This is a genomic window from Streptomyces sp. NPDC031554 (assembly GCF_055580685.1).
Window position 1 is genome coordinate 1 of the sequence record NZ_JBVIKX010000020.1, and the last position, 108,305, is coordinate 108,305.

General features: G+C 73.5%; 90 protein-coding genes and 2 pseudogenes. 53 read left to right on the top strand and 39 right to left on the bottom strand.

What is annotated here, in order from left to right:
* Positions 1-94 precede the first annotated feature (94 nt).
* From ACZ5FU_RS33455 to ACZ5FU_RS33485, 7 genes and pseudogenes are all read right to left on the bottom strand, one after another.
* Positions 95-418 carry a putative quinol monooxygenase gene (locus ACZ5FU_RS33455; RefSeq protein WP_087788960.1) on the bottom strand — a complete coding sequence of 108 codons (324 nt, stop codon included), beginning with the start codon at positions 416-418 and terminating at the stop codon, positions 95-97.
* Between the two features lie 61 nt (positions 419-479).
* Entirely contained in the window at positions 480-1,304 is an 825-nt protein-coding gene (locus tag ACZ5FU_RS33460; protein WP_451528547.1) for an alpha/beta fold hydrolase, read from the bottom strand.
* Positions 1,305-1,464: 160 nt separating this feature from the next.
* The gene (locus tag ACZ5FU_RS33465; RefSeq protein WP_469047717.1) at positions 1,465-4,224 is read right to left on the bottom strand and encodes an ATP-binding protein; all 2,760 of its coding nucleotides are present in this window, start codon (positions 4,222-4,224) and stop codon (positions 1,465-1,467) included.
* 349 nt (positions 4,225-4,573) lie between these two features.
* Positions 4,574-4,780, bottom strand: a pseudogene (locus ACZ5FU_RS33470) (low temperature requirement protein A); the annotation flags it as partial.
* Positions 4,777-5,070 carry a putative antibiotic biosynthesis monooxygenase gene (locus ACZ5FU_RS33475; protein WP_469047719.1) on the bottom strand — a complete coding sequence of 98 codons (294 nt, stop codon included), beginning with the start codon at positions 5,068-5,070 and terminating at the stop codon, positions 4,777-4,779. The gene ACZ5FU_RS33475 and the pseudogene ACZ5FU_RS33470, both read right to left, overlap by 4 nt.
* A 395-nt stretch (positions 5,071-5,465) precedes the next feature.
* Complete coding sequence (locus tag ACZ5FU_RS33480) at positions 5,466-6,923, bottom strand: aldehyde dehydrogenase family protein (protein WP_469047720.1); 1,458 nt, start codon at positions 6,921-6,923, stop codon at positions 5,466-5,468.
* 837 nt (positions 6,924-7,760) lie between these two features.
* Positions 7,761-8,741, bottom strand: coding sequence for a phosphotransferase family protein (locus ACZ5FU_RS33485; protein ID WP_468646306.1), 981 nt, complete (start codon positions 8,739-8,741; stop codon positions 7,761-7,763).
* Positions 8,742-8,991: 250 nt separating this feature from the next.
* Here ACZ5FU_RS33485 and ACZ5FU_RS33490 point away from each other — a divergent pair.
* Positions 8,992-9,486, top strand: a pseudogene (locus ACZ5FU_RS33490) (LLM class flavin-dependent oxidoreductase); the annotation flags it as partial.
* 46 nt (positions 9,487-9,532) lie between these two features.
* Here the strand turns inward: ACZ5FU_RS33490 and ACZ5FU_RS33495 are convergent.
* Genes ACZ5FU_RS33495 through ACZ5FU_RS33505 form a run of 3 tightly spaced genes read right to left on the bottom strand, consistent with a single transcriptional unit; the run spans position 9,533 to position 11,280 of the window.
* Positions 9,533-9,724 (bottom strand): hypothetical protein, encoded by a 192-nt coding sequence (locus ACZ5FU_RS33495; protein WP_469047722.1) that lies wholly within the window; start codon positions 9,722-9,724, stop codon positions 9,533-9,535.
* Positions 9,721-10,032, bottom strand: a complete 312-nt coding sequence (locus ACZ5FU_RS33500) for a protealysin inhibitor emfourin (RefSeq protein WP_451528540.1) — start codon at positions 10,030-10,032, stop codon at positions 9,721-9,723. The genes ACZ5FU_RS33495 and ACZ5FU_RS33500 overlap by 4 nt, the downstream gene beginning before the upstream one ends.
* Positions 10,033-10,083: 51 nt before the next feature.
* Positions 10,084-11,280: a M4 family metallopeptidase gene (locus ACZ5FU_RS33505; protein WP_451780404.1), complete on the bottom strand. Its 1,197-nt coding sequence runs from the start codon at positions 11,278-11,280 to the stop codon at positions 10,084-10,086.
* A 612-nt stretch (positions 11,281-11,892) separates the two neighbouring features.
* Between ACZ5FU_RS33505 and ACZ5FU_RS33510 the strand changes: the two genes are divergently transcribed.
* From ACZ5FU_RS33510 to ACZ5FU_RS33630, 25 genes are all read left to right on the top strand, one after another.
* On the top strand, positions 11,893-12,465 hold the full coding sequence (locus ACZ5FU_RS33510) for a glycoside hydrolase family 25 protein (protein WP_451528538.1): 573 nt from the start codon (positions 11,893-11,895) through the stop codon (positions 12,463-12,465).
* Between the two features lie 163 nt (positions 12,466-12,628).
* Positions 12,629-12,919: a peptidoglycan DD-metalloendopeptidase family protein gene (locus ACZ5FU_RS33515; protein ID WP_451528537.1), complete on the top strand. Its 291-nt coding sequence runs from the start codon at positions 12,629-12,631 to the stop codon at positions 12,917-12,919.
* On the top strand, positions 12,885-13,613 hold the full coding sequence (locus ACZ5FU_RS33520; RefSeq protein ID WP_451780408.1) for a hypothetical protein: 729 nt from the start codon (positions 12,885-12,887) through the stop codon (positions 13,611-13,613). Before ACZ5FU_RS33515 ends, ACZ5FU_RS33520 begins: the two co-directional genes overlap by 35 nt.
* Positions 13,614-14,166: 553 nt before the next feature.
* The gene (locus ACZ5FU_RS33525; RefSeq protein ID WP_469047724.1) at positions 14,167-14,922 is read left to right on the top strand and encodes a hypothetical protein; all 756 of its coding nucleotides are present in this window, start codon (positions 14,167-14,169) and stop codon (positions 14,920-14,922) included.
* 1,077 nt (positions 14,923-15,999) lie between these two features.
* Positions 16,000-17,478, top strand: a complete 1,479-nt coding sequence (locus ACZ5FU_RS33530) for a sugar transferase (protein ID WP_451528551.1) — start codon at positions 16,000-16,002, stop codon at positions 17,476-17,478.
* 73 nt (positions 17,479-17,551) lie between these two features.
* Entirely contained in the window at positions 17,552-18,868 is a 1,317-nt protein-coding gene (locus ACZ5FU_RS33535; protein ID WP_451528534.1) for a nucleotide sugar dehydrogenase, read from the top strand.
* On the top strand, positions 18,858-20,138 hold the full coding sequence (locus tag ACZ5FU_RS33540) for a glycosyltransferase family 4 protein (protein ID WP_451780411.1): 1,281 nt from the start codon (positions 18,858-18,860) through the stop codon (positions 20,136-20,138). Before ACZ5FU_RS33535 ends, ACZ5FU_RS33540 begins: the two co-directional genes overlap by 11 nt.
* Entirely contained in the window at positions 20,135-21,493 is a 1,359-nt protein-coding gene (locus tag ACZ5FU_RS33545) for a Wzz/FepE/Etk N-terminal domain-containing protein (protein ID WP_469047726.1), read from the top strand. Before ACZ5FU_RS33540 ends, ACZ5FU_RS33545 begins: the two co-directional genes overlap by 4 nt.
* On the top strand, positions 21,490-23,022 hold the full coding sequence (locus tag ACZ5FU_RS33550) for a Wzz/FepE/Etk N-terminal domain-containing protein (RefSeq protein WP_451528531.1): 1,533 nt from the start codon (positions 21,490-21,492) through the stop codon (positions 23,020-23,022). Before ACZ5FU_RS33545 ends, ACZ5FU_RS33550 begins: the two co-directional genes overlap by 4 nt.
* Positions 23,023-23,025: 3 nt before the next feature.
* The gene (gene asnB, locus ACZ5FU_RS33555; RefSeq protein ID WP_451528530.1) at positions 23,026-24,993 is read left to right on the top strand and encodes an asparagine synthase (glutamine-hydrolyzing); all 1,968 of its coding nucleotides are present in this window, start codon (positions 23,026-23,028) and stop codon (positions 24,991-24,993) included.
* Positions 24,990-27,182, top strand: coding sequence for a bi-domain-containing oxidoreductase (locus tag ACZ5FU_RS33560; protein WP_451528529.1), 2,193 nt, complete (start codon positions 24,990-24,992; stop codon positions 27,180-27,182). Before asnB ends, ACZ5FU_RS33560 begins: the two co-directional genes overlap by 4 nt.
* Positions 27,179-29,158, top strand: a complete 1,980-nt coding sequence (locus tag ACZ5FU_RS33565) for a heparinase II/III family protein (RefSeq protein WP_451528528.1) — start codon at positions 27,179-27,181, stop codon at positions 29,156-29,158. Before ACZ5FU_RS33560 ends, ACZ5FU_RS33565 begins: the two co-directional genes overlap by 4 nt.
* An 8-nt stretch (positions 29,159-29,166) precedes the next feature.
* Positions 29,167-30,699, top strand: a complete 1,533-nt coding sequence (locus ACZ5FU_RS33570; RefSeq protein WP_468645337.1) for a right-handed parallel beta-helix repeat-containing protein — start codon at positions 29,167-29,169, stop codon at positions 30,697-30,699.
* 1 nt (position 30,700) lies between these two features.
* The gene (locus tag ACZ5FU_RS33575; protein ID WP_468839587.1) at positions 30,701-32,059 is read left to right on the top strand and encodes an O-antigen ligase domain-containing protein; all 1,359 of its coding nucleotides are present in this window, start codon (positions 30,701-30,703) and stop codon (positions 32,057-32,059) included.
* Between the two features lie 2 nt (positions 32,060-32,061).
* Entirely contained in the window at positions 32,062-33,303 is a 1,242-nt protein-coding gene (locus ACZ5FU_RS33580) for a glycosyltransferase (protein ID WP_451528525.1), read from the top strand.
* Positions 33,300-34,535, top strand: a complete 1,236-nt coding sequence (locus ACZ5FU_RS33585; protein WP_451528524.1) for a class I SAM-dependent methyltransferase — start codon at positions 33,300-33,302, stop codon at positions 34,533-34,535. The genes ACZ5FU_RS33580 and ACZ5FU_RS33585 overlap by 4 nt, the downstream gene beginning before the upstream one ends.
* Complete coding sequence (locus ACZ5FU_RS33590; RefSeq protein WP_451780423.1) at positions 34,532-35,329, top strand: glycosyltransferase family protein; 798 nt, start codon at positions 34,532-34,534, stop codon at positions 35,327-35,329. Before ACZ5FU_RS33585 ends, ACZ5FU_RS33590 begins: the two co-directional genes overlap by 4 nt.
* Entirely contained in the window at positions 35,326-35,973 is a 648-nt protein-coding gene (locus ACZ5FU_RS33595; RefSeq protein ID WP_451780425.1) for a PIG-L deacetylase family protein, read from the top strand. The genes ACZ5FU_RS33590 and ACZ5FU_RS33595 overlap by 4 nt, the downstream gene beginning before the upstream one ends.
* A gap of 3 nt (positions 35,974-35,976) precedes the next feature.
* Positions 35,977-37,002, top strand: a complete 1,026-nt coding sequence (locus ACZ5FU_RS33600; protein WP_468839533.1) for an NAD-dependent epimerase/dehydratase family protein — start codon at positions 35,977-35,979, stop codon at positions 37,000-37,002.
* On the top strand, positions 36,999-38,273 hold the full coding sequence (locus tag ACZ5FU_RS33605; protein ID WP_451528520.1) for a DUF4910 domain-containing protein: 1,275 nt from the start codon (positions 36,999-37,001) through the stop codon (positions 38,271-38,273). The genes ACZ5FU_RS33600 and ACZ5FU_RS33605 overlap by 4 nt, the downstream gene beginning before the upstream one ends.
* A 5-nt stretch (positions 38,274-38,278) precedes the next feature.
* A complete protein-coding gene (locus ACZ5FU_RS33610) occupies positions 38,279-39,568 on the top strand; it encodes an MATE family efflux transporter (RefSeq protein WP_451528519.1) in 1,290 nt (429 codons plus the stop codon).
* Positions 39,565-40,512 carry a glycosyltransferase family 2 protein gene (locus ACZ5FU_RS33615; RefSeq protein WP_468839536.1) on the top strand — a complete coding sequence of 316 codons (948 nt, stop codon included), beginning with the start codon at positions 39,565-39,567 and terminating at the stop codon, positions 40,510-40,512. The genes ACZ5FU_RS33610 and ACZ5FU_RS33615 overlap by 4 nt, the downstream gene beginning before the upstream one ends.
* A complete protein-coding gene (locus ACZ5FU_RS33620; protein ID WP_451528517.1) occupies positions 40,509-41,726 on the top strand; it encodes a polysaccharide pyruvyl transferase family protein in 1,218 nt (405 codons plus the stop codon). Before ACZ5FU_RS33615 ends, ACZ5FU_RS33620 begins: the two co-directional genes overlap by 4 nt.
* The gene (gene rfbC, locus ACZ5FU_RS33625; RefSeq protein WP_451780431.1) at positions 41,723-42,274 is read left to right on the top strand and encodes a dTDP-4-dehydrorhamnose 3,5-epimerase; all 552 of its coding nucleotides are present in this window, start codon (positions 41,723-41,725) and stop codon (positions 42,272-42,274) included. Before ACZ5FU_RS33620 ends, rfbC begins: the two co-directional genes overlap by 4 nt.
* Before the next feature lie 7 nt (positions 42,275-42,281).
* On the top strand, positions 42,282-43,607 hold the full coding sequence (locus tag ACZ5FU_RS33630) for a glutamate-1-semialdehyde 2,1-aminomutase (protein ID WP_451528515.1): 1,326 nt from the start codon (positions 42,282-42,284) through the stop codon (positions 43,605-43,607).
* Between the two features lie 12 nt (positions 43,608-43,619).
* Here the strand turns inward: ACZ5FU_RS33630 and ACZ5FU_RS33635 are convergent, their stop codons facing one another.
* From ACZ5FU_RS33635 to ACZ5FU_RS33660, 6 genes are all read right to left on the bottom strand, one after another.
* Positions 43,620-44,345: a phosphatase PAP2 family protein gene (locus tag ACZ5FU_RS33635; RefSeq protein WP_469047730.1), complete on the bottom strand. Its 726-nt coding sequence runs from the start codon at positions 44,343-44,345 to the stop codon at positions 43,620-43,622.
* A gap of 71 nt (positions 44,346-44,416) precedes the next feature.
* Positions 44,417-44,701, bottom strand: a complete 285-nt coding sequence (locus tag ACZ5FU_RS33640; protein WP_451528513.1) for a hypothetical protein — start codon at positions 44,699-44,701, stop codon at positions 44,417-44,419.
* 126 nt (positions 44,702-44,827) lie between these two features.
* Positions 44,828-45,832 (bottom strand): porin PorA family protein, encoded by a 1,005-nt coding sequence (locus ACZ5FU_RS33645; RefSeq protein ID WP_468645352.1) that lies wholly within the window; start codon positions 45,830-45,832, stop codon positions 44,828-44,830.
* 22 nt (positions 45,833-45,854) lie between these two features.
* A complete protein-coding gene (locus ACZ5FU_RS33650) occupies positions 45,855-46,331 on the bottom strand; it encodes a (2Fe-2S)-binding protein (RefSeq protein ID WP_451528511.1) in 477 nt (158 codons plus the stop codon).
* Positions 46,332-46,370: 39 nt separating this feature from the next.
* Positions 46,371-48,707, bottom strand: a complete 2,337-nt coding sequence (locus tag ACZ5FU_RS33655; protein ID WP_451780435.1) for a molybdopterin cofactor-binding domain-containing protein — start codon at positions 48,705-48,707, stop codon at positions 46,371-46,373.
* Between the two features lie 237 nt (positions 48,708-48,944).
* Positions 48,945-50,168: an oxygenase MpaB family protein gene (locus ACZ5FU_RS33660; RefSeq protein ID WP_451780436.1), complete on the bottom strand. Its 1,224-nt coding sequence runs from the start codon at positions 50,166-50,168 to the stop codon at positions 48,945-48,947.
* 435 nt (positions 50,169-50,603) lie between these two features.
* Between ACZ5FU_RS33660 and ACZ5FU_RS33665 the strand changes: the two genes are divergently transcribed.
* Positions 50,604-51,083 (top strand): ribosomal maturation YjgA family protein, encoded by a 480-nt coding sequence (locus ACZ5FU_RS33665; protein ID WP_468645355.1) that lies wholly within the window; start codon positions 50,604-50,606, stop codon positions 51,081-51,083.
* Positions 51,084-51,134: 51 nt separating this feature from the next.
* Here the strand turns inward: ACZ5FU_RS33665 and ACZ5FU_RS33670 are convergent, their stop codons facing one another.
* Entirely contained in the window at positions 51,135-53,051 is a 1,917-nt protein-coding gene (locus tag ACZ5FU_RS33670) for a glycoside hydrolase family 5 protein (RefSeq protein WP_469047731.1), read from the bottom strand.
* A gap of 369 nt (positions 53,052-53,420) precedes the next feature.
* Here ACZ5FU_RS33670 and ACZ5FU_RS33675 point away from each other — a divergent pair, with 369 nt between their 5' ends.
* On the top strand, positions 53,421-53,735 hold the full coding sequence (locus ACZ5FU_RS33675; RefSeq protein ID WP_469047733.1) for a DUF3040 domain-containing protein: 315 nt from the start codon (positions 53,421-53,423) through the stop codon (positions 53,733-53,735).
* Positions 53,736-54,024: 289 nt separating this feature from the next.
* Here ACZ5FU_RS33675 and ACZ5FU_RS33680 read toward each other — a convergent pair whose 3' ends face one another.
* From ACZ5FU_RS33680 to ACZ5FU_RS33690, 3 genes are all read right to left on the bottom strand, one after another.
* Positions 54,025-55,503: a glutamate-cysteine ligase family protein gene (locus ACZ5FU_RS33680; protein WP_451528505.1), complete on the bottom strand. Its 1,479-nt coding sequence runs from the start codon at positions 55,501-55,503 to the stop codon at positions 54,025-54,027.
* A gap of 98 nt (positions 55,504-55,601) precedes the next feature.
* The gene (locus ACZ5FU_RS33685; protein ID WP_451528504.1) at positions 55,602-55,856 is read right to left on the bottom strand and encodes an EF-hand domain-containing protein; all 255 of its coding nucleotides are present in this window, start codon (positions 55,854-55,856) and stop codon (positions 55,602-55,604) included.
* A 172-nt stretch (positions 55,857-56,028) separates the two neighbouring features.
* Entirely contained in the window at positions 56,029-56,844 is an 816-nt protein-coding gene (locus tag ACZ5FU_RS33690; protein ID WP_451528503.1) for an SAM-dependent methyltransferase, read from the bottom strand.
* 573 nt (positions 56,845-57,417) lie between these two features.
* Between ACZ5FU_RS33690 and gndA the strand changes: the two genes are divergently transcribed.
* Positions 57,418-58,860 (top strand): NADP-dependent phosphogluconate dehydrogenase, encoded by a 1,443-nt coding sequence (gene gndA, locus ACZ5FU_RS33695; RefSeq protein ID WP_468839554.1) that lies wholly within the window; start codon positions 57,418-57,420, stop codon positions 58,858-58,860.
* Positions 58,861-58,984: 124 nt separating this feature from the next.
* Here the strand turns inward: gndA and ACZ5FU_RS33700 are convergent, their stop codons facing one another.
* Positions 58,985-60,430, bottom strand: coding sequence for a glyceraldehyde-3-phosphate dehydrogenase (locus ACZ5FU_RS33700; protein ID WP_451528501.1), 1,446 nt, complete (start codon positions 60,428-60,430; stop codon positions 58,985-58,987).
* Positions 60,431-60,792: 362 nt separating this feature from the next.
* On the opposite strand from ACZ5FU_RS33700, the gene ACZ5FU_RS33705 reads away from it, so the two are divergent.
* The 9 genes from ACZ5FU_RS33705 to fxsT (ACZ5FU_RS33745) all read left to right on the top strand — a co-directional run bounded on the left by ACZ5FU_RS33705 (position 60,793) and on the right by fxsT (ACZ5FU_RS33745) (position 76,758).
* Positions 60,793-60,996: a hypothetical protein gene (locus tag ACZ5FU_RS33705; RefSeq protein WP_451528500.1), complete on the top strand. Its 204-nt coding sequence runs from the start codon at positions 60,793-60,795 to the stop codon at positions 60,994-60,996.
* Position 60,997: 1 nt separating this feature from the next.
* Entirely contained in the window at positions 60,998-62,263 is a 1,266-nt protein-coding gene (locus ACZ5FU_RS33710) for an FxsB family cyclophane-forming radical SAM/SPASM peptide maturase (RefSeq protein WP_468645363.1), read from the top strand.
* Positions 62,264-62,309: 46 nt separating this feature from the next.
* Positions 62,310-63,197, top strand: a complete 888-nt coding sequence (locus ACZ5FU_RS33715) for a DUF4231 domain-containing protein (RefSeq protein ID WP_451528498.1) — start codon at positions 62,310-62,312, stop codon at positions 63,195-63,197.
* Between the two features lie 22 nt (positions 63,198-63,219).
* The gene (locus ACZ5FU_RS33720) at positions 63,220-64,464 is read left to right on the top strand and encodes a toll/interleukin-1 receptor domain-containing protein (RefSeq protein WP_468645365.1); all 1,245 of its coding nucleotides are present in this window, start codon (positions 63,220-63,222) and stop codon (positions 64,462-64,464) included.
* Positions 64,458-65,576 (top strand): AAA family ATPase, encoded by a 1,119-nt coding sequence (locus ACZ5FU_RS33725; RefSeq protein WP_451780443.1) that lies wholly within the window; start codon positions 64,458-64,460, stop codon positions 65,574-65,576. Before ACZ5FU_RS33720 ends, ACZ5FU_RS33725 begins: the two co-directional genes overlap by 7 nt.
* Positions 65,573-66,736, top strand: coding sequence for a hypothetical protein (locus ACZ5FU_RS33730; RefSeq protein ID WP_451528495.1), 1,164 nt, complete (start codon positions 65,573-65,575; stop codon positions 66,734-66,736). Before ACZ5FU_RS33725 ends, ACZ5FU_RS33730 begins: the two co-directional genes overlap by 4 nt.
* Positions 66,733-70,632 carry an FxSxx-COOH system tetratricopeptide repeat protein gene (gene fxsT, locus ACZ5FU_RS33735; RefSeq protein ID WP_469047735.1) on the top strand — a complete coding sequence of 1,300 codons (3,900 nt, stop codon included), beginning with the start codon at positions 66,733-66,735 and terminating at the stop codon, positions 70,630-70,632. Before ACZ5FU_RS33730 ends, fxsT (ACZ5FU_RS33735) begins: the two co-directional genes overlap by 4 nt.
* 26 nt (positions 70,633-70,658) lie before the next feature.
* A complete protein-coding gene (fxsT, locus tag ACZ5FU_RS33740) occupies positions 70,659-73,640 on the top strand; it encodes an FxSxx-COOH system tetratricopeptide repeat protein (protein ID WP_468645370.1) in 2,982 nt (993 codons plus the stop codon).
* Positions 73,641-73,776: 136 nt separating this feature from the next.
* The gene (gene fxsT, locus ACZ5FU_RS33745) at positions 73,777-76,758 is read left to right on the top strand and encodes an FxSxx-COOH system tetratricopeptide repeat protein (protein ID WP_451528492.1); all 2,982 of its coding nucleotides are present in this window, start codon (positions 73,777-73,779) and stop codon (positions 76,756-76,758) included.
* Here the strand turns inward: fxsT (ACZ5FU_RS33745) and ACZ5FU_RS33750 are convergent.
* Together ACZ5FU_RS33750 and ACZ5FU_RS33755 are read right to left on the bottom strand one after the other, a co-directional pair.
* Positions 76,728-78,212 carry an MFS transporter gene (locus ACZ5FU_RS33750; protein WP_469047736.1) on the bottom strand — a complete coding sequence of 495 codons (1,485 nt, stop codon included), beginning with the start codon at positions 78,210-78,212 and terminating at the stop codon, positions 76,728-76,730. The two genes, fxsT (ACZ5FU_RS33745) and ACZ5FU_RS33750, sit on opposite strands and share 31 nt — an antisense overlap.
* Positions 78,213-78,294: 82 nt before the next feature.
* Positions 78,295-78,696 carry a DUF3291 domain-containing protein gene (locus ACZ5FU_RS33755; protein ID WP_468645373.1) on the bottom strand — a complete coding sequence of 134 codons (402 nt, stop codon included), beginning with the start codon at positions 78,694-78,696 and terminating at the stop codon, positions 78,295-78,297.
* A 121-nt stretch (positions 78,697-78,817) separates the two neighbouring features.
* Here ACZ5FU_RS33755 and ACZ5FU_RS33760 point away from each other — a divergent pair, with 121 nt between their 5' ends.
* Both ACZ5FU_RS33760 and ACZ5FU_RS33765 read left to right on the top strand, forming a co-directional pair.
* Positions 78,818-79,435 (top strand): MerR family transcriptional regulator, encoded by a 618-nt coding sequence (locus ACZ5FU_RS33760; protein ID WP_451780453.1) that lies wholly within the window; start codon positions 78,818-78,820, stop codon positions 79,433-79,435.
* A 211-nt stretch (positions 79,436-79,646) separates the two neighbouring features.
* Positions 79,647-80,036 (top strand): SseB family protein, encoded by a 390-nt coding sequence (locus tag ACZ5FU_RS33765; RefSeq protein ID WP_451528488.1) that lies wholly within the window; start codon positions 79,647-79,649, stop codon positions 80,034-80,036.
* Positions 80,037-80,095: 59 nt separating this feature from the next.
* Here the strand turns inward: ACZ5FU_RS33765 and ACZ5FU_RS33770 are convergent, their stop codons facing one another.
* The 6 genes from ACZ5FU_RS33770 to ACZ5FU_RS33795 form a co-directional block, all read right to left on the bottom strand.
* Positions 80,096-80,485: a MarR family winged helix-turn-helix transcriptional regulator gene (locus tag ACZ5FU_RS33770; protein ID WP_451528487.1), complete on the bottom strand. Its 390-nt coding sequence runs from the start codon at positions 80,483-80,485 to the stop codon at positions 80,096-80,098.
* A 132-nt stretch (positions 80,486-80,617) separates the two neighbouring features.
* Complete coding sequence (locus ACZ5FU_RS33775; protein WP_451528486.1) at positions 80,618-80,971, bottom strand: VOC family protein; 354 nt, start codon at positions 80,969-80,971, stop codon at positions 80,618-80,620.
* A 133-nt stretch (positions 80,972-81,104) separates the two neighbouring features.
* A complete protein-coding gene (locus ACZ5FU_RS33780) occupies positions 81,105-82,136 on the bottom strand; it encodes a LacI family DNA-binding transcriptional regulator (RefSeq protein ID WP_451528485.1) in 1,032 nt (343 codons plus the stop codon).
* Positions 82,133-83,038, bottom strand: a complete 906-nt coding sequence (locus tag ACZ5FU_RS33785) for a carbohydrate ABC transporter permease (protein WP_451780455.1) — start codon at positions 83,036-83,038, stop codon at positions 82,133-82,135. The genes ACZ5FU_RS33780 and ACZ5FU_RS33785 overlap by 4 nt, the downstream gene beginning before the upstream one ends.
* Positions 83,035-83,958, bottom strand: a complete 924-nt coding sequence (locus tag ACZ5FU_RS33790; RefSeq protein WP_451528483.1) for a carbohydrate ABC transporter permease — start codon at positions 83,956-83,958, stop codon at positions 83,035-83,037. Before ACZ5FU_RS33790 ends, ACZ5FU_RS33785 begins: the two co-directional genes overlap by 4 nt.
* Positions 83,955-85,277 (bottom strand): extracellular solute-binding protein, encoded by a 1,323-nt coding sequence (locus ACZ5FU_RS33795; RefSeq protein WP_468839564.1) that lies wholly within the window; start codon positions 85,275-85,277, stop codon positions 83,955-83,957. Before ACZ5FU_RS33795 ends, ACZ5FU_RS33790 begins: the two co-directional genes overlap by 4 nt.
* A 227-nt stretch (positions 85,278-85,504) precedes the next feature.
* On the opposite strand from ACZ5FU_RS33795, the gene ACZ5FU_RS33800 reads away from it, so the two are divergent.
* From ACZ5FU_RS33800 to ACZ5FU_RS33835, 8 genes are all read left to right on the top strand, one after another.
* Positions 85,505-87,526, top strand: coding sequence for a beta-galactosidase (locus tag ACZ5FU_RS33800; protein WP_451528481.1), 2,022 nt, complete (start codon positions 85,505-85,507; stop codon positions 87,524-87,526).
* A 103-nt stretch (positions 87,527-87,629) separates the two neighbouring features.
* Complete coding sequence (locus tag ACZ5FU_RS33805) at positions 87,630-89,189, top strand: glycoside hydrolase family 53 protein (protein ID WP_469047737.1); 1,560 nt, start codon at positions 87,630-87,632, stop codon at positions 89,187-89,189.
* A 223-nt stretch (positions 89,190-89,412) separates the two neighbouring features.
* Positions 89,413-89,694 carry an ArsR family transcriptional regulator gene (locus ACZ5FU_RS33810; protein WP_469047738.1) on the top strand — a complete coding sequence of 94 codons (282 nt, stop codon included), beginning with the start codon at positions 89,413-89,415 and terminating at the stop codon, positions 89,692-89,694.
* 143 nt (positions 89,695-89,837) lie between these two features.
* Positions 89,838-90,293, top strand: coding sequence for a fluoride efflux transporter CrcB (crcB, locus tag ACZ5FU_RS33815; RefSeq protein WP_451528550.1), 456 nt, complete (start codon positions 89,838-89,840; stop codon positions 90,291-90,293).
* Positions 90,290-90,664, top strand: coding sequence for a DUF190 domain-containing protein (locus ACZ5FU_RS33820; protein WP_468645384.1), 375 nt, complete (start codon positions 90,290-90,292; stop codon positions 90,662-90,664). The genes crcB (ACZ5FU_RS33815) and ACZ5FU_RS33820 overlap by 4 nt, the downstream gene beginning before the upstream one ends.
* Positions 90,661-91,035: a fluoride efflux transporter CrcB gene (gene crcB, locus ACZ5FU_RS33825; RefSeq protein WP_451528479.1), complete on the top strand. Its 375-nt coding sequence runs from the start codon at positions 90,661-90,663 to the stop codon at positions 91,033-91,035. The genes ACZ5FU_RS33820 and crcB (ACZ5FU_RS33825) overlap by 4 nt, the downstream gene beginning before the upstream one ends.
* Before the next feature lie 202 nt (positions 91,036-91,237).
* The gene (locus ACZ5FU_RS33830; RefSeq protein WP_451528549.1) at positions 91,238-91,933 is read left to right on the top strand and encodes a FadR/GntR family transcriptional regulator; all 696 of its coding nucleotides are present in this window, start codon (positions 91,238-91,240) and stop codon (positions 91,931-91,933) included.
* A 242-nt stretch (positions 91,934-92,175) separates the two neighbouring features.
* Complete coding sequence (locus ACZ5FU_RS33835) at positions 92,176-93,192, top strand: asparaginase (protein ID WP_451528478.1); 1,017 nt, start codon at positions 92,176-92,178, stop codon at positions 93,190-93,192.
* 115 nt (positions 93,193-93,307) lie between these two features.
* Here ACZ5FU_RS33835 and ACZ5FU_RS33840 read toward each other — a convergent pair whose 3' ends face one another.
* Positions 93,308-94,507 (bottom strand): D-alanyl-D-alanine carboxypeptidase family protein, encoded by a 1,200-nt coding sequence (locus ACZ5FU_RS33840; RefSeq protein WP_469047739.1) that lies wholly within the window; start codon positions 94,505-94,507, stop codon positions 93,308-93,310.
* Positions 94,508-94,883: 376 nt separating this feature from the next.
* Here ACZ5FU_RS33840 and ACZ5FU_RS33845 point away from each other — a divergent pair, with 376 nt between their 5' ends.
* Positions 94,884-95,807: a hypothetical protein gene (locus ACZ5FU_RS33845; protein ID WP_468645387.1), complete on the top strand. Its 924-nt coding sequence runs from the start codon at positions 94,884-94,886 to the stop codon at positions 95,805-95,807.
* 61 nt (positions 95,808-95,868) lie between these two features.
* Here ACZ5FU_RS33845 and ACZ5FU_RS33850 read toward each other — a convergent pair whose 3' ends face one another.
* Complete coding sequence (locus ACZ5FU_RS33850) at positions 95,869-96,267, bottom strand: nuclear transport factor 2 family protein (RefSeq protein WP_451528475.1); 399 nt, start codon at positions 96,265-96,267, stop codon at positions 95,869-95,871.
* 70 nt (positions 96,268-96,337) lie between these two features.
* On the opposite strand from ACZ5FU_RS33850, the gene ACZ5FU_RS33855 reads away from it, so the two are divergent.
* Complete coding sequence (locus ACZ5FU_RS33855; protein ID WP_451528474.1) at positions 96,338-96,907, top strand: PadR family transcriptional regulator; 570 nt, start codon at positions 96,338-96,340, stop codon at positions 96,905-96,907.
* Between the two features lie 5 nt (positions 96,908-96,912).
* Entirely contained in the window at positions 96,913-97,638 is a 726-nt protein-coding gene (locus ACZ5FU_RS33860) for a class I SAM-dependent methyltransferase (protein WP_451528473.1), read from the top strand.
* 31 nt (positions 97,639-97,669) lie between these two features.
* On the opposite strand, the gene ACZ5FU_RS33865 is transcribed toward ACZ5FU_RS33860, so the two are convergent.
* From ACZ5FU_RS33865 to ACZ5FU_RS33890, 6 genes are all read right to left on the bottom strand, one after another.
* Positions 97,670-98,398 (bottom strand): GntR family transcriptional regulator, encoded by a 729-nt coding sequence (locus tag ACZ5FU_RS33865; protein WP_469047740.1) that lies wholly within the window; start codon positions 98,396-98,398, stop codon positions 97,670-97,672.
* A 123-nt stretch (positions 98,399-98,521) separates the two neighbouring features.
* Entirely contained in the window at positions 98,522-99,685 is a 1,164-nt protein-coding gene (locus ACZ5FU_RS33870; RefSeq protein ID WP_451528471.1) for a serine hydrolase domain-containing protein, read from the bottom strand.
* Positions 99,686-99,789: 104 nt separating this feature from the next.
* A complete protein-coding gene (locus ACZ5FU_RS33875) occupies positions 99,790-100,758 on the bottom strand; it encodes an acetylxylan esterase (protein ID WP_451528470.1) in 969 nt (322 codons plus the stop codon).
* A gap of 110 nt (positions 100,759-100,868) precedes the next feature.
* The gene (locus tag ACZ5FU_RS33880) at positions 100,869-101,453 is read right to left on the bottom strand and encodes an Rv1733c family protein (protein WP_451528469.1); all 585 of its coding nucleotides are present in this window, start codon (positions 101,451-101,453) and stop codon (positions 100,869-100,871) included.
* A gap of 245 nt (positions 101,454-101,698) precedes the next feature.
* Positions 101,699-102,454 carry a ferredoxin reductase gene (locus ACZ5FU_RS33885; protein ID WP_451528468.1) on the bottom strand — a complete coding sequence of 252 codons (756 nt, stop codon included), beginning with the start codon at positions 102,452-102,454 and terminating at the stop codon, positions 101,699-101,701.
* Complete coding sequence (locus tag ACZ5FU_RS33890) at positions 102,447-103,052, bottom strand: sulfite oxidase-like oxidoreductase (RefSeq protein WP_451528467.1); 606 nt, start codon at positions 103,050-103,052, stop codon at positions 102,447-102,449. The genes ACZ5FU_RS33885 and ACZ5FU_RS33890 overlap by 8 nt, the downstream gene beginning before the upstream one ends.
* Positions 103,053-103,438: 386 nt before the next feature.
* Between ACZ5FU_RS33890 and ACZ5FU_RS33895 the strand changes: the two genes are divergently transcribed.
* Positions 103,439-104,149 carry a GNAT family N-acetyltransferase gene (locus ACZ5FU_RS33895; protein ID WP_451528466.1) on the top strand — a complete coding sequence of 237 codons (711 nt, stop codon included), beginning with the start codon at positions 103,439-103,441 and terminating at the stop codon, positions 104,147-104,149.
* A 45-nt stretch (positions 104,150-104,194) separates the two neighbouring features.
* Here the strand turns inward: ACZ5FU_RS33895 and ACZ5FU_RS33900 are convergent, their stop codons facing one another.
* Together ACZ5FU_RS33900 and ACZ5FU_RS33905 are read right to left on the bottom strand one after the other, a co-directional pair.
* Positions 104,195-104,611, bottom strand: a complete 417-nt coding sequence (locus tag ACZ5FU_RS33900; RefSeq protein ID WP_451780486.1) for a MarR family winged helix-turn-helix transcriptional regulator — start codon at positions 104,609-104,611, stop codon at positions 104,195-104,197.
* A gap of 272 nt (positions 104,612-104,883) precedes the next feature.
* Positions 104,884-106,947, bottom strand: coding sequence for a SpoIIE family protein phosphatase (locus ACZ5FU_RS33905; protein ID WP_451780483.1), 2,064 nt, complete (start codon positions 106,945-106,947; stop codon positions 104,884-104,886).
* A 233-nt stretch (positions 106,948-107,180) separates the two neighbouring features.
* Here ACZ5FU_RS33905 and ACZ5FU_RS33910 point away from each other — a divergent pair, with 233 nt between their 5' ends.
* Entirely contained in the window at positions 107,181-108,062 is an 882-nt protein-coding gene (locus ACZ5FU_RS33910) for a hypothetical protein (RefSeq protein ID WP_451528464.1), read from the top strand.
* Positions 108,063-108,305 lie beyond the last annotated feature (243 nt).

Here is a 108,305-nt window from a genome sequence, read left to right on the forward strand (position 1 = left end):
GGTCGCCAGGGCTCCGCCCTGACTCCCTCCTCCGCCTCGCGAGGCACGGCACCGGACCCCGCTCCCCGATCCGGCCCGATCCAAACGAAAGACCCTAGTGGGCGGGGCGGAACGGACGCAGCAGGCGGATGCCGTCCTCGATGGATCCGTCGATCAGTTCGAGCATCTGCGGGACGAGTTCCCGCATCCGGGGCGCGGCGAGGTGTGCGTCGAGGTGGGCGCGTGTCTCCCAGCGTTCGTAGATGACGAACTCGCCGGGTCGGCCCTCGACTTCGTGGGACTCGTAGTCGATGTTGCCGGGGTCGTTGCGCGAGGGGGTGACGGCGGCGGTGATGAACGCCTTGAGGTCGTCCTCCCTGCCCGCCTTCGCCTTCGCGTCCCAGACGACGGTCACGTAGCCGGTGGGTGTTGCGGTCATGGTGATTCCTTTTCCGTTCCGTGTTCCGTGCTGACGGGCTGTGTGTCGGCACCGAGCCGGGTCAGCTCTTGATGAAGTCGAGGAGGTCTGCGTTGACGGTGTCGGCATTGACGGTGCACATGCCGTGCGACAGGCCCGGGTAGACCTTCAGGTCCGCGTGCTCGACCAACGTGACCGCCGACCGGGCGGAGTTGGCGATCGGGACGATCTGGTCGTCGTCGCCGTGCAGGAGGAGCGTGGGCACGTCGATCGCCCGGAGGTCGTCGGTGAAGTCCGTCTCCGAGAACGCTCCGATCCCCTCGTGGTGCGCCTGCGCGCTGCCGGCCATCCCCTGGCGCCACCAGTTCTGGAGGATGCCCCGGGAGACGTCCGCGCCCGGACGGTTGAACCCGTAGAACGGCCCGGAGGCGATGTCGAGGTAGAACTGGGAGCGGTCGGTGGCCACGCCCTCGCGGAAGCCGTCGAAGACCTCCACCGGCAGCCCTGCGGGGTTGGATCTCGTTCGGACCATGAGCGGCGGGACCGCTGCGATGAGGACGGCCTTGGCAACCCGGCCGGCACCGTGCCGGGCGACGTACCGGGCGACTTCTCCGTCACCGGCGCCGTGGCCGACGTGGACGACGTCGCGCAGGCCGAGGTGTGCCACCACGGCGGCGGCGTCCGCCGCGTAGCGGTCCATGTCGTGCCCGTGGCCGATCTGGGCGGAGCGCCCGTGCCCGCGGCGGTCGTGGGCGACGACGCGGTAACCCCGCCGGACGAGGAACAGCAACTGGGCGTCCCAGTCGTCCGAGCTCAGCGGCCAGCCGTGGTGGAACATGACCGGCCGGCCCGAGCCCCAGTCCTTGGAGAAGATCTCGGCTCCGTCGCCGGTGGTGACGAACGGCATGGTCCGCTCCTCGTGGTCTCGCCCGGGTACCGGGCGGATTCGATGTCTCCACGAGAATGGCTCGGCCACCGTGCCGACAGCCTCCGTCAGCTGACTGACATCCTGCCGACGACTCGCTTATGTCAGTACCGGGGCAGTGCTGGGACCCGACCGGTGGCTCTCACAGCCGGGTGGCCGGAGGCTCGGGAGGCAGCGCCTCCAGAGCGTCGCGGAGCCCGGCCCGCGACGTGATCCCCAGCTTCGGGAACACACGGTAGAGATGCGACGACACGGTCCGCGGCGAAAGGAACAGGCGCGACGCGATCTGCGGGTTCGACAGCCCCGTCGCCGCTAGCCTGGCGACCTCCAGCTCCTGCGGGGTGAGGGCCTCACCAGCCTTGTTCCGGCCGGTCCGCGTCATCCCGGTGGCGCGGAGCTCCGCCGCGGCCCGGGCCTCCCACGAACGGGCCCCGAGCTCCTCGAAGCGGCCGCGGGCGGCGGCCAGCTGCAGCCGGGCCTCGCGGTTGAGCCCCTGACGGCGCAGCCTCTCGCCGTACGCCAGATGAGCACGGCCGGCCTCGAAGGGCCACTGCTCGACGCCCGGCAGTCCGAGCGCCTCCTCGAAGCACCGGACCATGTCCTCGGCGGCCGATGTCATCGCCGTGACCGTGGCCGTGCTCAGCGCGAACCGCGACGAGAGGTGACCGACACCGGCGTCGCGCAGCGCGTCCGCGTGCCGTCGCGCCTCCGCGTGCCGCCCGGTGCGCACGGCGGCCTCGACGAGGTCCGGCGCGGACCACACGGCCTCGGGGTTGAACGGCGGCAGCACACCCGGGGCGCAGACCGCCGTGGCGTGCCGGAACGCCGTCTCGAAGTCGGCGGCGCCGAGGGCCGCCCGGGCCGCCGCCTGGTGGGCGCAGTTCTCCAACCGCCGCAGGCCCCTGGGACCCGACCACCCCCAGATGTCCTCGCAGTGCTCCCGGCACGCGTCGAGGGCGCCGCGCTGGGCCGCGGCCATCGCAGCGACGTAGTGCCCCACCTGGGCGAACAGGTGGTACCCCGTCTCCTCGGACAGTGCGATGAGCTCGTCCGCTGCGCCGGCCGACGCCTGCCACCGGCCGGCGTACAAGTCGTCCAGGGCGACGAACATCAGGGCCGGCATGCTCGATCCCACCGCGCCGCCGTCGCGTATGACCCGGGACACGGCCTCGCGACAGCCCGGAAGCCGGTCGAGGTACGAGGCGGTCAGGGCGGTGCGGATGACCACGTCGGCGTCACTCCGGTCCCTCAGCCGCGCGATCTCCTCGTCCAGGCGGCGCAGCATGCCGTCGGTGACGGAGCCGAGGTCGTGGTGGACGCGCCCCAGCGACGCCGCGGCGGCGGGCGCCGCCTCGGGGAACCGGGCGAGCACGTCGACCAGAGGCTGCCAGTGCTCGGGCCGGCCCGAGTACTGGCTGGCGAGGGTGAGGGTGAACAGCGCGGTCTCCAGCTCCTCGTGCGGCGGTCCGGGCATCACCGGAGCCTGCTCGACCGCCTCCGTCAGGAGTGCGTGGGCCGTATCGGCGTCGCCTTCCGTGACGAGCACCAGGAAGCCGGCCGTCGCGGCCGCCGAGAGCGACCGGGCCGCCGGATTGCCCTCGACCTCACGCATGATCTCGTGGCTGACCTCCAGATGGCCTGCGACCCAGGCGGCGGCATAGGCGGCCTGCGACAGGCGGCGCCTGCGGTCCGCTCGGTCGGGGCTCAGCTCGGCCGCGCGCCGCAGTCTCGCTATCGCGCCGTCGGCGTCACCGCGCCGCAGGCTGCTCCGGGCCGCCGACTCCACGACGGCGGCGACCGCCTCGTCGGGCGCCGTCGTGGCTCTCGCGAGGTGATCACCGCGCCGCTCGGGCTGGCCGGCCAGCGCGTCGGCCAGCCGGCGGTGGGCGCCGCGCCGCTGTTCACCGGTGGAACCGTCGACCACCGCGGACCTGACCAACGGATGCCTGAAGCGCACCGCGCGGCCGTTCTCCGTGACCATGACGAGGTGGTCACGCTCCGCGGGAGCGAGTTCCTCGAGGCTGCCCGGCCCGCCGGCCGCCTCGAGGACGCCGATGTCGCCGGAGCCCTCAAGAGCCGCGAGCAGCAGCACCTCACGCGTTCCCCGCGGCAGTCGTCCGACGCGGGCGCCGTACAGAGCGCGGACATCCCGCCCCGGGCCGCTCGCCCACCCCGCCCCTTGGCCGTGTCGGTCGCCGGACACCCCGGTGGACCCGGCAAACTCGAGCAGCGCCAGGGGATTTCCCTGCGCCTCGTGGGCCACGGTCGAAAGAACCCGGCGGGGAAGATGAGCAAAGCGTCGGGACAGCAGCCGCAGGGCGTCCGCGTCACCCAGCGGCGCGACCTCGAGCTCCGGCAGACCGGTGGACCGGAAGGATCCGCCGGACTCCGCCCGCTGCGCTCCGAGCAGCCCGATGCGGCGGCCCCCCAGTCTTCTGGCGACGAAACCCACCGCGGCCCGGCTCGCCTGGTCGACGACATGAAGGTCATCGACCACGAGGAGCAACGGCCGCTCCTTCGCGGCCTCGTCGAACAGGGACAGTGCCGCGTTCAGGACGGCGATCCGGCTCGGCGCGGGACCGGCGCCGAGACCGAGGGCGACCTCGAGGGCCTCCCGCAGGGAACGCGGCAGACGACCGAGCTCGTCCGGCAGCGAGCCGACGAGCTGATGGAGCCCCGCGAAGCTGATGTCCGTCTCGTACTCGACACCGCTCCCGCGGACGACCCGCACTCCCTTCGCCACCGCCAGCTCGGCGGTCGCGTCCAGGAGTGCCGTCTTCCCCACGCCCGGATCACCGGTGAGCAGCAGGACAGCTCCGTCCATCCCGGCCATGTCCAGGAACGCCGCAAGCTCGGCGAGCTCGCCCTCCCGGCCGACCAGCCCGGTCGGGCCGACGCCCATGCCTGTCCCTGACTTCGCCCACATCCGCCGCGTCCCTCGTCCTGCCTCGCGAAGCAGTCGAAACACCAGCCACGCACCTGACCAGGAAGTATTGCACCCACCGGCAAACGGAGCCTGAAGCCGTCTGCTTCGCCGACGTCCGCAGCTCCCGAACGAAGATCATGCAGAACACCCGTCGGGCGCTGCAGCCCCACCGCAACGACAGCACCAAGGACAGTCAGCCTTCCCGGGAAGCCCTTCGAGTCGGCTGATGACGGTGATGTGGGTGGCGTCGGCGTCGGCGGCCTGAGCGGCGTTGAGGACCTTGGTGGTCTCGGCTCCGTCGATGAGTGCGCGACCCGCTCGGCGGTTCGCCCGTGTGCCCCTCGACCATGGCGTGCACCGACCGGGCGCCTGCCTGGGCTATGGCCACGATGAAACACAGGTCGAAGAAGAGCTCCGGCGAGGAGACGCCGCGGTGGCTCTCGTCGCGGCCTCGCGCCGTGAGCCCGCGCAGTGGTCTGTGGTGTGCTGGTGCCGCGGAGCACACCGGCGGCGGAGCCGGGCTGCTTGTCATCTGGTGAGCCAAGCTCCGAAGTACCGCTGCGGTCGGGGAGTGATCTGCCAGACCATCGCCGCTGCCGCCGCCGGGACGAGTACAGCGAGTCGCACCGGCAGGTACAGATCCTCCAGAACAGGGTTCGTGGCCGGGCCCAGCAGGACGATGGCGGGGTAGACACCGCACACGGTGAGGAGCCACAGCTTCCAACGCCGGACGGCGGCCGGAACAGCGGGGCCGAGCCGGGGTTCGGCGTTCGCGAACGCGTTCCGGCTCTGCTCCCGGAGCGTGTGCCGGATGTCTGTCACTGCCGATGGGATGGGCAGTCCAGGACCGTCGGCACCGTAGGCGCTGACGTGCTTCGGCTGGTGCCGTTCCAGGTGAAGCCCACACCCGCGTTGTCGACCAGCACGTCGAGGCGATCGTGCCGTGCCGCCACTTCGGCCGCGAGTCACTGGGTCGCGGTCAGAGCGGACCGGCCGGCGATGTAATGCTCGGCCCCGAAACACTGCGCGATCGGCACCGGTCGCTGCGGGGCACGACCGTGCGGAAGCAACTGGTGCACGGCTTCCGTAAGTTCCTCCGCCGGAGCGAGACCAAGACCGTCCGTCGCTCCGGTGATCAGAATCGACGCCTGGCGCGGCCTTCCCGTGCAGGGGACGGCCCGGTGCCCGGGCGGGCGCCGGGCCAAGTCACGATCTGATCAGTGAGCGGACCGGGTGTGGTCCTGCTCCACGTACACCTTGAGGGCCTGGAACTCCTCGATCGCGCGCGGGCCGCACAGGTAGCCGTAACCGCTTCCCTTGACGCCGCCCTCCTCGAAGTCCTCGCTGATGGCTCCCCAGGTGTTGATCCATACCGTGCCGGTGCGGATGCGCCGGGCGATCCGGCGGGCCTTCATCGAGTCCGCGCTGAACACCGAGGCGGCCAGACCGTAGATGGTGGCGTTCGCCTTGGCCACGGCGTCGTCCTCGTCGTCGAAGATCTCGAACGTCTGGACCGGACCGAAGACCTCTTCCTGCACGATCCGGACGTCGGTGCGGTCCACCTCGATCAGGCTCGGCCGGTAGAACGCGCCGGCGGCCAGCGGGCCGTCGGTGACCACACCGCCGCGCAGCAGTACCGTGCCGTACGAGGTGGCTTCCTCGACGATCGCGTCCACCCGCTGGGCGGACGCCCGGTCGATCACCGGGCCGAGCTGGGCCTTCTCGTCGTCGCCCGACCCGAGCCGCACCTGCGCGAGCGCGGCGGTGAGCCGAGTGCGCACCTGGTCGGCGATGTCCCGGTGAACCAGTACACGGGAGCCGGTGCAGCAGAACTGCCCGTTCATCAGCACCAGCGACTGCACCACGGTGGGGATCACCATGTCCAGATCGGCGTCGGGAAAGATCACCATGGGCGCCTTGCCGCCCAGTTCCAGACCGAGCCGCTTGAGTGTGGTGGAGGCCGCGGCCGCGATACGGCGCCCGACCGGCGTACTGCCGGTGTAGTTGATCACGTCGACCTTGTCCGAGGAGACCAGGAACGGGGCCCCGGTGTTGCCGGACTCGGTGAACACGCTGACCACGCCCGCCGGGATCTCCGGGACCGAGGCCAGGACCTGCGCGAAAAGCTCATTGGTCAGTGCCGTCTGAGCCGGAAGTTTGACCACGGCGGTGCAGCCGGCGGCCAGCGCCGGGCCCAGTGCCCGCACGGTCAGCATGATGGGGGAGTTCCAGGGAGAAATGATCCCGGCGACACCGAGCGGCTCGGGCACCGAGTGGGTGTACTGGCCGGGTGCCGTCTCGGCGGCGCGCCCGGCGGTCTGGGTGCGCACAGAGGCCGCCGCGTACCGCAGCCACCCGACCGCACCGCTGACCTCCCACGTGGTCTCACCCAGCAGCTTGCCGTTCTCCCGGGACAACATGGCCGCAACCTCCGGTACCCGGGCCTCGAGGGCGTCGGCCAGCCGGCTGAGCGCGGTCGCCCGGAGCGGGGGAGTGCGCGCCCATTCGGTGGTCTCGAACGCGGCGGCGGCTGCGTCCACGGCGGCCGAGGCCTCTGCCTCGCCACCGTCGTGGAACGAGCCGACGACGGTGCCGTCGGCCGGGTCGATCGATTCCAGAACCGAGCCGGAGCCGGTCCACTGTCCGTTGATCCAGTGCTGCGCGATGGTGTTCATGGTCCGCTCCTCGTGGTCTCGCCCGGGTACCGGGCGGATTCGATGTCTCCACGAGAATGGCTCGGCCACCGTGCCGACAGCCTCCGTCAGCTGACTGACATCCTGCCGACGACTCGCTCACGTCAGTACCGGGGCAGTGCTGGGACTCGACCGGTGGCTCTCAGCGGACGTCAAGTCCGCTTCTGGTGGCGGCCTCGTCCGGGTTGAGTGAGGAAGCCGTGGCGGGTGAGGCGTCCGAGGCGGCTGCGGGTGATGCCGACGGATGCCTCGTCTGTCCCTGTCCGCTCATGCTGTGGTGACACCGAGCAACCATGTGCGATGGAAAGGCGGTTCAGGCGACGATCTTCCGCGTTTCCTACCTGACGGATCTCGGCTTCCGACTGCCGCGGATCCTGAGCCCCGCACGACGGGATCCCCGACGTCCGGTCACCGCCGACGTCATGGCCGACACCGCGCTGCTGACCCGACTCGCCGAACTCGGTGAGACGGGCGCGCGGCGCTGGCCCCACGGGGTGTCCGCCGCGGAGGAGGAGCCGGCCTCCGCGACCGGGCTGCCGCTCGCCGGCGCGGGGGCCGCGGGCTGCAAGAAGGTCGACAGCGAGATCCACAGCCGTCTGCTCGCGGACCGCGTGGGCCTGCGTCAGCCGGACGGCCGGGTCCGCCGCGATGTGACGGAGCTGACCGAGGCGGGTGGACCGGCCGGGTACGCCCGACCGGGAAGGGTGACGGCCCGCGGACGGTCTTCGCGGCATTCCCTGTCGCCGCGCTTCCTCGTCGGGCTCCGCGGGGTTCCCGCACTCCCTGGCCGCGCGGCGCCGAGGAGACCGTCTCCGTTCCTTACTCGCCGAGCAGGGCCACGGTCTCCTGCAGGCGCTCGCACGCCCAGTCGTACTGCTCGGTGCCGGGGTGTGCCCGGAAGTCCGTCTCGATGATCTGGATGAGGGCGAGGTGAAGGTTGTACAGCCGTCGACGGGTCCGCTCGGCGGTGGTCAGCGGCGGGTGGCCGTAGCCGCGGAGGAAAGCCGTGGCGTCCCCGAACGCGTCCGACTCACTCGCGGTGAAGCCGAACTCCATCAGCGGATCACCGTAGAACGCCCGCTCGTGGTCGACGATCGCCACGACCTGGCCGTCACGCACCATGCAGTTGCCCGGCCACAGGTCCCACTCGACGAACCGGGGTTCTGTCACCTCGTCCAGCGAATCGGCGTGGGCGGCCACGATTCGGCGGATCACGTCGTAGCCGTGCGGGAGGACGACATCGCGTCGCTCGCCGTCGCCCAGCAGCTCCTCGACCATCCGCAGGAAGGCCGCACGCCACGTGCTTTCGCCCGGTCCGGCCAGCGGGCCGAACGCGGTGCCGGGGATGGTGTTGAGCTCGCGGGTGATCGCACCGAGCGCCTCGTCGTACGCGTTCATCTGCGTCTGGGTCAGGTTGTCCCTGACGGAGTGGAGGTTGTCCGCATCGATGTACGTCATGAAGAAGTAGTCGGCGTCGCACACCTCATGGGTCCGATCGGCGAACTCGACCTCCGGCACGGGAACCTTCGTGTGCTCCCGGATCAGCCGCAGAGCCTGTAGTTCGGTGGCCATGGCGCCGCGCTCGTAGGTCATGACCTCGACATCCGGTGGTGGCGCGATCTTGAGGACGACCCGCGTGCCGGATCGCAGCCGGATCCGGTAGGCCACGTTGAACCAGCCGTCGCTCAGTTCGCCGACCCAGTCCTCGCCCGCGTCGCACAGCTCCTCCGGGCCGTAGGCGCGGGCGACCATGGTGCGAAGCACCTCAACGGGCTGCCGGTTCTTCGTGATGCTCTCCATCAGTCCTCCACCCCAAGCACGATCGGACGGTAGCACCAGGGCGCGGTTGTGCACCCTCGAGCCTCCTCGGGCGCTTGCCGCCGCTGGTCTCTCGACGTCGTCGATCGCTGACGTGGCGATGACGCGGGCGCACATCATGCGTGATGTGTCCGAGCCTTGGCGTCGGACCACTGCCGGGGGAAACCGTGGACTCCAGCCTGTTCCGCTTCGCCGACGAGGGGAAGCCGAAGGCGGTCGCCACCGGCTGCCGATGGAGGGTGCCCATTTCGCGGACGAGCACGGGCTCGTCGCCGTCCGGACACCCGAGTGGCCCTTCCACCGCTTCGGCGGCCCGTACCCGAACCCGTCCGTGACGGCCGCGGCGGTGGCGGCCGTGACCTCGAGGGTGCGGGTGCGGGCGGGCAGCGTGGTGCTGCCGCTGCACCATCCGGTGCGGGTGGCCGAGGAGTGGGCCACGGTGGACGACCTTTCCCACGGCCGGGCCGGCGTCGCGCTCGCCTCCAGGTGGAACTCCCGGGACTTTCTCTTCGATCCGGACGCCTATGCCTACGCCTACGCCGACCGCCGGGAACGCACCGTGTCCGCCGTCAAGACCCTTCGTCAGCTCCGGCGGGGCGAGGTATTCGGCGCCGAACCGGAGCACCGGGTCTGCCCGCCGCCGGTGCGGACGGAGATTTTGCTGTGGCTCACCAGCAGCGGCGATCCGGGCACGTTCGAGACCGCCGGGCACGTCGGTGTCGGTGTGCTGACGAACCTGCTCACGCAGAGCAGGGAGTCGTCGGCGGAGAACGTCACGGCGTATCGGGTGCCAGGACCTCGGCGGCGAGCAGGTTCTCCAGCGCGGCAAGCGCTGAGACGGCGTTGGCCGACGCAATCCGCGTGTCGTCGCAGACCACTTGAAGGATCAGCTCGTCGCCGTCGCCGTCGCCGTCGCCGTCGCCGTCGTTGCCGAGATCGGCGAAGAGGGTGGCGTCGGCCCTCACCGTCGCGCGGTGTGCTCCTCGATCCGTCGCAGCAGCGCCGCGAACTCCGCGGACATGGTCGTGTCCGACTGGACCAGGACGGAGGTGTGGCCGCCCTCCTCGACCGTGATCGAGTAGCTCATGGCGTCCCTCGCGAGGCTGGAGGGCTCCTCGGTCCCTTCCGTCACCGACCGGGCCGCCGCGGACACCAGTCGGTGCAACTCGGCAGCGGCTCCTTCGGACAGGGCGTCCGTGTCCAGGACCTGCGGCGGAAGGTCGGCGAGAACGGTGGCGGCCAGCCCGCCGTCCGTCGCCAAGGTGATTCTCATGGCGCCTCACAGCCATGCGACGCCCCCGCCGCGACGACGGAGGGCGCAGCGTCAACGACCGCTGGGCACAAGTCCCTTCAGCATGGCGACGTCGTCGCCCAGCTCCCGCACCCGGTCCGTCAGCGCCTGAACCTGACGGGCCACCGCCGCCGCGGAATCCTCCCGGCCGGCGTCACTGCTCCCGTCGACCATGCGGCCCTGTTCCTGCGCGATCCCGGCCGGAACCCCGGTGACGACGATGCCCACCTGCTGCCACGCGCCCAGTACGGCCTGTTGCCGGGTGCCGCCGACTCCGTAGAGGTCCCCTGCCTTCTGGTGGGTGGTGTCGGCGAATTCCTGGAACCGCGTCTCGCTGTTGGAGGCCTTGAGCGATTCGTACCAGATCATTCCCGGAGCCTCCCATGCGTGCCCGCCGATGGCGGACGCCGTCAGGTAGAAGGCCTTGTTCGGGATTCCGGAATTGTAGTGCACCCCACCGTGGTCCCTCGACGTGTGGACGTAATGCGACATGTGGTCGGGCTGGGGGTCCCGTGCCCAGGCGTGCCCCGGGGCCTTCATCGAACGGAGAGCGTCTTTCTGGACCTCGGGCGTGAAGACCTCGCGTCCGATCAGCCAGTCCGCCTGCTCGGCCGTCTGGTTCAGTGTCCATTGCTCGACCAACGTCCCGAACACGTCGGACATGGACTCGTTCAGAGCCCCGGACTGGTCGCGGTATTCGAGTCCCGCCGTGTGCTCCGTCACTCCGTGCGCCAATTCGTGGGAGATCACGGAAATCGATTTCGTGAGATCGGAGAAGATGATTCCGTCACCGTCGCCGAAGCACATTTCGCGCCCGTCCCAGAAGGCGTTGTTGTACTTCTCGTCGTAGTGGACGTAGCCGTCCAGGCGCATCCCTCTGCCATCGATGGAGTTCCGGGCGAACACTTGCTGGAAGAAGTCTCGAGTCCTGCCGAGGGCGTCGAACGCCCGGTTGGCCGCGCTGTCCGAGGACGGCCGGCCGTCCTCGGACCGGGCCAGTACCGCGAGGGCGAGTGCCGTGCCGTTTCGGCAGTCGAAGACCGTCCTGCGTCCGTTCCCGGGCGTGGCCGCGCCGGGGAAGGCCGCGAGGGCCGTCCGCTCGCCCCTCAGGCGGGCAGTGGTGAGCAGGGTGTTCAGGGCCGCCTGCCGCACCTCGCGGTCATCGCTTTCCAGGAGGTCCTCGAGGATGTACGGGGGGATCGCGCAGTGCACTCGACGTTCGCTTGTCATGGGAGGGCTCCGTGGTCCGAAGGCGAAGATTTGTCACTGATTCGCCCATCGCCGTCCATCGGGACCGCCCATGGTGAAGGAATCGTTCGCTTTGTCGGGGCGTCCGGACGGGCTGGGCCGTGAGGCGTGGCCGATCAAAGCAGCCGGACCGCCGGCCGCGTCTCATGTGTCACCTTGTGGATTTTCTCTCGATATCAGCATTGCAGGGTTTCGGGTGCGTCGCCACATTTTACCGGCCAATTGCATGGGGGTGTTGAATTTTCGATTTCACATAACTCCCCGCATGTACTCCGCCTCTTTGGGTGGCGGCGTGTGTCACGTCAAGCGCCGAGCGTCGCCATCGGTCTTCCGGAGGGTGTCGGCGGGAAGAGGATTCGCGCGCTTGCCGAGTTGCGGGGGGATTGCCGTCGGCGGACAGTGGAAATATCAGGTATGGGCGAGGCGTGGCGCCATACTGAGCGCGCATATGGGGTGGGGCGGTTGTGATTTCGCTGGAGAGTGGCTGCTGACGAGGACATCCGGGCCGATGCGCTGTACGTGAGGATCGGTCGGTTTTCCCAGGGGGACGGCAACAGTCCGAGCCGTGTCTGTGCACTGTTCCGAGGAGGACGGATGACCGTCAAGGGTATCGACGTCTCGGGCCACCAGGGCGAGACGTACGCGACTTCCGGTATGGACTTCGTCTTCGTCAAGGGCACCGAGGGGAGGACCTACGTCAATGCGAAGCAGGCGTCCCAGGCAAGGCACGGTCGGGAGGCCGGGCTGATCCTGGGCTTCTATCACTTCCTCCACCCGGGGAACATCCAGGCGCAGGCCGAGAGCTTCGTGACCGAGTGCGCCTCGCGGGCAGGCGACATCCTGGCCTGCGACTGGGAGTCCACCAGTACGGGCAGTGCCTCCTGCGAGGAGAAGGACGCCTTCATCAAGGCGGTCAAGCGGCTCCGCCCCGACCACCAGGTGATCCTGTACTGCCCGACTTCGTACTGGAAGACGCGGGACACGACATCCTACTGCGGGGACGGCCTGTGGATCGCGGAGTACGGCGTCGGCGCGGGGAAGCCCCGCATCCAGGCGGACTGGCTCTTCCACCAGTACACGTCGAAACCCATCGACACCTCGGTGGGCCGGTTCGCCGACAAGGCCGCGCTGAAGGCGTGGGCCACCAGGCAACTCGCTCCCGCGTAGGCGGCGGTCCCGGAGCCCGGCTTCGGCCTGTGCCGTACGGCGGGACGGCATGGGACCCCGTCCGGGAAGGCACGACCCGACGGCGCCCGCCCGGACCACGCCGGCGGCGACCGGCGAGTGAGGGAAGGAAGGCGAACCGACATGCCGAAGGCCGTGCCGTCCCGTGCGGGAAGGGGGCGCCTACGGCGAGTCGGCCGGTCCCGGTGCCGACGACGGCCACGTCTGCACGTACTGCCCTTCGCCCCGTCGCCAGGTGAAGGCCGGGGCGCGCGTCACCGCGGGCCGGCGGTTCGGCGGGGCCGGAAAGACCGGCGACTCCACCGGGCCGCACCCGCACTTCGAGATGCCCGAGGGCGACGGGGGCGTACGACCGAGGGGCGGAACCGAAGCGGTGAGAACCCCGAAGGAATTGATGGGCCATGACTCAGCACAATCCCCACCGCGTCCCCGATGACCCGAACGTGTTCGTACCGGTCTCGGCCAGGGCCTGGCAGGACGGTTACGACGCCGGCGTCAGCTCGCCTCCGGACGTACCGCCCACTCCGCTCGTCCGTGATCCGGACTACGCCGACGCCTGGGCCGAGGGGGCTCTGGCGGGCAACGCCGACGGCCGGGCGGAGGGCTGGCGGTGGGCGTACTTCGCCACCGGCCGCCCCGCCGAGGGGCGGCCCGACCACCGTGCGCGCTGGTACACCCCGCGCGACAGCGGCGTGCCGGAGCGGCAGGGCCGAGCGGCACTGCCACGGAGCTGGCCGTGCGTGGGCGGCAAGCCCCTGCGGGTGATGCTGACCCGGTTCGCGCCCGAGGCGCCGTTCCGGGAGGGGCTCACCGGCAGATCGCTGGCGCGCGCCTGCGAGCGGAAGAACGTCGAACGGCTCTACATGCCCGTCGCCCTCTCGGCCTCGGCCCCGGTCGGCGCCTCGGGTGATCCCCTTCGCGACCACGGGTACGGACACGGAGAGGTCACCACGTCGGAGGACGAGGCCATGGACGTGCTGGCCGGGCCGGCGGACGACACCGTCCGCTTCCCCGGGCTCATCAGATACAGCCCCGCGGCCGAACACGACTTCTTCGAGCTGCTGCCGGTGGGCGGAGAACTCCCCGCCGAGCGCCCCACCCGGTCGGCCGGAACCGCCTTCGATGCCTAGGCGGTGTCCGACCCTTCCCGTTGGGCGCGCGGCGTCCGGCACGGCTCCCTCCCGCCCGGCTCCGCTCGCGCGGGAGGGACCCCCACCGCCGCGTCGTCGGACCACCCCGGTGCATCCGGTGCATCCGGTGCACGGGCGGTCCTCCGCCGTGCGACGCTCCCCCACTGCCCGAACGGCGTGGGAGGTGCCCCCGGCACCGGACGCCGCGCGCCGACCCGACGCGAGTGGTCGGACACGCCCTGGAGGCGGGTACGCCGGGTCTTCCGACGGCACTGCGTCACCTTCGGAGAAGAACCACCATGGCGACTCGGCCGTCGTCGGCGTCCGCCGAGCGGGTCCGTCCGACGGGGCCGGACCACCGTCGATTCCGCCGCGGCGGTTCGGGCGGCCGGACCGGGAAGCGCTCGCTGACGGCGGCCGCCGCCCGTGTTCCTCCGCATCCGTGCGACCCCGCCACTCCGGCGCGAGGGCGCCCGCCGCCCGTGACGGGGAGAAGGCGCCTCGTCCACGGCGGGCAAGCGCACGCCGTCGAGAGGTGAACAGGAGCGAAGCGATGAACCTGCTGCCGGTCGAGATCAAGGTCAACGCGGAGGGCGACGTGGCCGCGGCGCTGTCGGCCCTCGGGGGGCCCGGGGGCGCGATGGCGACGCGTCTCATCTGGTTCGCCGAAGAGGCCGAAGGAGTGGCCGAGGGGCGGCTTCCGCTTCTGGACAACGGCGGGATCGTACGGTTCAGGATCGGTGCCGCTGCGGACGACCTGACCGTCAAGCTGCGCCCGTGCACCGTTGAGCAACTGGTCGGCCGGTTCTCCGCCGCCTTCAAGGAGGAGGCCCTCACCTACAGGATCGAGGAGGACTGGTCGCCGGCCGGCCGAGTGCTCGCGGCCTCGGCGGTGCGTACGTGGCCGCCGGGGACCCTGTCGGACGCCGTGGAGCCCGGAGCCGATCCCGCCGCTCCGATCGACGGGACGCAGAAGCGTTTCCTGCACGCCTGCGGGCCCGCCGTTGCGCTCGACGGGCTGGTCGCGCTGGGGCCGGTCCTCTCGGCGAAGGCCGAGGATGTCCGGCTCGACGACCTGGAGGTGGACCTGGAGACGTGGTCGGCCGCCGGTCTCGAGTTCCTGGAGGTGTCCCTGCGGGTGAAGCCCAAGGACGAGGACGACGCCGAGAAGCTGACGGGCCGTGCGGAGCGCAGACAGCGGAAGCTGGAGGACGCGGTGCGCGAGCACGGAGTGGCCCTCTCCGAGAACCCGGAGAACAAGACTCGCCGCATTCTCGCTGCCTTGGCGCAGGCGGAACGAACCGGCTGAGACGCTGCGTGGGGCGGAGCTCGCGACAGGGGCGTGGAGTTCACACGACACCGGTCGGCGGTCTCCACGGAAGGAGACCCTCCGTCCGGACGTGTCGTCCGGACGTGCTTCGTGTCCCGCGCGAAACGCTGCGCGAAGCCGCGTCCACCGCCCCCGCGAAGGCGTCCGGCCCGGACGATTTCCTCACCGCTCACCGCTCACCGCTCACCGCTCACCGCGACGCCGGCGTCCTCCGGTCGATGGGCGAGGCCGGCGGCAGCGCGGACGACGCGGCCTGCGAAAGCTTCCCCACGGGCCCTTGCGGCCGACAGCGGGTGGGCCCTGGCGGCGCCGTGGGCGCCCTGGCCACCCGAGCAGACGGGTCCGCCCCGGCGGGACACCACCGGCCGGGGCGGCTCGAACCACGTGGTGCGGCAGCGCCGTCGAGCCGCTGTCGGCCCGGTTTTGGCCATCCTCCGTTGAATTCCGGCGACTTGGAGTGATCGGCCGCGGGCCGGGGGAGGACTGACACGGCGTTCGACCGTAGCGCGCGGTCCGGTGGGCGGTGCGGTGATGTCCGGGGGAGGGCTGCCGGTGGCGGCGTTCCGGAGAACTCTCGACATCACAGGTCAGGCGGTGTTTTCGGCATCAGGGCGCCCGCAAAGGATGGCCGGTTCGTGTGATCAGCTTCAAATCTTACGTACAAAAAGCACACATCCCTCTCTCCAGATGGGTCTTGGTGGTCTAGATTGACCCTGCTTCACATGCGGGGACACGGGACGACAAAAGATGATCTATGGGTCGGGTGCTGAGGGCGGCGGGCAGCCGCGTCCTCGGCACCGGACGTGTGGGTGATCGGTTCCCGCAGCCCGGAGAGGGGCCTCGGGTGAGGGAACACCCGTGGTCCCGGCGGGTCACCGCCCGCCTCGAGCGGGCCGGGACGTGAAGTGCGGGGGGCGGGGGCCTCCCGGGGGGAGGAACGGCGAGGGGGGCGGGGGCCTCCCGGGGGGAGGAAGTGCGCGGGGGGCGGGGGCCTCCCGAGGGGCGGCAACAGTGTTGGGCGAATACGTCGAACCACTGGGAACCTTGGGGGGTTCTGTGCGGCAGGGGGGATTAGTCGGCCCTTTTCCGGCGACGCGCGAGCGTCTGGCGGACGAGGCGATCAGCCGGCCGGCGAGCGACTGGGAACAGCGGTACCGCCGTACCGTGATCACCACCGACACGGTGGCCACCGCTTCGGTGGTGGCGGCGATAGGCAACTTCTTCGGGGCCCGGGACGCGGCCAACTGGCACGAGAAATGGGGCATCCTCGCGTTCGGCACCGAGCTGCTGGTGCTGGGGGCGCTCGCGGTGAGCCGGTCGTGGGCTCCGGCCGTGCTCGGTCAGGGGGCCGAGGAGTTCCGCCGGCTGGGACGCTCGCTGTTCACGGCGACCGTCGTACTGGCGCTCGGCGGGATCGCCCTGACGTCACGCAACATCAAGCTCTGGATCTTCGTCGCGATCCCCGCGATCGCCCTCGTCACCATGACCGCGCGGTACCTGCTCCGCCTCCGGCTGCACCGGCGGCGCAAGGAAGGACGGTGCCTGCGGCCGGTGCTCGCCGCCGGGAGCCCGGCCACCGTGCGCGACCTGATCACCCGGACCCGCAGGTTCCCGCACCTCGGCTGGCGGGTGGACGCGGTCTGCACCACCGACGGTCTCGTCCTCGCCGGCGACCAGCTGGACGGGGTGCCGGTCGTCGGCCGGCTGACGGACGTCGCGGGCCACGTCCGCCGCGACGGCTACCGGGTCGTCGCGATCACACCGGACCCGCACTGGTCACCGGACCGGCTGCAGCGGCTCGCCTGGAACCTCGAGGGCAGCGACGCCGAGATGGTCGTGGCCCCCGTGCTGATGGAAGTGGCCGGCCCGCGGCTGCACGTCGACGCGGTGCTCGGGATCCCGCTGCTGCGGGTCAGCATGCCCACCTTCACGGGGGGCCGCCGGGCGGTCAAAGAGGTCGTCGACCGGCTGGGCGCGGCGCTCCTGCTGCTGCTGTTCGCGCCGCTGATGGTGCTCGTCGGGCTGCTCGTCCTGGTGGACAGCCGGGGCGGGGCGTTCTACCGCCAGCGCAGGGTCGGCAAGGACGGCCGCGAGTTCACCATCCTCAAGTTCCGCACCATGGTCACCGGGGCCGACGGGGCACGTGCCGCACTGGCCGACCGCAACGAGGGCGCCGGCCCGCTGTTCAAGCTCCGCCGGGACCCGCGGGTGACCCGGGTGGGGAGCGTGCTGCGGCGGTACTCCCTCGACGAACTGCCGCAGCTCTTCAACGTGCTCACCGGATCGATGTCGCTCGTCGGTCCGCGGCCTCCGCTGCCCGAGGAGTCCGCCGCCTACGGCCCGGACATCCGGCGGCGGCTGCTGGTCAAACCCGGCCTCACCGGCCTGTGGCAGATCAGCGGACGCAGCGACCTGCCGTGGGAGGAGGCGGTCCGGCTGGACCTGCGGTACGTCGAGGACTGGTCGCTCGCCCTGGACACGGTGATCTTGTGGAAGACGCTGCGTGCGGTGCTCTACGGGCAGGGGGCCTACTGATGGGCGGGGGGCGTCGCCCGGCCGGCGCGCGGACCGCAGGCCGCACAGGCCTGCCTGGGGGGAGGAACGGGTCATGAGAGTCAGCGTTTTCGGGCTCGGCTACGTGGGCTGCGTGTCGGCCGCGTGCCTGGCCAGCATGGGCCACGAGGTCATCGGGGTGGACGTCAACCGGACGAAGGTCGATCTGGTCAACGACGGCAGGGCCCCGGTGGTCGAGGAACGCATCGGCGAGCTCATCGCCGAGGTCGTGGGGACCGGAGCACTGCGGGCCACCCACGACGTCCGCGAGGCGATCGCGCGGAGCGAGGTGTCACTGGTCTGCGTGGGCACGCCGTCGGAACCCAACGGCAGCCTGTGCACCACCTACCTGGAACGGGTCACCGAGGAGATGGGCGCCGCGCTGGCCGAGCGCGGCGGGCGGCACACCGTCGTGTTCCGCAGCACCATGCTCCCGGGCACCTGCCTGAACCTGCTGGTGCCGATCCTGGAGAAGGCCGTCGGCGGCACGGCCGGAGTGGACGTGGGGGTCGCGGTCAACCCGGAGTTCCTGCGCGAGGGGACGAGCGTGCGGGACTTCTTCGACCCGCCCAAGACCGTCATCGGCGAGCTCGACCCGGCGAGCGGCGACGTGGTGGCGGCGCTGTACGACGGCCTGCCCGGCGAGGTGTTCCGGGTGCCGGTGCCGACGGCCGAGGCCATCAAGTACGCGGACAATGCGTTCCACGGCCTCAAGATCGGCTTCGCGAACGAGCTGGGCGCGGTGTGCCGGGCGCTCGGGGTGGACTCGCACCAGGTGATGGACGTGTTCCTGGCCGACCGCAAGCTGAACGTCAGCCCCGCCTACCTGCGGCCCGGTTTCGCCTTCGGCGGCTCCTGCCTGCCCAAGGACCTGCGCAGCCTGGTCCACGCGGCACAGCGGGCCGACGTCTCGGTGCCCATTCTCGCCCACGTGCTGCCCTCCAACTCCGACCACCTGCAACGCGCGGTGGAGCTGGTCGAGCGCACCGGCAAGCGCCGGGTGGGCCTGTTCGGGCTGTCCTTCAAACCCGGCACCGACGACCTCCGCGAGAGCCCGCTCGTCGAGCTGGCGGAGAGGCTCTTCGGCAAGGGCTACGACCTGCGGATCCACGACGCCAACGTGAGCCTCTCCCGGCTGATGGGCGCGAACCGCGAGTACATCGAGACCCGGTTGCCGCACCTCGCGCAGCTGCTCGCCGACTCGGTCGACGAGGTGCTCGAACACGCCGAGGTGTGTCTGGTGGGGACCAGCGACCCGGCCGTCCTGTCGGCGCTGCCCCACGGGGAGGGCCCGGCGATCATCGACCTCATCCGCCTTCCCGACGCCGAGACGCGCCGGACCGAACCGGGGTACGTGGGCCTTGCCTGGTGACACGCCGTTCGACGACGGAGCCCGCCACGACCGGCCGGGCCGGCGCGCGCTGATCCTCGTGGAGAACCTGTCGGTGCCCTTCGACCGCCGGGTCTGGCAGGAGTGCACGACGCTGCGCGACGCGGGCTGGGAGGTGCACGTCATCTGCCCGCGGGGCACCAAGCGGGACACGGAACCGGAGGCGTTGATCGACGGGGTGCGCATCCACCGCTACCCGCTGCGCGCGGCCACCGGAGGACCGGCCGGCTACCTGCGGGAGTACGGATCGGCGTTGTGGCACACGGCCCGGCTGGCCCGCAAGGTCGGCCCGGTCGACGTGGTCCACGCCTGCAACCCGCCCGACCTGCTGTTCCTGCCGGCCCTGTGGCTGAAGCGGCGCGGCGCGCGGTTCGTCTTCGACCAGCACGACCTGGTGCCCGAGCTGTACCTCTCCCGGTTCGACCGCGGCGAGGACCTGCTCTACCGCGCCGTGTGCGCGCTGGAACGGCTGACCTACCGGGCCGCGGACGTCGTCCTCGCCACGAACGAGAGCTACCGGGACGTCGCGGTGCGCCGTGGCGGCAAAGACCCCGCGGACGTCTTCGTGGTGCGCAGCGCCCCGCAGACCGACCGGTTCCGACCGGTGCCGCCCGAGCCCGAGCTGAAGCGCGGCAAGCCCCACCTACTGTGCTACCTCGGCGTCATGGGCCCTCAGGACGGCGTCGACTACGCCCTGCGGGCCCTGGCGAAGCTGCGCGACGATCTCGGGCGGACGGACTGGCACGCGGTGTTCGTCGGCGCGGGCGACGCCTTCGAGGCGATGGTGGAGCTGTCCCGGCGGCTCGGGCTCTCCGAGCAGGTGCAGTTCACCGGGCGCGTTCCGGACGCCGACCTGGTGCGCTACCTCTCCACCGCGGACGTGTGCCTCTCCCCGGACCCGCGCAACCCGCTCAACGACGTGTCGACCATGAACAAGGTCCTGGAGTACATGGCGATGGGCCGGCCGATCGTCTCGTTCGACCTGCGGGAGGCGCGCGTCTCGGCCGGCGACGCCGCCCTCTACGCGCCCGCCGACGACGAGGCCGCGTTCGCCGGACTCGTCGCGCGGCTGCTGGACGACCCGGACGAGCGGGCCCGGATGGGCAAGACCGGCCAGGAGCGGATCGAGGGGCGGCTCTCCTGGCGGAACTCGCAGGCGTCGCTGCTCACCGCCTACGCCGCCGTCTGCGGGGACCGCGCCCCGGTGTCGGCGGACGGCCCGGACAGCACAGGGAAGAGGCCGCGCCGTTGAGTGATGACACGATCCGCCTGGCCACGATCGGGCGGATCCTCCGTCGGCGCTGGCGGCTGCTCGCCGTCCTCGCGGCGGTGGGCGCGCTCGTCGGCTACGGCACCTCGCTGGTGTTCCCGCCGCGCTACACGGCGTCGGCACCGGTGCTGCTGCCGGGGCAGTGGGAGGAACGGGAACTGCTGACCCAGGTGGACATCGCCACCAGTTCGACGGTGGTCGACCGCGCGGCCGCCGCACTCGGCCGGCCCGGCGTCGACGGCGGCGGACTGCGGGACCGGGTGAGCGCCAAGGTCGCTGACGGGAACATCATCACGATCTCGGGTACGGCCGGCACCCCGGAAGGGGCGCAGCGGCTCGCGGACCAGGTGGCCCGGCAGTTCGTCGGATTCGCCACCCGGATCGCGGGCGGCGGCACCGACCAGGCGGCCACGGAGGCCGAGGCGCTGCGGCAGAAGGTGGAGGACACCAACCGCCGCATCAGCGACCTGGCCGACACGGCCGATCCGGGACGGAGCGTGGAAAGCGTGCAGGTCCGCACCACGCTCGAGAAACTGCGCATCTCGCTGGAAGAGGCCATGACCAAGCTGGACGAGGCCGACCCCGCCACCGACAGGACCGGCATGGTCGTCATGGGTCCGGCGGCCCGGCCGACCGGCGAGACGCCGCCGACGCGGATCCAGCTCGTCGTCGGAGGGGCGGTGCTGTTCCTCCTGCTCTCGGTCGTCGGCCATCTCACCGCCGCCCGCGCGAACCGCCGGCCGCGCACCGAGGCGGAGATCTCCGCGGCGCTGGGAGCGGCGCCGCTGGGCGCCGTCGACGTGCCCGACGAACCGGGCGCGCACCGGCCGAAAGGCCGTGGGGCCCGGATCCGCCGGTTCCTCGGCGTCGACACCCGGTGGGACACACCGATCCCGCAGCGGTCCGTCGACGAGGCCGGCCGGCGCGTCCGCTACCGGCGGGTGTGCGCTCGCCTGCGGGACCGGCTGCCCGCTCCCCGGCTGCTGCTGGCCGTCGTACCGGACGGCGACGAGATGGCCCGCCGGGCCGCGGAGCAGCTCGCCGCCGAGGCCGGGGGCGATCCGGTGCTGCGGGTGGTGGAGGTCCGCGCGGACCGGCCGATGGTGCCGGACCGCGACACCGAGTCCGGCGTCCTGGTCGTCCTCAGCCCGGGCAGCCGGACCGCGGAGGAGCTCGCCGGCATCGCCGAGGCGTGCGCGGACGGCGGGCACGAGCTCGTCGGCACCGTCGTCGCCGGCGCGGTCCGGGCCCGCCCGGACCGGCCCGCCGACCGCCCCGCGGACGATGCCACCCCGGTGCTGGCGGTCCGCGGCCGGACGACGGGAGGTCCGGCATGACGACGCACACGTCCTCGGAGCCGTCGGCCGTCGCCCCGCTCCTCGACCTGCAGGCGCTGGTGGCGGCGGTGCGCAGACGCCGCCGTCTGTGGTGCTCCGTGGCGCTGCTGGGACTGCTGGCCGGCGCGGCGGTGGCGATCCTGCTGCCGCCGCCACCGACCGCGGTGACCAAGGTGCTCGTCGTGCACCAGCAGGACCAGCCGAACGACACCGGGACGCTGATCCGCACCGACGTCGAGCTGCTGGGGACCACCCGGATCGCCGGCGACGCCCTGCGGGCCCTGAAGTCCCCGCAGGATCCGGCGGACTTCCTGCGGGAGTACCGGGGCACCGCCCTGACCAACAACCTGCTGCAGATCGAGGTGACGGGGGACAGCGACGCGGAAGCGGTGGCCCGGGCCGGGGCGCTGGCCGACGCGTTCGTCGCGGACCATGTGAGGCGGATGCGGGAAACCGCGAAGGCCGAGGCCGACGCCCTGCTCGAGCAGAGCGACCGCATGCGGAACGAACTCGCCCGGGTCAACAAGGCGATCGGGGACCAGGAGCCGCAGAGCGACCCGAAGGCGTCGGCGGGCATCGAGTCGCTCTTCGCCCGCCGGGCCGAACTCAACGCGCGGATCACCGACTTCGACCAGCGCGCGGCGGAGGCGCGCACCGGCACGCCCGCGATCGTCTCCGGCACGCAGATCGTGGACGCCCCGCGCGCGGTGCGGCACTCCCTGCCCAGGGCCGCCGCCACCGACGCGGTGATCGGACTCGTCCTCGGGCTCGGTCTCGGCCTCGCGCTGGCCGCGGTCGGCGCGGTGGTGGCGGACCGCCCCGTGCTGCGCCGGGACATCGCGGCGAACCTGGGCGCCTCGGTCGTCGCCGAGCTGCCCCGCCGGCCCGGCGGACCGTGGCGGCGCCGACGGACCCGCACGGCACGCGAACGGCTCGCCGCGACCCTCGCCCGCGCCGTGCGCGGCTCCGGGGAACCGCTGTCGCTGCTGGAACTGGGCTGTGCGCGCGGCGCGAGCGTGATCGCCCGGGACCTCGCCGGGGCACTGGCGCCGCAGGGACCGGTGACCGTCGTCGACGGTCTGCCCGGGCGGCAGCTGAGGGGCCGCCGCCCGAAGCCGGGGGACCCCGCCGTGGTCGGCGGCGAGCGTGCCGAGGCCGTAGCGGAACAGGGACTCCGCCTCGGCGTCGGCTCGGTGGCGCCCGGCACGGCGTGGACCGACCTGCGCCACCTCGGCACCCGGACCGTGCTCGTCGTGCGCGCCGGGCACGGCAGCGCCGCATGGCTGCACACCGTGGCGCGGCGGCTCGCGGACCAGCGCATCACGGTGACCGGTGTGGTGCTGATCGACCCCGACCCGCGCGACCGCACCGACGGCACGCTGTGGGACGGCCCGCACCCGGTGCCGCACACGACACCGCGCGGCCGCGACGAGCGGTCCGAGCGGAGCAACGGAGAGCTCCGGACGCGGCCGGAGCGGCTGCCGCTTTGGGCCGCACGGGTCCCGGACGACGACCAGGAGGCACGGTAGGACATGTGTGGCATCGCGGGTACTTACCGATGGCCCGACGGGAAGGCCGTGGCCGACCGGCTCACCGAGACCCTCGCCCACCGCGGACCTGACGGGGCGGGCCGCTACGGCCACCCCGTCGGCGACGCCGAGGTGCACCTCGGGCACCGCCGGCTGGCCATCGTCGACCTGTCGGGGACGGGCGCCCAGCCGATGGTCTCGGGAGGCCTCGCCCTCACGTACAACGGCGAGCTGTACAACGCGCCCGAGCTCCGTGCCGAACTGGCGGCCGGCGGGGTCCGCTTCCGCGGCACCTCCGACACCGAGGTGCTCCTGGAGGCCTGGCGGCGCTGGGGCACGGACTGCCTGCCCCGGCTGCGCGGCATGTTCGCGTTCGGGATCTTCGACGAGCGCACCGGTGAACTGGTCCTCGCCCGCGACCAGCTCGGCATCAAGCCGCTGTTCCTGCTGCGGCGCGGCGAGGGCCTGGTGTTCGCCTCCGAGCTCAAGGCGCTCGCCGCCGCGACCGGCGGGAAGCTGGAGGTGGACCACGCGGCACTGGTGGCCTCGCTGCTGTACTACTGGGTGCCGGACTCACGGTGCGCGTTCCGCGAGGCGGAGAAGCTGCCGCCGGGGAGCTGGCTGCGGTGCCGGCCCGACGGCCGAGTGGAGCGCGGCCGGTACTGGCACCTGAAGGACGTGGCCGCCGAGGGACGGGAGCGGGCCCGCAGCGGCGAACAGCCGGACCTGGCCGCGATCGTCGAGGAGTCGACCCGACGGCACATGCTCTCCGACGTCCCCGTGGCGACCTTCCTCTCCGGCGGCCTCGACTCCAGCTACCTGACCGCGCTGGCGGCCCGCGAGCGGCCCGGGATCTCCGCCTACACGATCGGGTTCCGCGCCGAGGACGCCAGGTTCGAGGCGATGCCGGACGACCTGCGTCACGCCCGGCAGGTGGCCGAGCGGTTCGGGGTCGACCTGCACGAGATCGAGATCGCCCCGGACGTGCTCGACCTGCTGCCGCGGATGACGTACCACCTGGACGAGCCGATCGGCGACCCCGCCGCGATCAACACGTTCCTGATCTGCTCGGCCGCCCGGGAGGCCGGGGTCAAGGTGATGCTCTCGGGGATGGGCGCCGACGAGCTGTTCGCCGGCTACCGCAAGCACCTGGCCAACCTGATCGCGCTGCGCTACCAGCGCGTCCCGCGGCCCCTGCGCCGCGGCCTGTCCGCGGCCGTGGACCGGCTGCCGGTCGCGACGAGCCGCCGGGGGTACCGGTCGGTGCGCTTCGCCAAACGGTTCCTCTCCTTCGCCGAGCTGCCGGAGGAGACCGCCTTCCGGCGCAGCTACACCATGTACGACCAGGACGAACTGCTCGCCCTGGTCGACCCGGACCTGGCCCCGGCGGTCGACGACGTGCTGACCGAGCACACGGACGTCTACCGGGACAACGACCTCGACGACTTCGTCAACCGCATGTGCCTGGGCGACGCCCGGATGTTCCTGCCGGGCCTGAACCTCGCCTACACGGACCGGTCGAGCATGGCCGCGTCGACCGAGGTGCGGGTGCCGTACGTGGACGTCGAGGTGGTCAGGGCGGCGTTCGCCGTGCCCGGCGACCGCAAGATCGTCGGACGGCAGGGCAAGGCCGTCCTCAAGGAGGCGGCCGCCTCCGTCCTGCCGCGGGAGATCGTGTACCGGCCCAAGGGCCTGTTCAGCGCCCCGCTGCGCGCCTGGATGAGCCGGGACCTGGCACCGCTGGTGCGCGAGGTGGTCAACGACGGCGAGCTCGTCCGGTCGGGACTCCTGCGCCGCGACGCGCTGGCGCGCATGGTCGCCGAGGACACCGCCGGACAGCGGGACTTCTCCAAACATCTGTGGCATGTGCTGACCCTCGAGTACTGGTACCGCGACGCGATCTCCGGAACCGACCGGAACGCTCGCCCGGCGGCCTGGAAGACGGCGTGGAAACAAGGGGACTTCGGGTGAAACAAGTTGTGCAGAACTACAAGAGCGGCGAGCTGGCGCTGCTCGACGTGCCGGCGCCGGGATGCAAGCCGGGCGGTGTGCTGGTCCGCAGCGCCTACTCGCTGATCTCCACCGGGACCGAGCTGATGAAGGTCTCCGAGGCCGGCATGTCGATGGTGGGCAAGGCCCGCTCCCGGCCGGACCAGGTGGCCAAGGTCGTGCAGAGCGTCGCCGTCAACGGGGTGCCCGCCACCTACCGCAAGGTGATGGGCAAGCTGGACTCCTACACGCCGCTGGGCTACTCGCTGTGCGGGGTGGTCGAGCAGGTCGGCGCCGGGATCGACGACGTGAAGGCCGGCGACCTCGTGGCCTGTGCCGGCAACGAGCACGCGCTGCACGCCGAGCTGAACTGGGTGCCGAAGAACCTCTACGCCCCGGTGCCCGACGGCCTCGCCCCGCGGCACGCGGCCTTCGGCACCGTCGGGTCGATCGCGCTGCAGGGCGTCCGCCAGGGCGAGTCGCGGCTCGGCGAGGTGGCGCTGGTCATCGGCCTCGGCCTGATCGGACAGCTGGTGGTGCAACTGCTCACCGCCTCGGGGGTCCGCGTCGTCGGGGCCGACCCCGACCCGGCGCGCTGCGAGCTCGCGGAACGGCTGGGCGCGGCGGCCTGCGGCGACCCCGCGTCCCCGGCCGTGGAGCTCGCCGTCGCCGAACTCACCGGCGGCCACGGCGTGGACCAGGTGTACCTGGCCGCCGGCGGCGGCAGCAACCAGCCCGTCGAGCTGGCCGCCCGGCTCTGCCGGGACCGCGGCCGGGTCGTCGACATCGGCAAGTGCCGCCTGGACCTGCCGTGGAACGCGTACTACGAGAAGGAGCTCGACGTCCGGTTCTCCCGCAGCTACGGCCCCGGGCGCTACGACCCGGAGTACGAGCTCGAGGGCCGGGACTACCCGATCGGCTACGTGCGCTGGACCGAGCGCCGCAACCTGGCGTGCTTCCTCGACCTCGTCGCCCGCGGCCGTGTCGACGTGGAGCCGCTGATCTCCCACGTCGCCGACTTCGACGACGCGGTGGAGACGTACCGCAGCCTGAAGGACGGCGACCTGAAGGCCGTGGCCGTCCTGTTCCGCTACCCCGGACCCGAGCGCACGGGGGAACCGCAGGCGGCCCCGGAAGTGGCCGTGCCGGCGGTGAGGAGGCGCGGCGGCGCGGCGCCCGCCCCGCTCCGGGCCGCGGGGACGCCGGTGCGCCTCGCGTTCGTCGGCGCGGGCAACTACGCGACGTCGATGCTGCTGCCGCACCTCGCCCGGCGCGACGGCGTCGAGCTGTCCACCGTCGTCACCACGACGGCGCTGTCCGCGGCCAACGCGCAGCACAAGTTCGGCTTCGCCCGGGCGACCACCGACCTCGACGCCGTGCTCGGCGACAGTGCCGTCGACGCGGTGTTCGTGGTCACCCGGCACAGCTCGCACGCCGAGCTGACCCGCAGGGCGCTGCTGGCCGGCAAGGCCGTGTTCGTGGAGAAGCCGCTGGCGCTCACCGAGGACGAACTGGCCGGCGTGCTCGCGGCGGTGGAGGAGTCCGGCAACGACCGGCTGCAGGTGGGCTTCAACCGCCGGTTCGCGCCGCTGCTCCAGGAGGCGAGGAAGCGGTTCGGCGCCCGGACCGGTCCGGCGAGCCTGCGCTACCTGGTCAACGCGGGGCGGCTCGACCACGGCAGCTGGTACCTCCGAGGGGACACCGAGGGATCGCGGTTCGTGGGCGAGGGCGGGCACTTCGTCGACACGGCGAGCTGGCTCCTCGAGGCCGACCCGGTCTCGGTGTACGCGGTCGCCACGCCCGGCAACGAGGACCTCCAGATCGTGCTGCGCTACCCGGACGGGTCGACGGCCACCCTCAGTTACGTCACCACCGGTGCGTCGGGCTTCCCCAAGGAGACGCTGGACCTCGTCGCGGACGGCAAGGTGCTGCGGCTCGACGACTTCGTCCGCGCCTCGGTGCACGGCCCCGGGAAATGGGTCAGTTCGCGGCTGCCCAAGGCCCGGGACAAGGGCCAGTCCGCCGAACTGGCCGCGTTCGTCAGGGCCGTGCGGACCGGCGGGCCGATGCCGGTGCCGCTGGAGTCGCTGGTCGCCACCACGGCGGCCACCCTCGCCGTGCGGAGCGCTCTGGCCTGCGGCGCCCCGGTGACGCTGGCGGAGGCGCGATGACCGCGCGTTCGGGAAGCGCGGGCTGGTACCTGCGGCGGCTGTCCCGGATGGGGCCGCGGGAGGTCGGCGGCCGGGCCCGTGACGTGGTGCGCCGGCGGCGGTGGCGCTCGTCGCCGCCGGACGCCCCGGGCGTGCGGGGCGCCCGCTTCACCGCGGTACTGCCCGCGGGGGCGGTCGCCGCGGTGCCCCCGGACGCCGCGAAACGTCTCGTCGCCGAGGCGGACCGGCTGATGGCCGGACACGCCGAGTACTTCGGGGTGGTCCGCGACGACCTGGCCGACCCGGACTGGTCGTACGACCCGAAGACCGGGCGCCGGGCGCCCTCGGGCTACGCCTTCGACGTGCCCTACCGCAGTGAGGACGCGGTCGGGGACATCAAGCAGATCTGGGAGCCCTCCCGCCACCAGCACCTCACCCGGCTCGCCGCCGCCTACGCGCTCACCGGGGACGAGCGGTACGCCGAGCGGGTGGCCGAACACCTGCGGTCGTGGTGGGCGGCCAACCCGCCGCTGCGCGGGGTGCACTGGGTCAGCGGCATCGAGCTGGGCATCCGGCTGCTGTCCTGGGTGTGGATCCGCCGGCTGCTCGACGGCTGGCCGGACGCGGCCGCCCTGTTCGAGGACAACCCGGTGGCGCTGGAGCAGATCTGGCACCACCAGCGCTGGCTGGCCGCCTTCCCCAGCCGGGGGTCCTCGGCGAACAACCACGTCGTCGCCGAGGCCGCCGGGCAGCTCGCGGCGGCCTGCGCGTTCGGGTGGTTCCCCTCCTCGGGGCGCTGGCGGACCGGCGCGCTGCGGTCGCTGGAGCGGCATCTGCGCGCCAACACCTTCCCCTCCGGCCTCAACCGCGAACTGGCCACCGAGTACCACGGACTGGTGCTGGAGCTCGGCCTGGCCGCGGTGGCCGAGGCGGACGCCGCGGGCGTGCCGGTCCCCGCGTCGGTCCGGCTGGTGCTGCTGCGGATGACCGACGCCCTCGCGGCCGTCGTGGACAACCGGCTGCGGCCGCCGCGCCAGGGGGACGCGGACGACGGGCACGGTCTGGTCCTGGACGGCCCGGACACCGACCGCTGGGCCTCGCTGCTGGCCACCGGCGACGCCGTGTTCGGCCGGCTCCCCTGGTGGCCGACGGTGACCGGCACCGATGTGCGCACCCCGCTGCTGGCCGCGCTCGTCCGGCCGTACGCGAAGAACGCGGACGCCGCGGCCGTGACCCGCCCGGCGAGCCGGCCGGCCCACTTCCCCGACGCGGGACTCACCGTCCTGCGCGGTCCGGGGGAGATCTGGTGCCGCTGCGACGGCGGTCCGCACGGATTCCTGTCCATCGCCGCGCACGCCCACGCGGACGCGCTGTCCGTGGAGGTCCGGCACGACGGGGTCGACGTGCTCGCCGACCCGGGGACGTACTGCTACCACGGACAGCCCGAGTGGCGGCGGTACTTCCGCTCGACCCTCGGCCACAACACCCTGCGGCTGGACGGCGGCGACCAGTCCGTCTCCGGCGGCCCCTTCCTGTGGACCCGGCAGGCCCGCAGCCGCGTCCTGGCCGTGGACACCTCCGGCACCTCCGGCGCGGGGACGGCCCACTGGTGCGCCGAGCACGACGGCTACCGGCCCACCGTGCACCGCCGCCGGGTGGAGCTGACGGCCGGGAGCCGGGAGCTGAGGGTGGTCGACGAGGTGCGCGGCGGCCCGCGCAGGACCGTGCACCTCGCCTTCCACCTCGGCCCGGCGATCGCCGCGGACCTGGTGGGGAACCGGGCGGCGCTCACCTGGATCCGGGACGGCGAGGGACGCTCCGCGGAGCTCGACCTGCCCGGACGGTTGAGCTGGCGGGCGCACCGCGGCGAGACCGACCCGCCGCTGGGCTGGTACTCCGCCGGCTTCGGGCGCAGGGAACCCGCCACCACGCTGGTCGGCACCGGTGTCGCCGACGGCGCGGAGGGCTTCACCACCGTGCTCAGGTTCCACGGCTAGGGGGGCGCGTGGGGATCGAGAGGCGGCACTGGGCAGTGGCGGCGGCACCGCTGGCGCTGGCCCTGCTGGCGGCGACCGGCTGCGAGAGCACGCCGGACGACGCGGCGGAGCCGAGGACCGCGCCGTCCACGTCCGCCGCCCGGCCGGTGGCCCGGGTGTGCGACCGGCCCGCGGCCGGGCCGGACAGGGCGCCTGCGGGCGCGGTGACCGTCGACCCCGCGGTGGTCGGCGACCTGGCGGCGAAGACCAGGAGCAGTCCCCCGAACACCACGTTCTGGCTCCGGCCGGGCAGGCACCGGCTCGACCCGGACCGCTACGCCCAGGTCATCCCCAAGCAGGGGAACCGCTACCTCGGTGCGCCGGGCGCGGTGCTCGACGGCCGGAAGAAGAACCAGTACGCGTTCGGCGGCACCGCCCGCGACGTCACCGTCCGCCACCTGACCGTGCAGAACTTCGTGGCGCCCTCGGACGAGGGCGTGGTCAACCACGACTCGGCGGACGGATGGGTGATCGAGCACACGACGATCCAGTACAACTCCGGTGCCGGGCTGATGGCCGGCGCACGTCAGCAGGTCCGCGCCAACTGCCTGCGTGACAACGGCCAGTACGGCATGAACGCCTACAAGGCCGGTGCGCCCCTGCGCGACCTGGTGGTCGAGGACAACGAGATCGTGGGCAACAACACCGGTGACTGGGAACGACGGAGGAAGGGCTGCGGCTGCACCGGGGGCGTGAAGTTCTGGGCCGTCGACGGTGCCGACGTGCGCGGCAACTGGGTGCACGACAACCGCGGAACGGGGTTGTGGGCGGACACCAACAACAACGACTTCCGCATCGAGGACAACGTGTTCGAGGACAACGACGGTGCCGCGCTGATCTACGAGATCAGCTACAACGCGGTCGTCCGGGACAACACGATCCGGCGGAACAACTGGGTCGAGGGCCGCAGGGCGGCCGACCGCGGCGACACCTTCCCGTTCGCGACCGTCTACCTGTCCGAGTCCGGCGGCGAGCCACGGGTCCCGGCCCGCACCGACAAGATCGAGATCTACCGGAACGTGCTGGAGGACAACTGGTCGGGGATCACCCTGTGGGAGAACGCCGACCGGTTCTGCAACAGCCCGGCCAACACCTCCTCCGGCGACTGCACCCTGCTGGTGGGGGACACCGGCCGCTGCACGACGCCGGCGATCGCCGGCCCGCCGCTGTACGCCGACTGCCGGTGGAGGACCCAGCGGGTGGACATCCACGACAACCGCTTCGTGCTGGACAAGTCCGCCGTCAAGTGCACGGTGGGGTGCGACCTGATGGCGGTGCTGGCCAACTACGGCACCTATCCGGACTGGTCGCCGTACCGGGGCGAGCGGGTGGCCGAGGCGATCACCACCGGGCAGCACAACCGCTGGCACGACAACGTCTACCTCGGACCGTGGAAGTTCGTCGCCCACGACCCGAGCCGGGTGCTCGACTTCGGGCAGTGGCGGACCGCGCCCTACCGGCAGGACGCGGGCAGCACCCTCGACCCACGGGCCGGTGGTTGAGATGGACGACGACCTGCGGCGCGGCGGACCGCCGGACGGACCGGAGACGGCGGGCGCGCGGTCCGGTGGACCGGACACGGCGGGCGCGCGACCTGAGGGACCCGAGACGGCGGGCACGCGGTCCGGGGGCGGACCGCGTCCCGCCGGGACACCGCGGGCCGTCGGGGTCGTCTGGGGCCTGCTGATCCTGAACACGCTCGGCTCCGCCGGGGCGAAGACCATCGTCCCGCTGCCCCGCTCCCTCATCCAGATGGTCACCATGGGCGCGCTGGTCGCCGCGTTCGCGCTGGCGCTCCTGGTCAACCTCCGGCTGCGCGTCCGGGCCAGCGCCTTCGTGCTCCTGCTCACCCTGCTGCTGGTGCCGAGCGTGATCTCCAGCGCCGACCTGGGGTCCGGGTTCGGCGCGCTGTTCCGCTGCACCCGGCTGGCCCTCTTCGTCGGCACGCTGTGGCTGCTCAGCCGCTGGTGGGACGGCGGACCGACGTTCGTCCGGCACCACATCCGGATGTACTTCGCGGTCCTCGGGTCGGTGGCCGCCGGCCTGGTCCTCTCGCCGGGCGCGGCTCTGCCCGAGCTCTACGGCGGGCGGCTGGTCGGCGCGTTGTGGCCGCTCACCCCGCCGCAGATCGGACAGTACGCGGCGGTGATCATCGGACTCACGGTGCTGCTCGTCCTGGGGCGCCGGACCGACGGGGCCGGCGCGGCGGTGGTCGTCGTGCCCTCGCTCGTCCTGCTCGCGCTGACCCACACCCGGACGGCCACCATCGGCCTGCTCGTCGGGCTGACGCTGGCGATCGGCTCGCTCGTCCTGACCAGTGCCGCCGCCCGCCGGTTCTTCACCTGGGCGGTGCTGTGCGCCGTGGTGGCCGCGGTGGGGTTCGCCCCCGCGCTGCGGGCGTGGTTCCTGCGCGGCCAGAGCCAGGAGAACTTCTCCAACCTCACCGGCCGCGCCAAGGTCTGGGACGCCCTGCTGGCGGCGCCCCGGACGGCCGGGGAGAAGTGGTTCGGCGTGGGACTGGGCGACAAGTCGTTCGGCGGGCTGCCGATCGACAACAGCTGGCTGGCCGTCTACCACGAACAGGGCCTGACCGGTGTCGCCCTGGTGGCGGCGGTCGTCGTCGTGCTGGGCGGCGTCGCGCTGCTGCGGCCGCCGTCCCTGTCGAGGGCCTGCGCGATCTTCCTGATCAGCTACTGCGCGATCGCGTCGTACACCGAGGCCGGCCTCGGCGACGCCTCGCCGTACCTGCTGCACCTGGCCGTCGCCGCCTCGCTGCTGGCGGCGCCCGCCGCGGCCGCCGGGCCCCCGGCGGTCCCCGCACGACACGTCCCGCGACGGCCCCGGAGATCGGAGGTGACCTGAGCATGCACATCCTCGTGGTGCACAACCACTACGCCTCGGCGCAGCCGAGCGGGGAGAACAAGGTCGTCGACCAGGAGGTGGAGCTGCTGCGCGCGGCCGGCCACCGGGTCGAGGTGTTCGAGCGGCGCAGCGACGACATCGCCGCGCTGTCCCTGCTCGCCAAGGCCGCGGTGCCGCTGCGCGTGCCCTGGAACCCGGCGGTCCGCGCGGAACTCGCCGCCCGGCTGCGCGCCGAGCGGCCGGACGTGGTCCACGTCCACAACGTCTTCCCGCTCCTGTCGCCCGCGGTGCTCGCCGCCTGCGCCGACGCCGGCGTGCCCGTCGTGGCCACGCTGCACAACTACACCCAGATCTGTCCTCCCGGCACGCTGCAGCGGGACGGCCGGCCGTGCACCGAGTGCGTCGGTTCGACACCGCTGCCCGCCGTCCGGCACGGCTGCTACCGCGGTTCCCGGCTGGCGACGGTGCCGCTCGCGGTCAGCCTGTCGGTCAACCGGCGCCGGTGGTGGTCCGGGGTGGAGCGGTTCCTGTGCATCTCCGCGGCGCAGCGCGACGTCCTGGTGCGGGCCGGCATGCCGGCCGGGCGGCTGGCGGTGAAGCACAACTTCGTGCCCGACCCGGACGACCGCCGGACCGGCGACGGAGAGCACCTGCTCTACCTCGGCCGGCTCGCGGAGGCCAAGGGCGTGCGGCTGCTCATGGCGGCGTGGGACGAGATCGCCGCGGACGGCGGGGTGGGCGTGCCGCTCGTGATCGCCGGCGCGGGGCCGCTGGAGCGCGAGGTGACCGCCTGGGCGGCGGGCCGCGACGACGTGAGGTGCGTCGGCCTGTACGACACCGCGGAGAGCCGGAAGGCCATCGCGCGGTCGGTCGCCGTGGTGGCTCCCTCGACGTGGCTGGAGGCGTTCGGCCTGGTGGCCGTGGAGGCGATGGCGGCGGGGGTCCCGACCGTCGCCGCCGGTCACGGCGCCTTCGTCGAACTCGTCGAGGACGGCGTGAGCGGGCTGCTGCACCGGCCGGGCGATCCCGCCTCGCTCGCGTCCCGTCTGCGCCGGATCACGGCCGAGCCCTCCCGCAACCGGGAGATGGGACGGGCGGCCCGGCGCCGCTACGAACGCGACTTCAGCCCGGCCGTCGGGCTGGAGCGCCTGCTGGAGGAGTACCGCACCGCGATCGCGGGGCGGTCGGCACTGGCTCGCGGCGGGGACACCCGCGCGGGCAGGGGGGATGGGGACAGCAGATGACACGATGCCGACTCTGCGGCTCGGCGACGCTGGCGAGCGTCGTCGACCTGGGGGCGACCCCGCCGTGCGAGAGCTTTCTCGCCGCGGACCGACTGGACCGGCCGGAACCGGCGTACCCGCTGCACCTGCGGGTCTGCACCGACTGCTGGCTGGCGCAGATCCCTCCGCTGATCACACCGGAGGAGACGTTCAGCGAGTACGCGTACTTCTCCTCCTTCTCGACCTCCTGGGTGGAGCACGCGCGCACGTTCGTCGCCGACGCCACGGCGCGGCTGGGACTCGGTCCCGACTCCTTCGTGGTCGAGGTGGCCAGCAACGACGGATACCTGCTGAGGCACGTCGTGGACCGCGGGATCCGCTGCCTCGGCGTGGAACCCTCGGTCAACGTCGGCGCCGCGGCGCGGGAGGCGGGCGTGCCCACGCTCACGGCGTTCCTGGACCCGGACACCGGCGCCGGCGTCCGCGCCGAGCACGGCCCGGCGGACCTGGTCGTGGCCAACAACGTGTACGCGCACATCCCCGACGTGGTCGGGTTCACCCAGGGACTGCGCGCCCTGGTCGCCGACGACGGCTGGGTCTCCGTCGAGGTGCAGCACCTGCTGACCCTGATCGAGGAGAACCAGTACGACACGATCTACCACGAGCACTTCCAGTACTACACGGTCGCCTCCGCGATCCGGGCGCTGGCGAGCGGCGGGCTCGCGCTGGTGGACGTCGAACTGCTGCCCACGCACGGCGGCTCCGTCCGGCTGTGGGCCCGCCCGGCGGAGGTGGCCGGCGAGCCGACCGACGCGGTGGCCGAAGTCCTCGACCGGGAGAAGGCCGCCGGGCTGCAGGACCTGTCCGGGTACACCGAGTTCTCCGCCCGGGTGGCCAAGGTGCGCCGGGACCTGTTGCGGTTCCTCATCGACGCGGCCGACCGCGGCGAGACGGTCGTCGGCTACGGCGCCCCGGGCAAGGGCAACACCCTGCTCAACCACTGCGGCATCCGGCCCGACCTGCTCGCCTACACGGTCGACCGCAACCCCTACAAGCACGGCAGGTTCACCCCGGGCACCCGCATCCCGATCCTGCCGCCCGAGCGGATCGCCGCCGACAAGCCGGACTACGTCCTCGTCCTGCCGTGGAACCTGCGGGCCGAACTGGTCGAGCAGCTGTCCTTCGTGCACGACTGGGGCGGCCGGCTGGTTTTTCCCATACCGGAACTGAGCATTGTCGAGGTCAAGGCATGAAGGTCGTCCTGTTCTGCGGCGGTTACGGGATGCGGATGCGCAACGGCGCCTCCGACGACGTGCCCAAGCCGATGGCGATGGTCGGCCCGAGACCGTTGATCTGGCACGTCATGCGCTACTACGCGCACTTCGGGCACAAGGAGTTCATCCTGTGCCTCGGGTACGGCGCCCACCACATCAAGAACTTCTTCCTCAACTACGAGGAGACCACCTCCAACGACTTCGTGCTGCGGGGCGGTCGCACCGAGCTGCTGTCCACGGACATCTCGGACTGGACGATCACGTTCGCCCAGACCGGCGTCGAGTCGCCGATCGGTGAGCGGCTCCGCCGGGTGCGGCACCACCTGGACGGCGACGAGATGTTCCTCGCCAACTACGCGGACGTGCTCACCGACGCCCCGCTGGACGTGATGATCGACCGGTTCGCCGCGCGCGACGCCGGCGCCTCGATGATGGTGGTGCCCCCGCAGTCCTCGTTCCACTGCGTCGACCTGGGCGAGGACGGCCTGGTCGGGGGGATCACGGCGGTGAGCGACATGCCGCTGTGGGAGAACGGCGGCTACTTCGTGCTCCGCCAGGAAGTCTTCGACCACATCCCCGAAGGCGGTGACCTGGTCGCCGACGGCTGCGCCCGACTCGCCAAGCGAGGACGGCTGGTGGCCCACCGGCACCGCGGGTTCTGGAAGCCGACCGACACCGTGAAGGAACGGGCCGCACTCGACGCCGCCCACGCCCGGGGCGACCGCCCGTGGGCCGTGTGGGAGCACGGTGCCGCCGCGGTGGGGACCGCGTGATCAGGCTCGGGGCCGGACGCCTCGACCGGATCGTCGCGGTGGGCGCCCACTGCGACGACATCGCCATCGGCGCCGGCGGCACCCTCCTGACACTGTGTCAGGCACGTCCCGGTCTCCGCGTCGACGCGCTGGTGCTCACCGGCGGCGGCACCGAACGCGAGCAGGAGGAGCGGGACGCGCTCGCCGCCTTCTGCCCGGGCGCCGAACTGAACCTGACCGTGCACAAGCTGCCGGACGGCCGGGTGCCCGTGCACTGGGACGAGGCCAAGGCCGCGGTCGAGGAGCTGCGTGCGCGCACGGAGCCGGATCTCGTCCTCGCCCCGCGCACGGACGACGCGCACCAGGACCACCGAGGCCTGGCGCGGCTGATGCCCACGGCGTTCCGCGACCACCTCGTGCTCGGCTACGAGATCGTCAAGTGGGACGGTGATCTCGGCCGGACGGCGGCGTACCAGCCGCTGTCGCCGGAGACCGCCGAACACAAGGTGCAGCTGCTGCAGGAGCACTATCCCTCGCAGCGGCACCGGCCCTGGTACGACCGGGAGGCCTTCCTGGGGCTCGCCCGGATCCGCGGTATCGAATGCCACGCGCGCTACGCCGAGGCGTTCGCCGTCACCAAACTCGTGCTCGACCTGGGGGACTGAACCTTGCGCGTACTGCTCACCGGACACCAGGGCTACCTGGGCACCGTCATGGCTCCCGTCCTCACGGCCGCCGGACACGAGGTCGTCGGCCTCGACGCGGGCCTGTTCGCCGACTGCGTCCTCGGCCCGACGCCCGCCGACCCCTTCGGGCACCGGGTCGACCTGCGCGACATCACGGCCGAACACGTGGCAGGGGCGGACGCCGTGATCCACCTCGCCGCGCTCTCCAACGACCCGCTGGGATCCCTCGCACCGGAACTCACCTACGACATCAACCACCACGCGTCCGTGCGGCTCGCCCGACTGGCCCGCGACGCCGGGGTGCGGCGCTTCCTGTACGCGTCGACGTGCTCGGTCTACGGCGCCGCGGGCGGCGACGAACTGGTCGCCGAGGACGCCCCGCTGCGCCCGGTGACGCCGTACGCGGAGTCCAAGGTGCGCGTCGAGGACGACCTGCACGCGCTGGCCGACGGCGACTTCACCCCGGTGTACATGCGCAACGCCACGGCCTTCGGCCACTCGCCCCGGCTGCGCGCCGACATCGTCCTGAACAATCTGGTGGGCCACGCGCTCCTGTCCGGCGAGGTGCTCGTCCTCTCCGACGGCACCCCCTGGCGTCCGCTGGTGCACGCCGCCGACATCGCCCGCGCCTTCACCGCCGCGCTCGACGCGCCGCGCGAGGCGGTCCACGACCGGGCGTTCAACATCGGCAGCGAGACCAACAACGTCACGGTCGCCGAGATCGCCGACCAGGTCGCCGAGGCGGTCTCCGGCGCGAAGGTGCGGATCACCGGGGAGAACGGCGCCGATCCGCGCTCGTACCGCGTCGACTTCTCGCGGTTCCGCGAAGCGGTCCCCGGCTTCGACTGCGAGTGGACGGTGAAGCGCGGAGCGCTCGAACTCGCCGACTCCTACCGGAAGTTCGGGCTCACGAGGGACGACTTCGAGAGCCGCTTCACCCGCCTCGCCGTGCTGCGCGCGGCGTCCGACGCCGGCGCCGTCGACGACACCCTGCGGTGGCGCCGATGACCGGCCCCGGCGCGCAGATGCACGCCCTGGTGGAGCGGCTGTACCCGCTCTGCCGGAGCATCACGGGGGACGGGGTGCGCGCCACCCTGGACATCGTCGGCGAGTACGTTCCGCTCACGGTCCACGAGGTGCCGACCGGCACCCGGGTGCTCGACTGGACGGTGCCGCAGGAGTGGAACATCCGGGACGCGTACGTCGCCGACGCCGCCGGCCGCCGGGTCGTCGACTTCGCGGCGTCCAGCCTGCACGTGCTCGGCTACAGCGTGCCGGTGGCGGCGACCATGCCGCTGGCCGAGCTGCGCGAGCACCTGCACACCCTGCCGGAGCACCCCTCCTGGGTGCCGTACCGCACCAGCTACTACAAGCCGGAGTGGGGGTTCTGCCTGGCCCAGGAGACCCTGGACGCGCTGCCGGACGGCGAGTACGAGGTGCGCATCGACTCCACGCTCGCCGACGGCCACCTCACCTACGCCGAGCACGTGGTCCCCGGGCAGGTGGCCGACGAGGTGATCGTCTCCTGCCACGTCTGCCACCCCTCGCTGGCCAACGACAACCTGGCCGGCGTCGCGGTGGCGACCTACCTGGCACGGGCGCTGGCGGAGCAGGACCCGTACTACACCTACCGGTTCGTCTTCGCGCCCGGCACCATCGGCGCGATCACCTGGCTCGCCCGCAACGCCGAACGGATCGACCGGGTCAAGCACGGGCTGGTGCTGGCCTGCGCCGGCGACCGGGGCAGGCTGACGTACAAGCAGAGCAGGCGCGGGGACGCGGAGATCGACCGGGTGCTGCGGCACGTGCTGACCGCCTCCGGACGCCCGCACGAGATCAGGGAGTTCACCCCCTACGGCTACGACGAGCGGCAGTACTGCTCGCCCGGGTTCGACCTCGGAGTGGGCTCGCTCAGCCGGACCCCGTACGCCGGCTACCCCGAGTACCACACCTCGGCGGACGACCCGGACTTCGTCTCCCCGGAGGCGATGGCGGACACGCTCGCCGTGTGCCGTGAGGCGTTCGCCGTACTGGACCGCAACCGGCGCCACGTCAACCTCAGCCCCTACGGCGAACCGCAGCTGGGCCGGCGCGGGCTGTACGACTCGCTCGGCGGCCGCAGCGACGCGAAGCAGGCCCAGATGGCCATGCTCTGGGTGCTCAGCATGTCCGACGGCGAACACTGCCTGCTGGACGTCGCCGAGCGGTCCGGACTGCCGTTCGACACCGTGGCCGCCGCCGCCGACGCCCTGCGCGACGCCGAACTGATCAAGGCGTGACGCCGGTGACCACCGAGGAGGAGAGCACGACGGCGCCGGCCGGATCCGCCCGGCGGGCCTTCGTCGGCCGGCTGTCCTGGGGGCTGGCCGACCAGGCGGCCTCCAGCATCAGCAACTTCGCGGTGGGGATCTACGTGGCGCGCTCGCTGGGGGTGACCGCGTTCGGCGTGTTCGGTCTCGCCTGGGTGACCTACGGCGTGGTCCTCAACGTCTCCCGCGGTCTCGCCACCGATCCGCTCGTGGTCCGCTTCAGCGGCGTCCCGGAGGCGGCCTGGCGCGCGGCGGCGGCCCGGTCGTCGGGGACCGCGCTCGGCGTCGGCGCCGCCGTCGGCGCGGCGTGCCTGGTGGCCGGCGTCGCTCTCGGCGGCCGCGTGGGGCCCGCGTTCGTCTGTCTCGGCGTCATGCTTCCGGGGCTGCTGCTGCAGGACGCCTGGCGGTACGCGTTCTTCGCCGCGGGCGCCGGACGCAAGGCGTTCGTCAACGACCTCGTGTGGGGCGTCGCCCTCGTGCCGGCCATGGTCGTGGCGGCCCGCGCGGGCAGCGTGGCCGCCTTCGTGCTCGCCTGGGGCGCGTCCGCCACGGTGGCGGCGGGCTACGGCTGCGTCCAGTCCGGCATCAGGCCCCGCACGGCCCGGGCCCGCGCGTGGCTGCGCGAGCAACGCGACCTCGGCTACCGGTACCTGGTCGAGAACGTCAGCCTCAGCGGCGCGAGCCAGCTGCGCGCCTACGGACTCGGCGCGATCGCCGGGGTCGGCGCGGTGGGCGCGGTCCGCGGCGCCGAACTCCTGCTCGGCCCGTTCCTCGCCGTGCTGATGGGGCTGTCGCTGGTCACCGTCGCGGAGGCGGCACGGGTGGTGCGGCGGGCCCCGCACCGCCTCGGCAGGTTCTGTCTCCTGCTCGGGGGCGGGCAGGCCGCCGCCGCGCTGCTCTGGGGCGGGGCGCTGCTGCTGATGCCGGACCGGCTCGGCGAGCTCGTGCTGGGCGACGTCTGGGACTCCGCCGCCCGGCTCGTCGTACCGGTCACCCTCGGCGTCGCGGGCGCCGGCCTCGGCACCGGCGCGGCGGCGGGCCTGCGCGCGCTCGCCGCGGCCCGGCGCAGCCTGCGCTGCCAGCTGTTCGCCTCCGCCTGCTACGTCGCCGGCGGGCTCGGCGGGGCGGCCCTGGGCGGCACGGTCGGCTCGGCCTGGGGCGTCGCCGCCGCGACCCTCGCCGGCTCGGCCGTGTGGTGGCTCCAGCTGCGGTCCGCCCTCGGCGAGCACCACCAAGACCCCATCCCCGAAGTGAGGACGTCATGACCGCGCGACCCCGGCTGAGCATCGGCCTGCCCGTCTACAACGGCGAGGAGTACCTGGCCGAATCGTTCGACGCCCTGCTCGGCCAGACCTACGAGGACTTCGAGCTGGTCGTCTCCGACAACGCCTCGACCGACGGGACGGAGGCCCTCTGCCGCACGTACGCCGCGCGGGACCCGCGCATCCGGTACATCCGGCTGCCCCGCAACATCGGTGCCGCGCCGAACCACAACTACGTGTTCACCGAGTGCCGCGGCGAGCTGTTCAAATGGGCCTCGCACGACGACCTGTACGCCCGGGACCTGCTGCGGCGCTGCGTGGAGGCGCTGGACGAGAGACCGGACGTCGTCCTCGCGCACAGCGGCCAGGCGGTCATCGACGGCGACGGCCGGGTCAAGGTCCCCTACGAGTACGGGCTCGCCACCGACTCGCCGCACGCGCCGGAGCGCTTCCGCAGCCTGCTGTTCGAGCCCGGCGGCGACGACTTCTACGGGGTGATGCGGGCCGACGTGCTGCGCCGGGTGAAGCCGCACGACAGCTACCACCACGCCGACCGCACGTTCGTCGCCGAGATCACCCTGCACGGGCCCTTCCACCAGGTGCCGGAACTGCTGTACTTCCGCCGCGACCACCCCACCCGCGCCGAACGGGCGAACCCCTCCAAGCGCTCCCGGTGCGTCAACCTGGACCCGCGCAGGGCCGGCCCGCTGCACCCGACGCCCCGGCTGCTCGCCGAGTACGTCTGGGGCTTCGTCTCGGCGATCCGGCGGGCGCCGCTGTCCCCGGCCGACCGTCGCGCGTGCCACCGCCACCTGGCCGCGTGGATGACCAGCCGGGTCCGGCCGGGCGCCGGCGAGCGGGTCGAGGACCGCGCCCCGGTGGACCCGGCCCGGCTCTCCGTCTCCGTCGACTCCCTCGTCGCCGGCCGTGAGGGGAGGCGGGCGTGACCGCCGTCCGGGTCGGGGTGTTCGGCCTGCTCGGATCCGGCAACCTCGGCAACGACGGGTCGCTGGAGGCCGTGCTCGGGTACCTGCGCGCCGCGCACCCGGAGGCGGTCGTGGACGCGCTGTGCGGCGGACCCGGGACCGTCACGGCCCGGTACGGCATCCCCGCGACGCGCCTGCACTGGTACCGCGGGGAGTACCGGACCGCGTCGCGGGCGGGCGCGGTCGCGGGGAAGGGGCTCGGCAAGCTGGTCGACGCCTTCCGCACCGCCGCCTGGGTGCGCCGGCACGACGTGGTGATCGTGCCGGGCATGGGCGTCCTGGAGGCCACCCTGCCGCTGCGGGCGTGGGGCTTCCCGTACGCGCTGTTCCTGCTGTGCGCGAGCGGCCGGCTGCTGCGCACCCGGGTCGCACTGGTCGGCGTGGGCGCGGACGCGATCGGCGACCGGGCGACTCGGACCCTGGTGCGCTGGTCGGCGCGACTGGCCGCCCACCGGTCCTACCGGGACACCCTGTCCCGCGACGCGATGCGGGCCATGGGCGTGGACACCGCGCGCGACGAGGTCCACCCGGACCTGGCGTTCGCCCTGCCGGCGCCGCCGGCGGGCGCGCCCTCGGACGGGCCGGGCCCGGTCTGCGTCGGCGTCATGGACTTCCACGGCGGCAACGACGACCGCGCCCGGGCCGAGGAGATCCACCGGCGCTACCTCGACGGCACCACCCGGTTCGTCCGCGCGCTGGCCGAGGACGGCAGGCCGGTCAGGCTGCTCACCGGGGACGCCTGCGACGCGCCGGTGGCCGCCGCGATCGCCGGCGCGGTGGACTCGCCGCTGGTCACCGTCGCCGAGGCGGCCTCGCTGGCCGACCTGATGAAGGAGACGGCGGCCGCCGACACCGTGGTGGCGACCCGCTACCACAACCTGGTCTGCGCGCTGAAGGCCGGCACACCCACGCTCGCCCTCAGCTACGCGGCCAAGAGCGACGCGCTCATGGCCCGGATGGGGCTGGACGCGTACTGCCATCCGGCGCGCGAGATCGACGCCGACCGGCTGCTGGAGCAGTTCCGGGCGCTGGAGGAGCGGGCGGGGGAACTGCGGCGGACCCTCACCGAGCGGAACCTGGCCGCCACGCGGCAACTCGAGCACCAGTTCACCGTCCTGACCGCGGCCCTCTTCCCGGCGGCCGACCACACCCACGCCCTGCGGGAGGCCTCGTGAAGGCGACCGAAGTCCCGGCGATCACCGGCGCGTACCTGTTCGAGCCGACGCCGTACCCCGACGAACGCGGCTTCTTCTGCCGCACCTTCGACGCCGACGTGGTCCGGTCGGTGGGCCTCGACCCGGACGCCTTCGTCCAGGACAGCCTGTCCCGCTCCGTCCGGGGCGTGCTGCGCGGCCTGCACCTGCGCTCCGGCGCCGGCGAGGCCAAGCTGGTGCGCTGTTCGTACGGGAGGATCTTCGACGTCGTCGTCGACCTGCGGCCGGACTCGCCCACCTACCGCGGCGTGGCCACCTTCGAGCTGTCCGGCGAGACGCAGACGACCCTGTACGTCCCGGCCGGGTGCGCGCACGGCTTCCAGGCGCTGACGGAGACCGCCGACACCTCGTACCGCATCGACCGCCCGCACGATCCGGCCGAGGACGTGACGATTCGCTTCGACGACCCGGAGCTCGCCGTCCCCTGGCCGCTGCCGGCCGCATCGATGTCCCAGCGGGACCGGGAGGCGCCGAGCCTCGCCGAGGTCCTGAAGCACAGGGAGAGGTGAGTCCGACGTGGACACCGAAGAGTTCGCACTGCCCCGGTCGCGGGCGGCCAACGAGCGGCTGCACGCCCTCGTGCCCGGCGGCGCGCACACCTACGCCAAGGGCGACGACCAGTACCCCGAGGGCCTGGCCCCGGTCATCAGCCACGGCCGCGGCGCCCACGTGTGGGACGTCGACGGCAACCGCTACGTCGAGTACGGCTCCGGTCTGCGGTCGGTCAGCCTGGGGCACGCCCACCCGCGCGTGACCGAGGCGGTGCGGCGCCAGATCGACCGCGGCGGCAACTTCGTGCGGCCGTCCCTCGTGGAGGCCGAGGCGGCGGAGCGCTTCCTGGCCACCGTGCCGACCGCGGAGATGGTCAAGTTCGCGAAGAACGGCTCCGACGTCACCACCGCCGCGGTGCGCCTCGCCCGCGCCGTCACCGGCCGCCCACGGGTGGCCCTCTGCGGCGACCACCCGTTCTTCTCCACCGACGACTGGTTCATCGGCACCACGCCGATGTCCGCCGGCATCCCGACGGCGACCACCGAGCTGACCGTGACGTTCCCCTACGGGGACCTGGCCGCCACGGAGGAACTGCTCACCCGGTACCGGGACGAGGTCGCCTGCCTGATCCTCGAACCCGCCGGCCACACCGAGCCGCCGCCCGGATACCTGGCCGGCCTGCGCGCGCTGGCCGACCGGCACGGCTGCGTCCTGGTCTTCGACGAGATGATCACCGGCTTCCGCTGGTCCGAGGCGGGCGCCCAGGGCCTGTACGGCGTCGTCCCCGACCTCTCCACGTTCGGCAAGGCGCTGGGCAACGGGTTCGCCGTCTCCGCGCTGGCCGGGCGCCGTGAGCTGATGGAGCGGGGCGGACTGCGCCACCCCCACGAGCGGGTGTTCCTGCTGTCCACCACGCACGGTGCGGAGACGCACTCCCTGGCGGCCGCGATGGCCGTGCAGACCACCTACACCGAGGAGGGCGTCACCGCGCGGCTGCACTCCCTCGGCGAGCGGCTGGCCGCCGGCGTCCGCGACGCGGCGGCCGGCATGGGCGTCGGCGACCACGTCGTCGTCCGGGGCCGGGCCAGCAACCTGGTCTTCGCCACCCTCGACGAGGACCGGCGGCCGTCGCAGGAGTACCGCACCCTGTTCCTGCGCCGGCTCCTCGCGGGCGGGGTGCTGGCCCCGTCGTTCGTGGTGAGCAGCGCGCTCGGCGACGACGACATCGACCACACCGTCGAGGTGGTGGCCCAGGCGTGCGCGGTGTACCGGAAGGCACTGGACGCCGGCGACCCCACCCCCTGGCTGGGCGGGCGACCGGTGAAGCCCGTCTTCCGCCGCCTGGCGTGACATGACGTGACGTCAGCGGTGCTCCCGCCGCCTCTCGCCGGCCGTCCGGGCGGCCGTCCGTCCGGTCTGCCGGTCGGCCGCCCGGTCGACCAGCCACGCGGTCGCCGGCACCACCGCCAGCGCGGTGCACCAGCCGCCGAGGACGTCGGTCGGGTAGTGCGCGCCGAGGGCCACCTGCGCCCAGCCCATGGCGGCGCCGGCCACCAGCGCCGCGGTGAGCACGAGCGACGTGCCGGCCGCCCGGCCGAGACCGAGCCGGCTGGTCGCCGCCAGCGCCACCGCGAGGGCGAACGCGGTGAGGAAGGCGGTGTGGCCGCTCGGGTAGGACAGGTTGCCGGCACCGTGGATGGTGCGTCCCACCAGGGACTTCAGCAGCGTCGCCGTCACCACGGCGGCGCCGGTCCCGGCCACGACGGACACCGCCGCGCGGGGGTGCCGCAGCAGCGCGCAGCCCGTCACGCCGGCCACGATCAGCGCGGCCGCTCCGGCGGGCTCACCCAGGAAGTCCGTGGCCAGAGCGGCGTGCCGCCACGGCGGCCGCACGCTGTCCGCCGTCGGCGCGACGATCCACCCGTCCACCGTGCCGGGCTCGCCGTGGCCGGCGTACAGGACGCCGAGCACGGCGACCACCAGCGCGGCGAGCGCCGCGACCGGTCCGAGCCACGCGCGCAGCACCGGGGGCAGCACCGCGGCCGCCGGCCGCCGTCTCCCGGGCCCGCTCCCACCGACCGGTCCCACGCGCTTCCTTCCGTCCGCGTCGGCACGCCCACGTGCCGGAGCCCGGCGGAGCGCCGGGTCCTCGTCCGCTCTCACCTCTCCAGGAGGAGACCCCACAGCAACGCCGCGGCGCTCACGAACGGAGCCAGCAGCATGATGAAGAAGGCGGGGCCGGTGAGCGCACCGGCATCCGCCCGGCCCGTCTGTCGCGCGTGCGCCGCCACCCGCCACCGGCCGTTGCTCCAGGCCACGGCGACGAAGGCCATGAACGTCAGCCAGAACGGGCCGTCGTGCCGGTACAGCTGCACCGTCGCCGCCGCCAGGCAGAGGAACGAGAAGCCCGCGATGTGCGCCGGCTTGATGCCGTAGAGCGTCAATGTCCCTCATCCTCGAGCTCGTCGCCGGACCTCAGTATGGCCCGGCCGGTGATCGGCGTCCATGGAGGAGTCCTGAACGGGCGAGGGCGTTCCGGAACGAGTGACGTACCGTCAGAAAACCCTGTTTCAGGGGAGCTTGCGGCGGAACACCCGCCGGAAGGCGATCAGGAGGAGCAGGACGGCGACGACGGTCAGGACGAGGGGGGCCGTGTCGGTGAGGACGGTCAGGAACAGTCCTGCCGAGGCCGCCTTGTCGCCGAGCTCCTTCGAACTCTCGGGTGTGACGTCGAAGGTGAGGACGGACACCGGGAGCAGCGGGACCGGCTCCCCGCCGACGGCGACGGTGGCCAGGACCTCCTGGTCCACCTTCTGGTCGATGGCGACGCCGGTCTGCCGGTCGATGTGGGCGACGAGCGTGGACCGGCCCCGGTAGGCGAGCGGCACGGGGTCCGGCAGCGCGGACAGCGCCGCGGGCGTGAGACGGGCCCGCGCGCGGGAGTCGAGCGTGGGCACCAGGCCCGCGACGAGCTTCTTCGGCAGCGCGGCCGGGAGCGGTTCGAGCACCGCGGGGTCCTTGACGGGTGCGGAGACCCTGATCTCGTACACGTTCACCGTGCGGCCCTCGCGCTTCGCCGATCCCGTGTAGCGCACCGGGACGATCGAACGGGTCGTCGCGTCGTAGTACGTGTAGGAGTCGTTCCGCGCGGCATCCGGGGGGAAGGCCGAACTCAGCGCGCCCCGCGAGGGTTCCACCGGCGTCGACGCCGGCGCCGACGTGCCCTTCCTGCTGTCCCTGTCGAGGGCGTACGTCTTCGAGCCGGGCAGGGACCGCCCGTCGGCGTGGACGGTCGTCACGTCCTCGAGCACAGCCGTGTCACCGTGGGTGGACGTCACCCGCAGGCGTCGGTCGACGGTGATCGGGATGCCGGACCGGAGCGCGTGCGCGGTGTCCCCGGACTGCAGGGCCTTCCCGTCCAGCATCGTGGCACTGCCCGCGTAGTGCACGGTCTGGTCGGTGTCACCGGGCAGTCTCGTCGCGTACGGCGCGACGGCGAAGCGCACGACCGCCGCGAGGGCCACCAGGACGACGGCGAGGGCGATGAGCACGATCGACGGACGACGAGCGGACACGATGTCCCCTTCGGTTGTTCGGTCACATGTTTTCGGCGCCGGCCCTGATCGCTTCACGGATACGGGGATAGGTGCCGCAGCGGCAGATGTTGCGGATGCCGTCCAGGTCGGCCTCGGAGACCGTGCGGCCTTCTTCCCCGACGCGGCGGACCAGGGCGACGGCGGCCATGATCTGGCCGGGCTGGCAGTAGCCGCACTGGGCCACGTCCCGGTCGAGCCACGCCTGCTGCATCGGGTGCAGGTCCGCGCCCACGGTGGCCGCGAGCCCCTCGATGGTGGTGATCTCGTCGGACGGCCGCAGGTCCTTGACGGGGATGGCGCAGGGGTTGGCCGCCCTGCCGTTGAGGTGGCTCGTGCAGGCCTTGCAGACGTTGATGCCGCAGCCGTACTTCGGGCCGGTGACGCCGAGGAGGTCGCGCAGGACCCACAGCAGCCGCTCGTCGTCGGCGGCCTCGACGGTGACCTGTTCGCCGTTGAGGCGGAACGTGTGCACGGGCACGGGGACTCCCTTCTTCCCGGGGTGACTTCGGCGGTGGCTTCAGCGGACGTGGTCCAGGCCGTCGGTGGGTGACGCGGGGACGGGCGGGACGGTGGGTTTCGGCTCGAAGGAGAGCGTGCCGTGATGGACGGGGAAGACCGTCGGCATGACGCCGGTGGCGCGGCCGTACGCACAGGCGACCGCGGCCGCCGACGCGGCGACGCCGAGTTCCCCGGCGCCGCCGGGTCTGCCGGTGGTGGGCGGCATGACGACGATCCGCAGCTCCAGCGGGGTGTTCCACTGCCGGGTGTAGAAGTAGTTGTCCCAGCTGGCCTCGAGGAAGTGGCCGTCGCGCAGGTGCAGGCCGGACGTCAGGACCAGGGCGATGCCGTCCATGAGGCAGCCCGTCATCTGCGCCTCCAGACCCCGCGGGTTGACGGCGAGGCCGACGTCCACGGCGACGACCGCCTTGGTGACGCGCGGGCCGGTGACACCGTCGCGCACGGGCCGGCCGACCGTTTCGGGGCGGCAGTCGATCTCCACCAGCACCGCGCTGACGGAGTGGTACTCGGAGTGGAAGGCGATGCCCTGCGCCGTACCGGCCGGCATGCTCCTGCCCCAGTCCCCGGCCTCGGCGGCCTTGTCCAGCACGGCGCGCGAGCGCTCGTCCCGCAGGAAGCCGCGCCGCAGCCGGTAGGGGTCCTTGCCCCTCGCCGCGGCGAGCCGGTCGACCAGGAGCTCCCGGGCGCAGGTGACGTCGGGGGAGTAGACGTTGCGCGTGCTGCCGGTGTTGAAGCCCTTGTCGGTCTCGCTCAGAAGCCGGCTGTGGGCGCCGAAGTCGTAGGGCATCGACTGCGAGAGCTGGAAGAAGGTCTGCGAGAAACCGATGTCGCCCACCGGGAGTCTCGCGGCCAGGGCGGTGAGGATCTCCCCGAGGCCGTGGCCGAGGTCGGTGGACACGCTGGTGTGCCGCTGCCGGTAGCCGAGGACGGTGTCGCCCAGGTGGTCGATGCGTACGCGGGAGGTGGCCATGGGATGGACGCGCCCCTGACGGGAGTCGTCCGCCCGGTGCCACATGAGCTTCACCGGCTTGCCGATCCGTCGGGAGACCTCGACGGCCTCCAGCGCGGCGTCGAAGAAGAGCTTGCGGCCGAAGGAGCCGCCCCCCTCGGTGACGTGCACGGTCACCGCGCCGAGCGGCAGGCCGAGCCGGGCGGCGATCGCCTCCTTCGCGACGAGCGGGGCCTGCAGGCTCGACCAGACCTCGGCGCGGTCGGGGCGCACGTCCGCCACCGCGCAGTTGGGTTCCAGCGCGCTGCCGCTGCGGAAGTGGAAGGTGAACTTCCCCTCCACGCTCGGTGTCAGCGGCGGCAGGCCCATGGGCGGTTCGGCCGCCCGCAGTTCCTCCAGCACCGACGCGTCGGACTTCCCCTCGGCGCTCCCGGGCCTCCAGGACACCTTCAGGGCGCGCACCGCGTCGATGCACCGGCCGAAGGTGGTCGCGCGCACCGCCACCCCGGTGGGGATCACGACGACGTCGGTGACACCGGGCAGGGAACGGACCTCGGCCAGGTTGGACACCGATCCGACCGTGCCGTTGATCGTCGGAGGTCGGCACACCATGGTCGGCATGGCATCGGGGACGTCGAGGTCCAGCGTGAACCTCTTGCGTCCGGTGACCGCCGCGCGGGCGTCGACGCGGCCGTGCGGCCTGCCGATGACCGTGAACATGTCCCGGGGCTTGAGGGCGACGGCCACCTGCTCGGTCCGTACGGCCGCGGCCCCGCGGGACAGCGCCCCGATGTCGGCGCTCCGGCCGCCGGGGCCGCTGATCACTCCCGCCTCCCAGGCCAGCTCGGCGACGGTGGTGCCCCATGCGGTCGCGGCCGCCCGGAGCAGCCGGTCCCGGGCGACGGCGGCGGCGACGCGGATCGGGGTGTAGGTGGAGAACGTCGTGTTCGAGCCGCCGGTGAGCTGGTTGAACAGCAGCTCCGGTCGCGCGTCGGCCAGGGTGATGTGCACCCGCGCGAGGGGGATGCCGAGTTCCTCCGCGATCAGCATGGCCGTCGACGTGGTGACGCCCTGTCCCACCTCGGTCCGCGGCAGGGCGAAGGACACGGTGCCGTCCGGGTTCACCTCGACCGTGATCAGTCCGGACGTCGGCAGGGCCGCCGCCGTCATCACGTCGTTGAGATCCACCAGTTCCGTGATCTCCGGCGAGGGGAGGGCCGGCGGGAGCGCGTCCGGCGAGGGGGCGTCCGCCCGTGCCGCGGACGTGGGGACGAGTCGGGCCGCCGTCGTCAGCGTCGGTGCGGCCAGCACGTATCCGAGGAACCGGCGTCTGGCGAAGGGCTGTGCCCCGGGGTCCGGCCGCGGCGGGCGACCGGTGCCGGTCACCGGTGGCCTCCCGCCGCCGGCGGCCGTGCGCGGCCGGCGGCGGGGGCCGCGTGCCGTCGTGTCGTTGCGTCGCCGTGCGCCGTCGTCATCGTCTCCACCCGGTTCGTGGTCGGTTCGTGGTCGCAGAGCCCACCGGTCGCCACCGGTCGGCCGCGGTGGGCCCGGAAGGGACCGGTGCGGCACCCGGCCGGGGGCGCGCCGCGGGACGCGCCCCCGGCCGGTGGTGCCGGAGGGGGCTCAGGAGGGACGGTTGGCGTCCGGGATCTCGAGGTGGATGCCCCGCCCTTCGGAGAGGAAGAGCAGTACGAACTTGCGGAGGGCCTCCTCCACCGTCCAGGCGGCCTGGGGGATCAGCGGCAGGGGGATGAGCCCTTCGCGGAAGGCCACCAGCAGTGGCCAGGCGGCGCTGATCAGCGGCTGCCAGAACGGCTCCCGCTCCAGCCCGATCAGGTCGCCGGTCCGGTCGCCGAGCGTGTACCGGGCGAAGGCGTTGATCAGCGGCCGGGTGAGGCCGGCGTCGAGCTGGGCGACGATGTCGAGGAGGACGTCGGTCAGTTCCACGCCCTCGGGCGTGGACGCCAGGACCGGGTCGAGGACCTGCCGGGACTGGGCCTCGGCCTCGTTCCAGGTGGCGGGGATGTACTCGTCCAGGACGCCGAGCATGTGCGCGGTGACCTGCCACACGTGCAGATAGCCGTCCGACTCGGCGGTGGTGACCGGAACCCGCCAGTCCCTTAGCTTGCTCATGACAAACGTGGCCAGGCTGTGCCAGGTCACCATGATGTCGGCCTGGCTGATGGGGATCGTCTGGCCGCCGTTGGTGCGGGACCAGCCGGGGGACTGCGGCAGCAGGTGCCGTACGGCCGCGTGCACCAGTCGGGTCTTCACGGCGGTGACGATCATCCCGCCCTGCGGCTGGTAGGCGTCGAGGTCCCCGACGTCGTAGCCGAGCCGGGCCGTCTTGGCGATGCGGTCCTTCATGTCCGCGCCGCCCTTGGAGTAGTAGACGGCGCGCGCCTCCCTCGGGATGGCGGTGCTCATGAGGCCGCTGCCCAGGCCGTACAGGGCGCCGGTGTAGATGCCCCTCTTCGTGGTGAACCGGGCCGCGGCCGCGAGCTTGCCCCGGTCCGCCCAGGGCGGCAGCCGGCGCGCCTTCTCCATGAAGTCGCGCAGATCCGCGGGAAGTCCGGCCGGCAAGGGCTGGTCGTTGCGGGTCCACGTGCGGAGCGCCTCGTTGGCCTTGGCCACGTCGCCGCGCTCGATCACGGCGGCGAGCACGGGATCGGCCTCCTCGTCCCAGACCCACTCGGGGTCGACGCCCGCGCCGCTGCCGGCCACCGAGCCGCTCGGCGACCACGTCCACAGGGGCCTCGCCAGGGCCGGCGAGGCCATGCCCAGCGCCCCGAAGGTGCCCATGGCCCCGCCGGCGAACAACATCTTGCGCCTGCTCAGTCCGTCCATCGCTGCGAACTCCTCCTCGAGTTCCTCGGGCCGTCACGGAGATTGGTACGATGAAACAACTATCGCTTCGTTGTTTCAACAGGGGAGCACATGCGCGCCGCGAACGCCAGACTCCTCACAGGATCGGGTCCCCGGGGAGCCCGTCGGGCGGCCGCCTCGACGGCCCGCACGTCCCCCGGCGCGACATCCTGGCCACCCCGCGCACGGCCGGCCGGGCCGGCTCTCCAGCGAGCGCGAGGGCCGGCGCGAGCCCTGCCGCGGACGCGACCCGGTGCGTCGTCGGCACGCCCTGCCCCGGTCCCCGGAGGGGAGCATCGGCCCGGGGGCGACGTGAGGCGGGGGAAGCCGTCCGCCCGGGGCGTCCGCCCCAGGGCGCGCCCCGCCCGCCCGGTGGGCGCCTGCCGGGCGGATGCCGGACTCCGGCAGGATGGCCGTATGACTTCTCCCGGTACCGGCGCGGGCACCGGCCGCGAGGCGGACAGGACGCGTCTCGCGGCGGCGGTGGCGGCACCGGTCGTCGTCGGCGCGGGGCTGGGGCTCAGGGCCGTGGCGGCGGGAGACGTGGCCAAGTACGGCGGGGACGCGCTGTACACGCTCCTGCTGGTCGCCCTCGTCGTTCTCGTGGCGCCCCGGGTGACGGCGTGGAGAGCCGGCGCCCTCGCGCTGGCCGTCAGCTGGGCGGTCGAGTTCCTCCAGCTCGGCGGGCTCCCGGCCGAGCTCTCCCGGCGCAGCACCGCCGCCCGCCTGGTCCTCGGTTCGACCTTCGACGCACCGGACCTGTTCTGGTACGCGGTCGGCGCGCTGGCCGGATGGCTCGTCCTGGCCGCCGTACCGCGGCCCTCGCGGCCTCCCACGGCGCGTCCGTCTTCGTCACCCCGGCCGGGTCGCCCGGGGAGCGAGCGCGGGGCGGACTGACGCGGGTCCGCCGGGAGGGCCCCTCCCCGGGCCGGGCCGCTCGTCCCGGGCTCAGACCCGCACCGGGACGCACAGCAGCGCCGCCGGACCCGGCCTGCTCCCCAGCCGGGTGGTGAACGCGATCCCCGCGGCGTACTCGCCGCCCGCGCACTGTCCCTTGAGGTGCCCGACGGCGAAGTCGCCCCCGGTGCCGTCGGCCGGGCGGTCGTCGTTCCGGTCGAACCGGACGGTACGGCCCGTGCGCCCCAGGGGGACGCGGGCGGGCGCGCACAGTGCCGCCGACACCCGGTCGCCCCGCCGGCTGTGGCCGATGAGGAACTCACCCGCGGGACACTGGAGTTTGGTGTAGCCGCCCGCCCAGTCACCCCCCGCGGGCACGTGGCGTTCGTCGGTGACGACCGTCCGGGCGTCGCCGGCGGCCCGCAGGTCGCCCGTCGTCACGTCGGTGCACAGGGCGCGCCCGCCGGTGTGGCTGAGGCCGGTCAGACGCAGGCCGTCGGGACAGACGGCCTTGCGGGCCCCCGGGTCCCAGTCGCCGGCCGCCCGTTCCCGCAGCGACTGCACGGCGTCGGCGTGGTCGGTGGTGAGCATGCGCCAGGCGGGCACCGGCGCGACGGGTCCCGTGCGGCTCGCGGCGGTCATGAGGCGGTTCCAGGCGGCGGCACGCCAGTCGCCCGGGTCGAGGATGCCGTACCGCCGTCCCGCCGTGTCGTAGCGCAGCAGGGCCCAGTCGTCGTGGCCCTCCCAGCCGACCAGGGGCCAGTAGGCGAAGTCGGCGTCCCGGTCGGCGAACTGGTCGGTGACGTTGTCGAACCAGGTGCGGGCGGCGGTGCCCGTCTCCCCGGCCCCGACGCCGAACTCGCTGATCCACACCGGTGCCGTGTGGTGCCGTCCCTCCGTGGTCACGAAGAAGGCCTGGTCGGTGAGGACCTGGTACAGCTGCTCACGGGTCAGGTCCTGGTAGCGGGCGTCGTGGGTCTCGCCGATGCCGGTGGCGCCGCTGTGGCGGGGGCCGGTGTAGCCGTAGAAGTGGGCCGAGTAGACCAGTTTGCGGGCGTCCACCAGGGTGTGCGAGAGCGCCCGGACGGGGGCGAGCGTGGGCCGGTCGTGGGGCAGCCCGTCGACGGGCAGGCCGGTCCAGTTGATGCCCTCGACCACGACGAGGAGATCGGGGTTGGCCTCGGTGAGGATGCGGTCCGCGGCGAGCTGCGCCGCGGCGTGCCAGTCGTGGGCGTCGCCCAGGCCCCAGTTGGGGTCGTCGAAGACGTCCCGGCGCACCTCGTTGTAGAGGTCCGCGCCCACGACCCGGGGGTCGGCGGCGTAGCGGCGGGCCATGAGGACCCAGTCGTCGGCCCACTGCCGGGTGGACCGGCCGCTGTTCCAGCGTTCGTTGCCGTCGACGCCGCAGCACCAACGGGAGGTGTTGGTGTGGTTGTTGAGGACGACCGCGAACCCGTCCCCGGTGAGGGCGGCCACGACCGCGTCGAAGACCTGGAGCGGTGTCCTGCCGCGCAGGTGCGGATTGGCCGCGACGGCGGAGTCCGGGACGGGCGCGGTGGCACGGATCATCGCGTTGGAGAACGGCAGCCGGACGCTGTTGATGCCGAGCGCGTGGAAGTCGGCGAGCAGGGCGGACAGCGGGGCGCGGTCCAGGCCGAGGGGGATGTCGTGGGAGTCCTGCCCGGCGTGATGGTCGGTGCCGCTGCCCGTCCACGAGCCCTGCGCGCCGTCCCAGTTGGCCGACTTCAGACGGAAGCGCCGGCCCTCGGCGTCGACGACGTACCGGCCGCGGGTGGACAGCGGTGGCCGCCAGGTGTCGGCGGTCGAGACGGCCGAGGTGGTCGAGACGGTCGGGCGGGGCCGGGTTTCGGAGGCGGCGGAGGCGGTCGTCGTGGTGGGGGCGATGGTGAGCAGGGCGACCGCCGTCGACATTGTTGTCAGGTGCTTGACAAATTTGAGGGTCGGCATCAGGACCTCCGTGGCGGGGGAGGGGAGCCGGCGACCGGCGGCTGTCACCTTATGGCGGAACGCCGGCCGGGTCGACCCTGATGTCGGCCATGCCGTCGCTGTGGCTGTGGCTGCGACTGTGGTCGTAGGGGTGGGCGCAGTCGTGGCCGCGGTCGCAGGAGTGGTTCCGCAGGGCCGGGCGAGAGGGCGGTCGGTATCCGCCGGTGGTGAACCCGGTGGTGAAGTTTGCCCCGACTTCCCCAGGAAATAAGCCAGTTGGGCATCGGGTCGGGTGCCGCCGGGACGGGCGGGCCGACCGGTCCGCCGCCCCGCGGACGACCGGACCCCGCAAGGGCCGCGCTCCGGATCGCCCCGGAAGGGAGGAGCGTCGTGCCGCAGTCCGACGACGAGTGCCCGGCCGTCCTCGAGGGACGGCTCCCGCCCGGCGGCGCCCGGCCCGTACGGCCTCGCCCGCGCCGTCGTACCGGGGCCCGGTGGACGCTGGCCGTCGGGGTCGCCGCCCTGGTCACCGGCGTCGCCCTGGCCGAGGGCCTGCTCATCGCCACGGGCCTGGTCCTGGCCGGTGTCGGCGTGCAGCTGTTCGACGCGCCGAAGGCGCCGGACGCACCGCACGCACCGCACTCACCGAACATACCGGACACACCGGGCACGCCGAGCGGGCGCCCGGACCGTCCCGCCGGCTGACGGACCCTGCCCGAGCCTCCGGGTGCGACCGGGCGAGGACGGAGGACACGACCGCGACGCCGTCCCGGCACGGAGGCACCGATGACGCAGGAGGTGCCGACGACGCGGGGCGCCGACGCCGCAGAACGCGCCGACGCCGCCGGGGCGCCGGTGGTGCCGGGCGCCGAGCCGCCCTCGCGCCGGACGACGACCTCGCAGGAGCCGTCGCCGTCCCCGACCGCCCCGGGGAGCGGCGGGCGGCGGGTGCGGCTGCCCGGGCCGCGCACCCGCCGGCCGACCGGTTCTCCCGTCAGTCCACCGGCCAGGTGTGCACCGGGGCGTTGAGATGCATGTAGTCGATGTACTGCCGCGTCATGCGCCGCAGTGCCTCGTCGCGGCCCACACCGGGGGAGGTGGCCAGATGGTGGAACGTCTCCTTCTGCCAGACCGCTCCGTTACGGGCCGTGACGCACCGCTGCTCGACGACGCCGAGCAGGGGCTCCCGCCAGGCCGCGTCCATCCCGCTCAGCTCCAGGCCCCGGTGCGCCAGCGGCAGCAGCCGACGCAGGACCAGCTCGGGCACCGGGACCTCGCCCATCCCCGGCCAGTACAGGGCCGCCTCGATGCCGTGCCGGGCCGCCGTGTGCAGGTTCTCCTCGGCGGCCGCGAAGGACATCCGGGACCACACCGGCCGTTCCTCCTCCACCAGGGCACGGGTCAGGCCGTAGTAGAAGGCGCCGTTGGCCAGGGTGTCGGCGACGGTCGGGCCGGCGGGCAGCACCCGGTTCTCCACCCTGACGTGCGGGACGCCGTCGGCGACGGCGTAGACCGGCCGGTTCCAGCGGTAGATGGTGCCGTTGTGCAGGGTCAGCTCGGCCAGCTCGGGGACGTCGCCGCGCTCCAGGGTCTCCGTCGGGTCCTGCTCGTCGCACAGCGGCAGGAGCGCGGGGAAGTAGCGCAGGTTCTCCTCGAACAGGTCGAAGACGCTGGTGATCCACCGCTCCCCGAACCACACCCGGGGCCGTACCCCCTGCGCCTTGATCTCCTGCGGACGGGTGTCGGTGGCCTGCTCGAACAGGGGGATCCGGGTCTCGTGCCACAGTTCCCTGCCGAACAGGAACGGCGCGTTGGCGGCCAGCCCGATCTGCACGCCGGCGATCGCCTGCGCCGCGTTCCAGTACGCGGGGAACTCCTCCGGGGGGACCTGGAGGTGGAACTGGGTGCTGGTGCACGCGGCCTCCGGGGTGATCGTGTCCGCGTACGTGCGCAGCCGGTCGACGCCGTCCACCTCGATGCGCAGGTCCTCGCCCCGTGCCGCGAACACCTGGTCGTTGAGCAGGTGGTAGCGGGGATTCTCCGACAGCGCGGACTCACCGATGTGCTCCTGGCGCAGCGTCGGCAGGATGCCGACCATGATCAGCCGTGCGCCGACCGACCTGGCACGCTCGTCGGCGTGGTTCAGGGCGGCGCGGATCTCGGACTCCCACGCGTCGGGGCCGCCCTCCGTCAGGCGGCGCGGCGGCACGTTGATCTCGAGGTTGAACCGGCCCAGCTCGGTGTCCCAGGCCGGGTCCGCGATCGCCTCCAGCACGTCGTTGTTGCGCATCGCCGGCTCGGCCGCGTCGTCGACCAGGTTCAGCTCGACCTCCAGCCCGACCCGGGGACGCTCGGACGCGAACCGGTCCTCGCGCAGCATCTGGGCGAACGCGTCGAGGCACTCCTGCATCTTGATCCGGTACCGGCGCCGGTCCTCGCGCGTGAAGACCATCGCCGGGACGTCCCGCCCCATGGGGCCTCCCGGGGTCCGGCTCTGTCTCGGACAGCTCTCCGTCCAGCGTCGCACCCCCGGGCGCCCCCGACCACGCGAGCCGGGCGCCGGCCGCGGTGTCAGCTCCAGCCGAAGCGGCGGTCCACGACCGCCGCGAACTCCTCCAGACTGAGCAGCGCGTCCCCGTTCTGGTCGGCGGCGTCGAACAGGGCGGAAGAGGCGTCGGCGTCCCCCAGCGCCCAGGACGGCAGATCGCCGGAGGCGGCCAGGGTGGGCCCCTTCGTGCGCAGCGCGGTGATCACCTCCTCGCGGGTCAGCGTCCCGTCCCCGTCGAGGTCGAGTGCCTCGAACAGCTTGCGTGCCTTGTCGCTCATGCTGGTCCCCCGTCGTTCACGATGTCTGCCGGTCCCGGCTCCCGACCTGACGCCCGGCCCGGGGCCCTCGGTTCCGGTTCCCGGTGGCCGGCGGGCGGGAAGGCCCCGGCCCGCTCCCGTACGGCGATGCGCGCGCTCCCGTCCGGGTCCCCGCCGCCGGCGCCGCGGCGGGTCACGGCTTGCGGGCGAGGCCCCCGTGCTCGGCGATGACCTCCGGCGCGGTCGCGGAGGGCTCCGGGCGCCACAGGGGCACGGAGACCACGCCGGGCTCGATCAGCTCCAGCCCGTCGAAGAACGAGGTGATCTCCTCGACCGTCCGCAGGTTGTACGGCACGGCGCCGCTGGCGTTGTAGGAGTCCTGGGCCGCCTCGAAGACGGGGTCGACACCCCGGGAGCCGTCGTTGATCGAGAGGTAGCTGCCCGACGGCAGGGCCCCCATGAGCCGGGTCACCAGCTCGCGCCCCTGGTCGCGGTCGGCGACGTGACCGAGGATGTTGCTCAGGATGAGGGCGGTGGGCCGGCCGAGGTCCAGCGTCTCGGCCGCCGCCGCCAGGATGCGGTCCGGGTCGAGGACGTCGGCGTCGATGTAGGCGGTCGCGCCCTCGGGGGTGGAGTAGAGCAGGGCGCGGGCGTGCGCCAGGACCATCGGGTCGTTGTCGACGTAGACGATCCGCGACTCGGGGGCGATCCGCTGGGCGACCTCGTGAGTGTTGTCGGCGGTCGGCAGGCCGGTGCCGATGTCCAGGAACTGCCGGATGCCCGCCTCGGACACCAGATAGGCGATGTTGCGGCGCAGGAAGGCCCGGCTGCTGCGGGCGATGGTGACGATGCCGGGGAAGACGGCGGTGTAGGCGTCGCCGGCCTCCTCGTCCACGGGGTAGTTGTCCTTGCCGCCGAGCCAGTAGTTCCAGATCCGGGCCGAGTGCGGCACCGAGGTGTCGATCTTCTGGTGCGCCGGCGATCCGGGCGTCGTCGCTGAGTCGCTCATGGGGGGTGTCCGTCTTTCAGCCGAGGCGTGCAGGTTCCACCGCACAACGTACGTCCCAACGGCCACGGCGCGCACACCAGTTCACCTCTTCGAACGGCCATGCCCCGGCCCCCGCCGCGCGGAGGGCGGGCCCGCCCCGCGCGGCCCGGTCGCCTCGCCCCGCCCCGCTCGGTCCGCGCCGCTCCGTCCGCCTCCCGCCGCCGCATCGGGTCGGTCGTCCCGGACCCTTGACCCACACCCCGTCAGTGGCGATTCTCGTCGCAACTCTTGCGCGGTCATGACAATTTCGTGGGCGCCCCCGGACCCCGGCGCCCACCGGCCCGTCACCGTGGTCGGCCGAGCGGCGCCGGCAGCTCACCGAGGCGGCGATCCGCGGGACGTGCCCCGCGGGGCTCCGCCGAGGACGCCCCCGGCCGGCGCGGCCCGCGGATCGCCGCGCCCCGGTTCCGTGATCACCGGCGCCGTCATCGAGACGATCCGGCCTCCCGGCCGTATCTGGGGGCACGTGGGGCCGTGCATCCCCGGCCCCGCCGTCGATCCAGCCGAGCCAGTCGATCCAAGGGAACCCGCCTCATGAACGCAACCGCCGCCATCGGTGTCACCGGTCTCGGTGTGATGGGCCGCAACCTCGCGCGCAACTTCGCCCGCAACGGGTACACCGTCGCCGTCCACAACCGCACCGCCGGCCGCACCCGCGCGCTCGTCGAGGAGTTCGGCCACGAGGGCGCGTTCGTCGCGGCGGGGACGGCGCGCGAGTTCGTCGCCGCGCTCGAACGCCCCCGCCGGCTGATGATCATGGTGCAGGCGGGCGCCGTCACGGACGCCGTCATCGACGAGTTCGCCCCGCTCCTGGAGCCCGGCGACATGATCATCGACGGGGGCAACGCCCACTTCGCCGACACCCGCCGCCGCGAGGAGGCCCTGCGCGCACGGGGCCTCCACTTCGTCGGCACCGGCGTCTCCGGCGGCGAGGAGGGCGCCCTGAACGGGCCGTCGATCATGGTCGGCGGCTCGGCCGAGTCGTACGACGTGCTCGGGCCGATGTTCGAGGCGGTCAGCGCGCGGGTGGGCGGCGAGCCCTGCGCGGCGCACGTCGGCACCGACGGCGCCGGGCACTTCGTCAAGATGGTCCACAACGGCATCGAGTACGCCGACATGCAGCTCATCGCGGAGGCCTACGACCTGCTGCGCCAGGTCGCCGGGTACACCCCGGCCGAGATCTCGGACATCTTCCGCGCCTGGAACCAGGGGCGGCTCGGCTCCTACCTCGTCGAGATCACCGCGGAGGTCCTCGCCCACACCGACGAGGCCACGGGGGCGCCGTTCGTCGACGTCGTGACCGACGCGGCCGGGCAGAAGGGCACCGGCCGCTGGACCGTGCAGACCGCCCTCGACCTCGGCTCGCCGGTCACCGCCATCGCCCAGGCCACCTTCGCCCGTGCCGCCTCCGGCCAGGCCGACCTGCGCGCCGCGTACGCCGGGCTCCCCGGCGGCACCGCCCCCGCGATCAGCCGCACGGAGGCGGCGCGCTTCGCCTCGCAGGTGGAGCACGCCCTGTACGCCTCCAAGGTCATCGCCTACGACCAGGGCTGGAAGATGATCCAGGACGCGGCGGGCGAGTACGGCTGGAAGATCGACCTCGGCGCGGTCGCCCGCATCTGGCGCGGCGGCTGCATCATCCGGGCCTCGTTCCTGGACCGCATCCGTGCCGCGTACGCCGCCGACCCCGAACTGGTCAGCCTGCTCGGGGAGATGGAGTTCGCGATGGAGATCACCGACGCCCAGGTGCCCTGGCGCGAGACGGTGGCCTCCGCGGCCCGCCGGGGCATCCCGGTCCCCGCGTTCTCCGCGGCCCTCGCGCACTACGACACCCTGCGTGCCGGCCGGCTGCCGGCGGCCCTGCTCCAGGGCCAGCGCGACTACTTCGGCGCGCACACCTACGGCCGTACCGACCGCCCCGGCGCCTTCCACACGCACTGGGCCGAGCCCGGCCGCCCGGAGACGGTCTCGGGCTGAGCCGCACGCCGGGTCCGGCCCGGCCCGCGGGGCCCGACCCGGCGGCAGGGCGGACCCGGTGGCAGGGCCTGACCCGGCGGCAGGCCTGACCCGGCGGCCGGGCGGACCGGGCCGGACGCGCCGTTCAGGCGCGCGGCGCCGGGAAGGTCGGGTACTCGACGCCCGACACGTGCTGGACGACGCGGACGACCTGGCAGGAGTAGCCGAACTCGTTGTCGTACCAGAGGTAGAGGATCGCGTTGTCGCCCTCCACCTTCAGGGCGCCGGCGTCGACGATCGAGGCGTGGCGCGAGCCGATGAAGTCGCTGGAGACCGCGTCGGGGGCGCTGATGAAGTCGATCTGGCGCTTCAGCGGCGAGGTCAGGGAGACGTCCCGCAGGTGGTCGAGGACCTCCTCACGGCCGGCCTCGCGGGCCAGCTGGAGGTTGAGGATCGCGATCGACACGTCCGGCACCGGCACCCGGATCGAGCTGCCGGTGATCCGCGCGTCGAGGTCGGGCAGCGCCTTGGCGACCGCGGAGGCGGCGCCCGTCTCGGTGATCACCATGTTGAGCGGCGCGGAGCGGCCCCGGCGGTCGGACTTGTGGTAGTTGTCCAGCAGGTTCTGGTCGTTGGTGAACGAGTGGACGGTCTCCACGTGGCCGCGCAGCACGCCGTACTCGTCCGCCATCGCCTTCAGCGGCGGGACGATCGCGTTGGTGGTGCAGGACGCGCAGGACAGGATCCGCTCGTCCGGCTCGACCGTGTCGTGGTTGACGCCGTGCACGATGTTGGGGACGTCGCCCTTGCCGGGCGCGGTCAGCACGACCTTGTCGATGCCGGGACGCAGGTGGTTCGACAGCCCCTCGCGGTCGCGCCACTTGCCGGTGTTGTCGATCAGGATGGCGTCGGTGATGCCGTACGCCGTGTAGTCGACCTGGCTCGGGTCGTCGGCGTAGATCACCTTGATCTCGTTGCCGTTGGCGACGATGGTGCTGTTGTCCTCGTCGACGGTGATGGTGCCCTGGAACTGGCCGTGCACGGAGTCGCGGCGCAGCAGCGACGCCCGCTTGACGAGGTCCTGCTCGCCGCCCCCGCGCACCACGACGGCGCGCAGCCGCAGGCCGTTGCCGGACCCGGACTTCTCGATGAGCAGGCGGGCGACGAGACGGCCGATGCGGCCGAAGCCGTACAGCACGACGTCGCGCGGCTCCCGGCGCTCGATCTTGTGGGCGCCGGTGGCGCCGGCGACGGCCTCGGCGGTGAACTCCGGCACCGACAGACCGTGGTCGTCCGCCCGGTAGTGCTCGGCGAGCAGGCCGATGTCGATCTGGGACGGGCCGAGGTCGAGCGCGGTGAGGGCCTGCAGGAACGGCAGGGTCTCGGTGACCGAGAGTTCCTCGCCGGCGATCTGCCGGGCGAAGCGGTGGGTCTTGAGGATGCTCACCACCGACTTGTTCACCAGGGAGCGGCTGTGCAGCAGGACGGTCACGTCCCGCTCCCGGTGGAGTCTGCCGATCATCGGGATCATCGACTCCGCGATCTCCTCGCGGTGCTTCCAGTTGGTGAACGAGTCGTCGTTGACAGTCACAGGATTCTCTTTCGAGCTAGGTGGCGCTCATATGCTAACCACCCCCTCCTTCGATCATTCAAGCGGCCCCCCGCTCAGGTGTGCACGGATCGCCGGAGGCGCCCCGAGGCCTGTTCTCCGGGGCCCGGGCCGTGCCTCCACCTGCCGGACCGCGCCTTCCCCCGGCCCGGAGCCCCGCCCTCCGACACCCCGCACCCCGCCCTCCGGCACCCGGTCCGGCCGGGGCCGCCGTGCGTCACCGAAATGCGCGGCCTCTCTTGGTGCGGAAGGGGAGATACCCGCTCAGGCTGCCCGTAGGCTTGGCCCCGAGTCACGGCGGTGAGGTCAGGCGCAGCCCCGTGGCTGATCACGGAGGGAGTGCTGTGTCGAATCCTCGGCTGGGGGAGCAGCTCTTGGCCGACGGCCCGGCCCGGGCCGCCCGGCCCGGTCCCGCCGCGGGCCGCGGCGCGCAGACGCACCGGGGCGGCACGGACCACCCCGTGCTGACGGAGGTGCTGCGGCAACTGCGGGAGCGGGAGTCGCACACCACCGAACCGGTGATCGCGTACTACGAGGACAGTCCCTGAGGTGAGTCACGGTCCCCGAGGGGGAGCGGCGGCCGCGCCCGGCACGCACGCGTCGGCGCCGTGGCCGCACCGGCTGCTGGACGTGCCCGCCCTCCGGCGCGCGGGCACCGCGCCGGTCCCCTTCCACCAGTTCGTGCTCAAGCTGCACAGCCGCTGCAACCTGCTGTGCAGCTACTGCTACGTCTACACGGCGGCCGACACCAGCTGGCGCCGGCGCCCGGCCCGCGTCACCGAGTCCGTCCTGCTGCGCAGCGCCGAACGCATCGGCGAGCACGTGGCGGCCCACGGCCTGACCCGGATCCGCGTGGAACTCCACGGCGGGGAGCCGCTCCTCGGCGGAGCGGACACGGCGCTGAGACAGGCCGCCGAGGTGCGCGCCGCCGTCGGCGCCGTCACCGGCACGGGCTGCGAGGTGCAGATCGGCGTCCAGACCAACGGCACCCTCCTCACCGCCGACGTCGTCCGGCGGCTCGCGGCCGGCGGCATCCGGGTCGGCGTCAGCCTCGACGGCGGCCGCGCCGGACACAACAAACGGCGCGTGGACCACGCCGGCCGCCCCTCCTGGGACGCCGCCACCCGCGGCCTCGCCGTTCTCGCCCGCCACCCCGAGGCGTACGCCGGCCTCCTGTGCACCATCGATCTGGACCTCGACCCCGTCGAGGTCTACGACTCCCTGCTGGAGTTCCGCCCGGCCGCCCTCGACCTGCTCCTCCCGCACGCCAACTGGACCGCGCCCCCGCCGGGCAGGGGACCCTCCAGCGCGGGCTCGGCCCCGTACGGCGAATGGCTCGCCCAGGCCTTCGACCGCTGGTTCGACGGAGGCAGGTACCGCACCAGGATCCGGCTGTTCACCGAGATCATCGGGCTGCTCCTCGGCTTCTCCAGCAGTGCCGAGGCCGTCGGCCTCTCCCCGGTCGCCGCCGTTCTCGTGGAGACCGACGGGGACATCGAACAGGTGGACTCGCTCAAAGCCGCCTACCAGGACGCCCCCTCGACCGGCATGGACGTCTTCCGCAACAGCTTCGACGACGTCCTGGAGCATCCCGGCATCGCCGCACGGCAGTTGGGCGCCGACGCGCTCTCCGGCACCTGCCGCCGCTGCCCCCTGGTCCGTGTCTGCGGAGGCGGCCACTACGCCCACCGCTACCGGTCCGGCAGCGGATTCCGCAATCCTTCCGTGTACTGCGCCGACCTGGACGCGCTGATCCGGCACATCGCCCGCAGGCTCGAAGGAGTTCTGGCGGTCGGTCCCCTGTTGCCCGATTGAAGCCGTTCTGATTGCAGCGGAGTTGAAGCCGCGTCAAAATCTTGCCGTGAGCACAGTCGGGGGAACGACGGTGGTGGACGACGTCTGGCGCGCCCAGAGCGTCTGGTCGCGGGCGGCGGACCGCAGCAGGAGGGACATCGGACGCGCGCGGACGGCGACGCTGTGCGCCTCGGTCGCCGCCGGCGTGCTGGGTGTCGCCGCCTCCCAGCTCATGGGCCCGTCCGTCGTGCTGGGCCGCATCTGCTCCTTCCTCGCCCTGCTCGCCGCCGGCGCCGCGCCCCTCGCCGCCCGGGGCGCCGCCCCCGACCGGTTACGGGAGTGGACCCGGCTGCGCTCGGTCTCCGAGGAACTCAAGAGCCAGGTCTACGTCTACCTGGCACAGCTCGCCCCCTACCGGCGGCCGGACCGGGACGCCGAACTCCAGCGCCGCAGCGACGAGGTGCGGGCGCGGGCGGCCGATCTCTCCACCGCAATCCGCGGCATCCGTCCGGCCGGCCGCCCGCTGCCACCGGTCACCGGCCCGGCCGGCTACGTCTCGGGCCGGCTGCGCGGCCAACTCGACGGCTACTACCGGCCGAAGGCCGACGAGATGGCCCGCCGGGCCCGGCGCGTCGAGCGCTGCGGCGTGGCCCTCGCCGCACTCTCCGTGCTCCTCGGCGCGGTGGCCGGCGCCTTCGCCGCCGAACAGGCGGCGGCCTGGATCCCCGTCGTCGCCGCGGTCTCGGCGTCGGTCGTCTCCCACGGGGCGTCCGCGCGCTACGTCGCCCTGGAGATCGAGTACAGCACGACCGCGGACGAGCTGGACCGCATCCTGCGGTGGTGGGAGCGGCTCTCCCCGGCCACCGACGCGGAGGCCGACCGGCTCGCCGAGCGCACCGAACACGTCGTCTCGGTACAGAACGAGGGCTGGATGGCCAAGTGGACAGCGGACTGAAAGCGGGTCAAGGGTGGTCAAGGTGTTCATCAGCCACAGCACCAGCGGGGATCCGCAGACCGCGGAGTTGAGGGACGCCCTGGCCCGCGGTCTGGAGGGCCTCAACTACCACGTACTGCTGGACGTCCGGATCAGGAGGCCCGGCCGGCCCTGGCAGCTCAAACTGGCCCAGTTCCTGGGGGAGTGCGACGCCGCGCTCGTCCTGGTGAACGCGGACGCGCTCGGTTCCTCCTGGGTGCGCCGCGAGACCAACATCCTGCACTGGCGCAAGACCCTCCACCCGGAGATGGTGGTGATCACCGTCCTCGTCGACGTCACCGCCGGTACCCTGGCCGCCTCCGACCTGCGCTACCTGGCCGGCGACGACGTGGAGCGGACCACCGACGGCTCGCCCGCCCAGGAGGCCACGCGGCTCCTCGCGCTCTTCCCGGAGATCCAGGCCGCCGACGACGCCGTCAGCAAGTGGCTGTCCAACATCGGCGTCCAGCTCAGCCACATCCAGGACCCCTCGGTCTTCGGCCGGATGGCGGTCGCCCTCGGCCTGCCCGCGGAGGAGCACGACGCGGTGACCGCCGGATTCGGCCACCTGCTGCTGGCCTCGCAGATGCTGGACACCCACAACATCGAACGGCTCGCCAACACCGTGGCGGAGGCCTGGATGGGCGGCCTGGAGGACGGCCGCGCCCGCCGGCTCGCGGACATGGTCCTCCCGGTCTGGATCGACCGCGACGAGGCCCGGCGCATCGTGCGCGAGACGGACGGCTCCACCCGCCGGGTCGTCATCCTCAACGTCCACAGCCCGCAGATCGGCGAGCAGTACCTGGCGCGCGCCTTCTGCGTCGACGCCACCAGCTACTTCACGGCATCGGCCACCGGGTTCTCGCCGGGCGTGGAAGACCTGGAGGGGGCCCTGCGCGACCAGTGCGAGGGGGCGGTGAAGTACTACGTCGGCCTCGACCGGGACGACGTGCTCGACCACCCCGACGAACCCACCGAGTCCGGCCGGTTCTACCTGGTCGTCGACGCCCGCAAGTGCGACCTGACGATGGTCCACCGGGTCGTCTCCCAGCTCCAGGAGAAGGTGCTCTGGCTGCACGTCCTGGTGATTCCCGGCCGGGGCCCGGACGCGCGGGGGAGCTGGCCCGGTGACCCCGGCGAAGTGCTGGTTCTCGACCCACCGTTCGGGGAGAAGCATGAGACTCTGGTCAGGGGAGTCACACGGCGCTTGATCGACCGTCTGAACTCGGTTCACAGGGGGACATGGTGACAGGCAATCGGATCCCCGGGGAGCGGCCGGCCGGCGCGGCGGCCGACGTCGAATGGCTCGACACGCCCGACCGCAGCGACGGGCGCGTGTACGTCATGCCGGACGACCTCCGCTTCGCGGTGCGCGTCGCCCTCGTCACCCGGCGGCCCCTGCTCCTGCGCGGCATGCCGGGCTCCGGCAAGTCCTCCCTCGCGCTCTACATCGCGACCCGGATGAACTGGCGCTACTACGAACACGTCGTCACCTACCGCACACAACCCCGCGACCTGCTGTGGAGCTTCGACAGCGTGCGACGGCTCGCCGACGCGCAGGTCGCCGTCCGCCGCGGCCGCACCCCCGACGACGCCAGCTACGTCGAACCGGGCGTCCTGTGGTGGGCCCTGGCCCCCCGCTCGGCGCGCAGGCGCGGCCGGCCGGAGGGCAGCGGCGTCGTCGATCCCTGCCCGGACCCCTTCGAGGAGGTGAACGCCGCCCGCAGGCCGGACCGGGCCGTCGTCCTCATCGACGAGATCGACAAGGCGGACCCCGACGTCCCCAACAGCCTTCTGGTACCGCTCGGTTCCCACCGGTTCACGGTGGCCGAGATCGGCCGCGAGATCCGCACCGAGCGTCCGGAGGAGACGGCCGGCGAGCCCTTCGAGGGGGAGCCCTCGCGGGGCGGTCCCCCGGAGGGGGATCTCCCGGCGGGAGACTCCCCGGAGGGGGAGTTCCCGGTCGGGGCGGACGACGAGCGCGGCGCCCGGCACCTCGTCGTCCTGACCACCAACGAGGAACGCGAACTGCCCCAGGCACTGCTGCGCCGCTGTGTCGTCCATGTCCTTCCCGAGCACGACCGCGCCATGCTGGTCCGCATCGCCGAGGAGCACATGGCCCTGTGGCCGGGCGGTGTCACGGACGCCGACCGCGACCTCGCGGACGCGGTCGCGGGCGAACTCATGAAGGTCCGCCAGCACGCCGACAAACAGGGCGTGCGCCGTCCCAGCACCGCCGAGTACCTCGACGCCCTCCTGGCCTGCCGCTCCCTCGGCATCCGTCCCGGCGACCGCGAGTGGCAACTCCTCACCAGGAACGTCCTCATCAAGCCCCAGCAGATGGCGGGAGACCGCGCGTGACGCGCGACCCCGGCCCGCCGGACGAGCGGCGGGGGAGCGGCACCGCGGGGCCGGTGCCGCCCGGCCCGCCCGGCAGGGCCACCGTCGGCTTCTCGTCCCCCGGCTTCTCGTCCCCGGACTTCCCGCCCACCGGTTCCCCGCCCACCGGTTCCCCACCGCCCGGTTCCCCGTCCCCCGGCCCGCACCGGGTGATCGGGGAGGCCTGGCTCGGGGACGTCGCGCGGGCCGCCCGGGCGCTGGGGGCGCGCACCGCGGAGGACTTCGCCCGGATCGCCGGCCTGCTGGGCGTGGGCGGCGGGGCGGCCGACGCGGAGCTCCCGCCGCGGCCCGAGGAGGGGCGCGGCGATCCCGCCCGGGAGGCGACCGCCCGGGAGGCGCCCGAGCGCCGCCCCCGGGACCAGGAACCCCCGCCGCTCTTCCAGCGCCGCCCCGCCACCGCCGGCACGAGCACCGTGACCGTCCTGGTGCCCGTCGAGCGCCGGCCGCACCGCCCCGCCCGCTGGACGACCGACCCCATGGCCCGCCCGCGCGGCCGGGACGAGGCACCGGTCCGGCCGCCGCACCTGCCGCTGCTCGCGCCCCGCTCCACCGCCGCCCTGCTCACCGTCCTGCTGGCCAGGATCACCCGCGACGGCGAACTCGACGTCGAGCGGGCCACCGAGCACCTCGCCCAGGCCCGCCCCCTGACCGCCATCCCCCGGCTGCCCCTGCCCACCCTGCGCTACGGCGTGCAGATCCTCGCCGACGGCTCCAGCGCCATGGAACCCTTCGCCCGCGACGTCGACGACGTGATCGGCCACGTCCGGGCCCTGGCCGGCGTCGCGGGCACCCAGGTGCTGCGCTTCGCCGACGTACCCCTGCGCGGCGCCGGACCCGGCCGGCGGACGACCTGGCAGCGCCCGTACCGGCCGCCGCGGCCCGGCGTGCGGGTGCTGATCCTGTCCGACCTCGGCGCCGGGGGCTCCGCGGTGAACCCCTGGCGGGCCACCGAGCAGGAGTGGCGGACCACCATCACCGCCATCCACCAGCGCGGCTGCGAACCCGTCGCCCTGGTGCCGCTGCCCGAACGGCTCTGGCCGGACTGGGCGCGCGGGCTGCTGCCGATGGTCGCCTGGGACCGCGGCACCACCGTCGGCAAGGCGCTGGGAGCCCGGCGGTGAGCCTCGCGTCCGGCGCCGGGCGCGAACTGGCGGTGCTGCTCAGCGTCGCGGCCCGGATCGAGCCGGAGCTGATGCGGGCCGTCCGGCTGCGCGCGGCCCGCGATCTGGACGTCGCGGCCGAGGTCGACCTCTGGTTCGGCGACCTGGTCGAACAGCGCGGCTTCGGGTTCGTCGTCCTGGACACCGGCCTGCTCCAGGACCTGCGCGCGGAACTGGGCGTCCGGCTGCGCCGGGCCGCCGAGGACGACCCGATCCACCACCTCTGGCCCACCTTCCAGGAGGTGCGCGCCGGTCAGAGCCCCGCCCTGGTCGCCCAGGAGAGCGCGACCTGGCAGGCGGTGAACGGCGGGCCGGACGCCGACCGGCGGATCGAGGAGTCCCTCCAGCCCGCCCTGCGCGCCCTCGTCGAGGAGGACGACCGCGAGGGCATCGCCCGCTGGTTCCTGGGCGCCTGGTACACCCTGCCCGAACAGGTGCAGCGCTCCACGACCGCCTGGCAGCTGCTCACCCTGTCCGCGGTCAGACTGGCCGAGACCCCGCCCAGCAGCCCCCGCCCGCCCCGCCTGACCCTCGCCGACGTCTCGGTGATCGCCGAGGGACTGCCCCAGGTGCCGCTGTACCTGCGGTGGGCCGAGCCCCGGCTGCTGGTGGGCGACGGCGACCTGGGCCCGGACACCTTCGCGATCACCGTGCCGGACACCGACCCGCGGGTCGTGGAACTGGTCACCGCCTCCTCGGTCCGCACCGTCCTCATCAAACGGGGCTCCTCCGTGGAGGAGTGGGTGGGCCCGGAGAGCGGCTGGCTCAGCACCGCCGACGGGGCGATGTACCTGCTGCCCGCCCCGGCGGCCACCCGGCCCCACCCGGTGTCCGTGACCCGCCCGGACGACCCGGAGGAGCCGGCCGAAACGGGCGGCACCGAGACCGAGTCCCCGCCGCCCGCGGGCCACATCAGCATCTGCTACGCCGGCGAGAGCCGCTCCTGGGCCATGTGGACGGCCCGCCAGCTGGAGCGGGCCGGCTGCACCACCACCCTGCTGCGCTGGGACACCGCGTCCCGCACCCCCACCGAGTCCCTCGGCGCCCTGCTCGCCGCGCCCGGACAGGTCCTCCTGCTCGTCAACGAACGGGCCCTGCGCCCCGACCTGCACGGCGACCAGGCCTGGGCCGAGGCCTTCCGGATGATCGTGGGCCCGCACCGGGACCGCTTCGCGGCCGTCGTCCTCACCACCGCCCCGCTGCCCGAGGGCACCGACCTGCTGCGCCCGGTGGACGTCGGCGGACTCGACGAGGAGGAGGCCCGGCGCACGGTCCTGGCACGGCTCGGCATCCCGCCCGGCGCCCCACCGGACCGTCCCGACGGCCCGCGCTTCCCCAACGAGCCCGCCCAGGTCCGCGACGCCCCCCGGCGCAACGGCTACTTCACCGGCCGCAAGGACGACCTGGAGGAACTCTCCGAGCTGCTCGCCGAGTCCGGTCCCGGAGGCGCGCGCGTGGTCCTGCACGGCATTCCGGGGGTCGGCAAGAGCCAGCTCGCCACCGAGTACGCCCACCGCTACGGCGACGCCTACGACGTCGTGTGGTGGATCCAGGCCTCCCAGCGCGGCACCGCGCGCGAGGAGTTCGCCGCCCTCGCGGCCCACCTCGAACTGGCGGCGGGCCGCGACTCCGGCGAGCGCATCCGCGCCGTGCACGTCGCCCTGCGCGAACGCACCGCGCCCCGCCGGCGCTGGCTGCTGATCTTCGACGGCGCGGACGAGGTCGACACCATCCGCGACCTCATCCCGGAGGGCCGCGGCGACGTGATCATCACGAGTCTCACCCGGGACTGGGTCAGCCTGCTGGCGTTCCAGGAGTACACCGTCCGGCCCTTCACCCGGAACGAGAGCGTCGCCTTCATCCGCCGCCGCGTGGCCCGCGCCACCGCCGTCGAGGCCGAGCAGCTCGCCGAGGCCGCCCAGGACCTGCCCCTGGTGCTCGCCCAGACCACCGCCTGGCTGATCGCCAACCGGACCGAGCCGGTCTCCGAGTACCTCGACGCCCTCCGGAGCCAGTCACCGGAGGAGCTGCGGGTGGTCACCGAGGAGGACTACCCGCACGGCTTCGTGGTGTCCTGGGCGCACTTCCTCAACGCCCTGCGCCGGCGCAACCCGGAGGCCGCCGAACTCATCGAACTGATGGCGATGTTCTCCCCGGACACGATCCCCCTCCAGCTCATCGCGGCCGCCCCCACCGGCGTCTTCCCGCCCGGCAGCCTCGCCGCGACGGTGTCCGACTCGACCCGCTGGCAGACCGCCCTCGGCGAACTCGCCCACCTCACCGCCATCCACCTCACCCACACCCAGGACCCCTCCCTCGAGTACGGCGTCGAGTCGGCCTGGATGCACCGCCTCTACCACCGCTTCATCCGCGGCAACCTCGACGCCCGCACCCGCGCGACGCTCTCCGCCACCGCCTGCGGCATCCTCGCCGCCGCCAGACCCCGGCGCACCACGAACCCGCGCGAGTGGCCCCTGTACGCCCGTCTCATCCCGCACCTGGACACCGCCGGCGCCCTCGAACGCGACGAACCCGACGTGCGCGCCCTGCTGCTGGACTGCATCGACAACCTCCGGGTGCGCGGCGAGTACGACACCGGGCTGCGCCTGTGCCAGCAGGCGGTCGCGCACTGGCGGTCGCGGTACTCCGGCACCGACCCGGACATGCTGACCCTGGAGCACCAGCACGCCAACCTGCTGCGCCGCATGGGCCGTTACCGCGACGCGGAGGCCTTCGGAACGCAGACGGTCGACCTGCTGGCACAGGTCCGCCGGCCCGACGACCCCGAACTGCTGCGCGCCAAGGACGGCCTGGGCGGCACCCTGATGGCCCTGGGCCGCTTCCACCGGGCCCGCGACCTCTTCGAGGAGGTGTGGCACGGGTACACGGCCCGCGGGGGGCACCAGGACAAGCACGCCCTGGAGGCCAAGAGCAACATGGCCCTCACCCTCGGCCTGCTCGGACGTTACCGGGAAGCCCTCGACCTGCACCGCGAGTTGTTCGAACTGCGCAGCCACCGCCTCGGCGGCGACCACTTCGCCACCCTGTACTCGGGACTCCACATGGCGTGGATGACCCGCCTGCTCGGCCGCTACGGCGACGCGCTGGCCCTCCAGGAGCTCAACGCCCGCGTGCACAGCCGCACCCTGGGCCCGCTGCACCCCCAGACCCTGCGCGCCGAGCACAACCTCGCCCAGTGCCTGCGCCGGGACGGCCGGGTGGACGACGCCGCCTCGCTCTTCACCAGCGTCCTCAAGCGCTCCGAACAGGCCCAGGGCGAACTCCACCCGGAGACCCTGATGATGGCGGCCGACCGGGCCACCCTGATCCGCGCCGACAGCCCCCGCGAGGCCCACGAGCTGGCCCGCACGGTCTACGACCGCTACCTGCGCCTGCTGGGCCCCGACCACCCCTACACGGCGGGCTCGCTGAGCAACGTGGCGCTGGCCCGGTGGGCCGAGGGCGACGGACAGCCCGACGCGGAGGGGCTCGCCCTGACCGCCTGGCGGCTGATGGTCCGCGCGGTCGGCGACGAGCACCCCTGGACCCTCGGCTGCCGGCTCAACCTCACGGCGATGCTCGTCCGGGCCGGCCGGGCCGACACCGCGCTCGACCACGACACCGAGCTGGCCGCCACGGCCGTACGGCAGGTCGGGGCCCGGCATCCGCTGACCCTCGCCGCCGAGACGGCCCGCGCCCACGACCTGCGGGAGCTGGGCCGTGCCGACGAGGCGGAGGCCCTGCGACGGGAGACCGTCGCCCTGCTCCGCGACACCCTGGGGGCCCGGCATCCGCACACCAGGTCGGCGGAGGAACTGCACAGGCCCCACTGGGACTTCGAACCACAGCCCATCTGAACCTGCAGGGGCGGGAGAACAACCGTATGGGAAACGACAGCCTGCCGGGCGGCGAGCACGTCACCGTCAGTTACGCCGGGTTCAACCGGCCGTGGGCCTCCTGGATCGTGCACCGGCTGCGCGCCCGCGGCTTGCGCGCCACGGCGGTGCGCTGGGACCCGCGGGTGGACGTGCCGTTCGAGGAGGAGTTCCGCGCCCTCCTCGCCGTCGAGGGCCGCATCCTGCTGGTGCTCGACAACTGGTACTTCAAGCTCGGCCCCATAGCCGAGGAGGACTGGCAGCGCGCCCTGTCCGAGCTGGTGCCGCCGGACGCCGGCCGGATCGCGGCGGTCTCGCTCGCCACCCAGGAGATGCCGGCCTCCGTCGCCCTGCTGCACCCCGTCGACCTGCACGACCTGGACGAACACGAGGCCGTGCGACGGCTGCTGCGCCGGCTGGCGATCGACCCGGCGCGGCCGGCCGTCCCGCCGCCCGCGGACGCCCCCCGCTTCCCCAACGAGCCGCCGGAGATCCTCGACATCCCCCGCCGCAACCTGCGCTTCACCGGCCGCGACGCCGAACTGGAGCGCGTCCACGCCCTCCTGAACGGGGACGCGGCACACGGGGCGGCCGCGTCCCGGCTCGTCCTGTACGGCGTCACCGGCACGGGCAAGACGCAGATCGCCATGGAGTACGCCCACCGCTTCGGCAACGACTACGACGTCATCTGGTGGATCGACGCCACCCACCGGGCCAACGCCCGCGAGCGCCTCGCCGCGCTCGCCCCCCGCCTCGGCCTTCCCGTCGGCGAACGCATCGGCGAACGCGTCCGGGCCGTCCAGGAGGTCATGCGCTCCGACGAGAGCAGCCGACGCCGGCTGCTCGTCTTCGACGGCGCCGACGACGCGACGCAGCTCGCCGACCTGATCCCCGACGGCCACGGCCACGTCCTGCTCACGGCGACCACCGGGGCCTGGTCCGGCACCCCCGGCGTCCGCGAGGTCCACGTCCGCTCCTTCTCCCGCCCGGAGAGCGTCGCCTTCGTCCGCCGGCGCGCGCCCCGGGTCACCGCCGCCGAGGCGGACGCCCTCGCCTCGGCCGTCGAGGACCTCCCGCTGCTGCTGGCGCAGACCGCGGCCTGGCTGGCCGCCAACGACCTGCCCGTCGCGGAGTACGTCCGGCACCTGCACGGCGCCTCCGAACCCGGCATCCGGATCGAGTCCAGCTACCCCAAGGGTTTCCGGACCGCCTGGACCATCACCCTGAACACCCTGCGCGAGCGGCACCACAGGGCCGCGATGCTGCTCAGCCTCCTGGCCTTCTTCTCGCCCAACGAGATCCCGGTCCGGCTGCTCACCGGCGTCCACCACAAGGACCTCCACCCCGACCTGGACGAGCTGGTCAGGGACCCGCGCGCCTGGCACCTGGCGCTGCGCCGGCTGTCGGAGTACACGGCCGTACGCCTGGACTACCAGCAGGACCCGGCGGAGAACCCGGCCGTAGAGCAGGTCCGCATGCACCGGCTCTACCACCGGTTCCTGCGCGAGGCGCTCGGCCCGGACGAGGCGAAGCTGTACTCCGACATGGCCTGCCAGGTGCTGATCAGCGCCGACCCGCGACGGCCCGCCGACACCCGCGACTGGGGCCGCTACGCCCGCCTCATCCCGCACCTGGAGTTCGCCGGCGCCTTCGACAACCCCCGCCCGGCCATGCACGAACTGGTGCTCAACTGCGTCGAGTACCTGAGGGTGCGGGGCGAGTACCGCAGCGGGCTGAAGCTCGGCGACGAGGTGCTGGCGCACTGGCAGCGCACCCTCGAACCCTCGCACGGCGCCCTGCTGTCCCTGCAGTACAAGCGCGGCAGCATCCTGCGCCAGGCGGGGCACTACCGGGAGGCCGAGGAACTGGGGCGGACCGTGGTGCGCCGGCTCACCACCGACCGGCCCGCCGACCACCCCGACCTGCTACGGGCCAAGGACGGACTCGGCAGCACGCTCCTCGCGCTCGGCCAGTTCACCCAGGCCCACGACCTGTTCACGGAGGCGGCGGCGCGGTTCGCCGAGCAGTTCGGCACCGAGGCCCCGCCGACCCTGGCCGCCCGGCACAACCTGAGCCTCGCCCTGATGCTGCTCGGCCGCTACTCCGAGGCCCGCGAGGTGCACCGCGAGGTCCTCCAGGTGCGGCAGCGCCGGCTGCGCTCCCGCCACCCCCTCACCCTGCACTCCGGAGCCGTCTACGCCCGTCTGATCCGGCTGCTCGGCGACTACCCGGAGGCCGCCTCGCGCCTGGAGCAGATCGTCCGCACGCTGCGCCAGATCACCGACGAACGCCACCCCCAGTCGATCATGGCCGACCACCAGCTGGGCCTGTGCCGCCGTCGCGCCGGAGACTACGAGGAGGCCAGGGAACGGCTCTCCTCGGCCGCCTTCCGCGCCGCCCAGGTGCTCGGTCCCAACCACCCCGAGACCCTCGTGGCGGAGGCCGACTACGCCACCTTCCAGCGCGAGCACGGCGACCTCGGCTCGGCCGTCAAGTACGCCGAGTCCGTGGCCGAACGGTACGCCCGCCTCCTGGGCCGCCACCATCCGTACAGCATCGGCACCCGCGCCAACGCGGGCATGGCCCTCGGTCACGCGGGCGACCGCGACGCCGCCCTGCGGTACGCCGAGTCCGCGCACCGGGAGATGACCGCCGCGGTGGGCCGTGACCACCCCTGGGCGCTGGGCTGCGCCCTGAACGTGAGCGCCGCCCGCAGCCGCGCCTACGACGTGGAGGGCGCGCACGATACCAGCCACGACACCCTCGTCCGCTCGATCCGGGTGCTCGGCCCGGCCCACCCGCTCACCCTGTCGGCCAAGATGGCCCTCGCCGACGACCTGCGCGCCCTGGGCCGTGCCGCGCGGGCGGCCGGCTTCGAGCAGGACGCCGTACGGCAGCTCGCCGGCACCCTGGGCCCGGAGCATCCGCACACCCGGGACGCACGACGGCGGGTACGGCCGTACTGGGACTTCGAACCCCAGCCCCTCTGACCCCTGTCGGGCCCCGCCGTCGTGCCGCCGCCGTCCGTCCGGGGCGGCGGGCGCCCGACGACCCCGCGAAGAAGGCGACCTGACGCACAATGGGATACGAGCCGCAGCACTCGCCGACGTCCCCAGGAGCCCGCCCATGAGCGCAGGGCCGTCCCCGTCCTCCCCGTCGTCCCCCTCCCCGCAGTACCCCGTCTCCCTCGTCTACGCAGGGGTGAGCAACGGCTGGGCCCGGTGGATCTCCTGGGCGCTGGCCCAGGAGGGCTGCGCCGTCAACGAGTTGCGCTGGTCGCCGCTGAGCCGCCTGCCCGAGGTCGGCGAACTCCTCGACTTCTTCGGCCGGCCGGGACGCGTCCTGCTGGTCCTGGACGACTGGTACCTGCGCTTCGACACCGGACGCAACCGCGAGTGGGCGCAGGTGCTCCACCAGGTGATGCCCCGGCTGCGCGACCGGGTGGGGGCCGTCACCGTCACCACCCGCGCGCTGCCCGCCGAGGCCGTCAGCCTCGGCGCGGTGACCCTGCGCGGAGTGGGACCGGAAGAGGCCGGGCGCCGGGTGCTGGGCAAGGTCGGACTGGTCCCGCGCCGGCCCCGCCGCCCCGGCGGAGGGCCCCGCTATCCCGAGGACCCGCCCGCGGTGACCAACGCACCGCGCCGCAACCCGCGGTTCACCGGCCGCGAGGACCTCCTGGACGAGGTGCACGACGTCCTCACCTCCGGCGACGGCCGGGGCCGACGGGTGCTGCTGCACGGTCCGCCCGGCGTCGGCAAGAGCCAGACCGCCACCGAGTACGCCCGGCGGTTCGCCGGCGAGCACGACCTCATCTGGTGGGTGCCCGCCGCCACGAAGGCGTCCGCCCGCGAGGGGTTCGCGGCGCTGGCCCGGCGCGTCGGGCTCGGCGAGGGGGACCAGCTCACCGGCCAGATCGAGGCGCTGCAGCGGGCGTTCGCGCACGACGAGGGCCGCTGGCTGGTGATCTTCGACGGGGCGGAGGACGTCGACGAGATCGCCCCGCTGCTGCCCGAGGGAGGCGGTCAGGTGCTCATCACCGCCCAGACCGACGCCTGGACCCGGCACGGCGCCGTCGCCCGCGGACTGCTGCCCTTCGACCGGGAGGAGAGCATCGCCTTCGCCTGCCGGCGGGCCCCGCAGATGAGCGAGCGGCAGGCGGGGGAACTCGCCGGCCTCGTCGGCGATCTCCCGCTCCTCCTCGACCAGAGCGCCGCCTGGATCGACGCCCACCCCGCCGCCGACATCACCCGGTACCTGGCCGCGCTCGAACAGGGCGACCCGCACGGACCGGACCCCGCCCCCGACGTCCCGCCCGCGCACCGGCTCGTCTGGGCGAGGACCCTGCGCTCCCTGGAGGACCGTTCGCCCTCGGCGCACGCCCTGCTGGTGCTGCTGACCTTCTTCAACCCCGACACCCTGCCGGTACGGCTGCTGCGCTCGGCCCGCCCCAGCGGCCTGCCCCCGCGCCTGGCCGGGCCGGCCACCGAACCCGGCGGCTGGGACGCCGCCCTGCTCGCCCTCTCCGAACTCACCTCGCTGCGCGTGGAGCACGACACCGACTCCCGGCAGGACCTCGTCGGCGTCGTCTCCGTGCGCATGCACCGCAGCTTCCGCGACTTCGTCCGCGCGGGCCTGCCCCCGGACACCGAGCGGCTCTACGCGGCCACGGCGGCCCGCGTCCTGGTCGACTCCGACCCCGGCGAACCCGGCAACCCCGCCCACTGGCAGCGCTACGCCGAACTCCTGCCGCACCTCGACCCCTCGGGCGCCGTCGACTCCGGCGACGGCGACGTGCGCCGCCTGCTGTTCCACTGCGTCGAGTACCTCCGGGTGCGCGGCGAGTACCAGGGCGGCCTGCTGCTGACCCGGCGCGTCCTGAGCGGCCTGCGCTCCGCCTCCGGGGCGACCGACCGCGGCGCCCTGGCCGCCGCCGACCAGGAGGCCAGGATGCTGCGCGGCCTCGGCCGGTACGCGGAGGCGGAGGACGCGGGCCGGGCCATGCTGGCCCTCCTCGGCTCCACCGGGGCCACCGGCCCCGAACTGCTGCGCGCCAAGGACGGCCTCGGCGGCACCCTCATGGCCCGCGGCCGCTACGACGAGGCCCGCGCCCTCTACGAGGAGGCGGCGCGCGAGGCGGCGGAGCGCGGCGAGCGGTACGAACCGCAGACCCTGCAACTGCGCACCCACCTCGCCCTGGCCCTCGGACTCCAGGGGCACTACGCCGCGTCCTGCGCCCTGCACCGCGAGGTGTACGACCGCAGGGTGGCGCTGCTCGGCTCGCAGGAGCGCCGCACCCTCCAGTCGGGCAGCCACACCGCCCGGATGCTGCGCCTGCTGGGCCGCCTCGGCGAGGCCCGCAGCCTCCAGGAGTACAACGTGCACCTGCTGCGCCGCACCCTCGACGAGGACCACCGCCAGACCCTGCTCGCCGAACACAACCTGGCCCTGTGCCTGCGCCGGGACGGCGAGCAGGAAGCGGCGCTGGAGACGATGCGGGAGGTGCGGCGGCGGCTGATCCTGCTCAGCGGCGCCGACCACCCCGACGTGCTGCTGGTCTCCCTCGACTACGCGATGCTGCTGCGGGCGCTCGGCCACCGCGACCGGGCCCGCGACCTGGTCGGGTCCACCGCCGAGGCCTACGCGCACAAACTGGGCGAGCAGCACCCGTACGTGATCGGCGCCCGCAACAACCGCGCGATCCTGCTCCTGGACGACGGGGAGGCCGAAGCCGCCCGGGACCTGGCCGTACGCTCGACGCGCGAACTGGAGGCGGCGGTGGGGCGCGGCCACGTGTGGGCGGTGGGCTGCGCGATGAACGCCGCGTCGGCACTGACCGCCGCCGGCGATCCCCGGGCGGCGGTGGAACTGGGCCGGGACGCGCTGGAGCGGGCGGTGGCCGCCGTCGGTGCCGGGCACGTGCTGGCCGTGAACCTGGAGGCCGGGCTCGCCCAGGACCTGCGCCTGCTGGGGGAGACCGAGGAGGCGGACGCGCGCGAGGGCGGGGCGCTGGCGGCCCTCGCCGTCACCCACGGCGCCGACCACGCCCAGACCCGGTACATGCGTTCCGGCGCCCGCCCCTACTGGGACTTCGAGGGCCAGCCGATCTGACGCGCCCTCACGCCCCCCCCGTCCGGGCCCCCGGCACGCGGCCGGCGCGGGATGCCGAGGGCGCACAGCGCGCCGAGCAGCACCACGACGACACCGGTCCACACCGCGGGGCGCAGCCCGTCCACGAACTCCTGCGGTCCCCGCATGCCGCCGTGCGCCACGAACACGGTGCTCAGGACGGCGATGCCGAGCGCGCCGCCGATCTCGCGGACCGTGGTGTTGGCACCGGACGCCTTGCCCGCGTGCTCCGCCGGGACCGACCCGAGGACGACCGCCGCCGTCGGCGCGAACACGAAGCCCATGCCCGCGCCGGCCACGACCATCGGGGCCACCATCGAGGAGTACGCCGTGTCGGTGCCGACGAGGAGGTTGAGCCAGCCCAGGCCGACGCCCTGGAGGAAGAGCCCGAGCGCCATCAGCCGGCCGCCGCCGACCCGGTCGGTGAGCAGTCCGGCCACCGGGGCGACGAACATCGGCATCAGCGTCCAGGGCAGGGTGCGCACCCCGGCCTCCAGCGGCGTGCGCGGCGGCACGATCTGGAGGTACTGGGCGAGCAGGAACAGCGAGCCGAAGACGCCGAAGTACATCGCGGCCGAGACCACGTTGGTGAGGGTGAAGGCCCGCACCCGGTAGAAGGACAGGGGCAGCATCGGCTGCGGGGCGCGGGCCTCCCGGGCGACGAAGGCCGCGAGGAGCACGAGGCCCGCCGCGAACGCGCCCAGCACCGTGGCCGAGGTCCAGCCGTCCGGCTCCCCGTGCACGATCCCCCACACCACGGCGCACAGTCCGGCCGCCGCGAGGGCCATGCCGGCCAGGTCGAGGCGGGCGCCCGGCAGGGCGCTCTCCCGCAGCGCGAACAGCACCAGCGGCACCGCGACCAGGCACACCGGCACGTTGATCCAGAAGATCCACCGCCAGTCCATGCCCTCGACCACCGCACCGCCCACCACCGGCCCCAGCGCCACGGCGAGCCCGCTCACGCCGGACCACACGCCCAGGGCCAGGCCGCGCATCCGCGCCGGCACCGCCGCGGACAGCAGGGTGAGCGACAGCGGCATCACGGCCGCCGCGCCGAAGCCCTGGAGCGCGCGGAAGGCGATCAGCCGGCCGCTGGTGTCGGCCAGGCCGCAGCCGACGGAGGCCAGGGTGAACAGGGCGATGCCCACGACGAAGACCCGTCGCCGTCCGAACCGGTCGCCGAGCGCGGCGCCCGTCATGAGCAGGCAGGCGAAGCCGAGGACGTAGGCGTTGACGAACCACTGGAGTTCCTGGGTGTCCGCCCGGAGGTCGACGGCCAGGGTGTGCAGGGCCGTGGAGACGACGAGGTTGTCGAGCGCCACCATGAACATGGGCACGCTGCAGGCGACGACCGCGAGCCACAGCGGCACGCGCCGTCGGTCCTCGACGGGGGCGGCGACGGGATCCCCGTCGAGGACGGGCGGGGGCACGGTCATGGCGGGCTCTCTCCTGGGCAAGGGCCGGTCGGGGGTCTCGGGCACGGGGGTCTCGGGCACGGGGGTCTCGGGCACGGAGGTCTCAGGCACCGGCGCGTTCCTGTTCGGCGAGCCGGCGGCGGGCCTCCGCCCAGTCGACGGGCAGCCCGGCGGCCGGGACCCGCCAGAACGCGAACGCCGAGGCCTTCGTCGTGGAACGCAGCCCGGTCATGACCGACCGGTGCGGCTCGGTCCGCGCGTACCGGTGCAGGGCCTCCTCGCTCTCCCAGGCCGACAGGGTCCAGAAGGTGCGCTTGAGGGGCTGGGCGACGAGCGAGGCGCCGTACGCGCCCGGCGCGCGGGTGACCTGTTTCCAGGCGTCGAGGGACTTCAGGAGGAAGCGCGGGACGTCCTTGAGGGAGCGGACCTCGAAGCGGGAGGCCATGACGACGGCCTCAGCGTCCGGGGCGGGCTCGGCGACCGTGGTCCAGGGCAGGGTGGGCATGGCTGTGCCCTTCCGTGAGACGGGCAGGACGGGGGGAGGCATCCAGGCCGGAGTGATTGGATACCTTCACTATCCATGTTAGACAGTTCAGGTATCCAATTTCCAGAGCGGAGCCGTCCCGATGCGCATGTCCGAGCTGAGCCGCCGCAGCGGCGTCTCCGTCACGACGATCAAGTACTACCTCCGCGAGGGCCTCCTCCCGCCCGGCCGGCAGACCTCCGCGACCCAGGCCGAGTACGACGACCGGCACCTGCGCCGCCTGCGCCTGATCCGGGCGCTGACCGGCGTGCGGGGGCTGTCGGTCAGCACCACCCGCGAGGTGCTGGACGCGCTGACGGCGCACACCGCGGACCCCCACGTCCTGCTCGGCCTCGCCCTGGGTTCCGTGTCGCTGTCCGGCGACTCCCCCGACCGGGACCCGGCGGCCGGTGAGGTCGAGGCGCTCGTCGAGGAGCTGGGCTGGCGCGTGCACGAGGCGGCGCCCGCCCGTACCACCCTCGCCGAGGCCCTGACCTCGCTGCACTCCCTCGGCGTCACCGTGGACCGGCACACCCTGCTGGCCTACGCCCGGCTCGCCGAACGGGTCGCCGTCCTCGACCTCGACCAGCTCGACGGCCTCGCCGACCCGTTCGAGGCCGCCGAGCGGGCCCTGCTGCTGACCGTCCTCCTGGAACCCGCCCTGATGGCGCTGCGCCGCATGGCCCAGGAGAACGAGTCGGCGCGGCGCCACGCGCCGTAGGGGGTCGTGCGGCAGGGGCGACGACACATGGTGCGGGGCCGGCGTCCCGTGGCGCGGGGCCGGTGTCCCGCGGGGCGGAGCCGGCGTCCCGTGGCGCCGGGCGGGGCGTGAGGCGGACGGGCCGGGGCGGATCGCCGAAGACCCGATTGCCCGCCGGCGGAGTGGGTACGCGTGGCCGGACCCGCCCACCACCGCTACCCGGGGAGCTGCCATGGAGACACCCGCCCACGACACCGCCGCCGCGCGGGCGCTGGACGCGCTGGCCAGGGACACCGGCGACACGACCGCACTGGACACCCTCGCGCACTGCGACGTCCTGGTGCCGGTCCCCGAGGACGCCACCGACGAGGACGTGACCAACCCCAGCATGCTGGCGCTGCCCGTCCTGGAGCAGCCGGGCACCGCGCCCGTCGTCCCGGTCTTCACCTCCGAACCCGAGATGGTCGACCTGCTCCCGGGGGTGGACCGCTACCGCCTGGTGCCCCTCGGCGCACTGGCCCACCAGTGGCCGGAGGGCGAGCTGTCCCTCTCCATCGACGCCGCGGGCGACCACCCGCTGACCCTCACCTCGGAAGGGGTGCGCACCCTGCTGGCCCGTTGAGCCCCGTCGTCACCTCGGGGGCCGGCCCCGGGAGCGCCGCGGCCGTCCGCCGGCCGGGCTCAGCCGGCCAGCAGGCGGGTGAGCACCTCGCGCTGGAGCGGCAGCACCTCGCCGTGCAGGGCCCGGCCCTTCGGGGTGAGGGCGACCCACACCCCGCGCCGGTCCTCCGTGCAGACGGAACGCTCCACCAGACCGTCCTTCTCCAGTCGCCCTATGAGGCGGGAGAGCGCGCTCTGGCTCAGGTGCACGCGGCCGACGAGGTTCTGCACCCGGCACTGGTCACCGGGCCGGGGCGCCTCGGCGGCCAGGATGTCGAGCACCTCGAAGTCGCTCGCCCCGAGGCCGTGCGGATGCAGGACCCGGTCGATCTCGCACATCGTCCGCGCGTGCACCGACAGAATGTCCCGCCACCGGTCCTCGAGGTCCGCCCCGGCCGTCTTCGCTGCCATACCTGCACGGTAACACCGGAAACCTGGTTTGTTTACTGTGCAACTAGTGTAGGTGCAAGCGGATCACGAACCGTGCGGGAAGACCGCACGGGAAGATCCTACGGAAGACGGCACGGGGGGCGGGGCAGGGGCTCAGGAGGCCGCCGGGTCCTGGGTCAGTCCGACGAGGTTCCCGTCGGCGTCCTCCACGAAGGCGATCAGCTTGCCGCCGCCGACGTCCTGGACGTCCTGGAGCACCTCCGCCCCCGCCTCCACCAGCGCCGCCAGCCTCGCCCGGATGTCACCGACGTGCCAGTAGGGCACCGGGCCGGTCATGCCCTTGGCGTGCCCGTTCGGGTCGAGCCCGACGTCCTGCCCCGCCGACCTGAAACCCACGTAGTAGCTCTCGTCGGCGTAGGGCTCGACCTCGAGCAGCGCCCGGAACAGGGCTTTCGCCCGGTCGAGGTCCTTGACGGGGTAGATGACGGTCTGCAGGCCGCTCTTCATCGCGCACGCTCCTCGCCGGGGTGGGGTCACCGACGTCGTCCGTCGGTGACCCCACGCTAGGCGAGGACGGCACCGGCCGCTTCCCGGTGCCGTCCGCCCTCACGCCGGCCCGCGCCTCACGTCGGCCCGTGCCTCACGTCGACTCGCGTCTGACCAGTTCCGTCGGAAGGATCACCGCGGCCGGGTCCTCGCCGCCGATCTGTGCGAGGAGGACGCGGACCATCTCGTTGCTGATCCGGTCCCAGGGCTGACGGATCGTGGTGAGCGCGGGGGTGGAGGAGGTGGCCGCGGGGGAGTCGTCGAAGCCGCCGACCGCGACGTCCTGCGGCACCCGGCGGCCCGCCTTCCCCAGCGCGGCCAGCACGCCCTGCGCCATCAGGTCGGACGCGACGAACACCGCGTCCAGGTCGGGGGCCTGCGCCAGCAGCCGCTCGGCGCCCGCCTCCCCGCTGGCCCGGCTGTAGTCCCCGGACACGACCAGCCGCTCGTCGGCCTCGATGCCCGCCTCGGTGAGCACCTCCCGGTAGCCGGCGAGCCGCTCCACACCGCCGGGGGTGTCCAGCGGGCCCGTGACCACGCCGATCCGGCGCCGGCCCCGGTCGAGCAGATGGCGCACCATGTCCCGGGCGCCGTCGCGGTCGTCGGCGGCCACGTAGCTGACCTTCGACCCGATCCCGATCGGCTTGCCGCAGGCGACGAGCGGCACGCCCGCCTCGCGCAGCTCGGTGGCTACCGGGTCCCCGGAGTGGCTGGAGACCAGCAGCACCCCGTCGACGTGCCCGGCGGTGATGTACCGGGTGATGCGCCGCCGCTCGTCCTCGGTCCCGGCCAGCATCAGCAGCAGGGGGACGTCGTGCGCGGCCAGCGCCTGGGTGCAGCCCCGCAGCAGCACGTTGAAGTTGGGGTCCTCGAAGAACCGTTCCTGAGGCTCCGTCAGCAGGAAGCCGACGGAGTCGGAGCGGCCCGTGATCAGGGAGCGGGCGTGCCGGTTCACGACGTAACCCGTCCTGCGGATGGCGGCGTTGACCGCCTCCTGGGCGGTCGGACTGACGTAGTGGCCGCCGTTGAGCACGCGCGAGACGGTCCCTCGTGAGACTCCCGCCTCGCGCGCCACGTCGTGGATGGTCGGCGGCCTGCGCCTGCCCCCGGTGTTGCTCATGGTCATGACTTTACGGCCCCGGACAGCAGGTCCAGGCTCCAGAACCGCTGAATGACCAGGAACAGCGCCACCAGCGGGAGCACCGCGAGGAACGCGCCGGTGATCACCAGGGTGTACAGGGCCGGGGTGTTGGCGCCCTGCTCCAGCAGCGTGTACAGCCCGAGCGTGATCGGGAACTTCTCGTCGTCGCTGAGCATGATGTACGGCAGCAGGAAGTTGTTCCACACGGCGACGAACTGGAAGAGGAACACCGTCACCATGCCGGGGATCATCATCGGCAGGGCGATCCGGGTGAAGATCCGCCACTCGCCGGCCCCGTCCATCCGGCCGGCCTCCACCACGTCCGCCGGCACGGCCGCGGCCGCGTAGATGCGCGAGAGGTAGACGCCGTAGGGGGAGAGGATCTGCGGCAGCAGCACGGACCAGTAGGAGTCCGTGAGATCGGCCTCGGCCAGCAGCAGGTACTGCGGGACGGCCAGGATGATCGGCGGCATCAGCACGCCCGCCAGCAGGACGTTGAACATCGTCTCGCGACCGCGGAAGCGGTACGTCGCCAGCGCGTAGCCGCTGAACGCGGACACGCAGGTCGACAGCAGGGCGCCGAGGACGGCGTAGAGGGCGGAGTTGCCCATCCACTTCCAGTAGACGCCGTCGCGGTAGGCGTTCAGGTCCTTGATGTTGTCGGTGAAGCCGCTGCCCGGCAGGAACGTGAAGGTGGAGAAGAGTTCGCTGCCCGACTTGGTGGACGCGATCACCACCCACGCCACCGGGAGCAGGCAGTACAGCGCGCCGAGCAGCAGCGTGACGGTGGGGACCAGGGCGATGCGGCGGCGCAGCGGCGGGCGGCCGCGGTCGGTGCCCGTGGTGCCGGCCGCCGCCGGGGTCTTGTGGACGGCGAGAGAACTCACTGGGCTGCCCCCTGCTTGTTGCGACGGTTCGCGGCCCGCAGGAAGCCGAAGGACAGCAGCAGCGTGGCGACGGCGATGATCACGGCCTGGGCGGCCGCCGCGTAGATGTCACCGGTGCCGAACGCGTCCCGGTAGACCTTCATCAGCGGACTCCACGTCGTGGAGACGGAGTTGGTGAGCGGTTTGAGGGTCGTCGGCTCGTTGAACACCTGGAGCGTGGCGATGATCGAGAAGAAGAAGGTCAGCACCAGTGAGGGCGCCACCATCGGGATCTTGATCCTGAGCGCGATCTGCAGCGGGGTGGCGCCGTCCAGCTTGGCCGCCTCGTACACCTCGGCCGGGATGGACTGGAGCGAGGTGTAGATGACGATCATGTTGAAGCCGGTGCCGCCCCACACCGCGATGTTCGACAGGGCGAGGTACAGCGGACCGCCGTCCAGCAGGTCCGGCTGCGGCAGGCCCAGCCGGTCCAGCACGAAGTAGAACGGGCTGACGTCCGGCAGGTACAGGAAGCCCCACAGCAGCGCCGCCACGACACCGGGGACGGCGTACGGCAGGAAGATCGCGAGGCGGGTGAAGGGGGCCAGCCGCACCTTGTCGGAGTCGAGCATCAGGGCGAAGACCAGGGCGAGGCCCAGCATCACCGGGACCACGATGCACCCGTAGCCCAGGACGCGCAGCGCGCCGTCCAGCAGCTCGCTGTCGGTGAAGGCGTCGGTGTAGTTCTCCAGGCCGGCCCAGACCTCCTTGCGGGCGCCGGAGCCCAGCCCGAGGCCGGAGACCTTCACCTTGCGGAAGCTGAGCCAGACCGCGTACCCGATGGGCAGTGCGAAGAACAGGGCGAACAGGACGGTGGCGGGGATGAGGAAGGCGTACGGGGCCCCCTTGACCCCGTACGGCTTCCGGCGTGCGCTCGTCACTCGGAGACCTCGAAGCCCTGCTTCTTCATGTCGGCGACGGTGTCCGCCTGCATCGCGTCCAGGGCGGCGGAGAAGTCCGACTTGTTCTTCGCGGCGGCGCCGAAGGCGTCCTTGAAGGTCGTGTAGGCGACGTTCACGTTCGGGCCCCAGGCCGAGGGGGCCGTGGTCTTCGCGATCCTCGCGGCGGTGGTGTAGAAGTCCGCCTGGTTGGAGAAGTACTCCGGCGGGTCGATGAAGGCGCCGCTGAGCTGGGCGGAGGTGGAGGCCGGGTAGATGCCGCTCTCCTTGGCCAGGGCGTTGAGCGCGTCGCCGTCGGTGTTCAGCCAGGCGGCGAACTTCGCGGCGGCCTCCTTGTTCTTCGAGTCCGTCGTGACGGCGGTGGACGAACCGCCCCAGCTGCCGGTGACGTCGTCGGTCTGCGACCACTGGGGGAGCGGGGCCATGGCCCACTTGCCCTTGGTGTCGGGGGCGGCGGTGGTCAGGGTGCCCGGTGCCCACACGGCGCTGACCCAGGCGATCTGCTTGCCGGTGTTGAGCGCCTTGTTCCAGGCCGGGGTGTACATCGGCTGGTTGTCGACGGCGCCCTCCGCGACGAGGCCGCCCCAGAAGTCGGCGACCTTCCTGGTGGCCGCGTCGTCGATGCCGACCTTCCACTTGTCGCCGGCGGTGGTCCACCACTTGGCGCCGGCCTGCTGGGCGAGGCCCGCGAAGAGTCCGGAGTCGTTGGCGGAGAAGGTGGTCAGGTCCGTGTCGGGGGCCTTCTTCTTCAGCGCGCGGGCGGTCTCGGCGAACTGCTCCCAGGTGGTGGGGACGGTCAGGCCGTACTTCTCGAACAGGTCCTCGCGGTAGTAGAACATCATCGGGCCGATGTCCTGCGGCACCGCGTAGACCGCGTCCGTGCCCAGCGTCGTCTGCTGCCAGACGCCGTCGGCGAACTTGCTCTTCGCCTCGCCGACGTTCTTCGCTATGTCCGCCAGCGCGTCGTTGCTGACCAGCGTCGGCAGCGCCTGGTACTCGGCCTGGACCAGGTCGGGGGCCTTGCCCGCCTTGTGCGCGGTGAGGATCTTGGTGACCAGGGTGTCGCCGGAGGCCTGCTTCTTCACCGTGACGGTGATCTGCTCCTTCTTGCCCGGCCCCTTGTTCCACAGGTCCACGACCTTGTCCATGCCGGGCGTCCACGTCCAGTACGTGAGCGAGACCGGCCCCGACCGGGCCTCGTCGTCGGACGAGCCGCAGGCGGTGAGTGCGGTGGCGCCGAGCGCGACGGCGACGGCGGACGCTGCGACCTCGAAGAGCCGCCGGCGCTGGGTGTTGGGCATGGATTTCTCCCCTGACCTGGGTTCCCGCCCGCTGCGGAAACCTGCCATGCGTCACATGAACCGGTGTCCTCGCCCGTCGCGAGACCCCGCCATGCTTCTGTGAGCGTTCACAGTAGAGAAACATCCCGGACACTTGTCAATGGTTGTTGCTGTGCGGTTATGTTGGGCTCGCACCACCGAAAGCGTGTGTGCACGTTCCCAAATGATCGATTAAACGGGAGAGATCCATGCCGGAGACCAACCCCAAGGGCCTCACCCGGCTCGCTTTCGGTGGGGACTACAACCCCGAGCAGTGGCCGGAAAGCGTCTGGCAGGAGGACGTCCGGCTCATGCGCGAGGCCGGCGTGACCATGGTGAGCGTCGGGATCTTCTCCTGGGCGCTCCTGGAACCCGCGCCGGGGGAGTACGACTTCGGCTGGCTCGACCGGATCATCGGCCTGCTGCACGAGAACGGCATCCGCGTCGACCTGGGCACACCCACCGTGGCCCCGCCCGTCTGGTTCTACCGCGCGCACCCCGACGCCCTGCCCGTCACCGCGGACGGCGTCCGCCACGAGTTCGGCTCGCGCGGGGCGATCTGCCACAGCAACGCCGACTACCGCGCGGCGGCGGAGAACATCACCACCCGGCTCGCCGAGCGCTACGGCGACCACCCGGCGCTCGCGATGTGGCACGTCCACAACGAGTACGGCGTCCCCGTCTCGGCCTGCTACTGCGAGTCCTGCGCCGCCCACTTCCGCCGCTGGCTGGAGACCACGTACGGCACCGTGGACGCGGTCAACGAGGCCTGGGGCACCGCCTTCTGGGGCCAGCGCTACGCGGCCTTCGGGGACATCAACCCGCCGCGCACCACCCCGACCGTCGGCAACCCCGGCCAGGCGCTCGACTACCGGCGCTTCGCCGACGCCACCATGCGCGAGAACTTCCGGATGGAACGCGACGTCCTGCACCGCCTGGCGCCCGGCGTCCCCGTCACGACCAACTTCATGACCGCGCTCAGCCAGTGCGACTCGGTCGACTACTGGGCCTGGGGCCGTGAGGTGGACATCGTCACCAACGACCACTACCTGATCACCGACGGCCGCCGCACCCACGTCAACCTGGCGATGGCCGCCGACCTCACCCGCTCCGTCGCCGGCGGCGCCCCCTGGATCCTCCTGGAGCACTCCACCTCGGGCGTCAACTGGCAGCCCCGCAACCCGGCCAAGGCCCCCGGCCAGATGGCCCGCAACTCCCTCGGCCACGTGGCCCGCGGCTCCGAGGGCGCCATGTTCTTCCAGTGGCGGCAGTCCCGGCGCGGCGCCGAGAAGTTCCACTCCTCGATGGTCCCGCACGGCGGCACCGACACCCGCGTGTGGCGCGAGGTGGTCGAACTCGGTGCCTCCCTGGACTCCCTGAACCCGGTCCGGGGCACCCGCACCGAGGCCGACGTCGCCGTGCTGTGGGACTGGCACTCCTGGTGGGCGCAGGGCCTCGACTGGCGCCCCAGCGAGGACCACGACGCCCGCGAGCGCGCCGACGCCTTCTACGAAGCCCTCTACGACCGCCACCTCACCGTCGACTTCGCCCACCCCGAGGCCGACCTCTCGGCGTACCCGCTGGTCGTGGTGCCCGCCCTGTACCTGATGACGGAAGCGGCCGGGAACAACCTCCGGGAGTACGTCGAAGGCGGCGGCACGCTCGTCGTGTCGTACTTCTCCGGCATCGTCGACCAGCACGACGCCGTGCACGAGGGCCCCTACCCGGGCGCCCTGCGCGACGTCCTCGGCCTCACCGTCGAGGAGTTCTCCCCCCTGCTGCGGGGCGAGCGCGTCCGGATCACCGGCCCGGACGGGGCGGAGCTGAGCGGCGACGTGTGGACCGAGTTCGTCGAGCCGCGCGGCGCCGAGACCGTCTGGACCTACGCCGACGGCCTCACCGCCGGCCGCCCGGCCGTCACCCGGCACCGCCTCGGCGAGGGCACCGCCTGGTACGTCTCCACCCGGCTCGGCGCCGACGGCCTGGACGCCCTGCTGGGCCGCGCCGCCGAGGACGCCCGGGTGGCCCCGCGCGCCGACCTGCCCCGTGACGTCGAGGTCGTGCGCCGCTCGGGCGGGACCGGCAGCTACCTCTTCGCGATCAACCACACCGCCACCGACGCCAAGGTGCCGCTGGAGACGTCCGGCACCGAGCTGCTCACGGGCGAACGCGCCGCCGGCCGCCTCGCGGTCCCGGCGGGAGCCGTGCGGGTCGTACGACTCGACGGCTGAGCCGACTCCCCCTCCGCCCGTGGAGCCGCGAGCCGCGGGCGGAGGGGGTCCCTCATCCCGAGGGAGAACCACCCCCACCACGTCGAAGGGACGACGGACGACGATGTTCCATCCCAGACGCACGCTCAGAGCCCTGCTGCTCCCGCTCGCCGCGGGGCTCGCGCTCACCGCCCTGCCGGCGCAGACCGCACAGGCGGCCGCCACGCTCACCAACGCCGGCTTCGAGGCCGACGGCGCCGGGGCGGCCGTCCCCGCCGGCTGGTCCGAGTACGGCGACACCGGCGCCTCGTTCACCGAGTCCGGCGGGCACGGCGGCAGCTACCGCCTCAGCCACTGGGCGTCCGCCGCTTACAAGGTGGAGACCTACCAGTACCTGTCGGGGCTGACCAACGGCGCCTACAAGCTCACCGCCTGGGTGCGCTCCGGCGGCGGCCAGAAGTCGGCCCACCTCGCGCTGAAGAACTGCGGCGGCGCCGAGCAGCGCACCGCCCTGCCGGTCTCGGCGAGCGGATGGATCCGCGTCGTCGTCCCGGTCAAGGTGACGAACAACCAGTGCACGATCAGCGTCAACAGCGACGCGAACGCCGGCAACTGGATCAACGTCGACGACCTGACCTTCACGTCCGGCACGAGCGGACTGGCGATCAAGGGCGCCGACATCTCGTCCCTCGCCAAGAGCGAGGCCAAGGGCGGGGTCTACCGGACCGCGTCGGGCACGGTCGCCGACCCGGTCGCCGTCCTGAAGAACGCCGGCATGAACTACGCGCGCCTGAAGGTGTGGGTGAACCCCGCCGACGGCTACAACGACAAGGCGCGCGTGCTCGCCACGGCCAAGCGGGTCAAGGCGGCCGGCCAGAAGCTCCTGGTCGACTTCCACTACTCCGACATCTGGGCCGACCCGGGCGCCCAGAGCAAGCCGGCCGCCTGGGCGGGCCACTCGTACAGCCGGCTCAAGACGGACGTGTACCGCCACACGTACGACGTGCTCAACGCCCTCAAGGCGCAGGGCACCACCGCCGACATGGTCCAGGTGGGCAACGAGATCAACGGCGGCATGCTGTGGAGCGAGGGCTCCACCGACAACTGGGGCCAGCTCGCCGGACTGCTGAACTCCGGCTACGACGCCGCCAAGGCGGTCAACTCGTCGACCCCGGTCGCCCTGCACCTCGCCAAGGGCGGCGACCTGGCCGGCACCCGCTGGTGGTTCGACAACGCGGTCGCCAACGGCGTGAGGTTCGACGCCATCGGCCTGTCCTACTACGGCTACTGGCACGGCACCCTGGCCGACTTCCAGACCACGCTGGACGACGCGGCCGCCCGCTACGGCAAGCCGGTCTTCGTCGCCGAGACGGCCTACCCGTTCCGCCTCGACAGCAAGGACTCGCACGAGAACATCATCGACCTGCCGGGCGAACTGGTTTCCGGCTACCCGGCGACCGCGGCCGGACAGCTGGCCTGGATGAACTCCGTGGCCGACATCGTGGAGGCCGTCCCCGGCGGCCGCGGGCTCGGCGTCTTCTACTGGGAGGCGACCTGGACCGCCGTCGACGGCAACGGCTGGGACCCCGCCGACGCCGCCTCCGGCAACGGCTGGGAGAACCAGGCCCTGTTCGGCTACGACGACCGGGCGCTGTCCTCGATGGCGTGGTTCGGCCACCGCTGACCCGCGATCATCCGGCCCCGTGACGGCGGGGGTCCGCCCGCCGTCCGGCGGCCGGACCCCCGCCCGCCGCCGTCGCACGCCTCCTCACCCGGCCGGGGCGTCCCGTCCCGGCCGAGGCCCGCGGAGTGCGGGACACGGCGGCCCCGGCCGCGGAACAGGGGGACGGCGCGGTACGAGGGCCCCGACCCGAAGGACGGAGGGGAGGACCGTGCTGAGGACTCCCGTGAACGAACGGCGTCCGCACGTCCTGGAACGGCCGAAGGACCCGGCACGGCACTTCCGGCCGCAACGCCGCAACGACGCGCCGACCTCGTCGAGGACGGCGTCCCGGCGGACTCCGTCGCGGCCGAACCGGGCGTGCACCGCAGGGGGGGCGGACACCCGTCTCCCCCTCCTCGCCGGCCCGGGCCCGCTGCGCGCCGAACGGATCCGGCGCCGCACCTGTTACCGGCGCGACGAGATGCGCATCGCCGAGGTGGCCCGCAGGTGCGACAAGGGCCGGTAGGCGGCCCGCGGGGCGACCGCGAACGCCACCGCGAACGCCACCGGGAGGCCGTCGGCGTCGAACGATCCGGCGCTACCCTGTTGACCAGCCGTGATCACCCCGCGAGCCGGGGCGACCGGGGGTCGAGGCAGGAGACGTACGACATGACAGCCCCGGAGACCGAGAGCCTCCGCAGCGGCGCCGGGCGCCGGCCGGCCGGGACGGCGCAGCTGCCGGCGGTCGCCGTGGTCGCGGTCGGCGGCGGGCTGGGCGCCGCCGCCCGCTACGCGGCCTCGCTGTGGTGGCCCTCGGCGGCGGGCGGGTTCCCGTGGACGACCTTCTGGGTCAACGTCGTCGGCTGCGCCGTGATCGGGGTGTTCCTGGTGCTGATCACCGAGGCGCTGACCGTGCACCGGCTCGTCCGCCCCTTCTTCGCCACCGGCGTGCTCGGCGGTTTCACCACCTTCTCCACCTACGCCGTCGACCTCCAGCGCCTGTTCGACACGGGGCACCCCCGCACGGCGCTGGCCTACCTGGCCGCGACCCCCCTCGCGGCGCTCACGGCGGTGTGGCTCGCGGCCACCGCGACGCGCCGCGCCCTGACCCGGAGGCAGCGATGACGAGGCTCACCGGCGGCGCCCTGCGCCTGACCGTCTTCGTCGGCGAGAACGACACTTGGCACCACAAGCCCCTCTACACCGAGATCGTGCACCGGGCCCGTGCGGCGGGCCTGGCGGGCGCCAGCGTCTTCCGCGGCATCGAGGGCTTCGGTGCCTCCTCGCTGATCCACACCACGCGCCTGCTCTCCCTCAGCGAGGACCTCCCGGTCGCCGTCGTCGTCGTCGACACGGAGGAACGCGTGCGGGCCTTCCTGCCGCAGCTCGACGAGCTGGTCACCGAGGGGCTCGTCGTCCTCGACCCGTGCGAGGTCATCAGATACGCCGGCCGCGACCGGGACGCACCGGACGCCGGGAGCGAGGGGCCGTCGTGAACTGGCTGCTGGTCGTCGCCGGAGGGATGGCCGGCGCGCCCCTGCGGTACCTGACCGACCGCGCGGTGCAGGCCCGGCACGACTCGGTGTTCCCCTGGGGCACCTTCGTCGTCAACGTGGTCGGCTGCGCCGTCCTCGGCCTGGTGACCGGCGCCGTCCTCGCCGGTGCCGCCGGCTCCCCCCTGCGGCTCCTCCTCGGCACCGGCTTCTGCGGGGCCCTGACCACCTACTCCACCTTCTCCTACGAGACGCTGCGACTGACCGAGACCGGAGCGGCGCTGCACGCCGCCGCGAACGTCGTCGCCAGTGTGACGGCGGGCTCGGGGGCCGCCTTCGCCGGGGTGTGGATCGCGCGGGCGGTGTGGTCGTGACCGGGGGACACGCCGCGGCCGGCGGGCCCGGGGCGCCGGTGCCCGGTCCCGGCAGAGACGGAAAATCCGCTTTCACGCCGAACGGGCGCTGAATCTCCCTTTTCGCCCGCCTTGACAGGGGGCGCCGGCCGCGCGCAGTATCAGCCCCGTGAACCTGTCAGACAGCCAGACAGGTGGTCCGGCACCCCGTCGCGTCAGCGCGATGGAGGCGGTGCTCACCCACCTCCGCGGCGCCATCGAGCGCGGCCACTACGCCGTCGGGGACAAGCTCCCCTCCGAGGCGGAGCTGTGCCGCACCCTCGAGGTCTCCCGGCCCGTCCTGCGGGAGGCCCTGCGTGCCCTCCAGACCATGGGCCTGACGGTCTCCCGGACCGGCAAGGGCACCTTCGTCGTCGCCGACGCCGTCGGGGACCCCACCTTCGGCGACTACGCCGCCAGCGACCTGCTCGAAGTGCGCCGTCACGTCGAGATCCCGGTCGCCGGGTACGCGGCCCTCCGCCGCACCCCGGAGAACCTGGACCACCTGGCCCACCTCCTGGACCGGATGGAACGGGAGACCGACACCACCGCCTGGGTCGCGATGGACACCCTCTTCCACCTCGCCGTCGCCGAGGCCGCGCAGAACCCGGTCTTCCGCCGGGTCATCGAGGAGATCCGCGACGCCCTGGCACGCCAGTCGGCCTTCCTCAACGAGCTGGGCGGGCGCCGCGAGCAGTCCGACCGCGAACACCGGGCCATCGTCGAGGCGCTGGCCGAGGGCTCCGAGCCCGGCGCGCTGGCGGCCATGAGCCACCACCTCGACCGCGTCGAGACGACCCTCACCGACATCGTGCGCCGCCCGCCCGCCGGCTCCGCCCCGGCGGGCGGGCCCCGGGCGCGAGCGGACAGCACCTCGTGACGCGCCCCACGCTCCGTCGCGCAGACGCCGCGGACGCGGTCCGCGGCCGTCTCCGCCCCCTCGCGGCGCCCGCCCTCGGCGGACCCGTCCCGTACCGGCCCTCCCGTGCCCCGCGGGGCACGGCACCGGACCCCGCTCACTGATCCGGTCCGACCGGCCCGATCCGCACGAAAGACCCCCGTCCGGGACCGGCGCGCGAACCCGCCGCCGGCCCCGCCCGCCCACCAAGTGACCAGGCAGTGATGTACACCAGCCCTCTCGCCGACGCGCCCGTGATCCGCGAACCCCTCCACGTCCCCGTCGCCCACCTCGTCCGCGGCGGGGTGACCGAGGGCGTCCACTACGGCTCCGTCGTCGTCCTCGGCGCGGACGGCGAGGCCGATCTCCGGCTCGGTGACGTCGAGGCCGCCTTCCTCCCGCGCTCCGCGATCAAGCCCGTCCAGGCCGTCGCCATGGTGCGCGCCGGACTCCCGCTCGACGGCGAACTGCTCTCGCTCGCCGCCGCCAGCCACTCCGGCGAGGAACGTCACCTCGCCGGCACCCGGCGCATCCTCGAACTCGCCGGCGTCATCGAGGACGACCTGCGCAACGTCCCGGACCTGCCCTACGACCCGGTCGTCCGCGACACCTGGACGCGGCAGGGCCGCTCGCCCTCGCGCCTCGCCCAGAACTGCTCCGGCAAGCACGCGGCCATGCTGTACACCTGCAAGCTCAACGGCTGGTCCCTCGACGGTTACCTCGACCCCGGGCACCCGCTCCAGCAGGTGATCGCCGAGATCGTCGAGGACCTCACCGGTCAGCGGATCGCCCGGGTGACCGTCGACGGGTGCGGCGCGCCGCTCTTCTCCGTCTCCCTGAGCGGTCTGGCGCGTGCCGTCGCCCGCCTCACCACCGCCGTGCCCGGCACACCCGAGGCGCGGGTGGCGGACGCGATGCGCGAGCACCCCGAGATGGCCTCCGGCTCCGGCCGGGACGTCGCCGCCCTGATGCGGGCCGTCCCCGGTCTGCTCGCCAAGGACGGCTTCGAGGGCGTCGAGGTCGCCGCGCTCCCCGACGGCCGCGCCGTCGCCGTGAAGATCTCCGACGGCGCGAACCGGGCCCGCGTCCCGGTCACCGCGGCCGCCCTCGCCCGGGCGGGCGTCGACCCCGCGCTGCTCACGCCCTTCGCCGGCGAGCAGCTCCTCGGCGGCGGCCGGCCCGTCGGCGGCGTCCGCGCGGTCCGCGCCCTCGACCCGGTCGTCCAGCCCGCCTGCGCGTGAACCCCGGCGGTGCGCGAGCCGCCGGCGCGACCGGGACAGGGGCGGCCGCGGCCGCACCGGGAGAGTCGGCCCCGGCCGTTCCCGCCCGCGCGTCCCGGTCCTCCCCGCCGGCCGGTCAGCGCGTCGCGCGGCGGATCTCGCACCGCAGCACCAGGGCGACGGCGGCGCCGCCCAGCACGGCGGCACCCGCGACGACGGCCGCCTGCGACCAGCCGGGCCCGTCGTCGGCCGCGGCGACGGCGGGAGCCGAGGAGGCCGGGGGAGCGCCGGTGGCGGCGGACGTCGCCCGCGGCCCCGGTCTCGGCCGCGCCCGCAGGGCGTCCAGCGAGCCCACCGGGTCGACCCGTCCGGCGGCCCCGAACCCCCAGTCGAGCAGCGCGCGCGCCTCCTCGTAGACGGCGAGGCCGCCGCCGGACCGGGGGTCGAGCACGGTCACGACGAGGGTCCGGCCGTCCCGCCGGGCCGCGGCCACGAGGGTGTTGCCCGCATCGCTGGTGTAGCCGTTCTTGATGCCGATCAGCCCGGGGTACGGCTCGACCCCGCTCGCTCCGCTGAGCAGCCGGTTGGTGTTGACGATGGGGTACGTCCCCCCGTCGCGCGCCGGGAACCGGGCCTCGACGGTGGCGCAGTACCGGGCGAAGTCGGGGTTGCGCAGCCCCGCCCGTCCGAACACCGCGAGGTCGTACGCGGAGGACACCTGGCCGGGGGCGTCGTACCCGTCCGGGGAGAGCACCCGCGTGTCCAGGGCGCCGAGCGAGCGGGCCTTGGCCTGCATCCGGGCGGCCGTGGTCTCCCAGCCGCCGTTGAGCGCGGCCAGCACGCGCACGGCGTCGTTGCCGGAGTTGAGGAACACCCCCCGCCACAGGTCGGAGACCTGGTACGACTGCCCCTCGACCACTCCCACCAGGCTGCTGCCGGCCCCGATCCCGGCGAGCTCGGCCTCGGTGACCCGGTGCCGGATGCCGCCGGGCAGGACCGGCAGCACCGTGAGGGCGAACAGGGTCTTCAAGGTGCTCGCGGGAGGCAGCCTGTGGTGCGCGCTCGACGCGGCGAGCACGTCGCCGGTGTCGGCGTCGGCCACCAGCCACGACCGTGCGGAGACGTCCGGGACGCCGGGGGCTCCCGGGCGCGGCCGGACCTGGGTGCCGGAGCGGTACAGCAGGGCGGGCCGCGGCGGTGCCACGCGCGCTCCGCCCGCCGGGCCGGGGTCCGCGCCGGCCGGCGCGGCGAGGGCCGCGGGCCCGAGGACCAGGACGCCCGCCGCGCAGAGTGCGCAGGCCGAGGCAGCGACCCGAGAAGAGAATCCGATTGTCATACGAGCAACGTATGAATCGCGGGGAGCTCGCCCGCGCTGCCCGTGCCGCACGTCGAGGCGCGTGCACCCGGATGCCGCACGCGAGAGGGGCGGTGGCGCACAACGGCGACGAGCGAGAGAGGAGAGGAACCGCACCGGCGCCCCGGGAAGAGGAGGCGTACACAGGTGCTGACAGGGAGCGTGACACCCGCCGCGCCGTCGCGGCGAGGAGAACCGCGTGCCCGTCCGCTCCGGCGCCTGCCCCGCCCCTGGTGTCCCCGGAGGGTTCCTCCCTGGTCCGGACCGCGATGTCATCGATCGGTACCAGATGTCCCCAGACCATAACGATCCGACAGGACAAGGGACTTGACCTGCCAGGCTGCACTATCTTCACATCATGTCCACGCCGCCCACGCCTCCGCGGGAGCCCGAGCAGCCGTCCGGGACGCCGGCTCCTCCGAGCGCGTACCCGTATCCGCATCCGCAGTCGCCGGGCCCCGGAGCGGCGGGAAGCCCACCGCCGTCGGCCGCGCCCGTGCCGGACCAGCAGAACTTCTACGCCACTCCGACCCTGGTCGGCGGGCCGGGCCAGCCGCTTCCCCCCGGCCCGCCCGGCGGGCCGGGACAGCCGGCGGCCGGATATCCGTACGGTCAGCAGGGCCCGTACCCGGCCGTTCCGCCGCCACCGTCCGGCGGCGGGGCGGGACGGGCGGTGCTGTGGGTGGCCGTGGGCGCGGTCGTCGCCTCGGCCGCCTGGGCCGCGGGCGTCTTCCTGGTCGGGGGGAAGAGCGCCGACGTGGACCTGCGCGGCTACACGGCGCCGGCGAACCTCTGCTCCAGCACGGACTACTCCTCCTTCGGGACGGAGTACCCGGACGACGACGGCTCACCGACGCACAACTCCCTCAAGGACGAGGCGCTCGACGAGAGTTACTGCAGCATCAACCTGAAGAAGACCGGGTCGAGCTACGCCGACGCCTACCTCTCCACCCAGGTGGACCTGCACAAGGAGACCGACCCGGGGCCGGAGTTCACGGCCATGTGGAAGAACTACCGCGAGAGGTACCCCGGTTACGACGTGGAGACCGTCGAGGACATCGGGGAGGAGGCCTACCTGGTCAGCGAGGACACCACCAGCGGCTCCACCAGCGGTTCGCTCTACGCCACGCTCGCCGTCCGGGACGGCTGGACGACGTACACGATGAGCTACAGCACCTACCTGTCCTCCTACGACGAGGACAAGGACCCGCCGTCGCTGGAGCAGGTGACCGACTGGCTGAAGGCGGACTCGAGGACCACGCTGGAGCAGCTCAAGGACTGACGCGCGCGACGCGCGGTGGCCGGCCCGCGGGGCTCACCCCGAGGGCCGGCCACCGGTGTCTTCAGCGGGTGCGCGCCCCGGCCTCCTTCGCGATCTGCTCGAACCGCGCCCCCATCGCCTCGGCGAGCGCCTGCGCGCCCGACAGGGGCCGCACCATCACCGTCAGCCGGTCGATGAGCCCGTCCTCGTCCAGGTGGATGAAGTCGCAGCCGCCCAGTTCCCGCTCGCCGACGCGCGCGCTGAACACCAGCGCGTGGTCGCGTCCGTCCGCCCCGGCGAGTTCCCCCTCGTACCGGAAGTCCTCGAAGACCTGCGCCACCGCGCGCAGGATCGCCGCGGTGATCGCCTTGCCGGGGTAGGGCTTGAAGACGACCGGGCTGGTGAACACCACGTCCTCGGCGAGCAGGGCCTCCACCGCGTCGAGGTCGCCGGCCTCGACCGCCTCCCGGAACGCGCGCATCCGATCACCTCATAGTCACATAGTTGTCTAGGTGCGGATGAGAATAATCACCTGCTGTTACCGTGTCCACATGTCGCTCAAGTACGCCGTCCTGGCGGCCCTCCTGGAGGGCGAGGCCTCGGGTTACGAACTGTCCAAGGTCTTCGACGTCTCCCTCGCGAACTTCTGGCCCGCGACCCCGCAGCAGCTCTACCGCGAGCTGGAACGCCTCGCGGGGGACGGCCTGGTCGCGGCGCGCGTGGTGCGGCAGGAACGCCGGCCCGACAAGCGGATGTTCACCCTCACCGAGGCCGGCCGCGAGGACCTGCGCGCCTTCGCCGCCGCACCGCCGCGCCGGCCCACCGCCGTGCGGGACGAACTCCTCATCAAGGTCCAGGCGATGGACGGCGTCGGCGTCGACCCCGCGACGACCTGCGCGCAGATCGAGGAACGGGCGGGCTGGGCGCGCGCCAAACTCGACCGCTACCTGCGGGTGCGCGAGCGGCTCCTCGCCGGGCGCACCGAGGAGGAGTTCCTGCGCGAGGCCGACCGGATCGGTCCCTACCTGACGCTGATGGCCGGCATCGCCTTCGAGGAGGAGAACCTGCGCTGGTGCGAGCGGGCCGTGGTGCACCTGCGGCACCGTACCGCCGTAGGCTGACACCGATGTTCAGCCCCGAAGGCCCCACGCTGCGCGAACTCGCCGTCCAGGCGCTGTCGTCCGTCGAGCACGGCTACGACCTCCTCGCGCCGAAGTTCGACCACACGCCGTTCCGCACCCCCGCCCCCGTCCTCGACGCGGTCACGTCGGCCCTGCGCCGCACCGGCTCCTACGACGACGGCCTCGACCTGTGCTGCGGCACCGGCGCCGGCGTCGACGCGCTGGCCACGCTCTGCCGCGGCAGCGTCACCGGGGTCGATTTCAGCGCCGGGATGCTCGACGTCGCCCGCGGGCGTGCCCGGCCGCCGCGGCCCCGGGTGTCCTGGGTGCGGGCGGACGCGCGCGCCCTGCCCTTCACGGAGGCCTTCGACCTCGTCGTCAGCTTCGGCGCGTTCGGCCACTTCCTGCCCGCGGAACTGCCCGGCCTGTTCGCCGGGGTCCACGGTGCGCTGCGGCCGGGCGGCCGCTTCGCGTTCCCGGTGCTCGCGCCGCCCCGGCCGTCCACCCCCGCCTTCTGGACCCTCCTCGGCTTCGACGCGGTGATGCGGGTCCGCAACGCCGTGTGGCGTCCCCCGTTCGTGATGTACTACCGGGCCTTCCGGCTGGGCGAGGTCCGCCGGGAGCTGGAGCGCGCCGGGTTCCGGGTGGACCTGCGCACCCTGCCCGAGTTCGGGACGCGGGGCGACGGGAGCCCGCGGGTGCGGATGGTCGAGGCGCACCGGGCACGCTGAGACGGGCGAGGGCGCGGCGACGCGGTCCGGGTCAGCGCGCCGCCGGCAGGGTGAACGCGTACACCAGCGCCTCCTGACGGGTCTCCACCACCAGGTCGGTGATCTCCAGCGGCCGTGCGTACTGGTCGTGCACGCGCCGGGTCACCCGCATCGACGCGGCATCGTCCGCACGGGTGATGGCGTCCCGGTGGTGCAGGGTCAGCCCGGCCCGCCGCATCCAGTCGTAGACGCGCCGCAGCTGCGGGGAGCCGTCGGTGCCGGTGCGGTCGCGGTAGCGGGCGAGTTCCCCGACCTCCGCGAGCGCCACCGCCGAGAAGGAGGTCACGGCCGTGCGCGGGGAGCGGCCGTCGGCGCCCGTCGACTCGTAGCGGTGCACCAGTGTCGGCCGGTGCGGGGCGAGGTCCAGCGCGGTGACGTGCCCGGGCGGGGGCGGCTCCCAGCTCAGCGCCGTGCGGTCCGCCGCGCAGAGACCGTCCGCGGACCGGGAGCCGACGGGGAAGGTGAGCCAGGCGGGGTCGGCGACCTGCGCTCCCGGCAGGACGGCGTGACTGCCGCGCCGGTCGGTGGCGACCTGTCCGTCGCGGCGCAGCACCTCCAGCGCCTGCCGTACGGTCACCCGGCTGACCCCGAAGTGCTCCGCCAACTGCCTTTCGGCGGGGAGCCGTTCACCGGGCGGGATGGTGCCGTCGCGCAGCTCGCCGAGCAACTCCTTCGCTATGAGCCGGTAGAGGGGCTGATCGTGGGGGATGGTGCGGGCCATGCCGCGCGCCTCCTGGGGTGACGTGCCGTGCGGGCTTGTGCGCCACCAGATCTAGCATTGGTCTAAACCACCAGGGAAGGGCGGGCGGCCCGAACGGCCGGAAACGGACCGCCCGCCGCCTCCTCACAGCGCGCTGTACACGGCCTCCACCAGCGCCGTCTTGCGCGGATCGTCCGCGATGTGGGGCCCCATGCGGTTCATCACGTACCCCAGCGACAGCCCGGCCTCCGGATCGGCGAGACCGCACGAACCGCCGAAGCCGTCGTGTCCGAAAGCCCGCGGGTTGGGCCCGTAGGAGCCGTGCGGGCCGCTCAGCCACAGGCCGAGCCCGATCTCCGTGTCCTGGCCGAGGCCGGCGCCCAGCACCAGGTCCCGGCAGCTGCCCTGGCCCTCGCGCACCCGCTCGGCCGCCTCGGGGGACAGCACGCGCCGGCCGCCCGGGGAGCCGCCCGCCAGTACCCCGTAGAGGGCGGCGACCGCCCGCGCGGTGCCGTGGCCGTTCGCGGCCGGGATCTCCGCGGCCCGCCAGGCGGGGGTGTTCGCCTCCTCGGCGCCCGCCGGGGGATTGGCCAGCGCGGCGACGGCCGCGGGCGCCAGCCGGCTGAAGAGGGCGGCCTGTTCGCTGTCCGACGCGGCGGGCGGATGCACCAGCTCCGCCACCCGCCCGGCCTCCTCCTCCGGCAGCCCGATGGTGAAGTCGATCCCCAGCGGCCCCGTCACCTCCCGCTCCAGGAAGGCGCCCGGCAACAGCCCCGTGACGCGCCGCACGACCTCGCCGACCAGGAAGCCGTAGGTGAGCGCGTGGTAGCCGGACCGGGTGCCCGGTTCCCACCAGGGCTCCGTCGCCGCGAGGCGGGCGGTGGTCAGCTCCCAGTCGTAGAGCTGCTCCAGCGTGTGCGGCTCGCGCAGCCCCGGCAGACCCGCGCGGTGCGACAGCAGGTGCCGCACCAGGACGCCCTCCTTGCCCGCCGCGGCGAACTCCGGCCAGTACGCGGCGACCGGGGCGTCGAGGTCGAGCAGGCCCCGGTCGGCCAGGAGGTGCGCGCACAGCGCGGTCGGCCCCTTCGACGTCGACCACACGTTGACCAGGGTGTCCTGCTCCCACGCGCGCGTGCGCGCCCCGTCGGCCCAGCCGCCCCACAGGTCGGCCACGGTCGCGCCGCCGACCGTGACGGTCACGGCGGCCCCCAGTTCACCCCGCTCCCGGAAGTTCTCCTCGAACGCGGTGCGCACCGCCGCGAAACGCTCGTCGCAGTGGCCGTGCACCTCAGGCACCTGCTCGGTCATGGGTCCTCCGTGGTCCGCCGTCACCCCCGGGCCGCAGCTCCCCGGCCCGGAACCCCCTGAACGTACCGACTGGTCGGACGGGAGGGAAGGCGGCGATCAGGACCTCACGCGTACGAGCGCAGCCAGCGCACCTTGGCCGCCTCGTGGTACGGGCCGCCGCCCTCGTGGTCGTTGAAGTCGTACACCTCGATCGTCCGGTCCTCGTGCGCCCACGCGTTGAAGGCCGCGAACACCGTCGACGGCGGACACGTCTGGTCCTCCAGGGCCACCGAGAACAGGGCCGGCGCCGAGCCGCGGGAGGCGAAGTGCACACCGTCGAAGTAGGACAGGGTGCGCAGCACGTCCTGCGTGCGGCCGCGGTGCGTCTTGAGGAACAGGCCGATCTCCCGGTAGGGGTGACGGTCCGTCAGCGTCGCCGCGCGCGGGAAGTCGCACAGGAACGGCACGTCCGGCGCGACCGCCGCCAGGTCCGGCACCAGACCGCCCACGGCGAGCGTGATGCCGCCGCCCTGGCTCGCGCCGAGCGCCACGGTCCGCGTCGCGTCCGTCAACGGGTGCGAACGGGCCGCCTCGACCGCGCGGACCGCGTCGGTGAACACCCGGCGGTAGTAGTAGCCGTCGGGCGCCTCGATGCCGCGCGTCATGAAGCCGGGGAAGGCGGGCCCGGCACCCACCGGGTCGGCGGTGCCGCCGCCACCGCCCCAGGCACTGCCCTGGCCGCGGGTGTCCATGATGAAGTGCGCGCGTCCCGTCGACGCCCACAGCAGGTGCTCGTGGGGCAGGCCGCGGCCCCCGCCGTAACCGACGAACTCCACGACCAGCGGCACCGGTTCCTCCGTCGCCGCGGGCAGGGTCAGCCAGCCCTTGACCGGGTGGCCGCCGTACCCGGCGAACGTCACGTCGAAGACCCGTACCGTCGCCAGCCCCGTGTCGACCGGCTCGAAGCGGGCGTCCAGGTCGTGCGCACGGGCCTCCTGGAGGGTCCTGGACCAGAACGCGTCGAAGTCCTCCGGCTCGGCTGATCCGCTGCGGTACTCGTGGAGTTCCTCCAGGGACAGGTCGAACAGGGCCATGAGCAACCGCCTTGTGATGAGTGGCCGTACGGATGATCACACCGTACGTGGGCGGTGGTAGCGCTTACCAGCCCCCGGGACCAGGCCCGATGCCGTCCCGGCCGCCGTCCTCAGGCGCTTCGCCTGCTCCACTCGGGCCCCGTGCGCGCCCACTCCCGGTCCCATTCCGCCAGCCGGTGCCGCAGTGCCACCCGGCGCAGGACCACGTGCCCGAGCAGCACCGCGGCGGCCGAGCCGCCCGCCGTCGCCACCCCCAGCGTCAGCGTGTGCTGCCACACCGCCGCGTCGTCGGGCGGCGGCGGGACGCTCCGGCCCCGGGCGTCGAACCACACGTCGACCCGGTCCCCCCGGCGGGTCCCGGCGGGCACGAGCGCGGTGGCCGTCCGCGGGCCCGCGCCGGGCTCCGTCCAGCGCACGGCGATCCGCGGTCGCTGCTCCCGGACGCCCTCCGCCGTCGGCGGCGCCTCCGGCGGCCGTCCCACGACCTCGGCCCGCACCCGGTGCCGCTCGGCCCGCTGCTCGGCCGCCACGGCCCGCGCGTCCTCGTGGGCCCACCGGCCGGTGAGCGCCCCGGCGAGGGGCGCGCCGATCAGGACCAGTACCGCGACCACCAGTACCGTCCACGCCTCCACGACGTCCGAACGGCGCCGCAGGGGATTGTCCCGCCGGAGCCGGTCGCGCAGCCCGCTTCGCATGTCGACCTCCTCGCCGTCGCGCGGAGGAGTACCCGCGAGGAGCGGACACCCCTCCAGGAGGAATCGTTTCACCTTCGCGGCGGACCGGAGAGGTCGAAGCCGGTGGTGCCAGGGCCGCAGGCGGGGGAGCCGGCCGTGGACATCGGCCGCGGACATCGGCTGCGGGCGTCGGCTCCGGACCGGGGGAAGCGGGGCCGGTGCCGGTGGCGGCCGCCCCCGCACCGGGAGGCGGCCGGCGGGGGCCGTCAGCCGAACCGCTCGATCCGGATCCGCTCCACCGGCTGCCCCGCCGCCACCAGCAGCCGGGAGGCGTGCTCGGCGAACCCGTTGGACCCGCACACGTACGCCTCCCAGCCGCCCTCCGGCCGCTGCGCGAACAGCGGCGCCAGGTGGCCGGCCGCGAGCCGGCCCACGGGCGTGCCCTCCGGCGCGCTCCGCGTGAACACGGGCGTCGTCTCCGCGCCGTACTCGCGCGCGTAGATCAGTTCCCCGGGGCCGCGCGCGGACACCAGCAGCCGCAGCGGCACCGTCAGGCGCCGGTTCCGGTGGTGGCGCACCATCGACATCAGCGGGACCACCCCGGAACCGGCGCCGATCAGCAGCGCGGGCCGGTCGCCGGGCCAGGCGAAGAAGCCGCTCAGCGGGCCCCGGACCTCGATCTCGTCGCCGGGCGCCGCCACGGTGTGGAACCAGCCGGACACCTCGCCGCCGTCGACGTGGTCCAGGGTCAGCTCGATGTGTCCGGTGTCGTCGGGCGCCGAGGCGATCGAGTAGTGCCGCTGGGCGAGGTAGCCGTCCGGGGCCCGCAGCCGCAGCATCAGGTGCTGCCCCGGCAGGTGCCCCTCCCAGTCGGGCACCGCGAGGCGGAAGGTGGACGCGTACGGCGTCTCGCGGCGGATCCGCGTGATCGTGGCCGTCTGCCACACCGACGCGGCCCGCTCGCTGACGGCGATGCGGCCGGGCACCGCGAACCGGGTCGGCGCGGTGAAGGTCTCAGTCACCGGAGTACCTCTGCTCCTCCCAGGGGTTGCCCCGCGCGTGGTAGCCGTTGCGCTCCCAGAAGCCCGGCTCGTCGTGGTCGAGGAGCCGCAGGCCGGCGATCCACTTGACGCTCTTCCAGAAGTACAGGTGCGGCACCAGCAGCCGGGCCGGGCCGCCGTGCTCGGGGGAGAGCGGCCGCCCGCCGTACTCGAAGGCGATCCACGCCCGGCCGCCGGTGAGGTCCGCGAGGGGCAGATTGGCGGTGTACCCGGTGTGCGCGTACGCGACGACGTGGGTCGCGGAGGCCCGCGGCCGGACCGCCGCCAGGAGGGAGTCCAGCGACACGCCCCCGAACCGCACCCCGAACTTCGACCAGCCGGTGACGCAGTGGATGTCGCCGTCGTAGGAGGAGGCGGGCAGCGCGTGTACCTGCTCCCGGTCCCAGGTGCGGGGTGCCTCCACCAGCCCGTCGACGCGCAGGCTCCAGTCGGCGGGCGCGATGTCGGGCGTGACCTCGGCGGACAGTACGGGCCACTCGTCGCGCGCGTCGTACTGGCCCGGGGGCAGGCCCGGGTTGTCGACGCGGGGGCGTCCGGTGAAGCCTCGGGTGACGTTCATGGGGTTCCAGCGTGAGGACGGCGGTTGCTGACGCATTCAACCGTAAGGGCAAGCGGGCCGTGCTCCGGCCCCCGCCGGCCGTCGATCGTCAACTGCGTGTGAACACTGCGGCGCCCTGGGAATAGCCGACCCGCGATCCCCCTTGCACGAGTCGTTCCGGACCCGGCGGTCCGGCGGCAGCGAAGGAGAGTGGGAGCAATGCCGAAGGCGTACGTCTTCACCCGGTACGGCGGTCCGGGGACCGAGGAGCCTCCCGGAGGGGACCGGACCGGCCCGGGACCCGGCCGGACACCCGCCGCGGCCCACGGCCGGACGGGCCGGGACCGGCACGGGCCAGGAGGCGGCCGCACCCGCCGCGAGGCCGTGACCGCGATCGGCGCGGCCGTATGAGCCCGGCGGTGTCCCGGCACGTCCTGGACAACCCCGCCCTGGCCGCCCTCACCGGCCCGCACGCCCGGTTCGCCGAGCGTCGCGGCCGGATCCTGCGCTATCCCGTCGACGTCACGCCCTGGCTGGCCCTGCCCGACGACCCGGACGCCGACGACTGGGCGGACCTGGCCGCGCTGGCCGGCCCCGGCGGGGAGGTTCCCCTGCTCGGCTTCCGCGGGGAGGTGCCGGCCGGCTGGGAGATCACCCAGCGCGTCGAGGGCGTGCAGTTCGTCGGCGAGGAACTGGCGGCCGGGCCGGACCCCGAGGCGGTCCGGCTCGGTCCCGCCGACGTCCCCGAGATGCTCGACCTCGTCGCCCGCACCCGGCCCGGCCCCTTCGAGCGCCGCACCGTCGAACTGGGCACCTATCTCGGGATCCGCCACGAGGGCGTCCTCGTCGCCATGGCGGGCGAGCGGCTGCACCCGCCGGGCTGGACCGAGATCAGCGCCGTCTGCACCGACCCCGCCGTCCGGGGCCGCCGCCTGGCGACCCGGCTGATCCTGGCCGTCGCCCACGGCATCCGCGAACGCGGCGAGACCCCGTTCCTCCACACCGGCGCCGCCAACACCGGTGCCATCCGCCTCTACGAGTCCCTCGGGTTCCGGCTGCGCCGCAGGACGGCGTTCCTGGCGGCACGGGCCCCCGAACGGGACGCCGTGCCGGCGTAGGGCGTCCCGTCGGCGGCGGGCCGCGGGAGCGGGGACGGCACGGAGTCAGCCTCCGTCCGAGGCCCCGCTCCCGCCCCCGGACCGACCCCGGTCGTTGTAGCGCACCAGGTACTCCGCGAACCGCTCCAGGTCGCCCTCCCGCCACCCGGCGAGCCGTTCGCGGAAGGCCGCGCGGCGGCTCTCGGTGACCTGGGCGAGGATGGCGCGGCCCGCGTCGGTGAGGTGCAGGACGTGCACGCGGTGGTCCGCGGGGTCCTGGCGCCGTTCGATCAGCCCGGCCCGTTCCAGCGCGGAGACCTGGCGGCTGACGGTGGACTTGTCCAGGGCGTAGTGCGCGGCCAGGTCGGTGGCCCGGCGGCCACCGCTGTCCTCCAGATGACCGAGCAGCGTGTACGACACCAGGGACAGCTCGGGATGGAGCCGGCCGGCCGAGGCGCGGGCCCGCCGGGCGAAGACCGTCATCTCCCGCTGGATGGTCTCCACCGCCTCGTCCGCGTCCACCTGGCCTCCCTCACCGTCGTCCCGGCCACTCGTTGCACCGTACAACTTGGCACGGGGGCGCGCAGCGGCGGGACGACTGGGGCCCGCCGCGCAGGAGCGCCGCGCGGCCGGACCGCTCCCCCCGCACGCGTCGCCGGCCGGCCGCGGCCCGGCGGCCCCGGCCTGCCCGCGAGGGCCGCCGGCACGCGGCCGGGACCGGGTGGGGAGAAACCGCGCGGCGCGGGCGTACGGCGTCACCGTGCCCGGGCGCGCGCCACGAGCAGGGCCACGTCGTCGTGGTTGTCGGGGTGGTGCAGCGCCCGCAGCAGCAGGTCGCACAGCTCCTCCAGCGGGCGGCCCGGCTCGTCGAGGAGCGTCAGCAGCAGTTCCAGACGCTCGTCGAGGGAGTGCGTGCGCGTCTCCACCAGCCCGTCGGTGTACAGCACGAGCAGGTCGCCGGGGCCGAAGTCGACGTCGGTGGAGGAGAAGGCCACCCCGCCCACCCCGAGCGGCGCCCCGGTGGGCAGGTCGAGCAGTTCCGGCGGGCGTCCGTCCCGGACGCGTGCGGGCGGCAGGTGCCCGGCGTTGGCGATCCGGCACCGACCGGAGCGCGGGTCGTGGACGACGTACAGGCAGGTCGCTATGAAGTGGTCCAGGCCCGAGGCGATCCGGTCGAGGTGTTCCAGGAGCACCGCCGGATCGAGGCCGAGGGTGGCGAGCGTGGTCGTGGCGGTGCGCAGCCGGCCCATCGTGGCGGCGGCGTCGATGCCGCTGCCCATGACGTCGCCCACGACCAGGGCGGTCCCGCCGTCCGCCAGGGTGATGACGTCGAACCAGTCGCCGCCCACCTCGGTGGTGGCGCCGGCCGGCTGGTAGCGCGAGGCCACCTCCAGGCCACCGGTCACCGGCGGGTGGCTCGGCAGCAGGCTGCGCTGGAGGGTGAGCGCGGTACCGCGGGCGTTCTGGTACCAGCGGGCGTTGTCGATCTGCACGGCCGCGCGGGCGGCCAGCTCCCGGGCGAGCAGTACGTCGTCGCGGCCGAACGGCAGCGGATTGCGGGCCCGCTTGAGGTCGAGGGCGCCCAGCACCTCGCCGCGCGCGATGAGCGGCACCGCGAGGTAGGAGTGGACGCCCGCCCGTGCCAGGACTGCGGCGGCCTCCGGGGAGCGGGCGATGCGCGCCAGGTCCTCGTCCCCGACCCGCGCCACCAGGACCGGCCGGCCGGTGCGCACGCACTCGGTGACCAGCCGCTCGGGTGCGTAGCGGGCGGTTCGGCCGGGCGGATCGGCCGCGCTCAGGGCGTCCGGCGCGTCGGCGGCGCGCACGGCCAGGGCGCGGATCACGGCGGGCTCCGCGGGCCCCAGGCTGGTGCGCCGGCCCGCCACCACCGCGTCGAGCAGGTCCACGGCGGCGACGTCGGCCAGCTCCGGCACGGCCACGTCGGCCAGCTCGTCGGCGGTGCGTTCCAGGTCCAGGGTGGTGCCGATGCGGGCCGAGGCGTCGGCGATCAGGGCGAGGCGGCGGCGCGCGGCCTCGGCCTCGACGCCGGCGCGGTACCGGTCGGTGACGTCGACGACGGAGAGGGCGACGCCCAGCACCGTGCCGCGGGCGTCCTCCAGCCGGTACAGCGACACGGACAGGGCGCGGTCCCGGTCCGGGTCGGCGGGCAGACGCCCGGTCGCGGGCCGGTCGACGAGCGGCACCCCCGTCCGCAGCACCTCGCGGGCCGCCGCCTCCACGGCCCCGGTGTCCAGCAGCGGGAGCACGTCGTGGACGGTCCGGCCGAGGTGCTCCCCGGCGGGGACGCCGTCGATGCGCTCCAGCGCCGGGTTGACCGACACGTACCGCAGCCGGGTGTCGAGCACGGCGAGGCCGATGGGGGACTGGGCGACCATGCGCGCCGACAGGGCCACGTCCCGCTCCAGGCGGCGCACCGTGGAGCGGTCGGCGGCCAGACCGAGGGCGTAGACGTCGCCGCGGTCGTCGACGAGCCGCATGTTGCGGAACTCCACGAGGCGCGTGCTGCCGTCCTTGCGCCGGACGGGGAAGGCGCCCTCCCAGCTGCGGCCGGTCGCCATGACGTCGGTGAACAGCTTCACGACCAGTTCGACGTGCCGTTCGTGGACCATCACGTGGGCCGCGTAGCGTCCCAGCGCCTCCGCGGCCGGATAGCCGAACAGTTCCTCGGCCTGCGGGCTCCACAGCACGATGCGGCCCTCGGCGTCCAGCACGACCGAGGCCACGTTGAGCACGTCCAGCAGGCCGCTGGGCCCCGTCGGGCCACCGGCCCCGCCCGTGGTCGGTCCGGCTGCACCCATGTCACGCACCGCCTCCGTACGTCGACGCGGCACGTCGTCCCCCGTGCCGGTTCCGCCGCGCCGAACCGTTCTCTGCCACGCCGGGGACACCGTTCCCATGCTCCTCCAGTACAGCGGCGCGCGCTGTTCTCCGCACGGTCCACCCCGGTCCTCCTGATTGGTCTGTACATGACTACCGAAGTTGGCCACACTGTCCGCCGAGCGCGCACCCCGCCCCCCGTCTGAGGAGACCCATGCCCCTGCGCCCCGCCCGCGGACGCCGTCCCGCCCTGCGCACCGCCCTGATCGCCCTGGCCACGGTCGCCGCCGCGGCCCTCGGCGCCGCCCCGCCCGCCGCGGCCGCCGACACCTGGACCGAGGTCGGCTCCGACCGCGCCGACCCGTTGACCGAGAGCCAGGGCCTGGCCTCGGTCGAGGTCCCCGCGAACAGCGCCAACCGCTACACCGGCATCGGCACCGTTCCGTGGGGGGTGGGCATCCGGGGCTGGAACCACGTCGGCGACCCCGACGCCTCCTACGACGGCCACTACATCGAGCCCTACCAGCGGGACTCCGGCACCTCGAAGATGTACCGCGTGCAGGCGCCGGACGGCGGCTGGTCGGAGTACGTGCACGCGCTCGGCCCCGGCGAGGCCCTGAACAACTCCTGGGTGGCCGTCACCCCGGGCGGCCGGTGGATGCTCACCGGGGAGTGGGGCACCATGACCCGGCTGATCGTCCTGCCGACCCCCGGCGTCAACCCGAGCACCTCGCCCTCGGCGAACCTGCCGCAGGCCGCCACGGTCCACCTCGACCACGCGGTGCGCGACGTCCAGGGCTGCGACTTCACCGGCCCGACCACCCTGCTGTGCTCCTCCGACGACCCGGCGGGCACCCTCTTCGGCATGACCAAGCCGCTGCTGCGGATCGACCTGTCGGCCGAGCCGAGCGGCTCCGGTGACGTGGACGGCCACGTCACCGCCCTGCGCCAGCTGCCGCTGCGCAGCTCCTGCACGGGCTCCTTCGAGGCCGAGGGGATCGACTACGACCGGCGCACCGGCACCCTGCGGGTGATCGTCGTCTCACCCGGCTTCTGCGTGCTGACGGACAGCATGACCTACCGCCTCACGCGCTGACGCCCCGCCCCGCGCACGGGCGACGGCCGGCTCCCCGACGGGGCGTCCCGCTGGTGCCCGGCCGGGAAAGTGGTGCTTTTCTTGGGATGTGGCGCGGGGGGGGGGGGGGGCCCCCCCCCCCCCCCCCCCCCCCCCCCCCCCCCACCCCAACCCCCCCCCCCCCCCCCCCCCACAAAACAACCCCGCCGCCCCGCCCACCCCACCCCACCCCAACCCCCCCCCCACACCCCACCACCCCCAAAC

Bases quoted from the DNA above. Each gene is read 5' to 3' on its own strand.
- crcB (WP_451528550.1), top strand. From the start codon at position 89,838: ATGACAGCCCCGGAGACCGAGAGCCTCCGCAGCGGCGCCGGGCGCCGG.
- ACZ5FU_RS33725 (WP_451780443.1), top strand. From the start codon at position 64,458: ATGGTGACAGGCAATCGGATCCCCGGGGAGCGGCCGGCCGGCGCGGCG.
- ACZ5FU_RS33870 (WP_451528471.1), bottom strand. From the start codon at position 99,685: ATGACCGAGCAGGTGCCTGAGGTGCACGGCCACTGCGACGAGCGTTTC.
- ACZ5FU_RS33575 (WP_468839587.1), top strand. From the start codon at position 30,701: ATGGACGACGACCTGCGGCGCGGCGGACCGCCGGACGGACCGGAGACG.
- ACZ5FU_RS33900 (WP_451780486.1), bottom strand. From the start codon at position 104,611: ATGACGGTCTTCGCCCGGCGGGCCCGCGCCTCGGCCGGCCGGCTCCAT.
- ACZ5FU_RS33460 (WP_451528547.1), bottom strand. From the start codon at position 1,304: ATGCCGTTCGTCACCACCGGCGACGGAGCCGAGATCTTCTCCAAGGAC.
- asnB (WP_451528530.1), top strand. From the start codon at position 23,026: ATGTGTGGCATCGCGGGTACTTACCGATGGCCCGACGGGAAGGCCGTG.
- ACZ5FU_RS33760 (WP_451780453.1), top strand. From the start codon at position 78,818: ATGCGCATGTCCGAGCTGAGCCGCCGCAGCGGCGTCTCCGTCACGACG.
- gndA (WP_468839554.1), top strand. From the start codon at position 57,418: ATGAACGCAACCGCCGCCATCGGTGTCACCGGTCTCGGTGTGATGGGC.
- ACZ5FU_RS33465 (WP_469047717.1), bottom strand. From the start codon at position 4,224: ATGGGCGTCGGCCCGACCGGGCTGGTCGGCCGGGAGGGCGAGCTCGCC.
- ACZ5FU_RS33550 (WP_451528531.1), top strand. From the start codon at position 21,490: ATGACGACGCACACGTCCTCGGAGCCGTCGGCCGTCGCCCCGCTCCTC.
- ACZ5FU_RS33665 (WP_468645355.1), top strand. From the start codon at position 50,604: ATGACTTCTCCCGGTACCGGCGCGGGCACCGGCCGCGAGGCGGACAGG.
- ACZ5FU_RS33680 (WP_451528505.1), bottom strand. From the start codon at position 55,503: ATGGGGCGGGACGTCCCGGCGATGGTCTTCACGCGCGAGGACCGGCGC.
- ACZ5FU_RS33875 (WP_451528470.1), bottom strand. From the start codon at position 100,758: ATGGCCCTGTTCGACCTGTCCCTGGAGGAACTCCACGAGTACCGCAGC.
- ACZ5FU_RS33455 (WP_087788960.1), bottom strand. From the start codon at position 418: ATGACCGCAACACCCACCGGCTACGTGACCGTCGTCTGGGACGCGAAG.
- ACZ5FU_RS33835 (WP_451528478.1), top strand. From the start codon at position 92,176: ATGTACACCAGCCCTCTCGCCGACGCGCCCGTGATCCGCGAACCCCTC.
- ACZ5FU_RS33510 (WP_451528538.1), top strand. From the start codon at position 11,893: ATGACCGTCAAGGGTATCGACGTCTCGGGCCACCAGGGCGAGACGTAC.
- ACZ5FU_RS33795 (WP_468839564.1), bottom strand. From the start codon at position 85,277: ATGCCCAACACCCAGCGCCGGCGGCTCTTCGAGGTCGCAGCGTCCGCC.
- ACZ5FU_RS33500 (WP_451528540.1), bottom strand. From the start codon at position 10,032: ATGAGAATCACCTTGGCGACGGACGGCGGGCTGGCCGCCACCGTTCTC.
- ACZ5FU_RS33505 (WP_451780404.1), bottom strand. From the start codon at position 11,280: ATGACAAGCGAACGTCGAGTGCACTGCGCGATCCCCCCGTACATCCTC.
- ACZ5FU_RS33805 (WP_469047737.1), top strand. From the start codon at position 87,630: ATGTTCCATCCCAGACGCACGCTCAGAGCCCTGCTGCTCCCGCTCGCC.
- ACZ5FU_RS33865 (WP_469047740.1), bottom strand. From the start codon at position 98,398: ATGGCCCGCACCATCCCCCACGATCAGCCCCTCTACCGGCTCATAGCG.
- ACZ5FU_RS33800 (WP_451528481.1), top strand. From the start codon at position 85,505: ATGCCGGAGACCAACCCCAAGGGCCTCACCCGGCTCGCTTTCGGTGGG.
- ACZ5FU_RS33535 (WP_451528534.1), top strand. From the start codon at position 17,552: ATGAGAGTCAGCGTTTTCGGGCTCGGCTACGTGGGCTGCGTGTCGGCC.
- ACZ5FU_RS33690 (WP_451528503.1), bottom strand. From the start codon at position 56,844: ATGAGCGACTCAGCGACGACGCCCGGATCGCCGGCGCACCAGAAGATC.
- ACZ5FU_RS33830 (WP_451528549.1), top strand. From the start codon at position 91,238: ATGGAGGCGGTGCTCACCCACCTCCGCGGCGCCATCGAGCGCGGCCAC.
- ACZ5FU_RS33755 (WP_468645373.1), bottom strand. From the start codon at position 78,696: ATGCCCACCCTGCCCTGGACCACGGTCGCCGAGCCCGCCCCGGACGCT.
- ACZ5FU_RS33585 (WP_451528524.1), top strand. From the start codon at position 33,300: ATGACACGATGCCGACTCTGCGGCTCGGCGACGCTGGCGAGCGTCGTC.
- ACZ5FU_RS33670 (WP_469047731.1), bottom strand. From the start codon at position 53,051: ATGCCGACCCTCAAATTTGTCAAGCACCTGACAACAATGTCGACGGCG.
- ACZ5FU_RS33855 (WP_451528474.1), top strand. From the start codon at position 96,338: ATGTCGCTCAAGTACGCCGTCCTGGCGGCCCTCCTGGAGGGCGAGGCC.
- ACZ5FU_RS33565 (WP_451528528.1), top strand. From the start codon at position 27,179: ATGACCGCGCGTTCGGGAAGCGCGGGCTGGTACCTGCGGCGGCTGTCC.
- ACZ5FU_RS33580 (WP_451528525.1), top strand. From the start codon at position 32,062: ATGCACATCCTCGTGGTGCACAACCACTACGCCTCGGCGCAGCCGAGC.
- ACZ5FU_RS33880 (WP_451528469.1), bottom strand. From the start codon at position 101,453: ATGCGAAGCGGGCTGCGCGACCGGCTCCGGCGGGACAATCCCCTGCGG.
- ACZ5FU_RS33905 (WP_451780483.1), bottom strand. From the start codon at position 106,947: ATGGGTGCAGCCGGACCGACCACGGGCGGGGCCGGTGGCCCGACGGGG.
- ACZ5FU_RS33485 (WP_468646306.1), bottom strand. From the start codon at position 8,741: ATGGAGAGCATCACGAAGAACCGGCAGCCCGTTGAGGTGCTTCGCACC.
- ACZ5FU_RS33770 (WP_451528487.1), bottom strand. From the start codon at position 80,485: ATGGCAGCGAAGACGGCCGGGGCGGACCTCGAGGACCGGTGGCGGGAC.
- ACZ5FU_RS33605 (WP_451528520.1), top strand. From the start codon at position 36,999: ATGACCGGCCCCGGCGCGCAGATGCACGCCCTGGTGGAGCGGCTGTAC.
- ACZ5FU_RS33590 (WP_451780423.1), top strand. From the start codon at position 34,532: ATGAAGGTCGTCCTGTTCTGCGGCGGTTACGGGATGCGGATGCGCAAC.
- ACZ5FU_RS33890 (WP_451528467.1), bottom strand. From the start codon at position 103,052: ATGAACGTCACCCGAGGCTTCACCGGACGCCCCCGCGTCGACAACCCG.
- ACZ5FU_RS33615 (WP_468839536.1), top strand. From the start codon at position 39,565: ATGACCGCGCGACCCCGGCTGAGCATCGGCCTGCCCGTCTACAACGGC.
- ACZ5FU_RS33860 (WP_451528473.1), top strand. From the start codon at position 96,913: ATGTTCAGCCCCGAAGGCCCCACGCTGCGCGAACTCGCCGTCCAGGCG.
- ACZ5FU_RS33850 (WP_451528475.1), bottom strand. From the start codon at position 96,267: ATGCGCGCGTTCCGGGAGGCGGTCGAGGCCGGCGACCTCGACGCGGTG.
- ACZ5FU_RS33685 (WP_451528504.1), bottom strand. From the start codon at position 55,856: ATGAGCGACAAGGCACGCAAGCTGTTCGAGGCACTCGACCTCGACGGG.
- ACZ5FU_RS33845 (WP_468645387.1), top strand. From the start codon at position 94,884: ATGTCCACGCCGCCCACGCCTCCGCGGGAGCCCGAGCAGCCGTCCGGG.
- ACZ5FU_RS33480 (WP_469047720.1), bottom strand. From the start codon at position 6,923: ATGAACACCATCGCGCAGCACTGGATCAACGGACAGTGGACCGGCTCC.
- fxsT (WP_451528492.1), top strand. From the start codon at position 73,777: ATGAGCGCAGGGCCGTCCCCGTCCTCCCCGTCGTCCCCCTCCCCGCAG.
- ACZ5FU_RS33525 (WP_469047724.1), top strand. From the start codon at position 14,167: ATGAACCTGCTGCCGGTCGAGATCAAGGTCAACGCGGAGGGCGACGTG.
- ACZ5FU_RS33775 (WP_451528486.1), bottom strand. From the start codon at position 80,971: ATGAAGAGCGGCCTGCAGACCGTCATCTACCCCGTCAAGGACCTCGAC.
- ACZ5FU_RS33780 (WP_451528485.1), bottom strand. From the start codon at position 82,136: ATGACCATGAGCAACACCGGGGGCAGGCGCAGGCCGCCGACCATCCAC.
- ACZ5FU_RS33765 (WP_451528488.1), top strand. From the start codon at position 79,647: ATGGAGACACCCGCCCACGACACCGCCGCCGCGCGGGCGCTGGACGCG.
- ACZ5FU_RS33910 (WP_451528464.1), top strand. From the start codon at position 107,181: ATGCCCCTGCGCCCCGCCCGCGGACGCCGTCCCGCCCTGCGCACCGCC.
- ACZ5FU_RS33840 (WP_469047739.1), bottom strand. From the start codon at position 94,507: ATGACAATCGGATTCTCTTCTCGGGTCGCTGCCTCGGCCTGCGCACTC.
- fxsT (WP_468645370.1), top strand. From the start codon at position 70,659: ATGGGAAACGACAGCCTGCCGGGCGGCGAGCACGTCACCGTCAGTTAC.
- ACZ5FU_RS33895 (WP_451528466.1), top strand. From the start codon at position 103,439: ATGAGCCCGGCGGTGTCCCGGCACGTCCTGGACAACCCCGCCCTGGCC.
- ACZ5FU_RS33750 (WP_469047736.1), bottom strand. From the start codon at position 78,212: ATGACCGTGCCCCCGCCCGTCCTCGACGGGGATCCCGTCGCCGCCCCC.
- ACZ5FU_RS33520 (WP_451780408.1), top strand. From the start codon at position 12,885: ATGACTCAGCACAATCCCCACCGCGTCCCCGATGACCCGAACGTGTTC.
- ACZ5FU_RS33660 (WP_451780436.1), bottom strand. From the start codon at position 50,168: ATGGACGGACTGAGCAGGCGCAAGATGTTGTTCGCCGGCGGGGCCATG.
- ACZ5FU_RS33820 (WP_468645384.1), top strand. From the start codon at position 90,290: ATGACGAGGCTCACCGGCGGCGCCCTGCGCCTGACCGTCTTCGTCGGC.